Source organism: Alteromonas sp. ABH4_452, assembly GCF_056311825.1.
Genome location: NZ_CM149973.1, coordinates 1,840,072 through 1,955,414 on the forward strand (window position 1 = coordinate 1,840,072; position 115,343 = coordinate 1,955,414).

The 115,343-nt window shown below is 44.1% G+C and carries 100 protein-coding genes and 8 tRNA genes (2 of these 108 only partly in view); 74 read left to right on the top strand and 34 right to left on the bottom strand.

Features of this window, described 5'->3' with window-relative positions; genetic code table 11:
• A protein-coding gene (locus ACYX4N_RS07785; protein WP_476056175.1) for an isocitrate lyase crosses the window boundary here: on the bottom strand, nucleotides 1–801 show its 5' portion. The gene continues 795 nt to the left of window position 1, outside the view; the window shows 801 of its 1,596 coding nt (coding positions 1–801); the start codon lies at nucleotides 799–801; its stop codon lies off the left edge, out of view.
• A gap of 651 nt (nucleotides 802–1,452) precedes the next feature.
• On the opposite strand from ACYX4N_RS07785, the gene ACYX4N_RS07790 reads away from it, so the two are divergent.
• The 3 genes from ACYX4N_RS07790 (at nucleotide 1,453) to glsB (ending at nucleotide 5,210) form a co-directional block, all read left to right on the top strand.
• Nucleotides 1,453–2,412: a chemotaxis protein CheV gene (locus ACYX4N_RS07790; RefSeq protein WP_474855375.1), complete on the top strand. Its 960-nt coding sequence runs from the start codon at nucleotides 1,453–1,455 to the stop codon at nucleotides 2,410–2,412.
• A 236-nt stretch (nucleotides 2,413–2,648) separates the two neighbouring features.
• Nucleotides 2,649–4,127 carry an alkaline phosphatase gene (locus tag ACYX4N_RS07795; RefSeq protein ID WP_476056176.1) on the top strand — a complete coding sequence of 493 codons (1,479 nt, stop codon included), beginning with the start codon at nucleotides 2,649–2,651 and terminating at the stop codon, nucleotides 4,125–4,127.
• A gap of 174 nt (nucleotides 4,128–4,301) precedes the next feature.
• Nucleotides 4,302–5,210, top strand: coding sequence for a glutaminase B (glsB, locus tag ACYX4N_RS07800; protein ID WP_025255947.1), 909 nt, complete (start codon nucleotides 4,302–4,304; stop codon nucleotides 5,208–5,210).
• On the opposite strand, the gene ACYX4N_RS07805 is transcribed toward glsB, so the two are convergent.
• The 12 genes from ACYX4N_RS07805 to ACYX4N_RS07860 form a co-directional block, all read right to left on the bottom strand.
• Complete coding sequence (locus ACYX4N_RS07805; RefSeq protein WP_476056177.1) at nucleotides 5,207–6,643, bottom strand: lipocalin-like domain-containing protein; 1,437 nt, start codon at nucleotides 6,641–6,643, stop codon at nucleotides 5,207–5,209. The genes glsB and ACYX4N_RS07805 overlap by 4 nt on opposite strands.
• Nucleotides 6,640–9,639, bottom strand: a complete 3,000-nt coding sequence (locus tag ACYX4N_RS07810; RefSeq protein ID WP_476056178.1) for an ABC transporter permease — start codon at nucleotides 9,637–9,639, stop codon at nucleotides 6,640–6,642. The genes ACYX4N_RS07805 and ACYX4N_RS07810 overlap by 4 nt, the downstream gene beginning before the upstream one ends.
• Nucleotides 9,640–9,687: 48 nt before the next feature.
• Complete coding sequence (locus ACYX4N_RS07815; protein WP_476056179.1) at nucleotides 9,688–10,449, bottom strand: ABC transporter ATP-binding protein; 762 nt, start codon at nucleotides 10,447–10,449, stop codon at nucleotides 9,688–9,690.
• 337 nt (nucleotides 10,450–10,786) lie between these two features.
• A complete protein-coding gene (locus tag ACYX4N_RS07820) occupies nucleotides 10,787–11,488 on the bottom strand; it encodes a VC0807 family protein (protein WP_025255943.1) in 702 nt (233 codons plus the stop codon).
• Between the two features lie 46 nt (nucleotides 11,489–11,534).
• Complete coding sequence (locus ACYX4N_RS07825; protein ID WP_269917431.1) at nucleotides 11,535–12,074, bottom strand: rhomboid family intramembrane serine protease; 540 nt, start codon at nucleotides 12,072–12,074, stop codon at nucleotides 11,535–11,537.
• A gap of 20 nt (nucleotides 12,075–12,094) precedes the next feature.
• The gene (locus ACYX4N_RS07830; RefSeq protein WP_476056180.1) at nucleotides 12,095–13,261 is read right to left on the bottom strand and encodes a glutathionylspermidine synthase family protein; all 1,167 of its coding nucleotides are present in this window, start codon (nucleotides 13,259–13,261) and stop codon (nucleotides 12,095–12,097) included.
• Nucleotides 13,262–13,263: 2 nt separating this feature from the next.
• Nucleotides 13,264–13,869, bottom strand: a complete 606-nt coding sequence (locus tag ACYX4N_RS07835; RefSeq protein ID WP_476056427.1) for a DUF1190 family protein — start codon at nucleotides 13,867–13,869, stop codon at nucleotides 13,264–13,266.
• Between the two features lie 73 nt (nucleotides 13,870–13,942).
• Nucleotides 13,943–14,359, bottom strand: a complete 417-nt coding sequence (locus ACYX4N_RS07840) for a DUF350 domain-containing protein (protein WP_474805668.1) — start codon at nucleotides 14,357–14,359, stop codon at nucleotides 13,943–13,945.
• Nucleotides 14,360–14,375: 16 nt separating this feature from the next.
• Nucleotides 14,376–15,020 carry a YjfK family protein gene (locus ACYX4N_RS07845; protein ID WP_476056181.1) on the bottom strand — a complete coding sequence of 215 codons (645 nt, stop codon included), beginning with the start codon at nucleotides 15,018–15,020 and terminating at the stop codon, nucleotides 14,376–14,378.
• Nucleotides 15,021–15,031: 11 nt separating this feature from the next.
• On the bottom strand, nucleotides 15,032–16,087 hold the full coding sequence (locus tag ACYX4N_RS07850; protein ID WP_474805672.1) for a potassium channel family protein: 1,056 nt from the start codon (nucleotides 16,085–16,087) through the stop codon (nucleotides 15,032–15,034).
• Between the two features lie 147 nt (nucleotides 16,088–16,234).
• Complete coding sequence (locus ACYX4N_RS07855; RefSeq protein ID WP_476056182.1) at nucleotides 16,235–16,915, bottom strand: PspA/IM30 family protein; 681 nt, start codon at nucleotides 16,913–16,915, stop codon at nucleotides 16,235–16,237.
• 24 nt (nucleotides 16,916–16,939) lie between these two features.
• Nucleotides 16,940–17,329: a DUF2170 family protein gene (locus ACYX4N_RS07860; RefSeq protein WP_118493217.1), complete on the bottom strand. Its 390-nt coding sequence runs from the start codon at nucleotides 17,327–17,329 to the stop codon at nucleotides 16,940–16,942.
• Between the two features lie 292 nt (nucleotides 17,330–17,621).
• Between ACYX4N_RS07860 and ACYX4N_RS07865 the strand changes: the two genes are divergently transcribed.
• The 6 genes from ACYX4N_RS07865 to secF all read left to right on the top strand — a co-directional run bounded on the left by ACYX4N_RS07865 (nucleotide 17,622) and on the right by secF (nucleotide 23,772).
• Entirely contained in the window at nucleotides 17,622–17,906 is a 285-nt protein-coding gene (locus tag ACYX4N_RS07865; RefSeq protein ID WP_474805674.1) for a DUF6471 domain-containing protein, read from the top strand.
• Nucleotides 17,907–18,228: 322 nt separating this feature from the next.
• A complete protein-coding gene (gene queA, locus ACYX4N_RS07870) occupies nucleotides 18,229–19,305 on the top strand; it encodes a tRNA preQ1(34) S-adenosylmethionine ribosyltransferase-isomerase QueA (RefSeq protein WP_476056183.1) in 1,077 nt (358 codons plus the stop codon).
• 142 nt (nucleotides 19,306–19,447) lie between these two features.
• Entirely contained in the window at nucleotides 19,448–20,560 is a 1,113-nt protein-coding gene (gene tgt, locus ACYX4N_RS07875; protein ID WP_014950189.1) for a tRNA guanosine(34) transglycosylase Tgt, read from the top strand.
• Between the two features lie 24 nt (nucleotides 20,561–20,584).
• Nucleotides 20,585–20,920 carry a preprotein translocase subunit YajC gene (yajC, locus tag ACYX4N_RS07880; protein WP_390607436.1) on the top strand — a complete coding sequence of 112 codons (336 nt, stop codon included), beginning with the start codon at nucleotides 20,585–20,587 and terminating at the stop codon, nucleotides 20,918–20,920.
• A 55-nt stretch (nucleotides 20,921–20,975) separates the two neighbouring features.
• On the top strand, nucleotides 20,976–22,820 hold the full coding sequence (gene secD, locus ACYX4N_RS07885; protein ID WP_179984070.1) for a protein translocase subunit SecD: 1,845 nt from the start codon (nucleotides 20,976–20,978) through the stop codon (nucleotides 22,818–22,820).
• Between the two features lie 10 nt (nucleotides 22,821–22,830).
• Nucleotides 22,831–23,772 carry a protein translocase subunit SecF gene (secF, locus tag ACYX4N_RS07890; RefSeq protein WP_474805681.1) on the top strand — a complete coding sequence of 314 codons (942 nt, stop codon included), beginning with the start codon at nucleotides 22,831–22,833 and terminating at the stop codon, nucleotides 23,770–23,772.
• A 173-nt stretch (nucleotides 23,773–23,945) separates the two neighbouring features.
• On the opposite strand, the gene suhB is transcribed toward secF, so the two are convergent.
• Nucleotides 23,946–24,722 (bottom strand): inositol-1-monophosphatase, encoded by a 777-nt coding sequence (gene suhB, locus ACYX4N_RS07895; RefSeq protein WP_474855407.1) that lies wholly within the window; start codon nucleotides 24,720–24,722, stop codon nucleotides 23,946–23,948.
• Between the two features lie 254 nt (nucleotides 24,723–24,976).
• Here suhB and trmJ point away from each other — a divergent pair, with 254 nt between their 5' ends.
• From trmJ to der, 22 genes are all read left to right on the top strand, one after another.
• Entirely contained in the window at nucleotides 24,977–25,741 is a 765-nt protein-coding gene (gene trmJ / locus ACYX4N_RS07900; RefSeq protein WP_476056184.1) for a tRNA (cytosine(32)/uridine(32)-2'-O)-methyltransferase TrmJ, read from the top strand.
• A 5-nt stretch (nucleotides 25,742–25,746) separates the two neighbouring features.
• Complete coding sequence (gene cysE, locus ACYX4N_RS07905; RefSeq protein WP_474805688.1) at nucleotides 25,747–26,571, top strand: serine O-acetyltransferase; 825 nt, start codon at nucleotides 25,747–25,749, stop codon at nucleotides 26,569–26,571.
• Nucleotides 26,572–26,724: 153 nt separating this feature from the next.
• Complete coding sequence (locus ACYX4N_RS07910) at nucleotides 26,725–28,188, top strand: flavin-containing monooxygenase (protein WP_476056185.1); 1,464 nt, start codon at nucleotides 26,725–26,727, stop codon at nucleotides 28,186–28,188.
• Nucleotides 28,189–28,237: 49 nt separating this feature from the next.
• Nucleotides 28,238–29,149, top strand: a complete 912-nt coding sequence (locus tag ACYX4N_RS07915; RefSeq protein ID WP_476056186.1) for an alpha/beta fold hydrolase — start codon at nucleotides 28,238–28,240, stop codon at nucleotides 29,147–29,149.
• A gap of 247 nt (nucleotides 29,150–29,396) precedes the next feature.
• On the top strand, nucleotides 29,397–29,882 hold the full coding sequence (gene iscR, locus ACYX4N_RS07920) for a Fe-S cluster assembly transcriptional regulator IscR (RefSeq protein WP_179984062.1): 486 nt from the start codon (nucleotides 29,397–29,399) through the stop codon (nucleotides 29,880–29,882).
• An 18-nt stretch (nucleotides 29,883–29,900) separates the two neighbouring features.
• Nucleotides 29,901–31,067, top strand: a complete 1,167-nt coding sequence (locus ACYX4N_RS07925; RefSeq protein WP_476056187.1) for an IscS subfamily cysteine desulfurase — start codon at nucleotides 29,901–29,903, stop codon at nucleotides 31,065–31,067.
• 466 nt (nucleotides 31,068–31,533) lie between these two features.
• Nucleotides 31,534–32,970, top strand: coding sequence for a Fe-S cluster assembly protein SufB (gene sufB / locus ACYX4N_RS07930; RefSeq protein ID WP_269917414.1), 1,437 nt, complete (start codon nucleotides 31,534–31,536; stop codon nucleotides 32,968–32,970).
• A gap of 3 nt (nucleotides 32,971–32,973) precedes the next feature.
• Nucleotides 32,974–33,735, top strand: coding sequence for a Fe-S cluster assembly ATPase SufC (gene sufC, locus ACYX4N_RS07935; RefSeq protein WP_476056188.1), 762 nt, complete (start codon nucleotides 32,974–32,976; stop codon nucleotides 33,733–33,735).
• Complete coding sequence (gene sufD / locus ACYX4N_RS07940; protein WP_476056189.1) at nucleotides 33,732–34,988, top strand: Fe-S cluster assembly protein SufD; 1,257 nt, start codon at nucleotides 33,732–33,734, stop codon at nucleotides 34,986–34,988. Before sufC ends, sufD begins: the two co-directional genes overlap by 4 nt.
• Entirely contained in the window at nucleotides 34,985–36,202 is a 1,218-nt protein-coding gene (locus ACYX4N_RS07945; RefSeq protein ID WP_476056190.1) for an aminotransferase class V-fold PLP-dependent enzyme, read from the top strand. Before sufD ends, ACYX4N_RS07945 begins: the two co-directional genes overlap by 4 nt.
• A 9-nt stretch (nucleotides 36,203–36,211) precedes the next feature.
• Complete coding sequence (locus ACYX4N_RS07950) at nucleotides 36,212–36,568, top strand: HesB/IscA family protein (protein ID WP_025255915.1); 357 nt, start codon at nucleotides 36,212–36,214, stop codon at nucleotides 36,566–36,568.
• A 51-nt stretch (nucleotides 36,569–36,619) separates the two neighbouring features.
• Nucleotides 36,620–37,153: a putative Fe-S cluster assembly protein SufT gene (gene sufT / locus ACYX4N_RS07955; protein ID WP_179984056.1), complete on the top strand. Its 534-nt coding sequence runs from the start codon at nucleotides 36,620–36,622 to the stop codon at nucleotides 37,151–37,153.
• 54 nt (nucleotides 37,154–37,207) lie between these two features.
• The gene (locus ACYX4N_RS07960) at nucleotides 37,208–37,618 is read left to right on the top strand and encodes a SufE family protein (RefSeq protein ID WP_476056191.1); all 411 of its coding nucleotides are present in this window, start codon (nucleotides 37,208–37,210) and stop codon (nucleotides 37,616–37,618) included.
• 283 nt (nucleotides 37,619–37,901) lie between these two features.
• Nucleotides 37,902–38,333 carry a nucleoside-diphosphate kinase gene (gene ndk, locus ACYX4N_RS07965; RefSeq protein ID WP_012519000.1) on the top strand — a complete coding sequence of 144 codons (432 nt, stop codon included), beginning with the start codon at nucleotides 37,902–37,904 and terminating at the stop codon, nucleotides 38,331–38,333.
• Nucleotides 38,334–38,739: 406 nt separating this feature from the next.
• Nucleotides 38,740–39,858, top strand: a complete 1,119-nt coding sequence (rlmN, locus tag ACYX4N_RS07970) for a dual-specificity RNA methyltransferase RlmN (protein ID WP_012518999.1) — start codon at nucleotides 38,740–38,742, stop codon at nucleotides 39,856–39,858.
• Between the two features lie 24 nt (nucleotides 39,859–39,882).
• Nucleotides 39,883–41,070, top strand: coding sequence for a type IV pilus biogenesis/stability protein PilW (gene pilW, locus ACYX4N_RS07975; protein ID WP_476056192.1), 1,188 nt, complete (start codon nucleotides 39,883–39,885; stop codon nucleotides 41,068–41,070).
• Between the two features lie 6 nt (nucleotides 41,071–41,076).
• Nucleotides 41,077–42,159, top strand: a complete 1,083-nt coding sequence (locus tag ACYX4N_RS07980; protein ID WP_476056193.1) for a RodZ domain-containing protein — start codon at nucleotides 41,077–41,079, stop codon at nucleotides 42,157–42,159.
• An 8-nt stretch (nucleotides 42,160–42,167) separates the two neighbouring features.
• A complete protein-coding gene (gene ispG / locus ACYX4N_RS07985) occupies nucleotides 42,168–43,286 on the top strand; it encodes a flavodoxin-dependent (E)-4-hydroxy-3-methylbut-2-enyl-diphosphate synthase (protein ID WP_461851742.1) in 1,119 nt (372 codons plus the stop codon).
• Between the two features lie 82 nt (nucleotides 43,287–43,368).
• Nucleotides 43,369–44,652, top strand: coding sequence for a histidine--tRNA ligase (gene hisS, locus ACYX4N_RS07990; protein ID WP_474826767.1), 1,284 nt, complete (start codon nucleotides 43,369–43,371; stop codon nucleotides 44,650–44,652).
• A gap of 12 nt (nucleotides 44,653–44,664) precedes the next feature.
• Nucleotides 44,665–45,285 (top strand): YfgM family protein, encoded by a 621-nt coding sequence (locus tag ACYX4N_RS07995; RefSeq protein ID WP_474855434.1) that lies wholly within the window; start codon nucleotides 44,665–44,667, stop codon nucleotides 45,283–45,285.
• Between the two features lie 44 nt (nucleotides 45,286–45,329).
• Nucleotides 45,330–46,589 (top strand): outer membrane protein assembly factor BamB, encoded by a 1,260-nt coding sequence (gene bamB, locus ACYX4N_RS08000; protein ID WP_476056194.1) that lies wholly within the window; start codon nucleotides 45,330–45,332, stop codon nucleotides 46,587–46,589.
• A 355-nt stretch (nucleotides 46,590–46,944) separates the two neighbouring features.
• Nucleotides 46,945–48,390 (top strand): ribosome biogenesis GTPase Der, encoded by a 1,446-nt coding sequence (gene der, locus ACYX4N_RS08005; RefSeq protein WP_474805719.1) that lies wholly within the window; start codon nucleotides 46,945–46,947, stop codon nucleotides 48,388–48,390.
• Between the two features lie 459 nt (nucleotides 48,391–48,849).
• On the opposite strand, the gene ACYX4N_RS08010 is transcribed toward der, so the two are convergent.
• Both ACYX4N_RS08010 and xseA read right to left on the bottom strand, forming a co-directional pair.
• Nucleotides 48,850–50,013, bottom strand: coding sequence for a hypothetical protein (locus ACYX4N_RS08010; RefSeq protein ID WP_476056195.1), 1,164 nt, complete (start codon nucleotides 50,011–50,013; stop codon nucleotides 48,850–48,852).
• 15 nt (nucleotides 50,014–50,028) lie between these two features.
• Entirely contained in the window at nucleotides 50,029–51,381 is a 1,353-nt protein-coding gene (gene xseA, locus ACYX4N_RS08015) for an exodeoxyribonuclease VII large subunit (RefSeq protein WP_476056196.1), read from the bottom strand.
• Nucleotides 51,382–51,481: 100 nt separating this feature from the next.
• Here xseA and guaB point away from each other — a divergent pair, with 100 nt between their 5' ends.
• The 6 genes from guaB to ACYX4N_RS08045 all read left to right on the top strand — a co-directional run bounded on the left by guaB (nucleotide 51,482) and on the right by ACYX4N_RS08045 (nucleotide 61,055).
• Nucleotides 51,482–52,951 (top strand): IMP dehydrogenase, encoded by a 1,470-nt coding sequence (guaB, locus tag ACYX4N_RS08020; protein WP_474805723.1) that lies wholly within the window; start codon nucleotides 51,482–51,484, stop codon nucleotides 52,949–52,951.
• A gap of 70 nt (nucleotides 52,952–53,021) precedes the next feature.
• Nucleotides 53,022–54,599 (top strand): glutamine-hydrolyzing GMP synthase, encoded by a 1,578-nt coding sequence (gene guaA, locus ACYX4N_RS08025; RefSeq protein WP_476056197.1) that lies wholly within the window; start codon nucleotides 53,022–53,024, stop codon nucleotides 54,597–54,599.
• Between the two features lie 477 nt (nucleotides 54,600–55,076).
• Entirely contained in the window at nucleotides 55,077–57,029 is a 1,953-nt protein-coding gene (locus tag ACYX4N_RS08030) for an acyltransferase family protein (RefSeq protein WP_474805726.1), read from the top strand.
• A 313-nt stretch (nucleotides 57,030–57,342) separates the two neighbouring features.
• Complete coding sequence (locus tag ACYX4N_RS08035) at nucleotides 57,343–58,095, top strand: hypothetical protein (RefSeq protein ID WP_474805728.1); 753 nt, start codon at nucleotides 57,343–57,345, stop codon at nucleotides 58,093–58,095.
• A 259-nt stretch (nucleotides 58,096–58,354) separates the two neighbouring features.
• The gene (locus tag ACYX4N_RS08040; RefSeq protein WP_476056198.1) at nucleotides 58,355–59,977 is read left to right on the top strand and encodes a methyl-accepting chemotaxis protein; all 1,623 of its coding nucleotides are present in this window, start codon (nucleotides 58,355–58,357) and stop codon (nucleotides 59,975–59,977) included.
• Nucleotides 59,978–60,152: 175 nt separating this feature from the next.
• Complete coding sequence (locus ACYX4N_RS08045) at nucleotides 60,153–61,055, top strand: histone deacetylase family protein (protein ID WP_476056199.1); 903 nt, start codon at nucleotides 60,153–60,155, stop codon at nucleotides 61,053–61,055.
• 81 nt (nucleotides 61,056–61,136) lie between these two features.
• Here ACYX4N_RS08045 and ACYX4N_RS08050 read toward each other — a convergent pair whose 3' ends face one another.
• The 6 genes from ACYX4N_RS08050 to folD form a co-directional block, all read right to left on the bottom strand.
• Complete coding sequence (locus ACYX4N_RS08050) at nucleotides 61,137–62,153, bottom strand: phospholipase A (protein WP_476056200.1); 1,017 nt, start codon at nucleotides 62,151–62,153, stop codon at nucleotides 61,137–61,139.
• Between the two features lie 35 nt (nucleotides 62,154–62,188).
• Nucleotides 62,189–63,031: an MBL fold metallo-hydrolase gene (locus tag ACYX4N_RS08055; RefSeq protein WP_474805734.1), complete on the bottom strand. Its 843-nt coding sequence runs from the start codon at nucleotides 63,029–63,031 to the stop codon at nucleotides 62,189–62,191.
• A gap of 38 nt (nucleotides 63,032–63,069) precedes the next feature.
• The gene (locus ACYX4N_RS08060) at nucleotides 63,070–64,788 is read right to left on the bottom strand and encodes a proline--tRNA ligase (RefSeq protein WP_474855460.1); all 1,719 of its coding nucleotides are present in this window, start codon (nucleotides 64,786–64,788) and stop codon (nucleotides 63,070–63,072) included.
• Between the two features lie 192 nt (nucleotides 64,789–64,980).
• Entirely contained in the window at nucleotides 64,981–65,700 is a 720-nt protein-coding gene (gene tsaA / locus ACYX4N_RS08065) for a tRNA (N6-threonylcarbamoyladenosine(37)-N6)-methyltransferase TrmO (RefSeq protein ID WP_476056201.1), read from the bottom strand.
• A gap of 250 nt (nucleotides 65,701–65,950) precedes the next feature.
• The gene (locus ACYX4N_RS08070; RefSeq protein WP_476056202.1) at nucleotides 65,951–66,529 is read right to left on the bottom strand and encodes a DUF1415 domain-containing protein; all 579 of its coding nucleotides are present in this window, start codon (nucleotides 66,527–66,529) and stop codon (nucleotides 65,951–65,953) included.
• 106 nt (nucleotides 66,530–66,635) lie between these two features.
• Entirely contained in the window at nucleotides 66,636–67,490 is an 855-nt protein-coding gene (folD, locus tag ACYX4N_RS08075; protein WP_118493308.1) for a bifunctional methylenetetrahydrofolate dehydrogenase/methenyltetrahydrofolate cyclohydrolase FolD, read from the bottom strand.
• A gap of 357 nt (nucleotides 67,491–67,847) precedes the next feature.
• Between folD and ACYX4N_RS08080 the strand changes: the two genes are divergently transcribed.
• From ACYX4N_RS08080 to dapE, 15 genes are all read left to right on the top strand, one after another.
• Nucleotides 67,848–67,924: transfer RNA gene (locus ACYX4N_RS08080), tRNA-Pro, on the top strand.
• Nucleotides 67,925–67,948: 24 nt separating this feature from the next.
• Nucleotides 67,949–68,025: transfer RNA gene (locus tag ACYX4N_RS08085), tRNA-Arg, on the top strand.
• An 87-nt stretch (nucleotides 68,026–68,112) separates the two neighbouring features.
• Nucleotides 68,113–68,188 (top strand) — tRNA-His (locus ACYX4N_RS08090).
• 6 nt (nucleotides 68,189–68,194) lie between these two features.
• Nucleotides 68,195–68,279: transfer RNA gene (locus tag ACYX4N_RS08095), tRNA-Leu, on the top strand.
• A gap of 42 nt (nucleotides 68,280–68,321) precedes the next feature.
• A tRNA-Pro gene (locus ACYX4N_RS08100) sits at nucleotides 68,322–68,398 on the top strand.
• 165 nt (nucleotides 68,399–68,563) lie between these two features.
• Nucleotides 68,564–68,639, top strand: a tRNA-His gene (locus tag ACYX4N_RS08105).
• A gap of 7 nt (nucleotides 68,640–68,646) precedes the next feature.
• Nucleotides 68,647–68,731: transfer RNA gene (locus ACYX4N_RS08110), tRNA-Leu, on the top strand.
• Nucleotides 68,732–68,774: 43 nt separating this feature from the next.
• Nucleotides 68,775–68,851: transfer RNA gene (locus tag ACYX4N_RS08115), tRNA-Pro, on the top strand.
• Nucleotides 68,852–69,208: 357 nt separating this feature from the next.
• A complete protein-coding gene (tig, locus tag ACYX4N_RS08120) occupies nucleotides 69,209–70,513 on the top strand; it encodes a trigger factor (RefSeq protein WP_118493310.1) in 1,305 nt (434 codons plus the stop codon).
• 98 nt (nucleotides 70,514–70,611) lie between these two features.
• Complete coding sequence (clpP, locus tag ACYX4N_RS08125) at nucleotides 70,612–71,241, top strand: ATP-dependent Clp endopeptidase proteolytic subunit ClpP (RefSeq protein WP_118493312.1); 630 nt, start codon at nucleotides 70,612–70,614, stop codon at nucleotides 71,239–71,241.
• A gap of 75 nt (nucleotides 71,242–71,316) precedes the next feature.
• Complete coding sequence (clpX, locus tag ACYX4N_RS08130; RefSeq protein ID WP_269917387.1) at nucleotides 71,317–72,591, top strand: ATP-dependent protease ATP-binding subunit ClpX; 1,275 nt, start codon at nucleotides 71,317–71,319, stop codon at nucleotides 72,589–72,591.
• Nucleotides 72,592–72,933: 342 nt separating this feature from the next.
• Complete coding sequence (gene lon, locus ACYX4N_RS08135) at nucleotides 72,934–75,285, top strand: endopeptidase La (RefSeq protein ID WP_476056203.1); 2,352 nt, start codon at nucleotides 72,934–72,936, stop codon at nucleotides 75,283–75,285.
• Nucleotides 75,286–75,606: 321 nt separating this feature from the next.
• Nucleotides 75,607–75,879: a nucleoid-associated protein HU-beta gene (hupB, locus tag ACYX4N_RS08140; RefSeq protein WP_012518978.1), complete on the top strand. Its 273-nt coding sequence runs from the start codon at nucleotides 75,607–75,609 to the stop codon at nucleotides 75,877–75,879.
• Between the two features lie 312 nt (nucleotides 75,880–76,191).
• Nucleotides 76,192–78,084, top strand: coding sequence for a SurA N-terminal domain-containing protein (locus tag ACYX4N_RS08145; protein WP_476056204.1), 1,893 nt, complete (start codon nucleotides 76,192–76,194; stop codon nucleotides 78,082–78,084).
• Nucleotides 78,085–78,700: 616 nt separating this feature from the next.
• Nucleotides 78,701–79,876, top strand: a complete 1,176-nt coding sequence (gene dapE, locus ACYX4N_RS08150; protein WP_476056205.1) for a succinyl-diaminopimelate desuccinylase — start codon at nucleotides 78,701–78,703, stop codon at nucleotides 79,874–79,876.
• A 104-nt stretch (nucleotides 79,877–79,980) separates the two neighbouring features.
• Here dapE and olsF read toward each other — a convergent pair whose 3' ends face one another.
• On the bottom strand, nucleotides 79,981–81,699 hold the full coding sequence (olsF, locus tag ACYX4N_RS08155; protein ID WP_476056206.1) for a bifunctional ornithine lipid synthase OlsF: 1,719 nt from the start codon (nucleotides 81,697–81,699) through the stop codon (nucleotides 79,981–79,983).
• Nucleotides 81,700–81,892: 193 nt separating this feature from the next.
• Nucleotides 81,893–82,690 (bottom strand): UDP-2,3-diacylglucosamine diphosphatase, encoded by a 798-nt coding sequence (locus ACYX4N_RS08160; protein ID WP_474805753.1) that lies wholly within the window; start codon nucleotides 82,688–82,690, stop codon nucleotides 81,893–81,895.
• Nucleotides 82,691–82,990: 300 nt separating this feature from the next.
• Between ACYX4N_RS08160 and ACYX4N_RS08165 the strand changes: the two genes are divergently transcribed.
• The gene (locus ACYX4N_RS08165; protein WP_476056207.1) at nucleotides 82,991–85,009 is read left to right on the top strand and encodes a hypothetical protein; all 2,019 of its coding nucleotides are present in this window, start codon (nucleotides 82,991–82,993) and stop codon (nucleotides 85,007–85,009) included.
• A gap of 51 nt (nucleotides 85,010–85,060) precedes the next feature.
• Here ACYX4N_RS08165 and ACYX4N_RS08170 read toward each other — a convergent pair whose 3' ends face one another.
• Nucleotides 85,061–85,966 (bottom strand): LysR family transcriptional regulator, encoded by a 906-nt coding sequence (locus ACYX4N_RS08170; RefSeq protein WP_476056208.1) that lies wholly within the window; start codon nucleotides 85,964–85,966, stop codon nucleotides 85,061–85,063.
• A gap of 104 nt (nucleotides 85,967–86,070) precedes the next feature.
• On the opposite strand from ACYX4N_RS08170, the gene ACYX4N_RS08175 reads away from it, so the two are divergent.
• From ACYX4N_RS08175 to ACYX4N_RS08190, 4 genes are all read left to right on the top strand, one after another.
• Nucleotides 86,071–86,964, top strand: coding sequence for a bile acid:sodium symporter family protein (locus ACYX4N_RS08175; protein WP_476056209.1), 894 nt, complete (start codon nucleotides 86,071–86,073; stop codon nucleotides 86,962–86,964).
• A 20-nt stretch (nucleotides 86,965–86,984) separates the two neighbouring features.
• Entirely contained in the window at nucleotides 86,985–87,815 is an 831-nt protein-coding gene (locus ACYX4N_RS08180) for an SDR family oxidoreductase (protein ID WP_476056428.1), read from the top strand.
• 169 nt (nucleotides 87,816–87,984) lie between these two features.
• Nucleotides 87,985–89,115 (top strand): phosphotransferase family protein, encoded by a 1,131-nt coding sequence (locus ACYX4N_RS08185; protein WP_476056210.1) that lies wholly within the window; start codon nucleotides 87,985–87,987, stop codon nucleotides 89,113–89,115.
• A complete protein-coding gene (locus ACYX4N_RS08190; protein ID WP_239257843.1) occupies nucleotides 89,115–89,867 on the top strand; it encodes an SDR family oxidoreductase in 753 nt (250 codons plus the stop codon). The genes ACYX4N_RS08185 and ACYX4N_RS08190 overlap by 1 nt, the downstream gene beginning before the upstream one ends.
• Nucleotides 89,868–90,044: 177 nt before the next feature.
• Here the strand turns inward: ACYX4N_RS08190 and rpsT are convergent, their stop codons facing one another.
• Nucleotides 90,045–90,308 carry a 30S ribosomal protein S20 gene (gene rpsT, locus ACYX4N_RS08195; protein ID WP_014950134.1) on the bottom strand — a complete coding sequence of 88 codons (264 nt, stop codon included), beginning with the start codon at nucleotides 90,306–90,308 and terminating at the stop codon, nucleotides 90,045–90,047.
• A gap of 438 nt (nucleotides 90,309–90,746) precedes the next feature.
• Between rpsT and murJ the strand changes: the two genes are divergently transcribed.
• The 11 genes from murJ (at nucleotide 90,747) to ACYX4N_RS08250 (ending at nucleotide 105,440) form a co-directional block, all read left to right on the top strand.
• Nucleotides 90,747–92,306 carry a murein biosynthesis integral membrane protein MurJ gene (gene murJ, locus ACYX4N_RS08200; protein WP_476056211.1) on the top strand — a complete coding sequence of 520 codons (1,560 nt, stop codon included), beginning with the start codon at nucleotides 90,747–90,749 and terminating at the stop codon, nucleotides 92,304–92,306.
• Nucleotides 92,307–92,423: 117 nt separating this feature from the next.
• Nucleotides 92,424–93,344 (top strand): bifunctional riboflavin kinase/FAD synthetase, encoded by a 921-nt coding sequence (ribF, locus tag ACYX4N_RS08205; protein WP_476056212.1) that lies wholly within the window; start codon nucleotides 92,424–92,426, stop codon nucleotides 93,342–93,344.
• 262 nt (nucleotides 93,345–93,606) lie between these two features.
• Complete coding sequence (ileS, locus tag ACYX4N_RS08210; protein WP_476056213.1) at nucleotides 93,607–96,426, top strand: isoleucine--tRNA ligase; 2,820 nt, start codon at nucleotides 93,607–93,609, stop codon at nucleotides 96,424–96,426.
• Nucleotides 96,419–96,967, top strand: coding sequence for a signal peptidase II (lspA, locus tag ACYX4N_RS08215; RefSeq protein WP_476056214.1), 549 nt, complete (start codon nucleotides 96,419–96,421; stop codon nucleotides 96,965–96,967). Before ileS ends, lspA begins: the two co-directional genes overlap by 8 nt.
• A 14-nt stretch (nucleotides 96,968–96,981) precedes the next feature.
• Nucleotides 96,982–97,449, top strand: coding sequence for an FKBP-type peptidyl-prolyl cis-trans isomerase (gene fkpB, locus ACYX4N_RS08220; protein ID WP_474805770.1), 468 nt, complete (start codon nucleotides 96,982–96,984; stop codon nucleotides 97,447–97,449).
• A 2-nt stretch (nucleotides 97,450–97,451) separates the two neighbouring features.
• A complete protein-coding gene (ispH, locus tag ACYX4N_RS08225) occupies nucleotides 97,452–98,396 on the top strand; it encodes a 4-hydroxy-3-methylbut-2-enyl diphosphate reductase (RefSeq protein ID WP_476056215.1) in 945 nt (314 codons plus the stop codon).
• A 436-nt stretch (nucleotides 98,397–98,832) separates the two neighbouring features.
• On the top strand, nucleotides 98,833–99,483 hold the full coding sequence (gene pilV, locus ACYX4N_RS08230; RefSeq protein ID WP_476056216.1) for a type IV pilus modification protein PilV: 651 nt from the start codon (nucleotides 98,833–98,835) through the stop codon (nucleotides 99,481–99,483).
• Entirely contained in the window at nucleotides 99,480–100,337 is an 858-nt protein-coding gene (locus ACYX4N_RS08235) for a PilW family protein (protein WP_476056217.1), read from the top strand. The genes pilV and ACYX4N_RS08235 overlap by 4 nt, the downstream gene beginning before the upstream one ends.
• A complete protein-coding gene (locus ACYX4N_RS08240; protein ID WP_476056218.1) occupies nucleotides 100,334–100,897 on the top strand; it encodes a PilX N-terminal domain-containing pilus assembly protein in 564 nt (187 codons plus the stop codon). Before ACYX4N_RS08235 ends, ACYX4N_RS08240 begins: the two co-directional genes overlap by 4 nt.
• Nucleotides 100,898–100,905: 8 nt before the next feature.
• Nucleotides 100,906–104,973, top strand: a complete 4,068-nt coding sequence (locus tag ACYX4N_RS08245) for a PilC/PilY family type IV pilus protein (RefSeq protein ID WP_476056219.1) — start codon at nucleotides 100,906–100,908, stop codon at nucleotides 104,971–104,973.
• Between the two features lie 2 nt (nucleotides 104,974–104,975).
• Nucleotides 104,976–105,440 (top strand): type IV pilin protein, encoded by a 465-nt coding sequence (locus tag ACYX4N_RS08250; protein ID WP_474805781.1) that lies wholly within the window; start codon nucleotides 104,976–104,978, stop codon nucleotides 105,438–105,440.
• Between the two features lie 48 nt (nucleotides 105,441–105,488).
• On the opposite strand, the gene ACYX4N_RS08255 is transcribed toward ACYX4N_RS08250, so the two are convergent.
• The 4 genes from ACYX4N_RS08255 to ACYX4N_RS08270 are packed head-to-tail and all read right to left on the bottom strand — an operon-like array spanning nucleotide 105,489 to nucleotide 107,931.
• On the bottom strand, nucleotides 105,489–105,830 hold the full coding sequence (locus ACYX4N_RS08255) for a hypothetical protein (RefSeq protein ID WP_474805782.1): 342 nt from the start codon (nucleotides 105,828–105,830) through the stop codon (nucleotides 105,489–105,491).
• On the bottom strand, nucleotides 105,817–106,749 hold the full coding sequence (locus tag ACYX4N_RS08260) for a hypothetical protein (protein ID WP_476056220.1): 933 nt from the start codon (nucleotides 106,747–106,749) through the stop codon (nucleotides 105,817–105,819). The genes ACYX4N_RS08255 and ACYX4N_RS08260 overlap by 14 nt, the downstream gene beginning before the upstream one ends.
• Entirely contained in the window at nucleotides 106,739–107,383 is a 645-nt protein-coding gene (locus ACYX4N_RS08265) for a potassium:proton antiporter (protein ID WP_476056221.1), read from the bottom strand. Before ACYX4N_RS08265 ends, ACYX4N_RS08260 begins: the two co-directional genes overlap by 11 nt.
• Nucleotides 107,377–107,931 carry a GspH/FimT family pseudopilin gene (locus tag ACYX4N_RS08270; RefSeq protein ID WP_476056222.1) on the bottom strand — a complete coding sequence of 185 codons (555 nt, stop codon included), beginning with the start codon at nucleotides 107,929–107,931 and terminating at the stop codon, nucleotides 107,377–107,379. Before ACYX4N_RS08270 ends, ACYX4N_RS08265 begins: the two co-directional genes overlap by 7 nt.
• Before the next feature lie 78 nt (nucleotides 107,932–108,009).
• Between ACYX4N_RS08270 and ACYX4N_RS08275 the strand changes: the two genes are divergently transcribed.
• Nucleotides 108,010–108,402 carry a prepilin-type N-terminal cleavage/methylation domain-containing protein gene (locus tag ACYX4N_RS08275; protein WP_476056223.1) on the top strand — a complete coding sequence of 131 codons (393 nt, stop codon included), beginning with the start codon at nucleotides 108,010–108,012 and terminating at the stop codon, nucleotides 108,400–108,402.
• 73 nt (nucleotides 108,403–108,475) lie between these two features.
• Here the strand turns inward: ACYX4N_RS08275 and ACYX4N_RS08280 are convergent, their stop codons facing one another.
• Complete coding sequence (locus ACYX4N_RS08280; protein ID WP_476056224.1) at nucleotides 108,476–109,057, bottom strand: GspH/FimT family pseudopilin; 582 nt, start codon at nucleotides 109,055–109,057, stop codon at nucleotides 108,476–108,478.
• Between the two features lie 458 nt (nucleotides 109,058–109,515).
• Between ACYX4N_RS08280 and nadE the strand changes: the two genes are divergently transcribed.
• Both nadE and ACYX4N_RS08290 read left to right on the top strand, forming a co-directional pair.
• A complete protein-coding gene (gene nadE / locus ACYX4N_RS08285) occupies nucleotides 109,516–110,352 on the top strand; it encodes an ammonia-dependent NAD(+) synthetase (protein WP_476056225.1) in 837 nt (278 codons plus the stop codon).
• A 2-nt stretch (nucleotides 110,353–110,354) separates the two neighbouring features.
• A complete protein-coding gene (locus tag ACYX4N_RS08290; RefSeq protein ID WP_012517511.1) occupies nucleotides 110,355–110,693 on the top strand; it encodes a P-II family nitrogen regulator in 339 nt (112 codons plus the stop codon).
• A gap of 67 nt (nucleotides 110,694–110,760) precedes the next feature.
• Here ACYX4N_RS08290 and ACYX4N_RS08295 read toward each other — a convergent pair whose 3' ends face one another.
• Both ACYX4N_RS08295 and ygfZ read right to left on the bottom strand, forming a co-directional pair.
• Nucleotides 110,761–111,276, bottom strand: a complete 516-nt coding sequence (locus ACYX4N_RS08295) for an FKBP-type peptidyl-prolyl cis-trans isomerase (RefSeq protein ID WP_118493376.1) — start codon at nucleotides 111,274–111,276, stop codon at nucleotides 110,761–110,763.
• 66 nt (nucleotides 111,277–111,342) lie between these two features.
• The gene (ygfZ, locus tag ACYX4N_RS08300; RefSeq protein WP_476056226.1) at nucleotides 111,343–112,389 is read right to left on the bottom strand and encodes a CAF17-like 4Fe-4S cluster assembly/insertion protein YgfZ; all 1,047 of its coding nucleotides are present in this window, start codon (nucleotides 112,387–112,389) and stop codon (nucleotides 111,343–111,345) included.
• Nucleotides 112,390–112,576: 187 nt separating this feature from the next.
• On the opposite strand from ygfZ, the gene ACYX4N_RS08305 reads away from it, so the two are divergent.
• Genes ACYX4N_RS08305 through ACYX4N_RS08315 form a run of 3 tightly spaced genes read left to right on the top strand, consistent with a single transcriptional unit; the run spans nucleotide 112,577 to nucleotide 114,237 of the window.
• A complete protein-coding gene (locus ACYX4N_RS08305) occupies nucleotides 112,577–112,828 on the top strand; it encodes an FAD assembly factor SdhE (RefSeq protein ID WP_014950112.1) in 252 nt (83 codons plus the stop codon).
• Nucleotides 112,829–112,877: 49 nt separating this feature from the next.
• On the top strand, nucleotides 112,878–113,345 hold the full coding sequence (locus ACYX4N_RS08310; protein WP_476056227.1) for a hypothetical protein: 468 nt from the start codon (nucleotides 112,878–112,880) through the stop codon (nucleotides 113,343–113,345).
• 13 nt (nucleotides 113,346–113,358) lie between these two features.
• The gene (locus ACYX4N_RS08315) at nucleotides 113,359–114,237 is read left to right on the top strand and encodes a MaoC family dehydratase (RefSeq protein WP_476056228.1); all 879 of its coding nucleotides are present in this window, start codon (nucleotides 113,359–113,361) and stop codon (nucleotides 114,235–114,237) included.
• Nucleotides 114,238–114,466: 229 nt separating this feature from the next.
• Here ACYX4N_RS08315 and nadB read toward each other — a convergent pair whose 3' ends face one another.
• Nucleotides 114,467–115,343, bottom strand: partial view of an L-aspartate oxidase gene (gene nadB / locus ACYX4N_RS08320; protein WP_476056229.1) — the 3' portion only. Its footprint extends 809 nt past the window's final position; only the last 877 of its 1,686 coding nucleotides appear in the window; its start codon lies beyond the right edge, outside the window — the gene reads right to left on this strand; the stop codon is at nucleotides 114,467–114,469.

The following is a 115,343-nucleotide window of genomic DNA, read 5'->3' on the forward strand; positions in this document are numbered from 1 at the left end:
AGTAAGGCCAGCACCTAGTGAGTCAGTACGCGCAACGATAACACCTTCATCAACACCGAGCTCAAGGAATGCATAGCGTACCGCGTTGATTTTCGCTAGGAAGTCTTCGTGTGGCACGGTTACTTTACCGTCTTGGTGACCACATTGCTTTGCGTCTGATACTTGGTTTTCGATTTGGATACAGCATGCACCCGCTTCAATCATTTGCTTTGCAAGTAGGTACGTTGCTTCTTCGTTACCGAAGCCCGCGTCGATATCCGCGATAATTGGAACTACATGAGTTTCGTAGTTATCGATTTCAGCTTGAATTGCAGCAACATCGCCACCGTTTTTCTTTGCGTCGTCTAGTTTATGGAAAAGGTCACCCAGTTCACGTGCGTCAGCTTGACGAAGGAAAGTGTATAGCTCTTCGATAAGTGCAGACACTGACGTTTTCTCGTGCATAGACTGGTCAGGTAGAGGACCAAACTCAGAGCGAAGTGCTGCTACCATCCAACCTGAAAGGTACAGGTAACTTTTATTAGTTGTGCCTTGATGCTTTTTAACTGAAAGCATTTTCTGTTGGCCGACAAAACCGTGCCAGCAGCCTAGTGACTGTGTGTACTGAGACGAATCTGCGTCGTATTCAGCCATGTCTTTGCGCATGATGCTTGCAGTATAGCGAGCAATATCTAAACCTGTTTTAAAACGGTTTTGAACCTTCATGCGTGCAGCGAATTCTGGGTTGATACCTTCCCAAGTTCCTTTTTGTGCTGCCTTTAATGTGGCGAAGTTATCAATGTCTTGTTGATATTGCGACATGAGCGTCTCTCCCGACTGTAATTAAAATTCTTAACGTTGTTTGTGTTCACGCTGTAGGGCGTTCCCGTTGATTCCATTTCATCCTAGTGCCGGAATTAGAATAATAGAAATATATATTTTGCATTGCGGTCATTAATTTTGTGAATGTGATCTGGTGCGTTGTACCGTAAATTTTCAACTAGGTCAGAAAACGCTTATTTAGCACTTAGATAATATGGGGACAGCGAACTTAGTCGTTCATCGCTAAAAAGGCATAGAAGTGCCTTACAAAAACCGTGCGCGAAAGTAATTAGAAGAGGCATATTTGAAGTTGTTGGCCTATATTTAAGCTACCTTATTGTTAATAGCGATACCTCGCTATCGTATTCCTGGACGCCCATCGCGCTTTAATGTATTGGATAAAGTAGCCAGGAGAAGACGCTAATGCATGTAAATAAAAGCTCACTAGAGGTGTGGTCGCTGAAAAGAGTGCCTTACCTGTAAGGCATTAATTATGCGGTTTTTTTCAGCTGTCTATTAGCTAAAAGGGGAATAGCTTTGTAATGATGGTCGGGGTAACTTTAGCGGTAAGGTATTGTAGCTACGCTAAATTCATCTGACGGTATTAAGTTAGCTATAGGTCTTTGATTGTAAAATGAATAAGTGGGCGTTATGAGTAACAGTGTATTGTCGTCGGTTGATCAGAGAACCAAGCTTGTAGGGGAAAACAGGCTCGAGCTTTTGATGTTTCAGCTTGGAACTCGTCACATTTTTGCCATGAATGTCTTTAAAATCAAAGAAGTTATCAATGTACCCAAGCTTAACGTTATGCCTGGTTCCCATAATAATCTAAAAGGCGTAATGAATTACCGCGGTAGCTCTATTCCAATTATAGACTTACGTCAGGCGATAAAAATGCGCGGAGCAGCCACAGAAGCCACAGCGAAAAACGTTATTATCACCGAATACAATAGAAGCGTGCAGGGCTTTATTATTGGCGAAGTTAAAAATATTGTGAATACCTCTTGGGGGACGATACAACCGCCGCCAAGTGGTATTGGTAAATCTAACTATTTGACCGCCATAACTCAGGTGAATGTTGAGGGTAAACAAGAGCTGGTTGAGATAATAGATGTTGAAAAAGTACTCGCGGAAATCATCGATTACGATACGTCAATTTCTGAAGAAGTGTTAGATCAAGATATCGTCAATCACTTTCTAGGTAAGAAAGTGTTGATAGTTGATGATTCCAGCACGGCAAGAAAACAAATAAAAGATACCTTAGAACAGCTAGGCATCAGCATTATTGAACGAAAGAACGGCGCAGAGGCGTTGGCGCTACTAAAACAGTGGGCTGATGAAGGTAAGAACCCTACCGATGAAATCTTGCTTATGTTCACTGATGCAGAAATGCCAGAGATGGACGGTTATAGGCTTACCTCAGAGGTGCGTAACGACCCACGTATGAGTGATCTGTTCATAGCCCTTAACACCTCATTAAGTGGAAGCTTTAACGATGCCATGGTAGAAAAAGTGGGGTGTAATCGATTTATTTCGAAATTCCAGCCTGATATGCTTGTCGACGTAGCACAGCAGCGCATGCGTGAATACCTTGCTGCACAAAGCAAATAGTCTTTCCTTTCTTAAATATTCTTCAATCCGACGAGGTGGCTAAAACGGTCATCTCATCATAAGCTTATTTTATCCAAAAGCTTTGAGCATATTGCCTGCCTGATTTACACTATTACCTCTTATCGCTTTGCTAATACCTTTATGATCACCAAAGAATCATTCGCGATAATATCGATTGTGCAGTAACTGCGGCTAATAACGTCAGCAGGTATCTTTACTTACTCAGGGAAGTTTAAATGATTAAACAATTTGTTCGCACATCATTGCTAAGTTGTGCGTCTATTGCTGTTCTTGCGAGCTGTGGTATCACTGAATCAAAGACAGAGTCAGCAAACGTAAACAGTAGCCAAATTAAAGGTGTGCCGAAAAATATCATTATGGTTGTTGCCGACGGTATGGGGCCTGCCTACACTACCGCTTATCGCAATTATGTAGATGATCCGTCAACACTGGAAGTAGAGACGGTTGTGTTTGACGACATTTTAGTAGGCAACGCGTCAACTTACCCAGCTCGTGTATCGGGTTATGTTACCGATTCAGCCGCTGCTGCAACAGCGCTTGCCACAGGTGTTAAATCATATAATGGTGCAATAGGCGTAGATGTTGATAAACAGCCAGTAAACTCGGTTATGTACTATGCCAAAAGTAAAGGTATGCGCACGGGTTTAGCCGTAACCTCGCAAATTGTTCACGCAACACCAGCGTCATACATTGCGCACAACGAAAGCCGCAAGAACTACAACGAAATTGCTGAAGATTTCTTTGATGTGCGCGCAAACGGCGAGTTTGTGGCAGACGTAATGTTAGGTGGTGGTACTTCCTATTTTGAAAGAGGGGACAGAGATATTCTGGCGCAGTTTATTGATGCGGGCTACGAATATGCTGATTCATATAACCGCTTGGCGTCAGTACCAGCAGGAAGTAATGTACTTGGTCTGTTTGCTCCTGTAGCGCTGCCTGCAGTGCTGGATGATAAGCGTAAAAACCGTCTTGAGTACTTAACTCAACATGCGATCAAACACTTAGAAAACGACAACGGCTTTTTCCTTTTAGTTGAAGCGAGCCAGGTAGATTGGGCAGGGCACGCAAATGATATCGCTTCTGCTATGGCTGAAATGCATGACTTGGCGCTAACCATGGAATATCTGCGCGATTATGTTAAAGCTAACCCGGACACACTGGTTGTACTAACTGCTGACCATAGTACCGGCGGTTTAACAATTGGCGCAAATGGCGACTACCGCTGGAGTCCTGAACATTTAAAATCAATGTCAGCCTCGGTAATGACGATAGCGCTTAATATGGCTAATGAAGAAAATCCTGGCGAGTATGTGGCGCAGAAGCTTGGGCTTTCGCTAAGCGAAGAAGAGTTAGCCACGTTAAATAGTGTATCGAATCAAGATGATAAAACGCGCTTTATGGCGGTGAAAACCTTTCTAGATTCAAAAACAAATACAGGGTGGACTACAGGCGGCCATACTGGTGTAGATGTTGAAGTGTTTGCTTTTGGAGCTGGCTATCAGTCGTTCATGGGGCAGATTGACAATACCGATATTGCTAAAACCATTTTCAGTTTTATTGATAAAAAACTACCTATGAAAATCGATAATGACGCAAATGAAGTATCAAGAAAGGTGACCACCAATATTGAGCTTACGTCAGACGAAGATGATGACGGTTTATGCGACTTTAAAGAAGACTGGCGCTGTAACTAAACGTCGGGATAGGTGGACGTAATAAGGCTTTTCTATCAAAGCCTTTTATTAGGGCAACACATAGACAATAGAGCTTAAAATAAAAGCGCCGACGTTTTCTAACAGGCGCTTTTCTTTTATTAATGAAAAAAGATATTTGCAAAACAGAGGTCAAACGAGAGAATGGAAAGCGAAATGCTATCGTTACTGCAGGATATTTATGACGAAGTCGAGCCTATGCTTGGCATGGGTAAAGTTGCGGATTATATCCCGGCGTTAGCCACTGTTAATCCTCGTCAGTTTGGTATTTCTATTTGTGATATCAATGGGCACATTACGTCTATTGGTGACGCTAGCGTGCCCTTTTCAATACAAAGCATCTCAAAAGTTTTCAACCTGGTTTTGTCCATCAATCACTACGGTGAAACCATGTGGGAGCGGGTGGGGTGTGAGCCATCTGGGCTGCCGTTCAACTCTTTGGTGCAGTTAGAATACGAACATGGTATTCCGCGCAACCCTTTTATTAATGCCGGTGCACTGGTGGTAAGTGACATGGTGCAATCGCGATTTGCATCACCTTTTATTGCCATGAGAGATTTTGTAAGACGCTTAAGCTGCAATGGGGAGATCGTCGTTAATAAAGAAGTTGCCGATTCGGAATTTGAACACCGTTCTCGTAACGCAGCAATGGCGTATTTGATGAAAGCCTATGGCAATTTTGAAAACGACGTGGAAGATGTGCTTCGCAATTACTTTCATAACTGCGCATTAGAAATGAGCTGTGAAGATTTAGCGCGTTCGACAAGCTTTCTTGCTAACGCGGGCTTCTCAACTTGCGCAAATGAGCAGGTATTAACGCCTTACCAAACAAAGCAAGTGAACGCATTGCTTGCAACCAGCGGTATGTATGACGAAGCGGGCAGCTTTGCTTTCAAAGTCGGATTGCCGGGTAAAAGTGGGGTAGGCGGCGGTATTGTTGCTGTGGTACCTGGTCGATTCACTATTTGCGTATTTTCGCCAGCACTTAACAGTGTGGGGAACTCTCAGCTAGGCGTGGCGGCGCTAACTTCGCTAAGTGAACGGATAAACTGGTCTATTTATTAATATCCCGTCAATTCCATGAAGCCGCTCCCTGAGTGGGAGCCTTCTACGTCAACTCGTCCCTCATAGTAGGGAAATAAACTGTTATTCCACTGTTTTTCTTTAAACGCGCTAACGGAGACATCGATGTTTTTTGTCGGTAACTGTATGCGCCACGCTGTGGGAACGGAACGGACTGAGCTGCCTTGTTCACCTTCTACTGCGCTTTCTACTTGAATTGGCTCATAGCCCGTTGGCGTAATAGATAGGCTGTCTTGCTTGATGGTCTCTTTCATTCCATCTTTACTTATGAAGCTGGCCGTTGTGAACACTTCAGCGTTTTGAGTTTTACTTTTTTCTTCGCTCTCAGTATTCGCATGCATTCGAAACGCCATGAGTTTGCTTCCGTCGTTTAAATGCAGCGAGAACCAATCCCACCCCAACGCCTCGCTGTTGGCCAAGTGGCTCGTCCATTCGTGATCAAACCAACCTTTACCTTCAACTTTTATATTATTGCCCTCTATGTTTATAGTGCCCTTTGCATCAATAAATGGCTGGCTGTAATAGTAAGAGCGAAGCCGTTCGTCTTGTGTCTTTTTGCTATAGCCATTATCGCCCTGTTTTATAAAAGGGCCCGAAGAGTTTAGATTAAGTGCGACCTTAATGGCTTTATTCATTAGAACTACGTCATTATTTAACTGTGTATCTGCAGGTGAAGCTCTATTTACAGCACCATTTTGAGCTTCATCGTTTCTAGGTAGCGCACTTTCAGGAGGTTTGGAGGTTGCATTAGACGGCTGATTTGTATCGCGCGTATGGTGTTTACCAAAAACAAAGGTTAACGTGGAGGGAAACATAGCTTTGCTTTCTACTTTGACTGCGGCTTCCGACATTGGTTGTGCAGCCTTCCAAACCCAATCATCTATGACCGTAGTGAAGGGGTTTGGTTTTACGTATGCGTTACCTACGCCACCGCTCGCAAATCGCTCTTCAAAATAATGATGATCTAGGGTGTGCAGTGAGGCGTGCCCCATCCATTGCTGTCCGTTAGCCCAATTTTGCGTGGCTGTTTTATCAGTACTCATATTGGCGGCCGTATCGGTATTGAATCGAAAAAGCGTATATTGCAAGCCGAATTCCTGACCGTTCTCGCCACTTAATACGAAGGTTAAGTACCACCATTCTAATTGGAAGTCGGGATGGCTTTTATGATCTTCAGGAAGCTCAACATACGTGTTTCGTTCTACTGAAGTAAAGGCGTCGCTCGATTGCATCTCGCCAAAGAAACCACGAGGTGTCGAGGCTCTTGTCGACGCGCTGCTTTCATTTTGCTCATCTGTATTCGAACTGTGATTACAAGCAGACAATAATGTGCAAATGAATATAAGCAGTAAACAGCTTATTTTGCTTAAAGGCCAAGGGTTATAGCAGCTATTGCGATTTAATTTATACGTCATAACTGCACTTCCTGTCTTAAATCAATTTTGGGTTTGAGTTTTCCTAAAGGCAGTAAAAGCACCAGTGAAACGATAAGCAGAGAAAGGCCCACACTAGAAAGAATGACGTTTACTTCAATTGAAAGAGGGTAAACCCAGTTAAAGGCGTATCGGTTGACTAAATTTATAAAGACGTAGGCTAAGTAAATGCCAAAGGGAATGGCGAGCAATGCTGAAACAAAGCAGAGCAGTAGGTATTGCATAAATAACGATGCTTTAACTTTAAGCTGGCTAACCCCAAGTGCCCTTAGCACAGACAGTTGTGGTGAACTGCCTATTGTCAAAACGGTAAGAGACACCGCGAAGGCAATGCCTGCCACAAGCAAGGTCGTAATATTCAGGCCATCGGTCAACACAAAGGTGCGGTCAAACGTATCCATGGAGATATTCAGAAGCTCCTGCCTGCTATACAGGGTTATATCGGCTTCATCTCCAAGGCGAGCTTTTAGCTGTTGCTCAAGTCGATCTTTTGTGAAGGTAACATCGCGACCCGCTGTTGTAACCTGGCTGTCGTTTGGGTTGGGGTATATTGCCAGTACGCCGGAAAATAAGTTGTTTCTCACTGTATAGTTGTTTTGGTTGAACAGAGGGAGGGGCGCTAATATCTGCCCATTAAGGTTGCCATAATCAGGATATATACCAAGCACTTTCCATTCAGGTTGTGTTGAAAAAATACTTGTACTTGAAGGCTCGGCAGCCGTGTCGTAGGCAGAACTGGTTCTCGCTCCCTTAGATTGATCGGTTGCTGGGTTTCTGGATTGGGTAACGTTCGAACTACTTCTATTTATTCCTTTTCGAAACCTAATATTAGCTACACTTAACGTCTCGCCTAATTCAGCATTAAGCGTGAAGGCTAATTGCTGGTTAATAAATACTCCTTTCCCTTCTTTGAACGCACGCCAAGCTGCACTGAGGTCGTTATTTATTACGCTATCGAGGACCAGACCCTCTTTACCATTTTTATGAACAGGGTAACTACTAATAGAAACGTAAGTTGGAGTGGGGGCTATTACTTCACTTATTTTCTTTGCGCCATTTGAACTTAATACGTCACCGTCAGCTTTTAGCAAAGGCGTCGCGGCCAGCGATGATAGTGAATTGGCTGATAGTGATTCTACATTACTGAGTGGTGCGTCTGTGTATAGGTAGAAAGGCGCGTAAAGTCTTTGTTCTAACCATTGTTCAGTCGCGCTCCTAAAGCTGTCGGTCATGGTATTCATGCCGATATTTGCTGTTAACGCGATAAAAAATGCGCAAACAGCAAGGCGTGTTTTACTCGACAGTAAATGCATATTAGCAATCACGTAATGAAATACTGGCCATTGTCTTGGCACAAACAAAGCGAGTAGCTTAGCTAAGATAGGTAGCCAAAGAAGCACGAGTCCACAGCTTGTGAGTAGTAATGATGCGACAAAGAATAGTGCAGATGCCGTAGAGGTAATAAAGGCTTCAGCAACAAACAGCAAAACCAAGGCAGCTGATGATACAAGTCCTACAGCCCATTGCCGCATCATTGTCTTTTTAGCAGGGCGCACAGTTAACGCACTTGAAAGCTTAACGATAGAAGCTAAAGAGAATGCGACTAACGACGTAAAAGTCGTTATTAACGTGAATCCGAAAATAAAAAGCAGGTTGACGTCAGGGGTAATAAATACGGCGTTAAACAAAGATGTAAAGGTACCGCTTATTACCGGTGATAGCCAAGATGCGGCTTGAAAACCTATGAACATGCCAACTGGTATACTTATTAGGCAGTAAAACAGCAGTTCAATAAACAGCGCGCCACTTAATACACGCTTAGATATGCCAAGTTGGCGAAGCCGTATCACGTTGGGTAGCCGTGTACGGTACATCAAATTTAGCGCGTTCAGCACTATAAAAAGTGAAACCACGCCCATAAGCGCGCTCATTGCCCACAGGTTTAATCTAAAGCTATCCGGTAACGAGCCGGTATCATTGTCATCGCCGCTGCTTGTTTGTTTAACCGCTAACCCAAGTAATGCTTCTATTGTCTCAAGGTCTTGTTCTGAAAGCGGCGAGAGAGCTGCTAGGCCAGTAAGCGGTACAAAACTTTTTTGTTGCTTTGAAGTATTGTTAGCGCCGGGCTGGGTATTATCTTTGCTGAGGGTATTGTCTTTACTATCTTTGATGTAAGAAGGGCTTATCCCTCCCTTATAAAAGTCATCAATAGAGACCAAAATCGTATCTTGCGGCACCAGATTGCTTACATAAGCATTGACGGTGGCAGGCCATTGCGGGGGATGCGTCGACGCTTTATGGTTCTTTTTTAGCGTATCGTGACAGCTTAATTTGGCATTTGTAACAGGGTGAAGCAGCCCGATTACGAAAAAGGTGTCCGTAGAATTAGCTCGTAATATTCGAGCAGCAGAAGCTTGCTTACTTTCTCCAGCTCTCAAAGAAAGAGACGATAGCGAAGTGTTTTTGTCAGTAGCTCGAAAGGTACTTCCTAGAAGAGGCTGGGTATCAACGCCAAGCAACGTGAGAGTAATTGGTGTTGCTTCCTTATCACTACATGAAAGGGTAATGCTGCGTTCAGATATAGCTATAAGCTGAGTAAAGCCATGCCTGCGAAGGGTGGCATAATCTTCCTTCGTAAAGCCTTCATGTGTATAGCGCTGATGCGCGCCCTGCTCTTGTACAGAGCGCTCATGTAAAGAACGCTCATGTGAAGAGTACTCTTGTGTAACGCTGCCTTGCGAGTGTTGACCTTGTTCAAGCTGTGCTCTGCTGCCTACAGGAGTAATGATACTGCCGGTAAAAAGGCCTCGCTTTGACTGCAATAGTTCACCCTGTGTTGCGCCCTCGTTTATCAGTAAAACGGTAACCAGACCGGCATTGGCCAAAACTATTGCAACCATTATGAGCAAGGGTTCCCACGGTCTATGCCTTGCCATAGCAAGAAGACTAGAGATACTCAGAACTAATGTGCGCAGCAAAGCAGCTTCTCACTCTTTAATGGCGTATTTGTAACAAGGTTCATATCGCTAAATATCTTCACCATTACGGTCCTTTGCGTAAATTGGTGGTGAAACTGTGCCATTTATTACATTTACAGGCTCTATGCTTCCAAGCCTGGCATCTTCTAATACACCTTTATGCAGTCGCAAAACAGAATCCGCTTTTATCGCTACGTCTTGACTGTGGGTAACTACAACAAGAGAGGTATTGGCTTGTTTGCAAGTTTCAAAGAGTAAGTCAGATACGGTTTCGCTAGTCTCCTCATCTAAGTTGCCGGTGGGTTCGTCAGCTAAAATAAGTGAGGGCCGATGCACTAATGCGCGGGCTATGGTACAGCGCTGCTGTTCGCCTCCTGATAATTGGCTTAGCGGCTTTTGCGCTAAAGATAATATTCCAAGCTGCTCCATTAATGCTAACTGATAGTCTTTATCAAAATTACCTTTTAGCCTTGCGGTAAACGCGATGTTATCCCATATATTAAAGCAGTCAAACAGGTTAAAGCTTTGAAATACGATGCCTAAATGCTGTTTACGGAAATTATCAATGTCTCTAGTCTGAGTGTTATTGCCTTGGTTGCCAGCACTAGCAATTGCTAACCCATTTACCGCAATATCGCCGCTATCAGGGCTTTCAAACCCAGCAATGAGCGATAGCAAAGTAGACTTACCACACCCAGAGGCACCCTGTATGCTCACCGATTCGCCCGAGTGTACGGACAAATTAAGGTTGTTTATAAGCGGCGCTCCCGCCTTTGAAAACGATTTTTTTAACTCTTTAATTGTCAGCATAGTTGACCGTTTTTTCTTGAACCGTTTTGGTCTGAATATGAGGGCGCGAGCATGCACGCAATACACAGTGTTGATGGCTTACTGGCAGAGGAGCTATGCGCGCTTTACGTTAGTGCCAACATGTTTTGATGAAATTGGCTCTTTTTATTTTTTAGAGTATACGTAATACCCACACTTTTTGGTTAAAAACGGTGTGGGAATTTGATGGCTAATACCCTTGGGCGGCTCAGGATATTGCTTCGGTAGCTTAAAATACTAGATATGTAATAGATTTAGTCGTAGGGCAGGGGACTTCAAATTTGAAAAAAGGGCGTTTAGCCCCTTTTCCAATTGTTTTTTACTGGTTAATAAAGTTATCCAGCTCTTCGCCAGTAATCTTCTTGATTTGAGCAAATAAATACCAGAGCGCTGCAATAAGTAAAATCATGCTTGGGATCACAATGACTGGGTAGCTAAGCGCAGTCATTCGACCTAGTTCTTCAGTGTATGCCGTAGTACCCGGCTCACTGACCAATATCATCTTGGCCAAAATATAATTAAGCGCTGAAGAGAGAAAAAACGAACTCGCTACGATGTAAGAACTAACCGCGACTTTCTTCTTAAACTCTGGCTGCTTTCCCTTGGCATCTAATACCTGATTGAGATGAGGCCAGTTTATGATCTGGTCGTTAAGAATAAGCATTTTGACCAGGGGTTTGTTCGTGTACTGGGTTACCAACACCGCTATACCGATAATGCCCGGAATGGCCGCTTCTTTAATTGCAATGTACTCTGCTGGCAGTTTAAGTAAGCTAAACCCGCCAGTAAGTAACACGCTGATAATCCCAAGAATAGAAAAGCCATTTACCTTTCCTGATTCTTTTAGGTCCCATAGACCGTAACCAATAGGGAAGCTAAGTGCGGCTACAATACTCCATGCTGGCCCTAGGTAATCTTCTGAACTTGCATAGCTCATCAATACCACAGGAATAACAATGTTAAACGCGAGGTTGCCGAAAAAGCCTTGATTCTTTTGAGTAGGTTCTTGTACTGCTGACATATCTTTTAATAACGTCTTATCTTAAAGTCAATTATACGGAAAGTAATTAGCGTGCCCAGTGCCATGCAGCAAATAAGCCGCCAATAAAGCCAAACAGATGATATTCAAAGGAAATAAATTTTGATGTGGGAAGCACACCAACCAGCATCCCTCCGTATAGCGCTGCAACTACCAGTGAAATAAGCAAATACCGCACTTTGTTACTTCTAAAACCTGCCAGCACGAGGAAACCGAAATAACCATATACCATGCCGCTTGCGCCAATATGCGTAGCGGTTCTGCCGAACAGCCATACACCTAAGCCACCTATCAGCAATGCGCTTAAAGTAGCAATGAGAAATGTGCGTTTTCCCCATTGCATAGTAAGCCACATAAATAGCAAAAGAGGGACGAGGTTTGCCATTAAGTGCGTCGGCGTTCCGTGAAGAAAAGGTGCAGTAAAAATATAAGGCAAACTTGATAGCGTGCGGGGCACCACACCAAACTGATTAAGTGCATTACCAGTGAGTAAGTTAGCTACTTCTATTACGATTAATAGTGCACCTAACGTCAGCAGAACGCGAATTTGAAATGAAAGCGGCTTCATGTAAAGGCCCCTCAAATAGATTACAAAATAATATGGGGAAGGTAGCGAGAAAGGTCTTGGGTGATCGCTGAGGTATCTTCTCTTACCGAAATGCCCGCCGGCATGTCATCCACTAACCAGCTACCTATAAGCGTATGATTACCTTCAAAAACGGGCAATGGTTCAAAAGCTTGAACAATAAAACCTTCTTCGCCATAAGGGCCGTCACTCAAAACGCTCTCAACACCACTTTCGATAATTGATACGTTGGCGCCCTCTCTAGAAAATAGGGGCTTTTTAATCCACTTTCCGGACAGACTCTTTGTATTTATTTCGTCTGAAAAATAAGCGGGAAGCAGGTTAGGATGGCCTTCAAATTTCTTCCATAGCTGAGGAAGCAGCGCTTTATTTGAAATAATTGATTTCCACGCAGGCTCCAACCAATTTACTTGGGCTTCTTCTAACACGTCGCCAAACTCCTCGCGCAGCATAAATTCCCAAGGGTAAAGCTTAAAACAATCAGTTATAGGGGCATCTTGAAGGTCAGTAAAAACGCCTGTGTCTGCTAATCCAATATCTTCGATAAACACAAAGTCAGCTATAAGTCCTGCTTCTTTAGCGCAGTCTTGAAGGTATTGCACGGTACCGCGGTCTTCAACGGTATCTTTACAGCACGCCATATGCAGTTGATTTATATTGTAGTGCAGCGCAATTTCACGAAAGCGATGGACTAACTTTTCTTGCAAGCTGTTAAACTGATCGGCATGCAGAGCAAGTTTGCCGGCATCCACATTTTGTGAAAGCCACAGCCATTGCCAAAAACCGGATTCATACAGGCTGGTGGGCGTATCTGCATTATTCTCAAGAAGTTTTGCCGGCCCTTTACCGCTGTAAACAAGGTCAAGGCGAGAATATAAACTTGGGTCTCTTTCGTTCCAGCTATTACGAACTAAATCCCAATGCTGCTCGGGGATGCAAAAGCGAGTAAGTAATTCCTCACTATTAACCACATCTTCGGTAACCGCCAAACACATTTGATGTAACTCGGCAGTGGGGTCTTCAATGTCGTTTTCAATTTGCGCGAGTGTGAATTGGTAGTAGGCACTTTCATCCCAGTACGGCTCGCCATACATGGTGTGGAAGTGAAAGCCAAACTCGTTAGCCAACTGCTGCCAGCCCTTGCGAGGCTGGCAAGGCATTCTAAACATAGTTATCCGCCCCAGCCGCCTTTACGGCTGCTGCTACCCCAAGACGATTTTGCTCGAACACTGCTGCCAAACCCGCCCCGTTTCATGGTGCGGTTCACCGTGGGCTTTGGTTTGTAAACGCTTTTATTTACGCGGTAATTTCTTTTACGAATATCGCCGTCGAACACATAGCCGTCTGCCGTTATCCAGCGTGAACGGAACGGTGAATTGTATGAATAGGATGTGTACAAGGGTTGTGAGTAGTAGCGATTTGGCGATAGCAGAGAGCTCACCATGTAGCCTGCCATGAATGGCATAAAAAAGCTGCCGCTACTATTGTTCACATATTGGCACTGGTTAGGGCCAAATTCATGTTCGCAGTCGTACTCAGAACTAAAGCGCGGACTGGTGCGCATAGCCTCTTCGACCGCTGTCTGGTAGGCAGCTTCACAACGCTCTACTGCATCAGGAAAATCCTGTTTACAGTCTTCTAGCGAGGTATAAATGGTGGCGTCTTCTTTTTCACCGCCACAACCACTAAGGATGACGCTAGCCACGCCTAACGCTAAAGGCTTAACGTTAAAACCTTTACGCATACTATTAAGGTTAATGTGCTTAGTGCGCTTCATAACAGGCCGCTCACTTTGCTGGTTATCAACAATTTGACGTTCTAGGTTACTTTTATCAGTCATTGCTGCCCCCTTAATAGGTCATGCAAGCGGCGTTTAGTAAGCCTACGGCAATGGACATACTGGCAAGCATTACACCTGCAGAGACTTCATTATTATTTATGCGCTCGGCGATTTTGGGCATAAAGCTGAAGCGCAAAATGGCAAACGCTAGGGATTGGGCAATCACAGCAACAAGTGCCCATATAGCAAAATCCACCACAGCAACAGAGTTTGAAGCTGCGCTACCCAGGGCGATAGCAAAACCGATTATAGCGCCACCAAAGCCGATGGCTGCTGCTACATTCTTTTCTTCTTTTACCAGCTTCCATTCATCGTGAGGTGTAACCAAGGCGTACACCAATTTGAAGATAAACAAGAAAACAATCGATAGGCCGAAGTACAGCGCAAAGTTATCCAGGCCGGCCAAAGAGTGCATAATGGTATCCATAATTATTCCTTTTTTATTAACCGTTTATTGTGATGTCTGCAGGCTCAACATCGAAGCCTGTAGAAATCACTAAGCATCTATCTAAATTATTACCCACTTGTTTTTCCTCACCAACAACAAGCAAGGTCTCAACTCTATCGTTACTGATAGGTCGTTCGTATAACATCATAAACTGATCTGTTTTACTGACATCACCGTCTTCTTCGTAGGTTGTTTCGGTTACGGCAACTGGCGGTGATTCGTCGCCCACCGCACCCCATACACGGGTATATACATTGCCCTCAAGCTCGTAGGTAGGCTGACTGATTACGCTCTTTAAACATTCATTCCACTGAGCAGTGTTGCCAATGGTTTTTGTCTCATAAAAGTGCCAAAGTTTCACGTCAGTAATGTGGTTCTCTGATAGACCACCGTCGGTCACCACCTGTAAAAAGCCATCATCGTCGGTGTAAAAACGAAGCAGGGTGCCGCCAGTATCCAAAGGGGCTTCACCTACCGCTTGAATTAATTGAGAACGGGCTGCACCTTCAATAGTGAGCTCCGGTTCTAATAGCGAAAGTTTTAAGTTATCTAATTCGAAAGAACCACCTAAATAAAGCCCCATTATTTCTGGCGACTTAGGTTTTTTAGGCTCTGATTTTTTAAATAGTTTACTAAACATGTTTACGCCTCTTAATCAGCGTCCAGTGACGACCAGTTTATTGCATTAATGCGTCGCTCAGCGATGTAAAACAAGGTGTCACCTGGGTTTAACGTAGCGTCTAACGGCGGGTTTACCACCATTTCTTTCACAAGGCCATTGGGTGCATAACCAATAAAGATAGCGTCGTGTTTACGCTTTAAATTGATAAATAACTTGGCAACGGAAATCGCTTGGCAACTTTGCGGTATTTTTACTGAAAATTGGGCTTGCCCTTCATCAATACTTAGCAAATCGTGATGAAGCATACTTGAACCAGGATCGAATGCAGCTTTAACCAGCATTTCTATTGCAACACTGGGTGTGCATTCCACTTTAGGGCAGTGGTCCTGAAGCAAATTAACTAAGCTGTCATCGTCGAAATAGGCCACCTGATGTGCATCGGGGTTGCGCTTGGTACAATAAAGCGCAGTAGTCATGGTGACATCATCTTGCGGGTTATCAATAAGAATGGTTTTCGCAGTAGATACGCAGGCGCGGTCCATGTCTTCGTCTTTGTTGAACGAATCGACTTTTACAAATTCAATGACGCCAGGCATGGGGTTAGTAATATCAGCTTTTACGCAAAGTACAATGTCAGGACGTTCAGACATTGCGTCTCGTTCTTGAAGAATCAAGTCAAGCAGCATCATGGTGCGCTGCTCATTCCACCCAATCACCAAGATATGTTCATTAAGCATCAAGCTATTCATACCCAACAATCCTTTCTTCCACGTTAAAGAAACCCAAGCTGCAATTCGCCCAATCACCATGGCGAAAATACTCAAACCAAGCGGTATGACATAAAGCGCAACAACTAATTTGCCCGCTGGTGTGACGGGAGACAAATCGCCATAACCTACCGTTGAAGCAGTGACCGCTAACCAGTAGACAAAGTCGGTTTTAGCAATTAGGTCGTGTTCGCCTGCAGCGAAAAGAAGCCAATAGCTTGTTACTGCGTAAAACGCGGTCGCACCGACAATGGTGTACCAGCGAGACTCTGCAAAGTATTGCAGCATGATTTTTCGCAGTTTAATCCATGGAGACATAAAACAAACAGCCCTTGTTATGCGTGTCCTTACTCTGCCTTGAAGTACTTGATTTGTCTAGATTAGGTCGTTGTTATCTGGCGATTTATGCAAGGAATTATTGTAACAAGAATTAAAAATGGGAGCCTTTAGCTCCCATCCTTTAACTTACTTGCCTAGAATTCGAGCTAGCTCGTCATCGGCTGAGGTTTTACCCCCTTTGATGCCCGCTTCTGCTAGGCGTTTTTCTAGGTCGCTGCTCGACTCCTCGCTAGCCAGTTCCTCGGCTGCTTGAAGTTCCGCACTGCGCATCTTTTGCTTATCCTGAATGCGAGACAAAGACTCAGTCGCTGTCTTCATTTTGCTATTCGCGCCCATGTGGCGTGAAGATACTGCAACCTGCGCTTTTTGAACACTTTCAGTAGCTTTGACCATGTCCACTTGCTGCTCTAAGCGACGCAAATTCGCTTTAGCTTGCTGAATATTATTAGCCAACTGCTTTTCAGACTGTTTGAACTGATCAAGGTAGGTTTGTTCTTGCTCACGTTCTTCTTTCAACTCTGACACTTTCTGGGCACAGTCAAGAGCAAGCTGACGATCATTATCTATCGCTTTACGCGCATGCTCTTCGTACTCGGCTATTGACGAGTTGAAGCTATCGACTTTTTGTTGAGAAAGTTTACATTTCGCCAAAATCTGCGTGCGCGCATGATCAGACTTACGTAGTTCTTCTTTGGCTTCTCTGATTTCTTGTTCCAAAATTCGAATCGCCTGACTGTCTGCAACAGACTGCGCAGCTTCGGTAGCACCACCTTTTACTGCAGTAATTAGTTTTTTCCACACTGACATTCGCTTCTCCTTAAGAAGTAAATTTTAGTTAAGGTGTGTTTCGTAGGCATCTAAGAAAGATGCAACATTTTGAAACAAGGTTTCCACTTCAATAACAATACTTTCGGCTTTCGACTGGGCACTTAGTGCACCAAAGGCGGTGTAATATTCTTCGCCACCAATATTTGAAATACCTACGGTGGTAAGAGGAAACACCATGTGAGTAGACAGTATTTCATGGTCAAGCGCAGGCTTATCTTTTACTTCCGACGCGGCGAACAAGAGACTTTCTACCAAAATTTGCTCACCGCTAATTGCAAGCCATGCATCAATGCCGTCTTGATTAGCAATAAGTAAGCAGTTTTCCTCATGTGTTACCACAAAGTCATCGTGCTCTTTAAATAAGGCTTCGATGCTTTCCAGTTCCCAGCTCATACCTTTCTCCTTTAGTTATTAAAGCGATAATGTTGAAAACGAATGTCGTATATGTGGTGCCTTACAACGCATTGCTTTGCTTAAAACTGTGTTGAAACACAAAACTTAAAACCTAGCATTACTAAAAGAACAACCGCGGTTACTGTAACGACTATTTTCGTCTTCGCCAATATCTTGACTTGCAGTGTAGACCTGTTGTGCCATAATCGTCAACATTAAATACATGCTATAAGTGTAAAAAAGTGTGTTTTTGTAAATTATATATCACATTTGTATGGTTTTTGGAGGCTGTGTGAACACAGGAAATACGCAGAGTGCAAAGAGTGCATGGCGACAAACGGTTGCAAGAGTCGTGAAATCTGAAATGTCTGTGCGCGGCGTAAAATATCAAGCGCTAAGCCAAAGACTTGAAGAAATAGGTGTGGATCAAAGCGCTGACAACCTGAGGAATAAAGTGAATAAAGGTATTATGGGGGCCGATTTATTGCTTCAGATTTTATACGTGCTTAAAGCTCGACCTTTAGATGCTGCGCTTTTAGAAGAAATCTTAACTGATCTTAGTGTTTCGAAAGAGTAGAATAGGGCAGATAAAAAAGTACCCGGCACATGCCGGGTACGAACGATAAGGAATGTTATGGGAGAACATCATCACTATCTGGAGCAGATATTAATCGTTTAAGTATTTGCTCGCTAGTACAAAATTCAGCTAGTGCGTATTTTGTGCGATAAGTAGGTATTAATATCTATACATGTAGGCTGAGAGGTAGGATTTCTAAGACTTTGGTCGACATTGATTTCTGTGAAATTTCGCAACTTTAGTATAATTACCTCCTCTTGAAATTGTGTTAAACCATAAAGAAAACAACATAAATTGCGTATAAATTAAGAATCTATTATTTATGAAACTATCTGAATTCAGCTTTACCCTTCCGGAAAGCCTAATTGCAAAATATCCCACCGAAAATCGTTCAGCCAGTCGCCTATTGCAGCTGGACGGCAAATCGGGTGACGTTCGCCACAGTATGTTTGCTGATATGGTCGAGCTTTTAGATGAAGGCGACTTGCTGGTTTTTAATAATACCCGAGTTATTCCCGCACGACTTTTAGGTAAAAAAGAAACGGGCGGTCAAGTTGAAGTGCTGATTGAACGCATTACCTCAGACAATACTGCCTTGGCGCATGTTCGCGCGAGCAAGGCACCTAAGCCAGGAACTAAGCTTATTCTTGAAGAGAAAGTGAATGTGACGGTGACAGGGCGAGACGATGCGCTATTTGTTTTACAGTTTGACCATGACGAAACCGTATTGACGCTATTGGAAGCGCATGGCCACATGCCGCTTCCTCCCTATATTGACCGCCCAGACGAAAACTCAGACAAAGAGCGCTATCAAACCGTTTACAATCAAAAGCCAGGCGCTGTTGCAGCACCTACTGCAGGGCTTCACTTTGACGACGCTATCTTAGAAGCGCTTAAAGAGAAGGGCGTGAATTTGGCTTTTGTAACCTTGCACGTGGGTGCGGGTACCTTTCAACCCGTGCGCGTTGACAATATTCTTGAGCACAAAATGCACGCGGAGTTTGCAGAAGTCCCCCAAGAAGTCGTCGATGCTGTGTTAGCTACAAAAGCTAATGGAAAGCGTGTTATCGCAGTGGGAACAACCTCTGTACGCTCTTTGGAGTCAGCGGCAAAAGCAAGTGCAGAACGCGGTGACCAAGAGGTTATTGCGCCATTTAACGAAGACACAGAAATCTTTATCTACCCGGGCTTCGAATTCAAAGTAGTAGACGCCATGTTCACTAACTTTCACCTTCCAGAGTCTACGCTAATGATGCTAATTAGTGCATTTGCCGGTAAAGACAACGTGATGAATGCCTACCAAGAAGCGATAGAAAAAGAATATCGATTCTTTAGCTATGGTGACTCTATGTTTATTGAGCGTGCCTCAGCACATTCGGCTACGATAGAAGGCGTGTAAATCGGTGTTTTGCAGGCCTTTCCAGCTTAGTTACAGATAAACATAGATACGGGGCATGATCTCAGCCAAATTACTGGTATAATCGCCGCCAATTTATTTTTATACCCAGCGCAGAAGCGCACAAAAGTGGGAATGCTTTCACATGCAATTTGAGTTGTTAAAAACCGAAGGCCGAGCACGACGCGGTCGTTTGGTGTTTGAACGCGGTGTTGTTGAAACGCCAGCGTTCATGCCAGTAGGTACTTACGGTACTGTTAAGGGAATGACCCCTGAAGAATTAAAAGACAGCGGTGCACACATCTGTCTTGGAAATACCTTTCACCTAATGTTACGCCCTGGTACTGGCATTATTCGCCAGCACGGCGATCTGCACGACTTTATGAATTGGGACAAGCCGATCCTCACTGACTCGGGCGGCTTCCAGGTATTTAGTTTGGGTGACTTGCGTAAAATTACCGAAGAAGGAGTAACGTTCCGCTCTCCAATTAATGGCGAAAAGATTTTGCTTACGCCTGAAAAGTCGATGGAAGTTCAGCGCGATTTGGGTTCTGACATCGTAATGATTTTTGACGAGTGCACGCCGTATCCCGCCACTGAGCAAGAAGCGCGCGTTTCAATGGAAATGTCGCTACGTTGGGCCAAACGTAGTAAAGAAGCCCACGGTGATAACCCGGCGGCACTTTTTGGTATTATTCAAGGCGGTATGTACGAAGGTCTGCGTGATGTCTCACTTGCAGGTCTTGAAGCTATTGGATTTGACGGCTATGCCATTGGCGGCCTTTCAGTAGGCGAGCCAAAAGAAGACATGATCCGCATTATCGACCATACTGCGCCGAAGATTCCAGAGGATAAGCCTCGCTATCTTATGGGCGTGGGTAAACCAGAAGATTTGGTTGAGTCTGTGCGTCGCGGTATCGATATGTTTGACTGTGTTATGCCTACGCGTAATGCGCGAAACGGTCACCTGTTTGTGACAGAAGGCGTAGTGAAGATTCGCAATGCGAAACACAGAAACGACACCTCGCCATTAGATGAGAATTGTGATTGCTACACTTGTAAAAACTATTCTCGCTCTTATTTACACCATTTGGACAAGTGTAACGAAATCTTGGGTGCGCGCTTAAACACCATCCATAACCTTCGCTACTATCAGCGTGTGATGCAGGGTCTTCGCGATGCGATTGACGCAGGTACGCTTGACGAATTTGTACAAGAATTTTATGAACAAAAAGGGTTGCCGGTTCCGGCACTATAACAACGATAATATTTGGGGAATTTTATGAGCCTATTTATCTCGAACGCTTATGCACAGTCTGCTGGTGCACCGCAAGGTGGTGGCATGGAAATGATCATCATGCTAGCTGTATTCGGTTTAATCTTTTACTTCTTGCTTTACCGCCCACAGGCTAAGCGCGTGAAAGAGCATAAAAACCTAGTATCTTCGCTAGGCAAAGGCGATGAAGTATTAACACAAGGTGGTTTGGTAGGAAAAATCACTAAAGTGTCAGAAGAAAAAGACTTCATTGAAGTTGCACTTAACGAATCAAACAACATCGTTGTTCAGAAGTCTTCAGTAACTGCTGTGCTGCCTAAAGGCACCATGAAGTCACTGTAAGTAACAATAGCCGGGGCCGGGACGCTTCCCGGTACTGGCACGAAAGGATTATCCAGTGCTAAACAAAAACTCTATTTGGAAAGTACTGAGTGCACTCATTGTTGTTGCAGTGTGTGCACTTTATGCGCTTCCTAACATTTACGGTGAAGACCACGCCGTACAAATCTCAGCAGGCCGTGATGCCGTGGTGACAGATGCCACTGTTGAACAAGTGAAAGCCGCGCTAAGCGAAAAAAACATCTCTCCAAAGCGTGTTGAATTTGAAGGTGAACAAATTTTAGTTCGCGTTTCTGATTCAGACACCCAGCTAGTTACTCGCGAAACATTAGAAAAAGCCCTTGGCGATGATTATTACGTTGCTATGAACCTTGCTCCGGACACGCCAGAGTGGCTTGAAGGTTTAGGCGGCGCCCCGATGAAGCTAGGTCTTGACCTTCGCGGTGGTGTTCACTTCTTAATGGAAGTGGACATGACAGAAGTGATTACCAAGTCTCTTGAAGATGCAGAAAGTGGTTTTCGTACCTCACTGCGCGAAGAAGGCATTCGCTATCGCGGTGTAAAACAGGTAGACGATCATATCGACATTACTTTTCGCGATGAAGACGCGCTAGACAAGGCAGAGTTCTTTTTGCGTAACCAAAGTCGCGACCTTACCTTTAACCAGGTCGACGATTTAACACTTCGCGCTATTTTTGCTGAAAGTAAGCTTCAAGAAATTCGCGACAACGCAGTTAAGCAAAACATCACTATTATTCGTAACCGTGTTAACCAACTTGGTGTTGCTGAACCGCTTGTTCAAAAGCAAGGTGCTGACCGCATTGTTGTACAGCTTCCAGGTATTCAAGACACCGCTCGCGCGAAAGAAATTCTAAACGCGACGGCGACCCTAGAATTTCGCATGGTGGACCAGAAGAACGACATCCGTGACGCATTAAACGGTCGCGTTCCTCCTGGCTCTCAGGTGATAGAAGATCAGCAGGGCATTCCACAGCTGCTTGAAAAGCGCATTATGCTTACTGGTAGCCACATTATTGATGCGAATAGCGGTGTTGATGAATATGGTCTTCCAAACGTAAACATCTCGCTAGATTCTGAAGGCGGTAACAAAATGTCTCGCTCAACCCGCGGCAACATTGGTAAGCCAATGGCTACGGTCTTTATCGAGTACAAATCTACCGGTGAGAGAAATGACGACGGTAAGCTTGTATTTGAAAAGCATGAGCAAGTTATCTCAGTTGCCACCATTCGTGCGCAGCTTGGCAGCAAATTCCAAATTACAGGTCTTGATTCACCGAAAGAAGCGCGTGATTTAGCGTTACTACTTCGTGCGGGTGCACTTATTGCGCCTATTCAAATCGTTGAAGAGCGTACGGTTGGACCAAGCTTGGGTAAAGAAAACATTGAACTGGGTATGCAAGCCATCATGTATGGTTTGGCTGCGGTACTTGTTTTCATGTTAATTTACTACAAAGCCTTTGGCGTGGTAGCCAACATCGCGCTTATTACAAACCTAGTCATGATTGTAGGCATTATGTCTATGATCCCTGGTGCGACACTTACGCTTCCGGGTATGGCAGGTATTGTACTAACCGTCGGTATGGCGGTGGATGCAAACGTGCTAATTTTCGAGCGTATTCGAGAAGAGCTTCGTGACGGTCGCAGTCCACAACAAGCCATCCATCAAGGTTACGACAGCGCGTTCTCCACCATCTTGGATGCGAATATCACTACTTTCCTTGCTGGTCTAATTCTGTTTGCAGTGGGTACCGGCCCAATCAAAGGCTTCTCTATTACGCTAATGATTGGTATCGCAACGTCTATGTTTACCGCTATCTTAGTTACTCGCGTTATTGTTAACGCAGTATGGGGTGGTAAACGTCTAGAGAAATTAGCGATTTAAGGAGTAAAAAATGCAGTTATTAAAATTATCCGAAACCGTTAATTTCATGCGCCTGCGCATTCCTGCGATGGTGCTGTCGACAATACTTATTATCGGCTCGTTCGTTTCTTTAGGTGTCAATAGCCTTAACTGGGGTTTAGACTTCACAGGCGGTACGCTTATTGAAGTTGGCTATGAAGACGCAGCCGATTTAGAAGGCATTCGTGTTCAGCTTAATGAATCGAACTTCGAAGATGCTATCGTGCAAAACTTTGGAAGCAGCCAAGACGTATTGATACGTATAGCGCCACGTGATGGTGTTAAAGCTGTGACTATTGGTGAGCAGGTACTAGAGGCACTGCGTGCTGACGGTACTGCGGTTGATATGCGTCGTATCGAATTTGTAGGGCCTAACGTTGGTGAAGAACTTACCGAGCAGGGCGGCCTCGCGATGCTAGTGGCCCTACTGTGTATCTTAGTATACGTAGCCATGCGATTTGAATGGCGATTTGCTTTAGGGTCGGTTTCGGCGCTTGCTCACGACGTTATCCTTACGCTAGGTTTATTTTCGGTACTTCAAATCGAATTTGACCTTACTGTACTTGCAGCGGTACTCGCGGTAATTGGTTATTCACTTAACGATACTATTGTTGTTTGTGACCGTATTCGTGAGAACTTCCGCAAAATTCGTAAAGGTGAGCCTGTTGAAATTATCAATATCTCGCTAACGCAAACCCTAAACCGTACTATTATCACCTCATTAACCACGGTGTTGGTATTGGTCGCATTATTCTACAAGGGTGGTGCACTAATTCACGGATTTGCAACAGCATTGCTGTTTGGTGTAGTGGTAGGTACTTACTCATCAGTGTATATTGCAAGTTCAGTGGCACTTGCATTGGGTATTAGTAAAGAAGACCTAATGCCACCACAAGTAGAAAAGGAAGGCGCAGATTTAGATCCTATGCCTTAGTCCTATCTTCGTGATACGTACAAAAAGCCGCATCTATGATGCGGTTTTTTTTATGCCTAACGTTCACAAAAAAGGCGCCGTTAATAGCGCCTTCACTTAATGTTCTAATGTGGGTTCAGTCCCAATCTGCGTAGCAAATTCTTACTTAAGGTGCTTCTTATTTAAGATGCTTCTTACTTAAGGTGCTTAACTAGGCCTTGAACAACCTTCACGCTACCTGCAACAATTTCGCCTTTGTGAAGCGGATCGTTTCCGCCTTTAAAGTCTGTTACCAAACCGCCGGCTTCTCGAACAATAAGTTCACCTGCTGCGATATCCCAAGATTTAATGCCGCGCTCCCAGTAACCGTCGTGGCGGCCAGCTGCAACGTAAGCAAGGTCTAGTGCTGCGCTACCTGCGCGGCGAATATCACCCACTTCGTGGAAAATCTTGTTTAGGCTTAAAGCGTATTCGCCAAACTGAGCTTTGTTTTTGAAAGGCAGGCCAGTAGCAATAATGGTTTCAGTAAGATCACGTGGTTTAGAAGCACGAATACGGTAGCCGTTTAGCTGTGCACCTTGACCACGGCTTGCGGTAAATAATTCGCTGCGAATTGGGTCGAAAACAACCGCTTGGTCTAGACGACCTTTGTGAAGAAGTGCAATTGAAACGGCAAAGTGAGGAATGCCTTTTACAAAATTAGTGGTGCCATCTAGTGGATCGATAATCCACTGATAGTCAGTTTCTGTACCTAGAACTTCACCCGCTTCTTCACCTAGGAAGCAATGGTTCGGGTAAGACTGCTGAATTTTGGCAATAATTGCTTGTTCTGCTTCTTTATCAACTTGAGTAACGAAGTCGTTTAAGCCTTTTGACTCTGTCGCTACTTCATTATGTTTTTCAAAACCACGAACAATAACTGTTCCAGCCGCACGCGCAGCGCGCACCGCAATATTCAGCATAGGATGCATAGATAAACCACCAATTGTAAAAGACCAATGAAACAAACTAGCTGTATAAAAAATAGCTAGTTGCTTTCGAAAACGGGCGGAGTCTACCAGAATCTATGCACGATGCAAATGAATTCCCAGCACAATAGCGTGAATAGCCATCTATACTGCCGCTGTGTTAAACTTCACGCCATTAAGGTCTAAAAGATAGTGCGACAAAACCGCATATTATCGAATTAAAGACGCTATCCAAAAAGTACGTAGGTATTACACGCATGCTCGAGAATATTCGCATTATTTTAGTTAACACGTCTCACACGGGAAACATCGGCTCGACAGCAAGAGCTATGAAAACCATGGGGCTGAGCAGCTTATATCTTGTCGACCCAGTAAATGAGCCAGACGGCCAAGCCAGTGCATTGGCGGCAGGGGCAGGTGATGTGCTTGCTAACGCGAAAATTGTAAGCACGCTGGAAGAGGCAGTTAAAGACTGTGGCTTGGTAGTAGGGACGTCTGCACGCTCTCGCACTCATTCATGGCCGATGTTAGGCCCGCGCGACTGCGGCGAGAAGCTGGTCCAAGAAGTAGAAAAGTATCCGGTAGCTTTGGTGTTTGGGCGTGAGAACAGTGGTTTAACTAATGAAGAGCTGCAGCAGTGTCACTTCCATATGTGTATTCCAGCCAACCCTGAATACAGCTCACTTAATTTAGCAGCAGCAGTGCAAACCCTTTGTTATGAAATTCGCATGGCCTATCTTAATCGCGAAACATACCCAAGCGTTGAAGAAGAATATCCACTAAATGATGATTTAGAGCGTTTTTATACGCATTTGGAAAGCACGCTGGAAGGCACGTCTTTTATACGTAAAAGCCACCCAGGTGTGGTAATGACTAAGCTACGCCGCTTGTTTAACCGAGCACGCCCTGAGTCTCAAGAGCTTAATATATTACGCGGTATATTGGCGTCTATCGATAAATCGGTGAAGAATGCTAACTCAGGCGATGCAGACCCTGCACCAGCGATAGAAGAAAAAGAGTAAACACTATGTTCGCCCGTATAAAAGATGATATTCAAGGTGTTTTTCATCGCGACCCTGCGGCCAGAAATACCTTTGAAGTGCTAACCAACTATCCTGGCCTTCATGCAGTGTGGCTGCATCGAATTAGTCACAAATTGTGGAAGGCAGAATGGAAATGGTTGGCACGTACTTTATCAACGTTTAGTCGTTGGCTTACGGGCATTGAAATTCATCCAGGGGCAACGTTGGGACGCCGGGTATTTATCGACCACGGTATGGGCGTAGTTATCGGTGAAACCGCAGAAATTGGCAATGATGTTACTCTATACCATGGGGTGACTCTTGGCGGTACTAGCTGGAAAGCCGGCAAGCGCCATCCAACCCTTAAAAACGGCGCAGTCGTGGGGGCGGGGGCTAAAGTCTTAGGGCCGATTACCATTGGTGAAAACGCCAAAGTAGGGTCCAATTCTGTAGTTGTTAAAGATATTCCAGACGGCGCTACAGCAGTTGGCATTCCCGGTCGTATCATTATTTCTAAGCAAAGAGAGTCGAATGCCACGGTAAATCCTCAGCGCGATAAAATTGCTCAGAAATATGGTTTTGATGCCTATGCAGTCGCGCCAGATAACCCTGATCCGGTGGCCAATGCTATGGGAGTTATGCTAGAGCACATGCATCAAATGGATACGAAAGTAGAAGAGATGTGCAAGGTCATTCAGTCATTGGGTGGCGATGTGTGTACCGATAATTTACACAACATTAGCGCTGAAGATTTCGCGGATACGGGCTTTGATTTAACCGAGACTCAAGAGCGCGAAAAAGCCCACTCTTCCTTCGACCCAGCAATTTAAAACTTAAGCCCTATTTGATTCTAATAGGGCTACAGATAGTCCGCCACCACACTACAACAGTGATTAAAAGTCTGCATTTACAATAATTTAACATCATTGTTGACTCGCGTAAGACTCCAACATACATTGTGATAATGTTATTTATGACTTTTCATGGATGTTATGCAGAGCGAGTTACCACTTTTAGACGTTTTGATCGTAGGAGCGGGTATTTCGGGTATCGGCTGCGCCTACCACATTCAAAAAAAATGTCCTGACCTTTCATATTCTATTATAGAAGCCCGCGGTGATTTGGGCGGCACATGGGACTTATTCAAATACCCGGGAATACGCTCAGATTCTGATTTATTCACCTTTGGCTACGAATTCAAACCTTGGAAAGAGAAAAAGGCCATTGCTGATGGTCGTTCAATAAAGGCTTATGTTGAAGAAACTGCGGCTGAAAACGGTATTAAAGAGCGCATACGTTTTTTAACTCGTGTGGTAGATATAAATTGGCAAAGCGATAAAAACTATTGGCGGGTTACGTTAAAGTCAGAAGAAAGTGGGCAGAATGAGCACATTGCCGCTAGATGGATATTTAACGCTTCTGGTTATTATCGATACGATAAAGGTTATGCACCGAATTTCAAAGGGCAATCACAATTTAACGGTCAGATTGTACATCCACAGCATTGGCCTGAAGATCTGGAATACGAAAACAAACGCGTAGTGGTAATCGGAAGCGGTGCAACGGCGGTAACGCTGGTTCCCGCTCTAGCGAAAAGCGCATCGCACGTGACTATGCTGCAAAGAACGCCATCCTACGTCTTGCCTGTTCCCGTAGATGACCCAATCGCAAAACATTTACGCGCGTGGTTTAGCGAGGATACAGCGTTTAAAGCTGCGCGTTGGTTTAACATAGCGAAACAGCGTTGGGTGTACGCGTTTTGTCAGCGCTTTCCACATCGTGCGCGCAAAATAATACGCAGTCTTAATGCAAAAATGTTACCCGAAGGGTATCCAGTAGATATACACTTTAACCCTCCTTACAATCCTTGGGAGCAGCGACTGTGTGCAGTTCCGGGTGGAGATTTATTCGAGTCAATTTCGAAAGGTAAGGCGTCGGTTGCAACAGATACTATAGAAACGTTTACTGAAACGGGCATTAAACTTGATTCGGGCCAGCATATTGAAGCAGATATTATAGTGACAGCCACTGGTTTAAACCTTCTGCCTTTAGGAGGGATAGTACCAAAAATTGATGGTGAAGCTGTTTCGCTTCCAGAATGCATCACGTATAAAGGTATGTTACTCAGTGGCGTACCTAATTTTGCTATTGCGGTGGGCTATACAGCTTCATCGTGGACACTAAAAATTGGCCTTCTATGTGAACATTTCACGCGATTGCTCAATCATATGGAAGAGCACGGCTTTACACAGTGTACACCTATAGCAGATCCACATATAGAAACACAGCCGTTGTTAAACTTTGGCGCTGGCTACATCCAGCGCTCGTTAGAACAGTTGCCACGTCAAGGCATGCACTTTCCTTGGTCTATGTCGTTTAATTATGCACAAGATGTGAAGATTTTTCGGAAAGGTCGTGTAGACGATCCAGCTCTTAAGTTTGAATAGAAATTTCAATAGACGCACACTTTCTTTTATTAAATCAAGAGAGCTTTAAATGAGTTTAGCCCAGCATCATGAGCAATACGTAATGCTTAAAAGCGGTGATAGGTTTTGCTATGCCGAACATGGTGTCGGAAATACCGATACCATTGTACTTATTGCGGGTTTAGGTCTTCAGTTAGTTTATTGGCCAAACGCGCTTATTGAGCGTTTAGTTGCTAGTGGATTTCGCGTTATTTGCTTTGACAATCGTGATGCGGGACGGTCAGTACGCAGCGACACACCGCATCCTTCACTTCTTCAGCAACTAATAGGCAAGGCTCCTAGCGGGGCTTACGGACTGGAGCGCATGGCTGAAGATACTGCCCAGCTTTTGGAGGCGCTAAATATTGAAAGCGCACATGTTGCTGGAATGTCCATGGGAGGGATGATTGCGCAAACTCTCGCGAGCCTTTACCCCGAAAAAGTGCAATCTATGACGTCTATTTTCTCTACCACTGGGAGCCGAAAAGTTGGTCAGCCATCGTATTCAACGCTATGGCGTTTAGCAAGAGCAAAAGCTCCAGTAAGCGAAAATGACGCGGTTAGAAATTATGAAGCTATGATGACCCATATAGGCGATGCGGCGGCAGAAGATGCAATAAATCAATGGCACCAGTATGCGAAATTAGCATGGCAGCGCAATGGTGGTAAGAGTGATGCAAAAGCCCTGTTTCGGCAAATTGGTGCAATCATTAAATCAGGTGATCGAACGTCAATGCTTCAAAATGTAAAAGCACCGACATTGGTGATACACGGAGATGTTGATCACATGGTGCACCCCAGTGGCGGTGTTGCAACAGCCAGAGCGATATCAGGTGCTAAACATCAAGTATTGCGCGGGTTGCGCCATCAAATAGATACTATTCAATCACATCGGATAGCAGATAGTATCCTTGCTCATATACACCTGCATGCAAACAAGTAGCGCTGCTGGTCGACGTGATTTTTCACCTGAAGAATAAACGATCCCTTAGCATTTAGGACAAGAGATACCACGCAAATTTAGCGCCTATAAGCGCTTATTTTGATGGGGCTGAAACGAAACAAAACCCTTGATGTACAAAAGCGATTACACGCATCAATAATACCTGACTAGTTTACTAGGTCTTATACTTGACCATTTTAGTCGGGTATGTGAAAATTCCCGCACTACAAAACGGCGGGAGAATCCAATGAAACTCACTTCTAAAGGGCGCTATGCGGTTACCGCAATGCTTGATGTCGCTTTGCACTCAAAGCGTGGTCCAGTGCCTCTTGCCGATATTTCAGAACGACAAGAAATTTCCTTATCTTACTTAGAGCAGCTATTTTCTCGGCTGCGTAAAGAACAACTGGTAGACAGTGTTCGCGGGCCCGGTGGCGGTTATTTGCTGGGCCGGGAAGCAAGTGATATTGCGATAGGCGAAGTTATTCGCGCCGTCGACGAGTCCATTGACGCTACGCGCTGTCAGGGGCAAGCCGATTGCCAAGGCGGCGATCGTTGTTTAACCCATAGCTTATGGCAAGACCTAAGCGACCGTATTGCCGCATTTTTGAATTCGATCACGCTTGGTGAATTAATGGCTAAGCGCGATGTACAGGAAGTGGCCGGTCGTCAGGACGGTAATGCATCACTTCGTCATATCACTAAAGATATAGAAGTCAGTATTCAACTTTAAATTGGTATTAAGCAACGCATGGCTTTATCAACACCCATTTACTTAGATTACGCAGCAACGACCCCGGTAGACCCAAGTGTGGCCGAGGCGATGGCAAAATGCTTAACGCTTGAAGGTAACTTTGGTAATCCGGCTTCTCGTAGCTACCGCTTCGGCTGGATGGCTGAAGAAGCGGTAGATGTTGCTAGAAATCAAATTAGCGACGCGCTGAATTGCGACCCCAGAGAGATTGTTTTTACCTCGGGCGCAACTGAGTCAAATAACCTCGCTATTAAAGGTATTGCGCAAGGCTATGCTGACAAAGGCAAGCATATTATTACTGTAAATACCGAGCACAAAGCGGTATTGGATACTTGTGAGTACCTAGAAAAGCAGGGCTTTGATGTTACCTATCTTGAAGTACAGTCAGACGGGTTAATTGATTTAAACGAACTCGAAAACGCGCTACGCGACGACACTATCTTAGTATCGGTCATGCACGTGAACAACGAGCTAGGCGTTATCCAAGACATCGAAGCCATTGGACAACTTTGTCGCGACAAGGGCGTGTTTTTTCACATAGATGGCGCGCAGAGTGTGGGCAAGATAGCGATTGATTTGTCAGAGCTTCCCGTAGATTTACTGTCTATATCAGCCCATAAGATTTATGGTCCGAAAGGAATGGGGGCCTTATATGTGCGTCGCCGCCCTAAAATCAATTTGGTAGCACAGATTCATGGCGGTGGACACGAGCGTGGCATGCGTTCAGGTACCTTAGCCACCCATCAAATTGTTGGAATGGGTGAAGCCATCGCACTGGCGTCGTCAAAAATGGAAGAGGACAGTGCGCGCATATTAAAGCTGCGTGAATCGCTGTGGCAGGGCCTGCAACAACTTGACGATATTTATTTAAACGGGCATGCCACGCAGCGCATACCTGGCATATTAAATGTAAGTTTCGCGGGTGTAGATGGCGAAAGCTTGATGATGGGCTTAAATGACATTGCCGTATCTTCAGGGTCGGCATGTACGTCAGCGAGTTTAGAACCCTCTTATGTACTAAAAGCCATTGGCCGCAGTAATGAGCTGGCTCACGCAGGTATACGTTTTAGCGTAGGGCGTTTTACGACCCAAGAAGACATTGATTACGTAGTAAACAAAGTCGTTGATGTGACAACGCGACTGCGCCAAGCGGTTGTTGCTTAAACGCTTTAATAGTCGTTTAGCTAGGTGTTTGACTAAGCGCTAAAAACAGAGCTTAGTGTAGAGCCTGATCAACCGTTTGAGCGTAGATTTGAGCAAGCGTTATTGTTCGGGACAAGGCGTGGGTTGTGTTAACACATTCTATTGATTTTAGGGAATGTGGACGAAAATTAATGCGAGCTTGAAGAAAATGGAGCTTCAAGCAGCGTTTAGAACATGTAAGTAGCCATAAATTAGTGGCTGAATATTTGAGTGAAATAGTCGGGTATTATATACTACGGCACCAAAAATTTTAGGCTGTCCGCATGTAACTGGCAGTTTCAACAATTTTGTGGGGGATAAGCCCAACTAAATAAGGTTGTTGAAGTTGAAGATTTACATAAATTACCAAGACCGTGGGGTAATTTATTCGCCAGTTGAGTAGAAAGAATAGTGGCAGCAAATGCAGGCAAACAAGTGAGATCCCAACATGAGTGAACAGATCGAACAGGCGTTAGAAAGAAAGTACGATGCAGGTTTCTATTCAGAAATCGAATCTGAAACGTTTGAGAGCGGCCTGGACGAGTCGGTTATCCGCCGCATATCAGCAATGAAAAACGAGCCTGAATGGATGCTTGAATGGCGCTTGAAGTCTTACCATGCATGGCTAGAGATGGAAGAGCCAGACTGGGCGCACGTCGACTATCCAAAAATTGACTATCAAGCCATCTCTTACTACTCGGCACCAAAGAGCATGAAAGATAAACCTCAGTCGTTAGACGAGGTGGACCCAGAGTTACTGCGCACCTACGAAAAACTGGGTATTCCGCTGCACGAACAAGAAATGCTAGCGGGCGTTGCTGTAGATGCGGTATTCGATTCGGTATCAGTAGTTACAACATTCCGTGAGAAGCTTGAAGAAGCAGGCGTTATTTTCTGCCCAATTTCTGAAGCAGTACAGAAATATCCAGACCTTGTTAAAAAATACATTGGCTCAGTGGTTCCGCGTACTGACAACTATTTCGCCGCGCTAAACAGCGCCGTATTTACTGATGGTTCATTTGTTTATATTCCAAAAGGCACACGTTGCCCAATGGAGCTTTCTACTTATTTCCGAATAAACGAAATGAACACGGGTCAGTTCGAGCGTACCTTAATCGTCGCCGATGAAGGCAGCTATGTAAGCTACCTTGAAGGTTGTACTGCTCCGCAACGCGATGAGAACCAGCTGCACGCGGCAGTGGTAGAGCTTGTTGCGATGGACGATGCCCAAATTAAGTACTCAACGGTACAAAACTGGTATCCAGGCGACGAGAACGGTAAAGGTGGTATCTACAACTTCGTTACAAAACGTGGTGTAGCGCATACCAATGCTAAAATATCTTGGACACAGGTAGAAACCGGCTCTGCGGTTACGTGGAAGTACCCAAGCTGTGTACTTAAAGGCGACAACAGTGTAGGTGAATTCTATTCAGTAGCGCTAACACGCGGTCGCCAGCAAGCTGATACCGGTACTAAGATGATCCACGTGGGTAAAAATACCAAGTCGACCATCATCTCTAAAGGTATCTCAGCGGGTAACAGCAATAACGCCTATCGTGGTTTAGTCCAAATGGGCCCGCGTGCAGACGGTGCACGTAACTTCACCGAGTGTGACTCGTTACTTATCGGTGACAAGTGTGGCGCGCATACGTTCCCGTATATAGAAAGCCGTAATCCTTCCGCTATTGTTGAGCACGAAGCAACAACATCGAAGGTGAGCGACGAACAATTATTTTTGTGTCAGCAACGTGGCTTAGACACAGAGAAAGCCGTTTCTATGATCGTTAACGGTTTCTGTAAAGAAGTATTCAAAGAGCTGCCAATGGAATTTGCCGTAGAAGCCGGCAAGCTGCTCGAAATTAGTCTTGAAGGTTCAGTGGGGTAATCAATGCTTAGTATCAAGAATTTACATGCCAGCGTGGAAGAGAAAAACATCATTAAAGGTCTTAACCTTGAAGTTAGACCTGGTGAAGTACACGCTATCATGGGTCCCAACGGAGCCGGTAAAAGTACACTAGGTTACGTGCTATCTGGCCGTGACGGTTATGAAGTCAGCGAAGGCGAAGCCATGCTTAATGGCAAAGACCTACTTGAGCTTGAAGTGGAAGAGCGTGCCCGCGAAGGCCTTTTCCTTGCATTCCAATATCCAGTAGAAATTCCTGGCGTTAGCAACATGGAATTTATGAAAGAGTCGGTAAACGCTATGCGCGAAGAGCGTGGCGAAGAGCCTCTATCGGCTGCTGAGTTCCTTAAAAAAGCTAAAGAAGCCTGTAAGCAAGTTCAGCTTCCACTAGACTTCCTAAAGCGTGGTGTGAACGAAGGTTTCTCTGGTGGTGAGAAGAAGCGTAACGAAATCATGCAAATGATTTTGCTAGAGCCAAAGCTTTGCATTCTAGATGAATCTGATTCAGGCCTTGACGTTGATGCGTTACAGGTTGTTGCAGATGGCGTTAACAGCCAGCGCGACGGCGAGCGTAGCTTCATCGTTGTTACTCACTATCAGCGTCTTCTTGACTACATTAAGCCTGATTTTGTGCACATTCTTGCTGACGGCAAAATCGTGAAAAGCGGCGACGCTTCACTTGCACTAGAAGTAGAGAAGAGCGGTTATGCATTTTTAGGTAAGGCGTACGAGGAGGCTGAGGCATGAGTCAATGGCTAGAACAGGTCATTGATAGCGCACAGCGGGACGATTATTTATCGCCCGTGCGTCAACAGGCCTTAACACAGTTAAAAGCTGACGGCTGGCCAGCGCGTAGAAGCGAGAGCTGGCGTTTTACGCCGCTCACGCCTGTAGAAAAGCGTGAAGCGAAACAAGCTGTTCAAGCAGACAGCCTGCCAGTTCCAGCAATAGAAAACCTGAATGCTATCGACTTAATTTTCGTTGATGGTGTATTGGTAACGCAAGTAAACACCTTGAACGTGCCTGCTGGCATGACAATTACGTCGCTTAATACCGACGATGCAGCTACGCAGCAAGCTATTAACAGTGTCTACGGTCAAGTTAAGCCAACCCGTCATATGTTTGGTTTGGTTAACGACGCGCTTTGCCAACACGGTATATTTATCAGTGTTGAAGCAGGCGTAAAAATCGACACGCCGGTACGCATCGTGAACATGGCTTCACAAAATGTAGACGCTCATACGCGCGTGGTAGTGAAAGTAGCAGAAGGCGCAAGTGCTACTGTTATCGAGCAAGGTTTTGGCGATACGGAAAGTTTAACCACAGCGTTTGCTGAATATGACCTTGCTGATGATGCACACCTAGAGCACTATCGTTTTGCTATGTTTACGGGCAAAGCAAAGCAGCTAGGCGGCAGCCACTTTAAGCTTCATAACCGCACTACGCTTAACAGCACTATGGTGGGCTATGGCAGTGAGCTATCTCGTTTAGACGTAGATATTCACCATGCTGGTGAATTCGCTGACGCGAAAATGAACGCTATTTATCTTCTAGCAGAAGGCGAGCTATTCGACCTTCACTCAACCATTGAGCACGCGATGCCTAATGGTACAACAGAAGAAAACGCGCGCGGTATAGTTGGTGACAAGGCCCGTGCGGTATTTAACGGTCGCATTCATATTCATCGTGACGCGCAAAAAACACTTGCTGAGCTTAATAACCGCAATCTATTGCTATCTCGCCGAGGCGTCATTAATACCAAGCCTGAACTAGAGATTTATGCTGACGACGTGAAATGTGCCCATGGTGCGACTGTGGCAGAGATTGAAGAAGAAGCGCTGTATTACATGCTTACTCGTGGTATTTCGCGTAGTAAAGCACTAGTTATGCTGAACTTCGGTTTTATCCAAGAGCTTATCAACGATGTGCCAAACGTAGCAGTACGTGAGTGGCTTGCGCCTATCTTAAGCGAGCGTTTCGCCCAGATGGAGGTGAAATGAGTTTAGACGTTGCAGCACTTCGTGCCCAGTTTCCTATTTTATCGAAAACGGTAGACGGCAAACCGCTGGTATACCTCGATAACGCGGCAACAACACAAAAACCACAGGCGGTGATTGACGCCTTGGTAGATTTTTACACGGGTACGAACGCAAACGTGCACCGCGGAGCGCATCATTTATCCGATGAAGCCACGCGCCGCTACGAAAATGCACGTACCAGCGTTGCTACGTTTATTAACGCTAACGTTCGCGAAGAAGTCATTTGGACTGCCGGTACCACCGAAGCTATTAATATTGTCGCTAATGGTTTAAGTCAGCTACTTACTGAAGGCGATGAAGTGATGGTGACCGAGCTGGAGCACCACGCTAACTTAGTGACTTGGCAGCAAGCTTGCCGCCGCTCGGGGGCAACGTTAAACGTTGTGCCTATTTTCGATAGTGGTGAGCTTGATGTTGAAGCGTTCGACAGATTGCTGTCTGAAAACACTAAGCTGGTGGCTTTTCCCCATGTATCGAATGCGTTAGGCACGGTTAACCCAATTAAGACACTTACCCAAAAAGCGAAAGCAGTTGGCGCATGGGTATTAGTTGATGGCGCTCAGGGCATTGCACACGGCGGCGTTGACGTACAAGATATTGGTTGTGATTTTTACGCGTTTTCTGGCCATAAACTATTTGGTCCAACGGGTATAGGCTGCTTGTGGGGCAAAAAAGAAGTGCTTGAAACCTGGCCAGTATGGCAGGTAGGCGGCGAGATGATCAAAGACGTGACTTACCATGAAGCTACATGGGGTGCATTACCAAACCGCTTAGAAGCTGGCACGCCTAACATTGCTGGCGCCATAGGTATGGGGGCAGCAGTAGATTGGTTTAGTGCCCTTGATATTAATGCGCTGCACGCGCACGAGCAGAAGCTGCTTGCCTACGCTACCCAGCAAGCTGAAGCGCTTGACGGCATGCGTATCATTGGTACTGCTCCTAATAAAGTAGGGGTGCTGAGCTTCCTACTTGATGGCGCTCACCCTGCAGACGTTGGCTTTATTCTGGATAGACAAGGCGTGGCAATTCGTACCGGTGATAACTGTGCACAACCGCTAATGAAACGCTTTGGTATTCCGGGTACTGCCCGTGCGTCGTTCTCAATTTATAATACGCTTGAAGAAGTAGACAGCTTATTCGCTGCGCTCAAGAAAGCAAAAATGATGTTGGCCTAAGGAGGCATTATGAGTGTTGAAACTTTCGTACCTAGTACAAAGCTCATTACGCTAACTGACAGTGCCGTTAAGCATTTCGAAAGTAAGCTTAAAGACAAGCCTGGTCAGTTAATTCGTTTATCAACAAAAGTAAGCGGCTGCACCGGTTATGCTTACGTGCTTGATTTCGCTGATGGCGCACAAGCAGGGGATGAAATTGTAGAGATTTCTCCTATTGTAAATGTGGCTGTCGCAGCCGATGCAACAGACCTTTTGCGTAATACAGAAATCGATTACGTGACTGAAGGTGTGAATGGCATCATCAAGTACAACAACCCTAACGTGGTTGATGAATGTGGGTGTGGCGAGAGCTTCAACGTGGGCTAATGCCTGCGTTCATAGCCCACAACGAGTATTACCAAGAGTACAAAGTCGTATATGAAGCAAAAAATGGTGACCACCGAGCGTGAATGTAAGGCACGTTTGGTTCCTGCAGGCAATCCCACCGTTATACCCGAAGGTGAGTTTGTTAATATCACGCAAGAGCTAGGTGGTAACTACACCGTAACTTGGCGTGGTAATATGTACCGTATTGACGGTACCGATGCTGGTGCTATTGGCCGTAAAGCCATGACGCTAAGCTTTGACGCTCCCGAAGATGGGAACATCAGTGAACAACAAGTGTGGGATGCTTTAGAAACTATCTATGACCCAGAAATCCCCATCAACCTTGTATCGCTCGGCCTTATCTATAAGGTGGATATTGACCAAGCATCTGGTGCCGTAAATATCGATATGACGCTTACAGCACCGGGCTGTGGTATGGGGCCAGTTTTAGTAGGTGATGTGGAATATCGCGTAGCTATGGTGCCTCATGTTAAAAACGTGAACGTTGAATTGGTTTTTGATCCAGCTTGGTCACGAGACATGATGAGTGAAGAAGCACAGCTTGAAGCGGGTTTGTTCTTTTAAGCGGTTAATATACCGCCTACCTATAATTCTTTTTACACAATTACGGAAATAGCAATGCAACTACCTAGCAGTGACGAAATTATTGATGATTTAGCGTTCTTCGACGATTGGGAACAGCGTTATCAGTACATCATTGATTTAGGAAAATCTATTCCGGGTTTACCAGAAGATGCTAAGACGCCTGATCGTTTAGTAAAGGGGTGTCAGAGCAGCGTGTGGTTGGTAGAGTCTTACGACGGTAATAAAATCAACTTTGATGTGGACAGTGATGCCGTTATTGTTCAAGGGTTACTAGCGTTAGTACTTGCCGCCTACAACGACAAAACGCCAAAGGATATTTTAGCGTTTGATATCGACGGCTATTTTGAAGCGTTAGATCTTGAGCGTCATATCACTCCGACCCGAGGCAATGGCTTACGCGCTATCGTGGGTAAAATTCAAGAGCTTGCAAAAGCTAACGCCTAAAACCTAAAACCTTATTGCTGGGTCAGTTATCCAACTTCACGTTAACCACCGGTAGCAGCTATCACCAGTGCAGATATTATTGCTTTAAAATATTTGCCTTCGCACAATAATGTATACACTGTCATCATATTGTCATAGCTAGTGAGTTAATCTGACACTACATTACAAGTAAAAACAATACGTTACGCCTGATTTAAAAAGGCGCTGGTCAAGCCGTTATTAATTGCCTATAATTCGCGGCCAAAATTTAAAGATACATACACAATTTGTTTGGAGAGAGAACATGGCTCTTGAGCGTACTTTTTCGATTATCAAGCCTGATGCGGTAGCTAAAAACGTAATCGGTGCAATTTACAACCGTTTCGAATCTGCAGGTCTTCGCATTGTGGCATCTAAGATGATCCACATGAGCAAAGAGCAAGCAGAAGGCTTCTATGCAGAACACAAAGAGCGTCCTTTCTTCGGCGCACTTGTAGACTTCATGACGTCTGGTCCAGTTATGGTTCAAGTACTAGAAGGCGAAAACGCTGTTCTAGCTAACCGTGAAATCATGGGCGCAACTAACCCAGCTGATGCAGCTGCAGGTACACTACGTTCAGACTACGCTGCGTCAATCGACGAGAACGCAGTTCACGGTTCTGACGCGCCTGAGTCAGCAGCACGTGAAATCGCTTACTTCTTCTCTGAAGAAGAAATCTGCCCACGTACTCGCTAAGATTACGCTGGTAGAAAGAACGGGGCCCTTATGGCCCCGTTTTTGTTTCTGAGCACGTTTTATGCTGCTTTGCTCGGCGCTCATTTAGGCAAGCTAAACCACGCTTCTCGCGCATTGCCTAAAACGCGCTCAGACGCTAAGAACGATCTGAACACGCGATATGCTGCTTTGCTCGGCGCTCATTTAGGCAAGCTAAACCACGCTTCTCGCGCACTGCCAAACTTAACTTTTCTCTGCGTTAAATCGACTTTTTCTCGTATCTCATCTGTGGTAAAATCCGCGCAAATTTTAATCAGCGCAATTCTTTTTCTTAAATGTCGTTCAAGACATAGTCGAATCGCTGGTTTTTACACCATATTCAGCAGTTAGAGGGGCATCCCTCGAAGGTAAAAGGGTCATCTTATTCATGGCAAAAACTAACTTATTAAACTTAAATCGCGAAGGCTTGCGCAATTTCTTCAAGGAAATGGGCGAGAAACCATTTCGTGCCGACCAGGTAATGAAATGGATTTACCAGCACGGTGTCAGCGATTTTGAGGAAATGAGTAACCTCAATAAAAACCTTCGCGCGATGCTCATTGAAAATTGTGAGATTAAAGCCCCTGAAATCGCTTACTTCCAAGAAGCGAGCGACGGTACTATCAAGTTCGCACTTACCCTTGAAGGCGGCCAGGAAGTTGAGTCAGTTTGGATCCCTGAAACTGATCGTGCGACGTTATGCGTATCGTCACAAGTAGGTTGTGCACTAGAGTGTACCTTCTGTTCAACCGCACAACAGGGCTTCAACCGTAACTTAAGCGTGAGTGAAATTATTGGTCAGGTATGGCGCGTAGCTACTTTCCTTGGCCTTTCTAAAGACTCAAGCAAACGCCCAATCACCAATGTAGTAATGATGGGCATGGGTGAGCCGCTGCTTAATCTTAAAAACGTAGTGCCGGCCATGGACATCATGCTAGACGATTTTGGTTTCGGTCTATCTAAGCGCCGCGTTACGCTAAGTACATCTGGTGTTGTACCTGCACTTGATATGCTGGGCGATCAGATTGATGTGGCACTTGCTATTTCGCTACACGCGCCCACCGACGAACTGCGTAATGAAATTGTACCGGTTAATAAGAAATACAATATCGAAGCATTCTTAGCAGGGGTACGCCGCTACCTAGCTAAATCTAAAGCTAACCAAGGACGCGTAACCGTTGAATATGTAATGCTTTCGAATATTAATGACAGCACTGAGCAGGCGCACCAGCTGGCTAAAGTATTAAAAGATACTCCTAGTAAGATAAATTTAATACCTTTTAACCCATACCCAGGTTCGCCTTACACTTGCTCTAGTAACTCGCGCATCGACAGATTCTCAAAAGTGCTTATGGAATATGGGTTTACCACTGTTGTGCGTAAAACCCGAGGCGATGACATTGACGCGGCCTGCGGTCAATTAGTGGGCGATGTTGTAGACAGAACGAAAAGATTGTTAAAAAAACAGGTGAAGGGCGAAGCAATTTCAGTAAAAATGGCCCAATAATCATTAAGATAATAGGGTAATACTATGGTTGCAGGATTGCGAACTTCACTTAGAATTGGATTATTAAGCGCGGTAATGCTCACTGCTGGTTGTGTTAGTAACAGCCAGTCAGGCATGTATGGCGGTGACTTCGATCACGAAGAAGCCGCCAAGACGCGCATGTCTCTTGGCCTTACCTACCTCCAAAATAATAACTACACGCAGGCAAAAAAGAACCTCGACAAGGCGCTTGCGTTTAACCCTCGCTCTGCAGATGTTCAGTACGCTATGGCGTATTATTATCAGTTAGTAGGCGATAACTTGCGAGCAGAAGAATATTACAAAACTGCCATTGATATAGCGCCTGACGATGGGGATATTGCCAATAGCTATGGTGCGTTTAAATGCCAAAATGGCGATTACGATAAAGCCAAAGCGTATTTCTTCGACGCGATTAATAACCGTCTATACGCAAACGCGGCGCAAACCTACGAAAACCTGGCCTTGTGCGCGCAAAGCCAAGGTAAACTTGATGAAGCAATCGGTTACTTTAAAGATGCTTTGCAGCACCAACCGGCCCGCGGTAAGAGTCTATTCTTGTTAAGTGAACTGTATACAGTGTCTGAGCAGTGGGACTTAGCTGAAATAACACTTCAAAAATACCAACGTGTTGCCAAGGTTACCCCAGATTCATTGTGGCTGGCTTATGAAATCGCCAAAGGCCAGAAAGATTTAGAAAAAGCGAAGGGGTATGGCGATATGTTGCTTTCTCTGTTCCCTGAAAGTGAACTTACGAAGCGATATTTGGTTCATCGCGACGCGCTACAAAAGAAAGTCGTAATAAAATCCAAGGCTTCTTCTCCTGATAAAAAGGCAGCACAACCCGCTGTTGAGCAAGAATCTGAAAAAGCCGATCAAAAGCATACTGGCGAAAGTGCAAGTGAGCCGGCGGCTTCTAATACAACCGCGATTCAACAATCAATCGACACCCTAAGTGGTAAGCAAAAGCAGGTTGCCATGGTAGAAGCCGAAGATAGAGAGCAAAATACTGAATTATCTGCGCCTGACGACAAATTCCATGTAGTAAAAGAGGGTGAAAACTTATATCGTATTTCTTTATTGCACAATATCAAAATGGCAACACTGCAAAAGTGGAATAACCTTGAAAATACTGGCGCTATTATTGCTGGTCAGACGATTTGGTTAGTACCACCAAGTATGCAGGAGGGATAAGATTTAATGGTGTCAGAAGAAAGCGCGAAAGAAGAAGTTACTTCGCAACAACAAGAAAATACGCCAAGCCCAGGGGCAATGCTTAAAGCACGTCGCGAAAAGCTAGGTTTGTCTCAGCAAGATATTGCCGATAAGTTGTTTTTAAAGGCTAAACAAATCAATGATTTAGAAAGTGATGTAATTGACGAGAATTCGTCAGTTACCTTTACTAAAGGCTATGTAAGAAACTATGCCAAACAATTGGGAATGAACTCCCATGCGGTTATTGAGGCATTTGAACGCTTCCACAATCAAACATCAGTACCTTCATCGGAAAAACTACAGAGTTTTTCAAAACGTGTCGCAAAACAGACACACGATGACCGTTGGATGATGGTTACCTATGCGATTTTACTTCTCATCATTGCTGGCGTTGTCGTGTGGTGGTATCAACAGCCAAGCGACGACACTGTTGCTGAACTGCCTTTAAATGAGGCTGTAAAGAGAGAGGCGGCAAACACGCCAGTTTCTTCAACTGATGGCACTGTAAATGGAAATTTTGGTGGTGCTGACACTGTACAAGGTGACTTGGCTGACACATCATCAACGGGAAGCTCAGAGCAAGGCTCATCTCAAATCAATGATGTCTCAAATACAGGCTCTGATGACGCTGAATTAACAGGTGCAAACAGCGATGTAAATGGGCAGGATAATGGTTTTACTCAAAGCGGCGACCTTGACGATGGTGCCATTTCTGCTCCTGACACTGCAGTTGATAGCAGCAACAATATTACTGCACTAGTAAACGCGGCAGCTAGCGATAATGAAACGTTAGCTGATAACGCTCTTAACACTCAAACTGATGCTGCGCCTATCTCAATGGTTTTTACCTTTGAAGATGACTGTTGGGTTAATATTAAAGACGCCTCTGGCGAGGCTATCGCCTACGGTGTAAAGCAAAAAGGGCGTGTAATGGAAATTCAAGGCGTTCCTCCTGTTGAAGTTACGCTCGGCGCACCGGATAATGTGCGCATATCAGTTAACGGCGACGCTGTTGATATTTCTCCATATCAAAATGGTAGAACAGCTCGTTTTGTACTTCCTTTATAGGTAATTAGATGTTTGCAGAAAGCCCTATTAAGCGCCGAAAGTCTACGCGTATTAATGTAGGTAACGTTCCCATTGGTGATGGTGCTCCCATTGCTGTTCAATCTATGACAAATACCCGCACCACAGATGTGGCTGCGACTGTAGATCAAATAAACCGTATTGTTGCTGTGGGCGGCGAAATTGTTCGCGTATCGGTACCCACTATGGAAGCCGCTGAAGCCTTTAAAGAAATTAAGCAGCAGGTAAGTGTACCACTTGTTGCAGACATTCATTTTGACTACCGCATTGCGCTTAAAGTAGCTGAATACGGCGTAGATTGTTTGCGGATAAACCCGGGTAATATTGGCAATATGGAGCGTGTACGTTCGGTTGTCGATTGTGCAAAAGATAAAAACATTCCTATCCGAATTGGTGTTAATGGCGGTTCTCTAGAAAAAGATTTACAAGAAAAGTATGGCGAGCCCACGCCAGAAGCCCTTGTTGAGTCGGCTATGCGCCATGTGGATATTTTAGATAAACTCAATTTTGACCAGTTCAAAGTTAGCGTTAAAGCATCTGATGTTTTTCTTGCGGTCGGTGCATACCGCCTATTGGCGCAAAAAATTGATCAACCTTTGCACTTAGGTATTACTGAAGCTGGCGGTCAGCGCGCAGGTGCCGTGAAGAGTGCGGTTGGGCTAGGTATGCTTCTTGCCGAAGGTATTGGCGATACCCTTCGTGTTTCACTGGCGGCCGACCCAGTAGAAGAGATTAAAGTTGGCTTTGATATTCTAAAGTCACTTCGTATTCGTTCCCGTGGTATCAACTTTATTGCTTGCCCAAGCTGTTCAAGACAAGAGTTTGATGTAATCGGCACCGTAAACGCGCTAGAGCAACGATTAGAAGATATTCTTACACCAATGGACGTGTCTATCATCGGTTGCGTGGTTAACGGCCCAGGCGAGGCAGAAGTGTCTGACTTGGGCCTTACCGGGGCACGTAATATGAGTGGTCTTTACGAAGACGGAAAGCGCGTTAAAGAGCGTCTTCCTAATGACGATTTGGTCGATAAGCTAGAAGCTAAAATTCGCGCCAAGGCATCGCGTATGAGTGAACAAAATAAAATTCAGGTATCAGTCAAAGACTAAGGCATTTTTTGTTCATTGTTGTTTACTCCCAAAGCCCCTATAATGCGGGGCTTTTCACTATTTAGCAGTATGAGAATTTCACGTGGCTAAGACTATTCAGGCAATTCGAGGCATGAATGACTGCCTACCGGAGATTTCCGGTACATGGCAGAAGGTAGAATCTGTACTTCGTCAAACGGTGGCGAGTTACGGTTACCAAGAAATACGCACACCCATCGTTGAAAGCACCGACTTATTCAAACGTTCTATCGGAGAAGTGACCGATATCGTTGAGAAAGAAATGTATACCTTCGAAGATAGAAACGGCGACAGCTTAACGCTGCGTCCAGAAGGTACAGCAAGTTGTGTGCGTGCAGGTAACGAACATGGTTTATTGTACAACCAGCAGCAGCGCTTGTGGTACATGGGGCCCATGTTCAGACATGAACGCCCACAGAAAGGGCGCTATCGCCAGTTCCATCAGTTCGGTGTAGAGACCTATGGAATGGACGGCCCTGACATCGACTTAGAAGTCATTCTGCTGAGTGCACGCTTTTGGAAAGCGTTTGGTATCGAACAGCATGTAAAGCTGCAAATAAATACCTTAGGTTCAAACGAAGCGCGTGCGGCTTATCGCGATACGCTGGTTGAATTTTTAAAAGAGCGTGCAGACCAACTAGACGAAGATTCATTGCGTCGACTTGAAACAAATCCACTTCGCGTACTCGATTCTAAGAACCCTGATGTTCAAGCTGCTATTGCCGATGCGCCAGCGCTAATCGATCACCTCGATGAAGAATCTAAAGCACACTTTGATACGCTGTGTTCGCGCTTAACCCAAGCAGGCATCGAGTTCGAAATAAATCCTCGTTTAGTACGCGGGTTAGATTATTACAACCGTACTGTGTTTGAATGGGTTACCGATAGCCTAGGTGCACAAGGTACAGTATGTGCTGGTGGTCGTTACGATGGTTTAGTAGAGCAGTTAGGCGGTAAAGCGACACCTGCGGTAGGCTTTGCTATGGGTATCGAACGTTTGGTACTGTTGCTGACAACACTAACCGAAGAAGGTCAGGATACGAGCTTTGCCGACGTATATGTAACCGCAATGGGTGATGAAGCGCAGTCGTATGCTATTGAAGTGTCGGAACATCTTCGAAATACGCTTCCCAATACTCGCATTATGATGCATTGTGGCGGCGGAAACTTTAAGAAACAATTGAAACGTGCAGATAAAACGGGCGCACGTTTGGCGCTGCTTTTAGGTAATGATGAAATGCAGTCTCGCGAAGTGGGTGTTAAACCAATGCGCGACGGTCAAGAACAAGTTACGGTCAGCTTTGATGCCTTATCTGATAAGGTTGCAGAGATGCTGAGCGCAAAATAAATAGAGGACATCATGGAACAGTTCGCAACAGAAGAACAACAAGTAGAAGCGATTAAGCGTTTTTGGAAAGAGCACGGTACAGCTATTATCGTTGGCGCTGCGCTAGGTTTAGGCGGCCTATGGGGCTGGAGAGCGTATTCTGAAGCGCAAATTGAGAATAAAGAAGCTGCATCGGTTGAATATCAAAATGCGGTAGAAACATTTGGCACCGAAGGAAGTGACGCGAAAGTTAAGGCCTTCATCGAAGAAAATAAAGATAGCGGGTATGCGAGTATTGCCAGCCTTCTTGCGGCTAAGCAAGCGGTAGATGCAGGCGATTTAGATGCTGCTGCTTCGCACCTAAATAGCGTTGTTACCTTTGCTGAAAACGATGAAATGAAGGTACTAGCGTCGCTTCGTTTGTCTCGGGTGCAAATTGAAATGAACCAGCTTGATGCGGCGTTGTCTACGCTTAGCAATGTTACTAACGACGCATTTGCAGCAGAGGTTTCTGAACTAAAAGGCGATGTGTATCAAAAACAAGGCAAGTTTGACGATGCTCGTTTAGCTTATTCAAATGCGTTAGAAAAAAATGCCAACAATCCGCTTTTACAAATGAAGTTAGATAACCTGTCGGTTTCTGCTGCACAGTAAGCGATGCCCACTGGGCTGGTGTAAATAATAAAGAGGTACGCAATTTGTTTCACAACACGTGTGGCCGTAAAGGTCGATTTGCTCGCACGATAGGTATGGCACTAGCAGTGTCTATCACAATGTCTGGCTGCTCTACGATTTCAGACTGGTTTGCAGATGAAGAAGAACTGGAAATTCGTCGTTTAAAGCCGATTGAAGCTAAGTTTACTCCTGAATTAGTGTGGGACCGTGATATTGGTGATGGTGTAGACCATTACTTCTCACGTCTGCGCCCTGTATATGCTTATGACAAGCTTTTTGCTGCTGATCGTCATGGCACTGTTGTCGCGATGGAGCCTGATACAGGAAAGGTGTTGTGGGAAAAAGACTTCGCACAGTTTCGTTCTGAAGGCATGATGAGTTCAATCACTAAGCTATGGCAAAGTGGAGAAACAGCCCGTATTGGCGGTATTTCTGTTGCAGATAGACATGTATTCATCGGTACTGAAAATGGCTATGTAGCGGCAATGGACGCAGAAACAGGTGAGCTTGTGTGGGAAGCGACGGTACCTGGAGAAATTCTTGCAGCCCCAGCTGCTGATGAAGGGATCCTTGTGGTCAACACAGGCGCTGGAAGTTTGTTTGGCTTTAATACCCGAACCGGCGAGCAAATGTGGAGACACGAAGGCGATACGCCCCCATTAACGCTTCGCGGTATTTCTGGCCCCATTGCTTCAAACGGCGGCGCTATCGTGGGTACCCCGACCGGTAAAATTCAAGTTAACCTTATTGAAACTGGTGTGCTTGCTTGGGAAACAGTCATTGGAACGCCTTCTGGCGCGACAGAACTTGAACGTATTGTCGATATTGATACTACCCCAGTACTTTATGGCGGGACTATTTACACCGTTTCTTATAACGGCACATTGGCCGCTGTAGAGCTTCGTTCAGGTCGCATTATTTGGAAGCGTGAATACGCATCATTCCGCAATCTGAATATCGATGGCAACCGTATTTTTGTTGTAGATAACAACTCTAACGTTTATGCCCTTGATAGACGAAATGGCGTAGAGCTATGGTCTCAAGGCTTGCTTAAACAGCGTTCGCTAACTGCAGCGACCCCGGTGGGCGAGCATATTGTAGTAGGTGATAATTGGGGCTTCTTACATTGGATAGAACAAGAATCTGGTGAAGTAGTGGCTCGACTTGATGTGGGGGGCGACGACGAAGACGACGCTATTTTCGCAGCTCCGCTGAATGTTGACGGTAATATTATTGCTGTAACTAGAAATGGTGAAGTAGTCTCGGTACGCGCGCCAAACTAGTACTCCATAATTTAATACATCCTTTTAAGGGCGTTTTGGGTGTGACCTAAAACGCCCTTTTTATTTACTATTTTATTCATAGTTTGCCGTAGTTTGGCATAAATATTTTTACCTTGATGTAGAACCACTATACCTGCGGTAACACGCAGCGATTACGAACATTTTAATTCTCGCTGAGTGGGCAATTATCTATGCGGATTGGTATTAGGTAGTGAACAAGGTATAATGCGCCCATTCTTAAAAGCCTCATCACAAATTCTTAATCGTTAGAGCATAAACTTCCCAAACGTTGCTTGATTACATGGTGGATGTGGCTTGTGCTTTTTTAGCTTTCATGACCCTTAGGATCTGATAAATGTTACCCGTTGTTGCTTTGGTTGGCCGCCCTAATGTTGGCAAATCAACCTTGTTTAATCGCCTTACTAATACCCGTGATGCACTTGTTGCAGACTACCCTGGGTTAACTCGCGACCGTAAATACGGCCAAGCGAAGTTTGAAAAGCGCCAGTTCATTGTTGTTGATACCGGCGGTATTACAGGTGATGAAGAAGGTATTGATGCTGAAATGGCACAGCAGTCTTTACTTGCTATTGAAGAGGCTGATGTGGTGCTTTTTTTAGTCGATGCAAGAGCAGGTATGTTACCGGCTGACCAAGGCATTGCTGATCATCTAAGACGTATAAACAAACAAGTGTTTGTTGTAGCGAACAAAGTTGACGGTATCGACGGCGATAGTGAAAGCGCAGAATTTTACTCTTTAGGTTTAGGCGAGATAAAGCAAATTGCAGCGGCCCATGGCCGTGGCGTTAGCCAGTTACTACAGGACGCGCTGAAGCCACTGGAAGCAGATTTTCCAGACATGGAAATCGTCGACGAAGAGCCAGAGGAAGAAGAAGATGCCGAAGCTCAGCGTCAGCGTTTACAAGAGTTGCCTATTAAGCTAGCTATTGTAGGAAAGCCAAACGTAGGTAAATCAACACTAACAAACCGCATCTTAGGTGAAGAGCGGGTTGTTGTTTATGATATGCCGGGTACAACCCGTGATAGCGTTTATATCCCTATGGAAAGGGACGAGCGTGAATACATTCTTATAGACACTGCAGGTGTAAGAAAGCGCAGAAAGATCAGTGAAGCCGTAGAGAAGTTCTCTATTGTAAAAACCCTTCAAGCAATTGAAGAAGCAAACGTCGTACTCTTAGTTATCGATGCCAGAGAAGGTATTACTGATCAAGATTTAAGCTTACTCGGTTTTGTTTTAAATTCAGGGCGCTCGCTAGTTGTGGCTGTAAATAAGTGGGATGGGCTGAGCACTGATGTGAAAGACGACATAAAGCGTGAAATGGACCGTCGCTTGGGCTTTGTCGACTTTGCCCGTATTCATTTTATTTCAGCGCTTCACGGCTCCGGTGTGGGTAACCTGTTTGAATCAGTGCAAGAAGCTTATATGAGTGCGACCAAACGTATTAACACAGCGTTGCTTACTCAAATCATGGAAATGGCACAGGACGATCATCAGCCACCACTTGTTCGCGGTCGTCGGGTGAAAATGAAGTATGCTCACGCAGGTGGCTATAACCCGCCCGTTATTGTCATTCACGGCAATCAGGTTGACGATCTTCCGAGTTCGTACAAACGCTTCTTGATGAACTATTTCAGAAGAGCGCTAGAGATTATGGGCACGCCTATCAAGATTGAATTCAGAGAGGGTAGTAACCCGTTTGAGGGTAAAAAAGCTAATCTGACCTTGGCGCAGCAGCGCAAACGTCGCCGTATGATGTCTTACTACAAAGACAAAAAGTAAACCTCACAAGCACCTCTAAAAATTTAGGCGCTATTTCTCGTTCAATTGAAATAGCGTCTTGATTCTCTCTTCCTCTCCCTTTAGCTAAGTCATAATTACAATTTAGTTGTAGACTTTACGCTGTCCTTTACTATTCAACGTCCCACTTCTTCTCTCATAACAACGCTTCGCCCCTTTAAAAACGAAGTTTTCTTTCGTTGGTAAGGGTTGGAGTCATTTTTGCAATCTTTTGCAATTCGATTTAGGGAAAACGCACTGTAATTAATTGTATTTGGATGTCATTTTGTCAGTAGAAAAGTTATTTAAAAGCACCGAACCACTTCAAAAAAATCAAATATACAACTGGTTTGACAGATACAAACCTCAGGAACAGCAAAAAATCTATATCCTTAATAGTGAAATGGAAAAAAGACCAAAACGGAATTTATCGTTTACTAAACGTAACAGAGTGAAAAAAGCCTAGCGCTGATCTTCCAAAAGCAGGGTGCGAACCTTTTTCATCATTTCAGACTCTCGCGGTACTTCAACCTTAACGATTAGCTGATTGACGATAGTGTCTGAGAAATCAGGAGGGAAGGTGGTAGACACTTTAACTATCTTGTCTTGTTGTCTGAATACATAGGTAGTTGCGAAGATTGTTGGTGATGTTTCTGAATTTGCACTTAAACCCAGCCTCCAGCCAGAAAGCTTATCGTTTACTGCATAAGGAGAAGCTGGACTGACTTCAGATAGGATTAAGTGCTGTAATTCTGCTGTAGCCGACGCTTTCTTTAAGTCGCTTTCTAATTCCTGTGGCAATAGCTCGCTTTCCTCTGAAGAAAGCTGCGCCAAAAATGGGTAGACCGTCACGTCGACCAAAGCGTCTTCGAAGTTTGGGTGTATATAACGAGTAATTGCACCGCTAAATGGGTCTGAAAAAAGCTGTGTGTCTAGTTTAGTAAAGTCACCGACGGTTTCCGGAACTTGCATCGCCGAGCTATAATTACTTGCTTCAAGGGCATCAAACAAGAACTCGCTGGTAAATATTTGTTTATGCTTTACGTGTTCAAGCCAGCGAGATACCAGTAAACGTGCAACATTTTCGGTGCTTTGCTTTTCAATAACATTGCTATCACTGGTTTCTATACCGCTATCAAACGCTGAAGAATCAATTTCAATGCCCCGCCACTGTAGAGTAAATTCCGCGAATTGTTTCGCATTTTGTTTGTGCAAACCCAGCGCAGCACCGACGTTAGCGATAAGCAGTTCGTAGTCATTCCCCTCAGCGTAGGGTAAGAGGTTGTCAAATTTTCTGGTTTCACTGAGCTCTTTGATAAAATTCTCTGGAGAAATAGCATCTTCTTGGCATAAAGTGCTGTCGCTTACGAAATTAGGTCTGAGGCTATTTGTTTCTCGCTGTTCATTGCAGGTTTCAAGTAAATCTTCGCTTGGGTAGGTAGAGAAAACAGCAACGCCTTGGTTTACTGAAGCTGCCCAAACGTGATTAGAAAAATAAACTGCTATAAATAAGCAAAGAGGCAGCGTAGATACTGGCTTAGCAACGCCCTGAAATAGTTTGCAAAACAACACACGAGCCCGCAGCTGAAAAGCGTAAAATGAAAAGATTTTTGCACTAACGGGCATAATATTAAAAGCCGCCTATTGCCGCTGAATGTTCGTCACTGTACTGGTTATTTCACCGTCAGTCACTCGTGTTTTTATCTCATCACCTATTTCAACTTTTTCCACGCTATTTATCGCTGCTTTTTCGGTAAGCGTAATGCTATAACCACGGGCTAGTGTTGAAAGAGGACTTACGGATTGTAAGAGGCCCACTTTACTGCCAAGTTCACTTTTCTTGCTTTTTATAAGTGCATTCATTCCTGAGATGAGCTTGGTATTCGCGTAGTTAAGTTTATCTTTTGCACGCGCTACACTTGCCGATGGTGATTGATGGCTTAATCTAGACGCTAGCATATGCAGTTGCTTTTCTGCTTTTGCCAAATCACTTTGCATTTTATGTGTCAACCGAAGCTGAAGCCGGTCTAACGTTTGCCACTGCGACTGTATACGGCTCTGCGGGTGCAAAGCGTTTAACCGCTGTTTCTTTAAAACGAGTTGCTGTTTGCTAGCTTGAAGATATTGATGTATTGCGCGTGCTAAGCGTTGTTTTTGCTGACGCAAGGTTTGATTAAGAGCTGTCGAGTCTTGGCTTAAGATCTCGGCTGCAGCAGAAGGGGTGGGGGCACGCACATCCGCTACAAAGTCACTAATGGTAAAATCTACTTCGTGCCCTACGGCGCTAACAATGGGTAGGGAACTGGCGGCAACTTCTCTTGCTAGGCTTTCGTCATTAAAACACCACAAGTCTTCTAATGAACCACCGCCTCGTGTAAGTAAAAGTACATCGACTTCGGCCCGCCTGTTAGCCGTTCTCAGTGCGTTTATAAGCTGTAGTGGTGCAGTTTCACCCTGAACCATTGAAGGGTAAACAACGACTTCGGTTTGTGGGCTTCTTCGTTTTAATACACTCAATACATCGTGAAGCGCAGCGCCACTTGATGAAGTTATTACACCGATGCGGTTAATACGCTCAGGTAACGGGCGCTTATTAGCCGTATCGAACAAGCCTTCATTATTGAGTTTGAACTTTAAAGCTTCAAACGCTTGCTTAAGCGCACCTTCACCGTCGCTTTCCATATGCTCAACAACAAGTTGATAGTCGCCGCGTGCTTCATAAAGGCCTACTGACGCGCGTACTAAAATTTTATCGCCTTCTTTAGGGCGAATACGAACGTTGCGATTAGAGCCTTTAAACATTGCTGCGCGCACTTGGGCTTTGTTGTCTTTCAGTGTGAAATACCAATGTCCTGATGCTGCCGCAACGAAATTAGATATTTCAGCAGACAACCAGATAAGGCCGATTTCGCCTTCCAATACGGTTCTGGCTAAGCGATTTAGCTTGGTAACTGTTAAAATTTGTCGAGACGTAGATGGCGAATTTGTAAACATAAAAAAAATCACTAGGTTTAATACATTTAGAGTTTACCTGAAAACTAAAAAACACTACAATTGCGCCGCAATTAACCCTCAACTGAATAGGTGTTGTTGCATGCTACGTATCATCCAAGAAGCCCTGACGTTCGACGATGTGTTGCTGGTTCCCGGCCACTCGACCGTCCTCCCTCACACAGCCAACTTACAAACACGCCTTACGCGTGGCGTAACGTTAAATATTCCAATGGTGTCTGCTGCCATGGATACGGTTTCTGAAGCCCGCCTAGCTATTGCGCTAGCCCAAGAGGGTGGTATTGGTTTCATTCATAAAAACATGAAGCCCGAAGAGCAAGCCAAACACGTACGTGAAGTTAAGAAATACGAAAGTGGTGTGGTATCTGACCCTGTAACGGTAGACAAAGACGCAACTATTGGCGACGTTATTTCACTTTCTAAACGCCTTGGCTACTCTGGTTTCCCTGTAACAGATAAAGACAATAATCTTATTGGTATTGTGACAGGTCGTGATCTTCGCTTCGAAAAGCGCCTAGAGCTACCTATTAGCAACGTGATGACCGGTAAGGATGATCTGGTTACCGTTAAAGAAGGCGCAAGTTCTGATGTTGTGCTAGACCTTATGCACGAACACCGCATTGAAAAAATTCTCGTAGTGGACGATGCGTTCAAGCTTACCGGTCTTATCACCGTTAAAGACTTCCAAAAAGCAGAAAACAAGCCGAATGCGTGTAAAGACTCGCTTGGTCGTCTTCGCGTTGGTGCTGCCGTTAGCGTTGGTGCAGGTACAGATGAGCGTATCGCATTACTTGTTGATGCAGGTGTAGATGTTCTGCTAATTGACACTTCCCACGGTCATTCGCAAGGCGTTATTGATCGCGTTAAGAAAGTACGCGCAGATTATCCTGATGTGCAAATTATTGCAGGTAACGTGGCAACAGGCGATGGTGCAAGAGCACTAGCTGATGCGGGCGTAGATGCAGTTAAAGTAGGTATTGGCCCTGGTTCTATTTGTACTACTCGTATTGTAACCGGTTGTGGTGTACCTCAAATTACTGCGGTATCTGACGCAGTAGAAGCATTAAAAGATACAGATATCCCTGTTATTGCTGACGGCGGTATTCGTTTTTCTGGTGACATTGCTAAGGCGTTGGCCGCTGGCGCAAGCTGCGTAATGGTTGGCAGCATGCTAGCGGGTACTGAAGAAGCGCCAGGGGAAGTTGAGCTTTTCCAAGGCCGTTACTACAAGTCATATCGCGGCATGGGTTCGCTAGGCGCTATGGATCAAAGTCATGGTTCATCAGACCGTTACTTCCAAGACTCTGACAACGCCGAAAAACTAGTACCAGAGGGTATTGAAGGTCGCGTAGCGTATAAAGGTCCTATTGCGAATATTATACACCAGCAAATGGGCGGTCTTCGCTCGGCAATGGGCTTAACAGGCTGTGCTACCATCGAAGAGATGAATACCAAAGCACAATTTGTGCGCGTAACTTCAGCCGGAATGGGTGAGAGCCACGTACACGATGTAAGCATTACCAAAGAAGCGCCAAACTACCGTTTAGGTTAAGGCGACCGACGACTGCGAGGCTGGTACTACACCAGCCTTTGTTCTTTTATTTAACGGGTAAAAATAAAACATGACCACAAATATCCACGACCAACGCATACTTATTTTGGATTTTGGCTCGCAATACACGCAGTTGATAGCGCGTCGTGTTCGCGAAATCGGCGTTTACTGCGAGCTTTGGGCTTGGGATGTAACCGAAGAGCAAATCCGCGAATTTAATCCTCAAGGGATTATCTTGTCTGGCGGCCCAGAGTCAGTTACCGAAGAAGGCTCGCCACGCGCACCTGAGTATGTGTTTGAAGCCGGCGTGCCCGTGTTAGGCGTGTGCTATGGCATGCAAACAATGGCGCACCAGTTGGGCGGTGGCGTACTGGGCTCAGATAAGCGTGAATTTGGTTATGCACAGGTAGAAGTGATTAAACCAAGCCCTCTGCTAGATAAAATTGAAGATGCCATTGGTGATAATGGTGCGGCGCTTCTTGATGTGTGGATGAGCCATGGCGATAAAGTGGCAGCTATTCCCGAAGGTTTTGAAACCATCGCGCAAACCGCTTCATGCCCACATGCTGCAATGTATAATGCAGAGAAGCAATTCTATGGCGTGCAGTTCCACCCTGAAGTAACTCATACTCGCCAAGGCATGCGTTTATTAACTCACTTTGTGATGGACATCTGTAAGTGTGAAAAACTGTGGACAGCTGGCGCCATTATTGACGATGCCATTGAGCGTATAAAAGAAAAAGTCGGTGATGAGCGCGTCATTTTAGGTTTATCGGGCGGTGTAGACTCTTCAGTAACGGCGATGTTGCTTCACCGTGCTATTGGCAAAAATCTTACCTGTGTATTTGTAGATAACGGATTACTGCGCCTGAATGAAGCAGATCAGGTTATGGAAATGTTTGGTGACCACTTTGGTTTAAACATTATCCGTGTCGATGCTGAAGGCCGTTTCCTTGACCGCTTGAAAGGCATTGAAGACCCTGAGCTTAAGCGTAAAGCTATCGGTAATGAATTTGTTCGCGTATTTGATGAAGAGGCGAGCAAGCTCGAGAACGCTAAATGGCTAGCACAGGGTACTATCTACCCTGACGTAATTGAGTCAGCAGGCTCTGCAACCGGTAAGGCGCACGTAATTAAGTCGCACCACAACGTGGGCGGTCTTCCTGAAGATATGGAACTGGGTCTTGTTGAGCCACTGCGTGAACTATTTAAAGATGAAGTCCGCAAAATCGGCCTAGAACTAGGTTTACCGTACGACATGCTTTATCGTCACCCGTTCCCTGGACCGGGTCTAGGTGTTCGTGTACTTGGTGAAATTAAGAAAGAATATTGCGACTTACTACGTCGTGCTGACGCTATCTTTATTGAAGAGCTATATGCAGCTGATTTGTACCAAAAAGTAAGCCAAGCGTTTACCGTATTTCTTCCAGTGCGCTCGGTTGGCGTAATGGGTGATGCGCGTAAATATGATTGGGTAGTAAGCCTTCGTGCAGTAGAGACCATCGACTTTATGACAGCTCACTGGGCACACTTGCCATACGATTTCTTAGGCAAAGTGTCGAACCGCATTATCAATGAAATCGACGGTATTAGCCGCGTGGTTTACGATATTTCCGGTAAACCTCCTGCTACGATTGAGTGGGAATAGATACTAATATAGCCCTAAAGCATGGTTATTCCAAAGCTCAGGAATAACCATGCGAATGAAAATTGCTAGGCGGCAGATGGTAAATTTTTATTAGTAGTTACAACGCTTATAAATGCAGCTCTTTTAAGAAGCTCGATCTTATTTTGATAATAGGAGAAGTTATAACTAAAGAATTGAAACTATTGTTTAGAAAGGGTACGTTGTTTCAAATTAATATATATTATAAAGCGCCAGCTTAACCCAAAACTATCTAAGGCACGCACTAAAATTTAATGGTGGCTATATAAAACTTACAGTAGTTACCATTGCACATAAATAGAAACTTTTATTTGCGTTTACTTAGTGTTAAGCCCTTGCGAGGTTGAGGTTTTTCTTCTCCCATTCTACTAATAATTAGCAAGGTTATTTGTAAAGAACTATCTCAGTAACATAGTATATCGGGATAACGAATAAAATCTTTAAAATAGGAATAGGACGTTGTCCAGCACGTTGACTTATAGACCTGAAATTGACGGGCTTAGAGCTTTGGCTGTTCTACCAGTAATTTTTTTTCATGCTGGTTTTGAACACTTCTCTGGAGGCTACATTGGTGTTGATGTTTTCTTTGTCATTAGCGGCTTCTTAATAACTTCAATTCTCCTCAATGAAATAAATAACAATAAATTTAGCCTTATAAGTTTTTATGAGCGAAGAGCGCGGAGAATCCTACCTGCTTTAGCAGTAGTCGTATTTGTTACAATGCCGCTTTCCTGGATGTACTTGAACACCTCACAATTTAAAGACTATTCACAAAGTGTTACCGCTGTAAGTTTATTCGGCTCTAATATTCTTTTTTGGTTAGAGAGTGGCTACTTTCAAGCTGCCTCGGAAGAAAAACCGTTACTGCATACTTGGAGTTTGGCGGTAGAAGAGCAATTCTATCTGTTTTTTCCTATTTTATTGCTACTACTTTACAGGCGAAGCAGGGGAGCTTTGTATACGTGGCTCTTTTTAATTTCGATGATGAGTTTTATACTTTGTGAGTATCTTGTAGTTTCAAAGCCTAGCGCAAACTTTTTTTTACTGCCATCAAGAATTTGGGAGTTATTCGTAGGAGCGTTTGCTGCAATTTTGATGAAGTCAGTAGATCCTAAGGCGAATGATATTTTGTCTATGGTAGGTTTGTCTTTCATAGTGTTAGGAATTTTTTTGTTTGATGAGTATACGCCGTTTCCTAGCGCTTATACTTTGGCCCCAGTTCTTGGCACTTTTTTAGTAATATTATTTGGCAGAAATAACACTCTAGTTAACAAGATTCTCAGTAATAGTCTATTGGTATCAATAGGACTGCTCAGTTATTCAGCTTACCTATGGCATCAGCCAATTTTTGCTTTCGTTAGAGTAAATTCGATCGAAGAACTCGACTTAAATCTCAAATGGATTATGGTGTTAAGCTCTTTGTTTATAGCATTTATAAGCTGGAAATTTATAGAGTCCCCATTTAGAAACAAAAAACATTTTACTCGTGCTCGAATCTTTAAGTTATCATTTTTTACACTCTTGTTATTTTTTCTAATAGGGAATTTAGGAAGTTGGTTTGCTAATGTAGTTAATCCAGGACAGTTCAATGAAGCTATTTTTTTCAAGTTATCAAAAAATTCAATTAGTAACGAGAAATTGAGACTGGAGTCATGGAGCAATTTGAAAGAAAAAAATGAGCATTCTCTCTGGTATGATCTAGATAAAAATATAGAGAAGGTTATGATACTAGGAAATTCTCACTCAAAAGATATCTATAATACTTTAACGTTCTCGAAGACGAATGGTAAGAATTTTCAATTTTCGAGGTATGGCACTCAAATAAGTGAAGTACCGCACAATATAAATAAAATTCGTCGATTACCGAACTACAAATTTGCCGATACAGTGGTTTTTGCTTCGAGGTACGATCTTGCCGACATAGAAGAGTTTGAGAAAGTCATTTCTCTATTTATAGAAGATAATAAGCGATTGGTTATTATACTAAATACCTTTGAGTTTCCCGAGTATAGAACTAGAAAATGGACAATGGCTGAGTATGTGGCATACGAACACAGTGTCGATGACAAGCTATTAAATTTGGTATCCCCCAGTGACCTAGCAAACATAATCAATCAGCAATACTTCATTGCGTATACTGAAAAGAAGTATGCGAGCCGACATGACTTCGATGGCAATGTTCATGATATTAATCAAAGGTTGATAGCTTTAGCAAGAAATCATCCGGAAATTAAAATTCTAGATAGAATGGAATATCAGTGCGAAATAAAAAGTGAAGTCTGTTTTGCTGTTTCTAAAGATTTAGAAAAATATTATTATGATTATGGGCACAACTCTATTGCTGGAGCTCGCTTCTTTGCAACAAGAATTGATGAGTTAGATTGGTTTGTTAAACCAAATGAAAAAAAATAAAAAAAGTAATGAAAATTCATATTTGAATCGACCAGATTTCGCGTTGTTTATACTCTAATTGCTATTGTAAAGAATTTCTGAAGTTTTCTATTCAGAATAAATGTCTATTAAGTTTTTAAGTAATGAAGTTATTATCGTGAGCTAAATCGTATATCAAGTTCTGAGCATCTTTTTCATACATAGCCTCCTAACCTATTTTCCTTATTTAGGAAAAACTATAACTTCTATCTCATGCAGATATTGTTGTTGCTATTTTTTGTGGGGTGTGCTAACACTAAAAATAAATTGATGTCACCTTTCGAGCGGAAATTTTATGTCTTTTGCTACAAAGTTTGAGAAGATTAATATGGCGCTCAGCCATCCTTCATTATTTAGAAGTAAAAAAAACTATCTTTTTATTCTTAGTCACATGAGAAGTCGCTCTTCGTTACTATCCCACCTTTTGGGAAGTCATCCAGAAATTTGTGGATATGGTGAGCTACATTATGATTATCCCACTCCCACGTCACTATTCAAAATGCACTTAGAATTATACAAGGATTTGAACGACATTAACGAAAGTAAATACTATTTAGACAAGGTGCTTCATAATAGTTACGTCATTTCTGATAAAATTCTTAGTAACCCGAAAGTTCATATTTTAGTTTTGTTCAGGGAGCCAAAAGCAACGATCAGAAGTCTAGTTAAAATGGGAGAGGCAACTAATAAACCGGAATATTCAAATACGGATAAAATGCTTCAATACTATATTAAGCGTATTTCTTATTTAATAGATATTTCTAAAAAGTACTCAAAAGTACATATTATAGAATCAGACAAAGTCGTAAAAGACACAGCTCACACTCTAAAGGACCTTAGCGATTGGTTAAATTTAGATTCTGAACTTAGTGAAAACTATAACTTGTTTAATAAGACAGGTAAGGCAGGGCACGGCGATCCGTCATCTAGCATAGGTTCTGGTAAAATCATTGAGACTAATAATAGTCAAAGCATTGAACTTGACGAAGATTTGCTAGAAATAGCACTTCAGCACTATCGTAATTTATCAATACTAGCAAATCGTTAATTTACGTTTTTGGTCGTTTTTGGTTTGAACGTTATTTTGAACTGATAATTATGATGTAAATGTTGTGATTGTATTCTGGGAAACTTATTAAGTCCACTTGCACAACGAAAGTTTATATATGTTGGTTTAGAATACAAACTTAAACGTATTTTATCCTATCTTAGGTTATAAAAATTTATATCTATCATGTAACCATACCGTCATAAAAATATCATCTAATGGCGGCGTCCTCCTTCAACATTATACTAAAGGTTAAGCCGTGTTCAATTACACAAGCATCAGTCGTTTGGTGATGACGCCCGTTCTCGCCAGTCTTTTCATTCTTGTATTACTCAATGGTGCTTCAATTCTAAAATCGTTTTCTTTACTTAGCGCATTTGATGAGCTAGAAAACACGCTAGTTCAAGCTGAGCGAGACGTCAATACCACCCTTAGTACTTTCAAAACCCAAGTCCAAGAATGGAAAAATGTATTGCTGCGTGGCCACAAAAAAGAAGATAGAGAAAAGTACTGGGAGCGATTTAAACAGCGTGAAGCTGATATTACTCGGCAGTTCGACCTAATGCTATTAAGTGATGTGGTAAGTGATAGCGTGAAGTCTGATATCAGACAATTTAAAAAAGCGCATGCCGTGATGGCCGAAAAATATCGAGAAGGCTACAACGCATTTGTTAACTCAGGCTTTGACCCTAAAGTTGGCGATAGCTTTGTACGCGGTATTGATAGGGAGCCCGCTAAACTTTTATCAAGCATTGCATCAGAAATTGCTGCAGATTCTGCCCATGCAATAGCAGAGCTTAAAGCCAATACCCGCACTATGCTTTGGATCATATTATTGGCCGCTATTGCATTGTCTGTACTTTCAGTCGTGTATGTTGTTGCTCGCTTGCGCTCTCAAGTGATCAAACCAACAAAACAGGTTGCTGCGTGCATATCGAACTTGGCCAATAGCCGTTATGACTATGACTTAACATATTCAAGTGACCACGAACTAGGTATGTTGGCTGATTCCGCTCGCGCGTTGCAATACAAGCTGAAAGATTCTGTTGCACAGCTTCAACAGGCAGAGCGAGAAATGGAAAAGGCGTTTGGCACCCTTGGTAATGTTGGCCAATCTATCATGGAGGGCGCCAATGGACAGCGCGATGCATCGCGTTCGCTTGATAGCAGCACAGATAAACTCAAAGAGATTGTGCAAAATTTAGTGGCTATTACAGACCAAGTTGCTGTAGCTACCAATAACTCTGAAAAGAACGTGGCGAGTTGCTATGCCACGTTTGAAAGCGCTAATGCTGGCTTTAAGCAGCTAGCTAAAACGGTAACGGAATCTAGTAATATTGTGTCAGAACTGCAAAGCCGCAGTACAAATATCCTTAAAGTAGTGAACGTCATTAATGAAATTGCCGACCAAACTAATTTGTTAGCACTTAATGCAGCAATAGAGGCAGCGAGAGCAGGGGAGCACGGTCGTGGTTTCGCTGTAGTAGCAGACGAAGTGCGTGCGCTTGCAGCTAAAACGCAGCAGTCGACCAAAGAAATCAACGATATTTTGAGCAGCTTTGAAGCTGAAGCGAAAGGTGCGGTTGCGGCTATGTCTTCTGGCAAGCAGCTATCTGATACTAACGCAGCAGAGGCTGCTACGGCACTTGAAACCCTCAATAATGTGGTGAGAGATATTCAAGAAACGGCCAGCGTAGTGGTAGCGCTTAACGAAGCGGCAGATGAGCAAGAAGCGGTGCTTCAGCAGGTTGAACTGATTATAAGCAATGTAGTGACGTCATCAGAAAAATATCATCAGCTTGCGCAGCGTGATGACATGTCTCGTTCAATGAAAAGTATGTCAGAAAACGTTGAAAAGGTGGTTAACAGTTTGACCCGTTAACTGGGCTTTGTCAGTATTAGTACTAGCCCACAAAGATAATAACCTACTCAGCGAGCAATTATCTATTCGGATTGGTATAACGCGAAACATGAATGAAGGAGTGCATAAACAAGTCGCGCTCCTTTTCTTTTTGCTGATACCGATTTCATGCTCCCATAAACTAGTACAGATAATAATGACACCACCACTCGTATTTCACCCTATTTATAGCCAATTAGATCTTCCCGAGCGACATCGCTTTCCCATCGAAAAATATGTGGGCATTCGAGATGAGCTATTAAGGCGCGGTGTCGATAAAGCGCGCTTTATTACCCCGTCACCTGTCGATTTATCCTTTCTTACGGCCTATTACGATTCGGACTATGTCAATGCGCTCACTACCGGCGCACTAGACAAAAAAGCTATGCGCCGTATAGGCTTTCCTTGGTCACAGCAGTTAATTGAACGTACCCGAACCGCCGTTGCAGGCACTTGTTTAACAGCAAACCTTGCGCTAGAGCATGGAAAAGCCTTGAATTTAACAGGTGGGTATCATCATGCATTTTCGGACTTTGGTTCTGGTTTTTGTCTGTTCAACGATTTGTATTTAGCGGCAAAAACTATGCAGCAAACCCCTTCTATTGAAAATGTACTTATTGTCGACCTAGACGTGCATCAAGGCGATGGTACAGCCAAACTTGCTGAGAATGACCGAGATATCTTCACCTTATCAATTCACGGTGAAAAAAACTTCCCGCACAGAAAGCAGCGTTCCGACATTGATATAGGGCTTGAAAAGGGCGCCGAAGACGATGAGTATCTTACTACGCTTGAACAAGCGCTAACCATGGTGTTGAGACAGTTTCAACCCGACGCCATCATCTATGACGCCGGCGTTGATGTGCACGTAAACGACGATCTAGGACACTTAAATATATCTACTCAAGGTGTTTATGAAAGGGATAAGAAAGTCTTTGCGTTAGCTGAGCGTTTAGGCGTTCCAATCGCTGCGGTCATTGGTGGAGGGTATCAAAGGGATATTTCTGCGCTGGTGGATGTGCATATCCAGCTTTATCGTGCTGCGGGTGTAATTGATTAGCTGCGGCGAGTGGCAATTTTAAAAAGCGCGCTCAAACGGGATGTTTGCAGTGCGCGCTTTTTTTAAGCATGAGTATCTGTTTTACAAAAAGTGCAGCTGAAAACCGAGGCCAATGCGTTCCTGTGAACGGTTATAGTCGATGAGAGAGTCACCATAGCCGTTGAAGTACTGCAGCAGTAATTCATAGCGATCCGAAATAGGGTAGGTGAAGTCTAGCTGAATGCTGCCTCTGTTTTCGTCAAAATCCAGGTTGTTTCTCAGCAGCGCAAGCACTTTGAAAGCCCCAATTTTTCTGCCGTAACCAAATTCCATTCTGCCGTAGTAGTCTTGAATATCCGGGTTATCGTCCCCTGTCGGGTCAAGCGGGTCTGCTTTTTCATCTTCAGGAATACGATACCAAGTCTTAAAGTAGTAAATATCGTCGTTGTCACTGAATACTATTGATGCGAAAAGACGATTCCAGCTTCGAGAGCGAAGGCCGCTTTGTCCATTCGACATATGATTAAAACCGACTTGGAAGGTATTGAATTTGTAGCCAAGTACCGAATAATCAGCCGTTTCTTGCCAAAAGACTTCCGGTTCGTAATTGGTTTCGCGGAAGGGCTTCGATGCTTCATTGTTATAAAGCTGCCAGAAAGAGGTTAACGTAAAGCCAAAATACAGTCCGTCGAAGCCAGTATCTTCTACGTACAGTGGTAGCTTGGCACTTACCTGAAACTTAGCCTCTTTATTGTCTATGTTTTCTTCCGTTAATTCTTCATCACCGAATGTATTAGGGTTAGAAACATAAGTGATAGGAAGTAAATAGTTTTGTCTGTGCTGGGTAATAGCAAAAACATTGTCTAGCGCTTCTTTATCCCCTTCTAAACGATTGTCTAGCGCACTCTCTGTAGTAGTATCACGTTTAATGATATCAATCACTTCAATTCCGCTTTCATTTTGCGAAGTTTGACCGTTCTCGTCTTTAACAGTGTCTAGCTGTTCACTATTGTCGAGTTCTGAAGTTTGTTCGCTCATCACTTCTTGTGATTGTTGTGCGTACACAGGTGTACAAGCAGCAAACGCTGCCATAAATACAAAAGGCTTAAACACAGACACCTTTAATTCTCCGTTGCAAGGGGTTGTTATTATGCTTAACTGAAGTCCAGCGTTTGGCCTTCTGAAGATGCAAATACGTGTAAAGTAGACTCTGCCACTGTGACATAGTCATTACAGTGGGTTACGACATCATCTATATCGTCATCAGTGCGTTCTGGATCATGACTATATAACGCTAATTGTTTTACATGACTGGCCATGGCCAGTTTTACTGCTTCCTCTGCAACCGAATGGCCCCAGCCATTTTTTGCCGGCATGTCAGATAGCATGTACTGTGCATCATGAATAAGAAGGTCTGCACCCTGTGCAAATTTAGCAAAATCAATGAAATCTGTTTCTTTTTTGTAAGGAGGGTAGAGCTCGTTATCGGTGATGTAAGCGATCTTAGCACCGTCAGCCTCAATGCAGTAGGCGCTTCCGCTGCCAGGATGATTCATGGCCAAGCGAGTAATAGTCGCACTTTCAATGGTAAATGTATTCTCTGTTGCGGGATACTCAATAAGGCTTATGGAAGACTTTAACGCGCTTTTCGGGACGGGGAATAATGACCCTTCCATTTGCCTTAAAATTTGATCTGGTTCGTTGAGCTGGGTAAGGCCTGGGTAAATGTTTATTTCGCGCGATTCTTGGTAAATGGGCGCAAAAAAGGGAAAACCTTGAATATGGTCCCAATGGTTGTGACTTAACAAAAGGTGAATTGGCGTTGTTTTCTTAATTAACCGATCGCCAAGCAAACGGATACCTGTGCCTGAGTCGAAGATGATATCAGTACCATCCTCGAGCTCAATGTGAACGCATGCGGTGTTGCCACCATAACGAACGTAAGCTGCCCCCGGAGTGGGTATTGACCCTCTTACGCCATAAAAAGTTAACCGCATACGCCCTCATCTACTTATCTAATGGGCAAGTTCAGGTTTTAGAGAGCGGCTACAAAATCTTTTGCTGCGCTGAGATCTAATAACTGTTTCTCGCCAGTACGTCTATTTTTATATTCAACCTGTTGATTATCCAGATTTCTTTCACCAATGACAATGCTGTGAGGTATGCCAATTAATTCCATGTCATTGAACATTACACCCGGGCGCTCTTTCCTGTCGTCAAACAGCACTTCTACGCCAAGGGCAACAAGCTCTTCGTAAAGCGCTTCTGCAGCTTCTTTAATGCGGTGAGACTTGTGCATATTCATAGGTATTAATGCAATTTTAAACGGTGCAATAGGATCTGGCCACTTTATGCCAAATTTATCGTGATTTTGCTCGATAGCTGCAGCAACAATACGTGATACACCAATACCGTAACAGCCCATAGTAAGCGTCTGGTGCTTACCTGATTCACTAAGCACACCGCAATTCATAGCTTCTGAATATTTGCTGCCAAGTTGGAAGATATGACCCACTTCGATACCGCGCTTAATATCAAGTGTGCCTTTACCGTCAGGAGCCGCATCGCCAGCGACGACATTGCGAATATCTACCCCAGAAATATCATCAGACCAATTTACGTTGATGTTCATTTTACCGCCAGCGCCAGCGCCTGTTGTAAAATCTGCTAGCGCTGCAGCACTCGCATCCACGTAAGCTGGGATTGGAAGGTTAGTTGCGTCTGCAAAATAGGGTACTACACCAAGCACTTCTTTCGCTTTGTCGAATGACGCTTCAACCAGCGGGGTAGCAACACCTTCAATTTTCTCTGCTTTAACATCATTTAGTTCGTGGTCAGCGCGTAGTACTAATGCAACCCAGTTGTCTGCGTGTACTTCTTCGCCTTTGTCATCCGCAGCGTTCGCCGCTTTTACCACAACAACTTTCACGGCATTGGTTAAATCGGCATCGATACTTTTTAGTATTTTTTCGAAGTCTTTGCCTTTGGCATCTTTAGTTTCTACCGCTGCACCGGTTGCTTGTGCTTTTTCTGGCGCCACAGCGGCGGCCATTTCAACGTTAGCCGCGTAGTCGCTGCCTGATGAGAATGCAATGGCGTCTTCACCAGAGTCAGCTAGCACATGAAACTCATGAGAATGATTCCCACCGATTGAGCCTGAATCAGCAATTACTGCTCTGAAATCAAGACCCATGCGCGAGAAGATGTTGCAGTAAGCATCGTACATCTTTTGATACGTTTCTTCTAAACAGCTATCTTCTAAGTGAAAGCTGTATGCATCCTTCATGGTAAATTCACGACCGCGCATAATGCCAAAACGAGGACGAACTTCGTCGCGGAATTTAGTCTGGATTTGATACAGGTTCAGTGGAAGCTGCTTGTAGCTGCTTATTTCATTGCGCACAAGGGCTGTAACCACTTCTTCGTGAGTAGGGCCTAATACAAAGTCGCGCTGATGGCGGTCTTTAACGCGAAGCAGTTCCGGGCCGTATTCTTCCCAGCGCCCTGACTCTTCCCACAGGTCAGCAGGCTGAACAACGGGCATAAGCACTTCAATTGCGCCTGCTTTGTTCATTTCTTCACGAACAATATTGGCTACTTTATTAAGTACACGAAGACCTGACGGCAGCCACGTGTAAAGACCTGAGGCAAGCTTTCTGATCATACCAGCTCTCAGCATTAGCTGGTGGCTGATAACCTCTGCATCAGCAGGTGTTTCTTTCTGCGTGGCAAGCAAATATTGACTAGTGCGCATGTAAAGCAGGTATCCTGTTTTCAATGTATTAAGACTGTTTGTATGCTGGCCTTTTGCAATAAGTTGTACACATTATGTAATTTACGAAATTATTGCTAAATGCGTTAACTAAAGAGTGACCATCACACGTTTGGCGGTATTCTAATTAACTGTGAGCCATTTCGCCACAGACTGTTGACACTAAAAGTGCAATTATCCTAAATGAACGAGCTCAGTAACCCAAACGACATTATTTTTCAATTTAAAACCTACATCAATATCGTACAGGGTAACGCGATAGGTTTTCTCGTCGTTATCCAGTTTTTGTTTATACGCTGGGCGTGGGTCTTGCGCCAGCACTGCTGTAACTAAAGCGGTAAAGTCGCTGTACTTTTTGTCTATTTCAGAAAGCGTTGGCTTGAGCGTATCTAAGAACGCTACGTGGCGTTGGGGAATGGGGCTGATTTCGTCAAGCTTATCGCTCGCGTTTGGAACACTATCTGCGTAACCGATGTAAGGTTTAATATCGACAAGTGGCGTACCGTCTACTAAATCCACGCCTTCTACAAGTAAATGCGTTTTGCCGTTATCGTGCACTAGCCCTTTATTTTTCACAACAGACATGCCAATGCTGTTCGGTCGATGAGTGCTGCGAGTCGCTAATACACCCATAGTAGCATTGCCGCCTAGTCGAGGCGCCTTTACTGTATTTTTCCAACCGCGCTCAATATTCTGATGAAAGATAAAAAGCAGCCACAGATGACTATAACTTTCTATCCCCTTTAGCATATGGATATCGTTAAACCCTTCTTCAAAGGCAATTACCCCATGAGCTTTTGCTAAGTTAGGTTGCCTCGGGATGGCAAACTTTTGTTTGAAAGGCGTAGCGATAGTTGCGATTGTCGATACAGTAAATGAAGTTGGGGGAGTCACGGGGCTGCTTTAACCTAATTGAAAATAATTTTTGCTGTCATATTACTCTCATACTTAACAGGTAATGTAACAGTGCAAGTGAAAACTTGAACCAAATACAGCATTTTTTCGGTTCACGAATGGGATGTTTATTTGGGTTCCCTGGATTAATCCAACATTTTGGGCCTGAACAGTTATTGCACTAGGACTTTTTCTAGCACCAGTTTACAAAACTTGTGTGCATAGCAGAGCAAATAAAAACACTTGTGTTTTACTGCGCAGGCTTATCTTTTTTCATTGTTTCCAATGCGTTCTTAAAATAAGGGCAGCCTAGTGCCCGCGCCTTATCAATGTTATGACTGAATATCTTTTCCGCATCCTCTTCTTTTTTCATATAGCGAGTAATGTCTGCTTCGCGAATTAAATGTAAAAGCGGGTAGGGGGAACGGTTCGTGTAGTTTTCAGCATCGTTAGAATCGCTACCGTCAAACACATAGTCAGGGTGAAAGCTCGCGAGTTGATAGGTACCGCTGTACCCCCAGTCATGCAGCATATTATCGCCAATAGCTAGCACATCAAGATACTCATCAAAATCATCAAGGGTTGGATGTGTCAGTGCAATAAGCGTGGTGGCGGTGCTTTCGTTCTCTTCCAAGTGGCGAAGTTCATCGTACAAAGATTGAATAACGTCCCCTGCATCCCCCGCTACTACTTTACAACGAATTTGATTTGGTGTTCTTACATAGCGCGCAAAGGGGCAGAAATTGTGCTTTATCACAATATCATCAACCCACTTAAGCGTTGCATCAATTACGTGTTGTTCGCTCAACGGAGATATTGGTTCTGCCATAAAGAAGTTATTTAATTTAGTTCTGTATTTAAAGAGAGAGGGGAGTATAAAGCAAAAAGGCAGAAATTTAATTTCTGCCTTTAAAATTTGCGTGAATCTTAGTGCTTTAGGAATGAAACTTAACGTATGCCTCAAGCGTGTTTTCTATCAAACTTGCAACTGTCATAGGGCCGACACCGCCAGGTACAGGGGTTATCCAGCCTGCACGCTCTTTGGCTTTTTCAAAATCGACGTCGCCAATTAACGAGCCATCATTAAGACGATTAATGCCTACATCAATTACAATCGCGCCGGGTTTAACCCAATCGCCAGGTATAAAATTAGGTTTACCTACTGCTACGACAAGTAAGTCTGCACGCTGGACATGACTTTTAAGGTCTTGGGTAAACTTGTGGCAGGTAGTGACGGTGCAGCCTGCTAACAATAATTCAAGACTCATAGGGCGGCCTACAATATTAGATGCGCCTACTATAACCGCGTCTAAACCCTTAACAGGGCGTTTGGTAGACTCAATCATGGTCATGATGCCCTTAGGTGTACAAGGACGCAAAGCGGGAATACGTTGAGCAAGACGACCAATGTTATAGGGATGGAAGCCATCAACATCTTTATGAGGGTGAATACGCTCTAATACTTTCTCTGCGTTGAGACCTGCAGGTAGTGGAAGTTGCACAAGAATACCGTCTATCTCTTTATCTTCGTTGAGCTCATCCACTAAGTTAAGCAAGGTTTCTTCCGTAGTGTCTGAAGGAAGGTCGAAAGAGCGAGAAACAAATCCTACTTCTTCACAGGCTTTACGCTTATTTGAAACATAAACTTGAGAAGCGGCATCACTGCCTACGAGGACAACGGCGAGACCTGGCTGTCTTTTGCCTGCTTGGGTGAGTGACTCAACATAGGAGGTTACGTGTTGGCGAACTTGCTTGGCAATTAATTTGCCGTCAATAAGATGAGCGGTCATAGTCTTGTACGATTCTTATATGGTTGGGTGGTCAACAAGTGCCCTATATTGTTTCATAAAACAGGGGGTATACTCTAGCAATTATTAGATAGTAGTTATTGATTGCCATCGAACATCAATAAGTTGAACAAATAACTTTTCTCGTAATATCAATACGACAAACTCGTTTACGGGTTGCTCAGCGTGGTTAAAAGTAGCGAAATAGAAGCGGAATTGTACAAAAAAACATGATAATGAGTGCTTTGTGAGCGGTTGGCGATTTTATTTAAAAAAGTGTTTGACGAGGTGGGGGGATGTCAGTAATATTCGCACCCCGTAAAGGCACAGAGGCTTATGCGTCTTGGTCGATACGACAGTCGGTGAGTGGCGCAGCTTGGTAGCGCACTTGTTTTGGGTACAAGGGGTCGCAGGTTCAAATCCTGTCTCACCGACCACTTTTTGCAGCGAAGATTCGCCAAGCGCCCGTAGCTCAGCTGGATAGAGCAACGGCCTTCTAAGCCGTGGGTCGCAGGTTCGAATCCTGCCGGGCGCGCCATGCGAGTCAGGTAGGTCCTGATAGCAAGGCAGAATTTTTGTATCTATATTGCTAATATAAAGCTTGTAGATTGCAACACACCCTATGGTGGGCGTAGCTCAGTTGGTAGAGCCCCGGATTGTGATTCCGGTTGTCGTGGGTTCAAGTCCCATCGTCCACCCCACTTTTAGCGGAAGTGGTGGAATTGGTAGACACGCTGGATTTAGGTTCCAGTGCTTCACGGCGTGAGAGTTCAAGTCTCTCCTTCCGCACCATATTTTCAAGCTTTTTTAAAAGCTTACCTTAAGCATTCCTGTCGGTGAGTGGCGCAGCTTGGTAGCGCACTTGTTTTGGGTACAAGGGGTCGCAGGTTCAAATCCTGTCTCACCGACCATTTATGCTTATTTGACTTAGCAATAATTCATAGCTCAGCGAGTAAACCAAAGAGTGTTGAATCAAAGTCAAACCAGACTATCGAGCAGTAAAGTGAGATCCTGACAGTTCGATAGTTGTTTATGTGTTTATCAATTCACACGTAGACAAACACAGGATTACTATGGTGGGCGTAGCTCAGTTGGTAGAGCCCCGGATTGTGATTCCGGTTGTCGTGGGTTCAAGTCCCATCGTCCACCCCACTTTTTTGCGGAAGTGGTGGAATTGGTAGACACGCTGGATTTAGGTTCCAGTGCTTCACGGCGTGAGAGTTCAAGTCTCTCCTTCCGCACCATATTCTTGAGACTTTCTAAGAGTCTTTAAAGAGATATCTATATCGGTGAGTGGCGCAGCTTGGTAGCGCACTTGTTTTGGGTACAAGGGGTCGCAGGTTCAAATCCTGTCTCACCGACCATTATTTCTTATTTTTTCTTTTGTCCTCTTCAAATAGCGTCCCAAACCGCTAGTCAAAGTCGTTTTTCAATCTATTTTTCTTACTAGTTTCGCAATTTGCTTAAAATGCGTTCGATTGGTTGTTACAAACTTGTGTTTCCCTCTCGACTCTTGTGGTGTGCGGCTGTATACTACCGCGTCTTTTTTTAACCAGTACGTTTGTTTCAGGTTGGCTTTGTGGCACGATTTTGTGTCCTAACTTTGATTTTATAAACGTCGAATAACGACCTTCTACCCCGGAGTGATATGCAATTAATGCGTGACGGGAGAGGGGATTGAGAACAAAACGCCTATAGAGGCGTATAGTTGAGGTAACATAATGCAAGTTTCAGTCGAGACGACCCAGGGTTTAGAACGCCGTCTTACTATCACCGTTCCATCTGACACGGTTGATTCAGCAGTTAAGTCACGCCTACAGCAGTTGGCAAAAACACAACGCATCAACGGCTTCCGTCCAGGTAAAGTTCCTGTAAGCGTAATCAAAAAGCGTTTCGGCCAGGCAGTTCGCCAAGAAGTTGCTGGCGATGTTATGCAGCAAAACTTCTACCAAGCAGTCATTCAAGAAAAGATTCAGCCTGCTGGTATGCCAAAGTTTGAACTGACCAAAGACGAAGACGGTCAGGACCTAGAATTTGTAGCATCTTTCGAAGTTTACCCAGAAGTAGAAGTGAAAGGTGTTAGCGATATCGAAATCGAAAAGCCAGTAGTAGAAATTACTGACAAAGATCTTGATAACATGATGGAAACGCTTCAAAAGCAGCACGCATCTTGGAAAGAAGTTAAGCGTAAAGCGAAGAAAGACGACAAAGTTATCATCGATTTCGTTGGCTCTATCGACGGTGAAGAGTTCGAAGGTGGAAAAGCAGAAGATTTCGCACTAGAACTTGGCAAAGACCGCATGATCCCAGGTTTCGAGAAGCCACTAGTTGGCGCGAAAGCGGGTGAAGAAGTAACTATCGAAGTTACTTTCCCAGAAGATTACCATGCTGAAAACCTAAAAGGTAAAGACGCAGTTTTCCAAGCTACAGTTAAGAAAGTAGAAGGTCTGGATCTTCCAAAAGTTGACGAAGAGTTTGCTAAGCTATTCGGTGTTGAAGAAGGCGGCGTTGACGCACTTAAAGCTGAAGTTCGTAAGAACATGCAGCGTGAGCTAGACCAAACGCTTAAAGCACAAGTTAAAGAAGACGTAATCTCTAAACTTGTTGAAGCTAACGAGATTGATATTCCTCAAGCGCTTATCGATCAAGAAGTAAACGCGCTACGCGAGCAAGCGAAGCAACGTTTCAGCCAACAAGGCGGTGGTCAGAACCTTCCAGACCTTCCTGCGGAACTGTTTACTGACAACGCTAAGCGTCGCGTATCTATTGGTCTACTTCTAGGTGAAGTAATCAAAGAAAACGAACTAAAAGCAGACGAAGCTAAAGTTAACGAGATGATCGAAACTGCAGCTTCTGCGTATGAAGATCCACAAGAAGTTGTTGACTACTACAACAACAATCAAGAGCTTATGCAGCAAATGCAAAACGTTGCGCTAGAAGAACAAGCGATTGAGTGGGTTCTTGAGCAAGCAAAAGTTACTGAAGTAACTAAAGCTTTTGACGAGGTTATGAACAAACAGGCGTAATTTTTTACTGTCTGATTGACAATACTTGTCAGCAACTGCTTAAATGCTCGGAGCCTTCCGAGCATTTTTGTTTTTAACGCTAGATAATCAAGGTAGCTATGACTAATACCCCGTTTGACCCAATGAATGCACTTGTTCCTATGGTTGTTGAGCAAACCTCAAAAGGTGAGCGCTCATACGACATTTACTCTCGTCTTTTAAAAGAAAACGTAATTTTCTTAGTAGGGCAAGTTGAAGATCACATGGCCAACCTCATCGTTGCTCAAATGTTGTTCTTAGAAGCTGAAAACCCAGAGAAAGATATTTTCCTATACATTAACTCGCCGGGCGGGTCAGTGACTGCTGGTATGGCAATCTATGACACAATGAGATTTATCAAGCCAGACGTGAGCACAGTGTGTATGGGCCAAGCTGCGAGCATGGGCGCATTTCTACTCTCTGCAGGAGCAAAAGGTAAGCGTTATTGTCTACCTAACTCTCGCGTTATGATTCACCAACCTCTTGGTGGTTTCCAAGGTCAGGCATCTGATTTTGAAATACATGCGAAAGAAATTCTGTCTATTAAAGAGAAGTTGAATCGCCTAATGGCAGACCATACTGGTCAAGACTATGAAAAAGTCGCGCGCGACACAGACCGTGATAACTTTTTAAGTGCAACAGAGGCAAAAGATTACGGCCTGGTTGACCAAGTTTTAGCAAATCGATCTGACGTAGCCGGAACTAAGTAGTATAGTTATAGATGACCCGGGCCAGTGCATAGCACGAATTTGGTTTTCGGCTCGGGTAAGGCAGAGGCAAAAGTAATGAGTGATAAGCAAAGCGGTGACGGTGATAACAAGCTACTGTACTGTTCGTTTTGTGGCAAAAGCCAACACGAAGTAAGAAAGTTAATAGCAGGCCCGTCGGTATTCATTTGCGACGAGTGTGTTGAGTTATGTAACGATATCATTCGCGAAGAAATTAAGGAAATCGCGCCTAAGCAAAAGCAGGACGCTTTACCTAAACCAACTGAAATTCATGCTCATCTTGACGATTATGTTATCGGCCAAGAACATGCGAAGAAGGTACTATCAGTAGCGGTTTATAACCACTACAAGCGTTTGCGCAATGGCGATGTTCACGAAGGCGTTGAACTAGGCAAAAGTAACATTCTGTTAATTGGCCCTACAGGTAGTGGTAAAACACTATTAGCAGAAACGCTTGCACGTTTACTTGACGTGCCGTTCACAATGGCTGACGCAACCACGCTGACGGAAGCGGGCTATGTGGGTGAAGATGTTGAGAATATTATTCAAAAACTACTTCAGAAGTGTGATTACGACGTAGAGAAAGCACAGCGCGGTATTGTTTACATTGACGAAATCGACAAGATCTCTCGTAAGTCTGACAATCCATCAATTACCCGTGACGTATCGGGTGAAGGTGTTCAGCAAGCGCTTCTTAAGTTGATTGAAGGTACGGTTGCGTCGGTTCCTCCGCAAGGTGGACGTAAGCACCCTCAGCAAGAGTTTTTGCAAGTTGATACTTCAAAAATACTGTTTATCTGTGGTGGTGCGTTTGCGGGCCTCGATAAAGTTATCGAGCAGCGTGCGCAGAAAGACACAGGTATTGGGTTTGGTGCTACGGTTAAATCTAAAGACAACAGTAAGCAAATCAGCGAACTGTTCAAACAGGTTGAACCTGAGGACTTAGTGAAATATGGGTTAATTCCAGAATTCATTGGTCGTCTGCCGGTAGTAACCAGTCTTGAAGAGTTGAACGAAGAGGCGCTAATTCAAATTTTACGTGAACCTAAGAATGCAATCACCAAACAGTATGGTGCATTGTTCTCTATGGAAGACGTAGAACTTGAGTTCCGTGACGATGCGTTAAATGCTATTGCGAAAAAAGCAATGGAACGCAAAACCGGTGCTCGAGGCCTTCGCTCAATTGTTGAAGCGGTTTTGCTTGATACCATGTACGATCTTCCTTCAATGGAAGACGTTAGCAAGGTTGTTATCGACGAAACGGTTATTCGTGGTGAATCGAAACCTATTTTGATTTACGACAGCAATGAGAAAAAGGCCGCATCTGAATAGATGTTAGCTTGATTCAAAAAAGGTCCTGCGGGACCTTTTTTTGTTTCTAAAGGTTGATAATTGGTCGTAAGTAACCTCTTGATAACTGACAGCAACTGATGAAGTAATATCGAAGGTGGTTGATATTTAAGCGAACACAAGCAGTAAAGCTATCCTTTCTACTAGAATTATTAGTTTTGTGTTGCCATTCGGTGCAAAATCGATAATGGTTATATTAAGGTCGACTGGCCCTAGAGCAGGGAAGGTAAGGTTAAGGAATTAACACACTTTAATAAGTTTCGATTGAACTTTGCTCTTGCATCCCCATATAAAAATGACATTTCAAACTAATTGAGAACAAGTATGACAGTTGAGCGTGAAAATCGCATTGAAATTCCTGTGCTTGCCTTGCGGGACGTGGTTGTTTACCCGCATATGGTCATACCCCTATTTGTTGGGCGTGAGAAATCAATCCGTTGCCTTGAAGCGGCAATGGATAATGACAAACAAATTTTTCTAGTAGCACAAAAAGACGCGGGCGTTGATGAGCCTGAAGCAGACGATATTTACACTGTAGGTACCATTGCTACTATCCTACAGCTTTTAAAGCTTCCTGACGGTACTGTAAAGGTACTTGTAGAGGGTAGCGTACGTGGTGCAATCGAAAGCTATAAACAATCAGAGCCTTTCTTTGTCGCTAACGTTGATAAGTTAGAAGATGAAGGCATTGATGAGAGTGAGCAAGAAGTCTTGATTCGCTCTGCAGTCTCACAGTTTGAAGGCTATGTGAAACTCAATAAGAAAATCCCGCCAGAAGTACTGACTTCACTTAATGGGATTGAAGATGCGGCGCGTCTAGCAGATACCATGGCTGCGCACATGCCTCTAAAGCTTACTGAAAAGCAAAAAGTGCTAGAAATGCAGGGTGTTAATGAGCGCCTTGAGTATTTGATGGCACTGATGGAAGGGGAAATTGATTTGCTGCAGGTGGAAAAGAAAATTCGCACCCGCGTTAAAAAGCAAATGGAAAAAAGCCAGCGCGAATATTATTTGAATGAGCAAATGAAAGCCATTCAAAAAGAATTGGGTGAGTTAGACGATGCGCCCGATGAGTTCGAGGCACTATCTAAAAAGATTGCCGACGCGAAAATGCCGAAAGAGGCAGAAGATAAGGCGAAAGCTGAACTTCAAAAGTTAAAAATGATGTCACCGATGTCAGCAGAAGCTACTGTTCTTCGAAGCTACATTGATTGGCTTACTAGTGTTCCTTGGAATAAGCGCTCGCCGGTGAAGAAAGATCTTTCACGGGCTGAAGATGTGCTTAACGAAGACCATTACGGCCTAGAAAAGGTAAAAGAACGTATTCTTGAATACCTAGCGGTTCAGCAGCGTGTTAAAAAGCTTAAAGGCCCAATTCTATGTCTTGTGGGGCCTCCAGGTGTAGGTAAAACCTCGCTTGGCCAGTCTGTCGCTAAAGCGACGGGACGTAAATATGTCCGTATGGCCTTGGGCGGCGTGCGAGACGAGGCCGAGATACGTGGTCACCGTCGTACCTACATAGGCTCACTGCCGGGTAAACTCGTTCAAAAAATGGCGAAAGTCGGGGTTAAAAACCCACTATTCTTGCTTGATGAAATCGATAAGATGTCATCAGACATGCGAGGAGATCCAGCGTCAGCCTTGCTAGAGGTACTTGACCCTGAGCAGAACAACAGCTTTAGCGACCATTATTTAGAAGTTGATTACGATCTATCTGACGTTATGTTCGTCGCAACCTCTAACAGCATGAATATCCCTGGTCCGTTGCTTGACCGTATGGAAGTAATTCGACTGTCTGGTTATACCGAAGACGAAAAGCTTAACATTGCGAAGAACCATTTAATTGGTAAGCAAATGGAGCGCAACGGCCTTAAAGCGAAAGAGCTTGAGATTACAGATTCTGCTGTCATCGGCATGATTCGTTACTACACACGCGAAGCGGGTGTTAGAAGCTTAGAGCGTGAAGTGTCTAAGGTATGCCGTAAAGCGGTTAAAGATATCTTACTTACGAAAAGCAAAGATAAGGTGGTTGTTACTCAAGATAATCTTAAAGACTATCTTGGTGTTCAGCGCTTCGACTACGGCAAAGCCGACAAAGACAACCAAATCGGTCAAGTTACCGGTTTAGCTTGGACGCAAGTTGGTGGCGACCTACTGACCATTGAAACCACATCGGTTCCAGGTAAAGGAAAAATGACTTCTACAGGCTCTTTGGGCGATGTCATGCAGGAGTCAATTAAGGCAGCGATGACAGTGGTAAGAAGTCGCGCTGAAAAGCTTCGCATTAATAACGACTTTTATGAAAAGCGTGATATTCATGTGCACGTTCCTGAAGGTGCAACACCAAAAGATGGCCCAAGCGCAGGTATTGCAATGTGTACCGCTTTAGTATCTTCACTAACAGGTAACCCAGTGAAGTGTGATGTTGCCATGACGGGTGAAATTACTCTTCGCGGTGAAGTACTTGCTATTGGTGGTCTAAAAGAAAAGTTACTTGCAGCACACCGTGGTGGCATCAAAACCGTGGTTATTCCAAAGGACAACGAGCGTGATCTGGAAGAAATTCCAGACAATGTGAAGAAAGATTTATCAATTCACCCGGTTAAATGGATTGATGATGTTCTTGATATTGCGCTTCAGGAGCCTGTTGAAAGTTTCGAAGTGGTTAAAAAGTAACTTACACGTATAGCTGCATACCTTTAATTTTAAAGGCGTGCAGCCTTGTTTTTGCTATAAAAATGCAATAATTGACTAAATTATGCGCATTAGACGAAAGAAAAGCTTATTTTTTTGAAAATAGGGCTTTCATGTCGCAAAAGTTGTGTTACCTTTAAGTGGTATTCGCTTGAAGCCTTGCCACAAAAGGGATTGCAGCGATTCATTTAAAAAGTTAATTATTTGTGACTGAAGCTTGATGTTAACGATCAAGCTTGCTATAACGTTCAAGCAAAATCGTTTTGGACAAACAGTATAATAACAATCGAAGGGGATCTAATTGTGAACAAGTCTCAACTTATCGACCAAATCGCTGCTGGTGCAGACATTTCTAAAGCAGCTGCTGGCCGCGCTCTTGACGCATTCACTGACTCAGTAACTGCGGCGCTAAAAGACGGCGACCAAGTTGCACTAGTAGGCTTTGGTACTTTCTCAGTTCGCGAACGTTCAGCTCGCAGTGGTCGTAACCCACAAACTGGTGAGACTATTCAGATTTCAGCAGCGAAAGTTCCATCTTTCAAAGCTGGTAAAGCACTGAAAGACGCTTGTAACTAAGCAAAAAAATTATAGAAAAAGGCGATGGCTAGTCCATCGCCTTTTTTATTTCTAAAGCAAAGAATTCAATATTGGGGTCAGAGTAACGACTCTGACCCCAATATTTCAAGAGTAAGAATTTCCCCTTTAGGCATGCCGATTTTCATACATGTCAGAGAAACGCCTTAACTTGACGAAAGACATTACAAATAGTTTGTTTTGGCGTTTATATTCGGCGGCATTGGGTTATAATCATCGCTTATTTTACCTTGAGCTCGCCCGCAAGTGATGGGTTAGGGTAATTGTAGTAAGCAACGGAGTTGAAGAACAATCATGCTAGAAAGAATCAGAGAAGGTTCTCAAGGCCCTTGGGCGATGGCGATTATTGCGCTTATCGTTTTAAGTTTCGTATTCGCAGGTGTAGGTAGCTACCTAACATCATCAGGCACTACAGCAGTAGCAACTGTAAACGGCGAAGAAATTTCGGCACAAGAACTAGAACGTGCATACCAAAACCAGCGTGCACAAATGGAGTCACAGTACGGCGAAAGCATCGCGCAGCTTTTCTCTAGCGAAGAATATCTCGCAGATTTTAGAAAAAATGTACTGGACAGACTTATTGCTGAAAAACTGATTCAGCAACAAGCTACCGATATGGGCTTGCGCGTAAGCGATGAACAAATTCGTGAAACGATAGTGCAAATGCCTGAATTTCAGTTTGGTGGTCAGTTTGATAACGAGCGTTTCCAAGCTATTCTCCGTCAAAATGGTTTTCAAGTTGCAAACTTTCGCGACTACCTAAGAACGCAGATGACTCAGAATCAATTGGCTGCAGCGTTAACGAATTCTTCATTTTCTCTAGACGGTGAAGTGCAGCAGGCTAATGCCCTTCAACGTCAAACTCGTGATGCGAAATACGTATTAGTGAGCTCTGACGAATTTGCCAGTTCTATCGAAGTAACAGATGCTGATGTAGAAGCGTTCTACAATAACAATATTGCCTCTTTCGATACTGAAGAGCAGGTGAAACTGGCTTATGTAAAACTAAGTGTTGAAGATCTAAAAGGTCGCGTTTCTGTAGATGAAGAAGCAGTACGTACCTATTATGACAATAACCTAGGAAGCTATGGTACTGAAGAGGAACGCCGAGTTTCACACATCCTTATCGAAGCAGGTGACGACCAAGACGCTGCGAAAGCAAAAGCAGAGTCATTGAAAACTGAGCTTGATAACGGTGCCGACTTTGCAGTGCTTGCTGAAGAAAACTCTGACGACACATTCTCAGCTGAGAACGGCGGTGACCTAGATTTCATTACACCTGAAATGATGGATCCAGCGTTCGACGAAGCAGCGTTTGCTTTAGAAAACGTCGGTGATGTATCTGACGTTGTTGAGACCGAGTTTGGCTTTCACATCATTAAGCTAACAGATTTAAAAGAAGCGCAAGTAAAATCATTCGATGAAGTGGCTAGCGAGATTCGCGATACCCTTCTTTACGATGCGGCAATGGAGAAGTATTTTGAGCTTCAAAATACCTTAGCTGAAATTGCGTTTGAGGTGCCAGATACGCTTGAAGATGCAGCTAATGCTGTAGATCTACCTATACAAGAGTCTGTGCTTTTCAGCCGAAATACGGCGCCTGCGGAGCTAAGCTTCCCCGGCTTGCTGGATGTTGCTTTCTCATCAGAGTTAGTTGAAGAAGGCCTTAACAGCGACATCGTTGAACTTGATGACGAGACGGTAATTGTTGCACGTGTTATCGAACATCAACCACAACGCACTCAGTCGCTAGATGAAGTTCGCGAGGGAATTGAAGCATCAGTAAAAGCTGAAAAAGCGAAAGAAGCAGCAGAAGCTTGGGCCTTTGACATCGCACAAAAAGTACGCGCAGAAGAAAATGTTGAAAGCGAACTTGCAGAAAAATCTGTAGCTTGGGAAACGGCAGCAGCAGTGCCAAGATCAGGTGGTACACTGGCTCGTGCATTGGTTGACACGCTTTTCTCACTGGGTCTTGAAGGTGAAGATAAAGTTGACGTAGCAACAACAGTTAACGGTGATGTTGCAGTTGTAATGCTAGAAGGCGTAAATGCTGCTCCTGAACTTGAAAACGAGCTAGGTGAAAGCCTGAAACAGCGTCTTGCTCAAGTACAAGGTCAACGCGTTTATCAGCAGTATATCGATGCACTTCGCGCAAATGCTGAAGTGACTATTTCAGAGTCATTGTAAGTAGCTTGAGCCACTCGATGGTAGGGTGGTAACAATAAGAAATAGTGAAAAGCCAGCTTTTTAATCAAAGCTGGCTTTTTTGATCGCTTAACTTATTTTGCTAAGTGGTTATTTAATTGGTGCTGCACAGCATAATCAATGCTGTGGTAAATTTACTTGCTAATCTCACAGGCTGCATAGGGTTAGTGCGAAGAGATAGACTTTATGGCAAAAAAGAGCTAATGCGTTAAAAACAGCAAGAGTGTATAAAACGCAGCAATAACTCCGGATAGCACGAATATGTAAAGAAACCCCTGCTTGCCTTGTTCAAGAGTATATTTATTGGCTTGCAAATAACCAAACCAAAGTAATGACAAGATAAGGGGTATTAAAACAATTATTTTTAACACAGTACTGCCTTCTTATAAGTTGTGGCCTATTTATAACAATGTGTGGAGCTATAGACAAATATTAGGGAGGCCGGTCGAAACTTCCATACGCCTGCAGTATTCTTATTTGCGACCATTCACGCAGAAAAAGCCTTGGCTTTGTTGTCATGACTTTGTCGCAAATCTGTTATTAGTGTGTCACTTTAAATTTGTGTAATAGACCCATGTTTCTAAATTGGGTTACGTGAATGTCAATTCAGCCTTTACCTTCTTTAGCGCCGGCGCGCAGTATTCACTTTGCCGAAGTACTCATGGCTAGAGAGTCTATCACTCCAATAGATGCGGGTTGTCAAAGCTACCTAATCTATAAGCTTGAAAAGCTTGGTTTTACATGTGAAAAGCATAAGATTAATGGGGTCAAGAACCTCATCGCCAGATGGGGGCAAGGGCCTGTTCACTTAGCATTTAGCGGCCATACAGATGTCGTGCCTCCTGGCCCTCTCGATAAGTGGAAATCTCCCCCTTTCAGCCCGGTTATAAGTAAAAATAAACTTTATGGGCGCGGTGCTGCCGACATGAAAACGGGCATTGCAGCTATGCTAGCAGCGACTGAGCGAACTATTGCCTCTTTAGAACCTGATAAAATGTCTTTCTGGTGGCTAATCACCAGTGATGAAGAGGGGGAGGCGGAGTGGGGCTCTAAATGGATAGCTGAATATTTAGCATCTAAAAATGTACAGCTTGATATGTGCCTAGTAGGCGAACCTTCGGCATCTTCTAAAACTGGCGATACGATAAAGATTGGTCGCAGGGGCTCACTTTCAGGCACTATCCATATTGCAGGAAAGCAAGGCCATGTGGCATACCCAAAGACAGCAGTGAATGCTATTCACAAAGCGAGTAGAGTGGTTAATGCACTAACTCAATATCCTTTTGATACAGGAAGCGATGACTTTCCTGGCACCACGCTTCAAGTAACACATATGGATACAGGAAGCTTCACCGATAACATAGTGCCTAGTGCTGTTCGTATAGAGTTTAACGTAAGATACTCGTGGCAGTTTGATCAAGAGCGCTTATCTGCTTTGCTACGCAATATCATCAATACCGTTGATGTAGAAGCCGAAGTCAGCTTTTCAAGGCCCTGTGAAGCATACTTAAGCAAGCCTAATAGTAATGCAGAGTGTTGCCTAATAGCTTGCGTTGAGAAATCCATTAAAGCCGCCACAGGTCGTTATCCTGTAGTTAGTACGTCCGGCGGCACGTCAGACGGGCGCTTCTTCTCAAGCGAACACACACAGGTTGTCGAAGTCGGTGTGCCCAACACCACTATCCATCAGGTAAACGAACACATTCACTTATCGGATTTACTTACACTTGAAGATATCTATACGGATATTCTTAAAAATATTGGCGGTCGATAATTACATTTGATATTTCTAGTAAAAATGAAAAGGGAGCGTCAATTAGGCGCTCCCTTTTTAGCTTTTGCGTAGGCTTTATAAAAGACGTGTTCTTTCCTAAAACATTAGGCAGTGGCTTTAAGCTGAATGTCAGTTAAATAGCGTTTGCGTTTCTTCTCGGTAAGGCTTTGCATATCAACCACTACCAAGCCATCAATACAGTCGTTAAAATCTGGGTCGACATTGAATCCAAGGAACGCCACACCACCGTCTTTGGACAGTTCAGAGTATTGCTTATAAAGCGTAGGCACGTTAACGCCCATATTAGCCAATAAATCCTTTAGCTCGGTAAATTCGGCTTTGTAATCGTTACCTTTGAATTGATGTAGCGCATCGTTAGCCATTTGATAAGGGCGTTTACAGGTCGCTTCACCAAACTTTGCAGGAAAATACGTGGAGTAAAATTGTACCAATAGGTCTTTAGCTGGTTCCGGATAGGCATTACTAAGTGACACTGCACCAAATAGATAACGATATTTGGGATAACGACTTAAAAATGCACCAATACCAAACCACAAGTAATCTAAACTGCGTTTGCCCCAGTAGCGAGGCTGAACAAAGCTTCGCCCTAGTTCTAGGCCTTCCTTAAAAAGTTTGTCGTTGTTTTTGCCATAATTAAATAAAGTGGCAGAATAAAGTCCCGTAGGGTGATCGGGCGCTGTCAAAAGTTCTGCATCGCCAAAGCGATAGGCGCCTACAATTTCCAAGTCGCTGTCGTCCCATAGCACAAGGTGATAATAGTAAGAGTCGTATTGATCAATATCTCTACGTTTATTGGTGCCTTCTCCCACGGCGCGAAATGCGACTTCTCGCAAGCGGCCTATCTCACGCATAATTGGCGAGCAGCTTTTGTGCTGATACAGGTAGATAGACTTTCCATCACCCGTTTCTCCGAGATGCTCACATTCTCGAATTGCGCGGGCGAGCTCTTTTCTGTCTTCGGGCATAGCAATAGACGCCTGCGTTTCAAATACGCCTTTCTTGTTGCTGCCAATGCGATATAGGTGGCGCTTAAACAGCTTTACCTGCTCTTTTAGCGGAATATTGGTTTGCTGGTAAGCTTCAAAAGGAATAAGTTCGCCAATGCGCATAGGTAAATGCTTTTTGCGCTGTTTGAACATTTCTTTAACCAGCAGTGCGGTGGCGAGTGGTTTGTATACCATAGACACGCTGTAAAAAAGGGGGCTATTTTTAGCGTCAATATAAACCGGCAATATCGGCGCTTTAGCTTGCTTTGCAATACGCAAAAAGCCAGTGTGCCATCGCGTGTCGCGAACACCTTGCGGGCGTAATCGAGAGACTTCACCGGCAGGAAAAATCAATATAGCACCGTCGCTTTTGAGGTGTTTTTGGATAGCCGATAAATGCTGCTTCGGTGTGCCACCCTGCATATTATTTACTGGTAGCAACATATCGTGAAGAGGCTCGATAGCCATGAGCATTTCATTGGCCACTACTTTTAAGTCGTGCCGCACTTCACTAACTAGTTTAATTAGCGCAAGGGCATCGAGAGAGCCAATAGGGTGGTTTGCGATAATTACCACTTTGCCTTCGCTTGGAATACGTTCTTTTTCGACATCACGGGTGGAGTAGCTGATATTGAAGTACTCCAACACTTGTTCTACAAAATCAATGTCTTCATAGTGCGGATAGGTTTCACCAAATTCGGTAATTTCGCGTTCGTGAAGAAGGTGTCTTAATACGAAAGACAGCGATTTAAACAGAATAGGATTGTTCGCTACTTGAGGATAATGCTTGTTCAGTACGTCGTTTACAGTAAACATAGAACCTGTTTCTCTTTCGGTTTTGGCGAACAATAGCAGGACAATGTGACGCTTTTTACACAGTTTGATGGCAGTTATTTGACAGTGTTAAAAAGATGTTATTGATGCTGGCTCGACAAGTTTGTTTCGCGTAGAAGGGTTCAATAAAAGCAGTGATAGGGGGCCTGTAAGCCCCCCAGAAAAGTAGCAGTAACTACGCAGCTTTTGATCGAGAGGTTTTGGTTGTGATTGATGTTACCGTAGCTGATTCTAGTGAATCGAGATAATGAATAAGAGATAAATTACCATTCATGTCTTCAGCGAGAGCGCTACAGTTTTCTATCCAGTCACCATCATTAATGTAGTGTATGCCGTTTTCAAAACTACTTTCAGGGTGATGAATATGACCACACACTACACCATCTAGCCCCATATCGTCGGCACGCTTGCAGCATGCTTCGCGATATCGAGCAATGGCTTCATTTGCTCCTTTAATGTGCTTTTTAATGTAGCCCGCTAGTGACCAGTATTCTCGCTTGCGCCACGCGCGCAAACGGTTGAATTCGCGATTTAGAAAAAGCAAGAGGTCATAACCTTTATCGCCAATCCACGCATGGAATTTGCCCATGGTCACATCGCCATCGAACTGATCGCCATGTAAAACCAGGTAACGTTTTCCCTGTGCCGTGGTGTGCACCAGCTCACGCTCTATTTCAATATCGCCAAAGGCCATACCAGAGTAAGATTGAATTGGCTCATCATGGTTGCCGGGTAAGTACACTACACGTGTACCTTCCTGACTCATTTGCATGAATTTGTGCATGACTTGATTGTGCGCCTTTGGCCAGCGAAATTGTTTGGTCATTTGCCACATATCAACAATGTCGCCTACCAAATACAAGGTGTCTACCGTGATGCTGTCCAGAAAGGAAAGTAAGTATTCAGCTTTGCAGTCGCGATTTCCCAAATGGATATCTGAAAGCCAAAGCGTACGATAATGTGTCTTTTTCATAGCGGTTTCCCAAAGCGATGCCTTGGACCGTCACTATAGGTCTGCAAATTGACACTACCGTGACGCTTGCTTGACCATTGTGTTACAAACTTAATCTAAAGTATAAGAAGCGGGGGGCAATTATCGTTACAAATTACATGCAAATTGAATTCGTATCGGATACTCTGGTATTTCAAGGATGAAGTTTCGTAACGTACAAGGTAGTTCAGTCTTAGTATTCAGACCGTTATTAATATCCTCTCGTTCTCTCTTCGTCCTTAGTTTCTATTGTGATGTAACGTAAAAACTAAGAGGCCACTCATGAAAATAAATAAAAAGCTCGCACCGATCCCACTTTTTGTATCCCTCGCTCTTACAGGGTGCATTGAAGTTGATGACGATAGTAACGACGGAGTTGTTGACGCACTTAATCAACAAAATTCTGTACTTACTGAACAAAACAACCTCCTGGCAGAGCAAATCGAAAATAATCAAACTTCGGTTACGCTGGCAGGCGCTGTGGTTGATACACGCACTGATGTACCTTTAGTAGGCTTAAACGTCGCTGTTTATCAAGGAAATACAGTGGTTGCTGAAGGTGTAACTTCAGAGAATGGCGGTTTTAACTTAGAAGGCTTACCAGCGAGTGCTGACCTTACCGTTGTAGTTTCTTCCACTGATGAAAGTTACTTAGAACGCGCATTTTTTATTACCACTGGCCCTGTGAGCTCAGGGGAAGGGTATGACGACATTGGTATCATAGGAGTATCTACACCTGTTGAGGTAGAGTTCAGCGTTACGGACACGGAAAGCGGCGAAGCAGTCGGAGGACTTAGCTTTATTGGTTTTTCTTTTTCGGGGACATCTACCAGCAGCGTATTTGATTTTGCCCATGAGAGCGAATTCAATGAAGAAACACAAACTTATCAAATAACTTTGCCACGTGATTTAAACGTTACATTACGCGCGAACATCGACATAGATAACGACGGAGAAGCAGACTTCGACTTCACTAACATCGGCAATGTGAATATATCTGGTGATACACTGTTTATTTACGACGCAAGTGAGTTTTCAGAAGAGGAAATCAGCCTTGGTCAATACGATGAAGTTACAGCAGAAGAGAAAACTGTTGTAATTAGCCTGATTGACAGTATGGGCGAGCCTATCGCAGGCGCTGAGTTCATGATGGATACGTCAGAGGAAACGTACACGTCTGAATATGATGAAGAAAGTGGTTTTTATGAGTTAGTGGTTCCATTTGATGGTGGTATTTCGTTTGAAATGTCCTATTTCCAAGTAGGTGATATCACCTATTCGACAGGCAGTATTAACCTGAGTCGTTCAACACGTTCTGCCACAGGTGAAACTTCAATTAACGTTAGTACAAGTGGGTTTGAGTCAAATAGCTATTACACAGTAGCTGACTCTGAGATTATTAACTTAGTCTTAGTTCCTACTGAAGTTGAGCCCCAAGCAACCGTTGAAGTTATTACTACGAATGTTAACCCGTCTAATTTTGCCTATTCAGTGTATTACAGCGAAGCTGTTGACATAGATCTGGACGAGGTTAGCCTGACTTTCGACGAAGTTTCAATTGTTCGCGGCAATGAGTCTGCTGATGATAGCGTTCCTAATGGTTACACTTATATTTTAAGTGAAGAGGCAAGTGTAGAGCTTAGCCAGAGCGTGGACCTTGATGGTGTTAAGCACACGTTTTCTCCAGCAACAGAATTGCAAACTAACACTAACTACCGTTTTGCAATTGGTGAAGTTTCTCCAGCCTCTGGTGGTGTTTCAGCAAATATTTATGGTGATGATTATTCATTTACCACCCCCGCTGATGAAACGGCAGAGTTCGATATCAACGCTTTAAAATTAGATAACAGCAATTACTATTCTAATGGCTCAGTTATCGTTAGTGAAAATACAGCCGGGGTTGCAAACTCGGCAAATAATTTTGGTAATTCAGTCAGTATTCTATTGCCAACTTCAGTTGAATCACTTAATTACCTTATTATTAATTTTGAAAGTTACACTGAAAATGGAAATGAATACGCTTTTGTGAATAGATATGAGCTAGTTCGAGATGAAAACATTTCTATGCAGCGTTTGCTTGCAATAAACGTGGCTCAAAATGAAAGTATCTCTAATCAGGCTTATACTTCGTATATAAGTGGTACAACAGTAGCTGATGGCGAATACATCTACAGAGATAGAATCAGCCTATATCTAGAGGACAACACTGCGGAAAATCCTGTCAGTGCGACTTTTAGTTATGAGTATCAAACAAAAGCTGGCGAAAATGCATCGGGTAAGTTAACACTTCCAATTCTTTAATTCTGATAACGTGAAGATAGTATAAGCCGATACCTCAGTGTATCGGCTTTTTTATAGCCCCAATTTATTTGCTACTTCTAAAAGCTTCTCCCGCATCCAAATATTTACTAAATCTTCATCCGCATTTTTGTGCCAGTACATGTGCACGGGAAGAGGAGGTACTTCAAACGGAAGTGGCAAAGTCTCGATATAACATTTGTCGCTGAACTGATGTGCAAAGCGTGCTGGCATAGTAAGCAGTAGGTCACACTGACTCACTACATTAACAGCGGCAAAGTAGTGCTCACATTGTAGGGATATTTTTCGATGCAAATTGTGTTGAGCAAGGGCGAGATCAACGGTGTCTAGTTTAGAATCTTTCAAAGACACGAGCGCATGCTGTGCCGCTGAGTAGTGTTCAATACTGGGATTGTCTAGGTAGCTATTTGTTGGTGCACATACTACCACAAAGGTTTCCTCGCAGATAAACTGAGAACGTATCTCACTGCTGGTAGGAACGAGGGCATCAATGACAATATCGACCTCTTTGTTAGTAAGTGCCGGGGCAAGTTCGGGCCAGGTTACTTGCCTGCTATTTACCGTGATATTAGGCGTGTTTTGAACAAGTTCAGGAATTAACGTTGGAAAAAATATAGATTCTAGGATATCGCGCAGTCCAAGGTTAACCGTGCGTGGTTTATCACCTATGTCGAACTCAACCTTGCCTCTTAAGGTATTTTCAAGGGTTTCAATTGATGTCACGACCGATGTAATGATGCCTTGGCAGAACGGGGTAGGGACTACTTGTCGCCCATGACGAATAAACAGCGGATCATCAAATTTATCTCTTAACCGCCCTAATGCATGACTTACCGCAGGCTGAGTAATATGTAGTGCATTGGCGGCTTTTGTAATACTGCCGTGCTCATAGACTGCACGTAGCACTACGAACAAATTAAAATCTATTTTTCCATGCATATTATTTATGGGTTTCCATAATAAGGCATCATTTCTATTTATTGTTGAACAGAGTACACTGTGTTAAATGTTAATAAAAGGTTTCTTTTGTAAGGGGCGTGTGTATGCAGGCATCTGTACTTACCGAGGTGTTGTTACCTCTAGCGTTGGCATTTGTGATGTTTGGCATGGGGCTAACCCTAACCCTTGCTGACTTTGCCCGATTGCTGAAAGCGCCTAGGGCGGTAATAACAGGCTTTATAGGCCAAATTATCTTGTTGCCTTTGCTAGCTTTAAGTTTATGTATTGCGTTTAGTGTGCCTGACTATATTGCTGTTGGCGTAATGGTTTTGGCAGCATGCCCTGGCGGTACTACCAGTAATTTAATCAGCCATATTGCAAAAGCCAACCTAGCCCTTTCAGTTAGCCTAACCGCTATTTCTACTATTGCTTGCGTGTTTACCACGCCATTTATTATTCAATTTGCGATTGATTACTTTGTAAAAGAAAACGCGCCAGAATTTTCTATTATCCAAACCGTTATAGGGCTCGTCGGCGTGTCGATTCTACCGGTCGTTATTGGCATGACAATTCGTCGATTTTATCTGGTGTTTGCCAAGAAAACAGAGAACTTTTTTCGGCAGTTTTCGATGTATTTCATGTTGCTCATGATTGTCGGCGTTCTGGTTTCTGAAAGAAATAATTTAGCCGCGTCCTTTGAAAGCGCGTTTTTGATATGTTTAACGTTAAATTTATTATCGGTATTGTTAGGCCTCGGGCTTGCTAAGCTTTCAAACCTAGCATTTAAAGACTCGCTTACGCTTGCTATTGAAATAGGCGTACAAAACGCGGCTCTTGCCATGCTCATATGCATTACTTTTTTACAAGCGCCTGACTATGCCATCGCCCCTGGCGTTTACGGTATAGCCATGTACATCGGTCCTGCATTATTAGCTCTGTGGGCAAAACGAAATGCAAAAATAGCCGTAAAAACAACGCCAAAAATACTCGTGAAATAATAATAAATAGGAAACACATGATGCGTTTATTGATTACCGGTGGTGCCACCGGCTTAGGTCAGGCCATTGCCCTAAAATGGACGGAAAAGTGGGTAAACAAAGATAAAGATATAAATATTTGTGTTGCCGATATTAATCAAGAAAGGGGCGTTGAAACGGTAGGTATGCTTTGTGCACAAGGTGCAAATGCGTTTTATGTTCACTGCGATATAACCTCTGACAATGACGTTAAAGCCCTAGCGCAAACTATCGAAACTCGCTGGGGAGGCGTTGATTATGTGTTCAATAACGCTGGGGTCGCTACGGGGGGGAGTCTTTTAGACGAAACTATCGATCAGTGGCAGTGGGTATTCGATATTAACGTGTTAGGCATGGTAAGAGTAAGTCGTGCCCTTTTACCTTTAATGCGAAAGCAAGGCAGTGGTTACTTTATCAATGTTGCCTCGCAAGCAGGGCTCACACCTATTCCTTATATGGGAAGCTATAACTCAGTAAAAGCGGCTGTAGTGTCGTTTTCAGAAACCATGAAATTGGAACTAGCTCCCGATAACATTAACGTTAGTGTGGTATGCCCTAGTTTCTTTAAAACGAATTTAGATGAATCGATGCGAAGTAGCAATCCAGCCTCGCATAAGATGATCAATAAGTTTTTCGCTAAGGCAGATATGACTAAAGAAGAGGTGGCAGAGTCAATATATCAACAAGTCAGTCAAGGGAAGTTTCTTATCCTCACTCACAAGTTAGGCAAACGGGCGTTCTTATTGAAAAAGTTGTTACCCACCCAGCGCTATATAAGCAATATGCTCAATCAAACTAAAACGATGAAACGAGCGATGGAAAAGAGCAATTAAAGAATAAAAACAGGCTTTTTGTTAGCGCCTTATTGCCAGAAACCTTGTTAACACTCGCTAATATGAGTTAGGTGATGAGCTGCGAAAGACAAAATTAGTTTCGAATAAATGCGTACCAATAACTAGCTTTGAAAAAGCGTTTAATACAAAAATAAAAGAAGAACGATATATGCAACAACAGGTAGTAGATAAAGCGGATAGCGTGCGAGCAGGGGAAGAGCTAGACGTCGGCGCTGTACACAATTGGCTTAAAGAACATATTAACGCATCTAGTCCAACCATGGTTGCTGCTATACAAGGCAGCGAAACATTGCCTAAAGTAACCCAATATTCCGGTGGCGCGTCTAATTGGACGTACTGCTTGGACTATCAAAACAGTAACCAAGACGACAGCCAACAAACGTCATTAATTTTGCGTAGGGCACCAGCAGGTACAAAAGCCAAAGGGGCTCACGATATGGGGCGAGAGTATCGATTACAGCACGCGTTAAAGCCTGTTTATCGCTATGTGCCAGAAATGCTTGGGCTCTGTGAAGATGAAAGCGTATTAGGCACTGAGTTCTACGTAATGGAAAAGTTTACTGGCGTGATACCACGAAAGAACTTACCCAGAGGTTTAGAGACAACAGATCAGCAAACCAAGCAGCTTTGCACTAATGTACTTGATAGTTTAATTGAACTTCATAAAGTTGATTATAAAAAAGCGGGGCTTGAGCACTTGGGGAAAGGTGCTGGGTACATAGAGCGGCAAATAAGCGGGTGGAGTGAGCGTTATAGTAAAGCGAAAACCTGGAATGTCCCCTCGGGTAAAAAAATTATGCGTTGGCTAGAGAACAACATGCCTGACCAAGAACGCATTTGTATAACGCACAATGACTTCCGGTTTGATAACGTGGTGTTAAAGCCTGATAACTATACCCAAATCATTGGTGTGTTAGATTGGGAGCTAGCCACCTTAGGTGACCCGCTTATGGACTTAGGCAATACCTTGGCGTATTGGGTGCAAGCTGATGATGACTTTTTAGCGCAATCAACACGTCGTCAGCCAACTCACTTACCGGGAATGCTCACTCGTGAACAAGTTGTGGCGTATTACTGCAAAGAAATGGAGATAGATGTTGAAGATTTTGCTTTCTATGAGGTTTATGGACTTTTCCGTTTAGCCGGTATTGCCCAGCAAATTTACTATCGCTATCACCACAAGCAAACCAATAATCCAGCTTTTAAAAACTTTTGGATCTTCATTCATTACTTAATGTGGCGCTGTAATAAGGCCATCAAAGCATCAGGAAAACGATAATGACAACAAGACGCAATATTCTGATCACGGGCGCGAGTTCCGGCTTAGGCAAGGGAATGGCGATTGAGTTTGCCAAACAAGGATGTAACTTAGCGCTATGCGCAAGGCGCTTTGAGAACTTAGAAAAACTGAAAGAAGAATTACTTTCAATTAACCCAAACATTGACGTGTACATTCGCTCGCTTGATGTCAATGATCACGATGCGGTTTTTGAAGTGTTCGACGCATTCAAAGCTGACATGGGAACACTCGATAGAGTCATCGTGAATGCAGGGATGGGGAAGGGCGCGTCAATTGGCACAGGGTATTTCCACGCTAACAAGCAAACGGCGGTGACTAACTTTGTGTCGGCGCTAGCACAATGTGAAGCGGCTATGGCTATCTTTAGGGCGCAAAATAGTGGTCATTTAGTAACGATTTCATCTATAAGTGCTGTGCGCGGGTTTAGACGTGCTATGACCGTTTACGCCGCTACGAAGGCAGGTCTAACGTCTATGACTGAGGGCATTCGAATGGATGTAATGAATACGCCGATTAATGTCACCTGCATTCATCCTGGTTTCATTCGAAGTGAAATAAATGAAAAAGTTGAGAAGGTACCATTTATTGTTGATACCGATGTGGGCTGTCGCGCTATGGTCAATGCAATTAATAAAGAGAAGGCGAACGCTTTTGTACCAAGCTGGCCTTGGGCAATTCTTCACTGGATCATGCGTATCGCGCCGGCTAGCTCAATAAGGAAGATGAGCTGATAGCGTATAAAGTGTGAACACAGCGCAAAGACTTTTTATCTAGTGAGAGAGCTCGCCTAATGGTGGGCTTTATGCTTGTAAGTTTAATGCTTATTCGGAAATGATAAATAAACGTCGATTTGATTACAGATACAAAAAAAGCGCCGAAGGGCGCTTTTTTACTACTAATCGTAAAGATTAACCTAGTGCTTTAATTTGTGCAGCTAGACGGCTCTTATGACGAGCAGCTTTGTTCTTGTGAATCAAGCCTTTAGTAGCCATTCTGTCAAGTACTGGAGTAGCAGCAGTAAGTGCAGCTTGTGCCGCTTCTTTGTCACCGCTTGCAATTGCAGCGATAACTTTCTTGATGCTTGTACGAGTCATTGAACGACGGCTAGCGTTGTGCTGACGACGCTTTTCGGCTTGGATTGCACGCTTCTTAGCAGACTTAATGTTAGCCAAGGTGTAACTCCCAAAATAAATTCATGTCAAAAACGAGGGTGCGGATTGTGCCTACCAAACGCCCAAATGTCAAACGATTTAAAACTTAAATCGTTCCGCGTTAAAACGCGCAAGCTATTGAACACAAAGTATGCTCAACACGTTGCACATTCTCTGCGAAATTTTTTGAAAGATATCTGTAACGGAATTCTTTCAGGACATTTAAGCGATAGACATGCATAAACAACAGCACCCCATATCGGGCGCGGATTATAGCAAGAAAGTCCATAAAGGTGCACAACTATTTTGAATAAATCGTTTCGTAGACCATAGGCTTTCGCTATTATGGCTCGCTCGCAACCTATTGTTGCCTCTTGACTTGGAGCGGACGCCTTTAATCACTCTTAAAAAAAGCGTTTGCTGTTCAGCCTATTCTTTATCTCTTATTGGAAGTGTGACGTGTCACGGAAGTTAATAAAATCTGGTCTTATCGTCAGTATTATGACCTTGGTCTCGCGAGTATTAGGCCTAGTACGTGATGTTGTTGTTGCCAAGCTTATGGGCGATGGGGCAGCCGCAGACGTATTTTTCTTTGCCAACAAAATTCCCAATTTTTTACGTCGTCTATTCGCTGAAGGCGCATTTGCGCAAGCGTTTATTCCGGTGTTAACCGAGGTTCACGAAAACGACGATAAAAAGCAGTTACGAGAATTTGTTGCAAAAATTAGCGGCACCTTAGGCGCTATCGTTTTTGTGGTGTCAATTATTGGTGTTATTGCATCACCTGTTTTGGCAGCCCTGTTTGGTACCGGTTGGTTTATGGCATGGCTGGAAGGCGATGAAGCCGGCGACAAATTTGTGCTTGCCTCGACCATGTTGAAAATTACCTTTCCCTATTTAGCATTTATCTCTTTGACCGGCTTGGCAGGGGCGATACTCAATACGCTCAATAAATTTGCGGTTGCCGCTTTTACCCCCGTTTTACTTAATGTATGCATTATCGCATGTGCAATATACTTAGCACCTACGCTGGAACAACCCGCTTACGCCCTAGCTTGGGGCGTGTTTATCGGCGGTATTGTTCAGTTCCTGTTTCAACTACCGTTCTTGTTCAGGGCTGGGCTTTTAGCCAAACCAAAGTGGGGCTGGCACGACGAAAATGTGGTTAAAGTGCGTACCTTAATGATCCCCGCATTGTTCGGTGTGTCAGTAGGTCAGATTAACTTGCTGTTTGATACCTTTATCGCCAGCTTTTTAGTGACCGGTTCAATAAGCTGGTTGTACTATTCTGACAGGCTGCTTGAATTTCCCCTAGGGTTGTTTGGTATCGCCATCGCAACGGTAATTCTACCTACCTTGTCTAGAAATCACGTAAGTAACAACCCCAAAGCGTTTGCCGCGAATATCGATTGGGCGTTTCGCATGGTGTGTTTATTGGGCATTCCTGCTGCAGTAGGGCTCGGCGTAATGGCAAGACCTATTTTAACTGTTATCTTCCAACGCGGAGCTTTTACTGCTGAAACGGCTATTATGGCCTCTTATTCGCTTACCGCGTACTCGTTTGGCTTGCTAAGCTTTATGCTGGTTAAAATTCTTGCGCCAGGTTTTTACTCTCGCCAAGACACCAAAACGCCGGTGAAATTTGGCATCTGGTGTATGGTCGCTAATATGGTGTTTAACGTAGTCCTAGCTATACCTTTTGGTTATGTGGGATTAGCTATTGCAACTAGCATGTCTGCGACGCTCAACGCCGCTTTGCTCTACATAACGCTGCATCGTCAAGGAGTGTTTGCGCTTAGCCGCACATCGGTTCTGTTTATAGCGCGGGTGGTAATTGCAAGTGCAGCGATGGGCGGGCTTATTTATTACCGAGATCAAGGCTTAGCTTTCTTTGATTTATCGCTTTCCGCCCAAATGTTAGAAGTAGGAATAACCATTTCGCTGTCGGTCATACTGTTCATGGCCAGCATGGTAGTATTGGGCATGCGCCCTAGGCATTTCAGAAGCGGTGGCGAGTAAATTTTAAAGGTAGTGAAAGGACGCTGAGCGGGAATGTGCACGCGCTTGGTATTGTGCTCGTGGTCGGCTATAATCGCGAGCTTTGAATTTCTAGCAGTTAAAAGGTAGTGGCTAACAGTGGAATTTATCCGCGGGCTAAACAATGTAAAACCTCATCACAAAGGGTGTGTGCTCACTATCGGTAAGTTCGATGGTGTACACCGTGGTCATCAAGCTGTGCTAGCTAATGTGCTTGGAAAAGCGAAATCGCTATCACTTCCTGCCACCGTGATGGTGTTTGAACCGCAGCCTGAAGAAGTTTTTATGCCTGATAAGGCGCCAGCGCGTATTAGCCCTCTTCGTGAAAAGTACGAATTGTTGCGTCAACAAGGTGTCGACAGACTGCTTGCTGTGCGCTTTAACGCGGAGTTTGCAAAACAAAGTGCCGACACGTTTGTCCACGATTTATTGGTGGACAAACTGGGTGTTAAATTTCTAGTGGTTGGTGACGACTTCCGTTTTGGCAATGGTCGCAAAGGGGATTTCGAAATGCTTGAGGCGGCAGGTCGCCAATACGGTTTCGAAGTAGTAAGCACCCACAGTTTTACCATGCATGCCCATCGAATAAGCTCTACCGCGGTGAGAGAAGCGCTGGCTGACAGCGACTTTGGTCTGTCTACCGAAATGCTAGGGCGCCCGTTTGCTATTCACGGCAGGGTGGTTCACGGCGAGAAAAAAGGTCGCACCATTGGTTTCCCCACCGCGAATGTCATGCTAAAACGCCAAAAAACGCCCATTCACGGCGTGTTCGCAGTACGTGTTGACGTAGATGGAAAACATTATAACGGCGTTGCCAATATTGGCACCCGTCCTACTGTTAACGGGGTAAGAAACCAGCTGGAAGTCCATATTTTTGATTTGTCATCTGACCTATACGGCAAGCCTATTACGGTGTTTCCGATGGCAAAAATAAGAGATGAAATTAAATTTGATTCTTTTGAGGCGTTGAAAGATCAAATCCAAGCAGATGCAGCACAAGCGCGTCTGTTATTAGCATAGTTAAACGTGATAAAGTCACGAAAAGTTTCTGCGCATATTAGTTTTATTGCGCTCGATTTTTTAAACGTGGAGCCTTGTTCGCGTAAGCAAGTTACTTTGCTAGAACATACAACGTCGGCCTTGCGCTAGTGAGAACGACACACAGTTTTACGTTGAACCTTTTACAATCAGCGTTTTAATTTGAACATCGCAAAATGAATATCGCCTTCACAATGTGTTAGTGCATTGGGTGAAAATTAAGGTAACCGGATAATACAATTTTATGAGTGATTACAAAGCCACACTGAACCTTCCAGAAACTGCGTTCCCAATGCGCGGTAACCTTGCTCAGCGCGAGCCGAAAATGCTTAAAGACTGGCAGGAAAAAGGGGTATACAGCAAAATTCGTGAAGCGAAAAAAGGCAAAAAGCCATTTATTCTTCACGATGGTCCTCCTTATGCGAATGGCGATATTCACATTGGTCACGCGGTTAACAAAATTCTTAAAGACATTATTGTAAAGTCGAAAAACCTTTCTGACTTCGATTCTCCGTACGTTCCAGGGTGGGACTGTCACGGTCTGCCGATTGAATTGATGGTAGAAAAGAAAGTTGGTAAGCCAGGTAAGAAAGTTACTGCGGCTGAATTTCGCCAAAAGTGTCGCGAATATGCACAAAAGCAAATTGACGGCCAAATGGCTGACTTTAAACGTTTAGGTGTATTTGGTGAATGGGATAACCCATACAAAACCATGGACTTCAAATCTGAAGCTGACATCATTCGTGCATTAAGCAAAATTGTTGACTCAGGCCACTTAGAAAAAGGCTTTAAGCCTGTTCACTGGTGTACAGATTGTGGTTCTGCACTTGCTGAGGCAGAAGTTGAATACAAAGACAAAGTATCACCGGCAATCGACGTTAAGTTCCCCGTGGCTGATGTGGCGGCTATTGCAGAAGCGTTTGGCGTGTCTGAAGCTGATTTAACCGCTCACAAAGCGGGTGTTGTTATTTGGACTACCACGCCGTGGACGTTACCTGCCAACCGTGCAATTAGCTTACACCCTGAACTTACTTATGCAATTGTTGAAGTTCAGCCATCAAACGAATGGTTGGTAGTAGCGCAGGACCTGCTTGAAAGCTGTATGAACCGTTACGGCGTAGAAGATTTCCGTGAAGTGGCAACCTGTACCGGTGAAGCACTTGATAAGCTTAAAGTTAATCACCCGTTCTTAGACCTTGAAGTACCACTGATTCTAGGCGACCACGTTACTACAGAATCTGGTACTGGCTGTGTACACACCGCACCTGCCCATGGTGTTGACGACTTCAACGTTGGCAAGCAATACGATATCGAAGTTTATAATCCGGTAGGTAACAATGGTGTATACCTTGAAAACACCCCGTTATTTGCAGGAAAGTTTGTATTTAAAGCTAACGATGAAATTATCGAAACGGTAAAGGAGAAGGGCAACCTCGTCTTAAACGTAAAATACGAGCACAGCTACCCGCACTGCTGGCGCCATAAGACGCCAATTATTTTCCGTGCTACGCCTCAGTGGTTTGTAAGTATGGATAAAAAAGGCCTTCGCGCTGAATCACTTGAACAAATTAAGCAAACCAAGTGGATCCCAGACTGGGGTCAAAACCGCATTGAGAAAATGGTTGAAGGTCGCCCAGACTGGTGTATCTCTCGTCAACGTACGTGGGGCGTGCCTATTCCATTGTATGTGCACAAACTTACTGGTGAAATTCATCCTGAGTCTGCAGCATTGATGGAAAAGGTGGCACAAGAAGTTGAAGCTAAAGGCATTCAAGCGTGGTGGGACCTCGATGATGCAGCGCTGCTTGGAAGCGAATTAGACAACTACGAAAAAGTGACTGATACCCTAGACGTTTGGTTTGACTCAGGCGTAACGCACTATTTTGTTGTAGACCGTCGCGACGATATTCCGGCCTCTGCCGATTTATACCTTGAAGGTTCCGACCAGCATCGTGGTTGGTTTATGTCTTCGCTTATGTCATCAACAGCCATGCACGGTCACGCACCGTATAAAGAAGTGCTAACCCATGGCTTTACGGTAGACGCTCACGGCAGAAAAATGTCGAAGTCGGTAGGTAATGTTGTGGCACCTCAGGAAGTGACTAACAAATTAGGCGCAGACATCCTTCGTCTATGGGTAGCATCTACTGATTATCGCGGTGAAATTGCTGTATCGGATGAGATTTTAAAGCGTGCTGCCGATGGCTATCGCCGCGTACGTAACACCGCACGTTTCTTGCTTGCTAACCTTAATGGTTTTGAGATTAAAGACGCGGTTGCAGAAGAAGATATGGTCGCCCTTGACCGCTGGATTGTTGCTCGTGCTAAGGCACTTCAAGAAGAGCTTATCGAAGCGTATGACAACTACGACTTGCTAGTAGTGTCACAGAAGCTTACGCACTTCTGTTCAATTGAACTGGGCTCATTCTATTTAGACGTGATTAAAGACCGCCAGTACACAGCTAAAGCAGATGGTCTAGCCCGTCGTTCATGCCAAACGGCCATGTATCACATCATTGAAGCCTTGGTTCGCTGGATGGCGCCTATTACTAGCTTTACTGCGCAAGAAATCTGGGAAACCTTACCTGGCGAGCGTAGTGAGTTTGTATTTACTGAAACCTGGTACGAAGGGTTTAATAACTTCACGCAAAGCGATACGTTTAACGATGCCCTATGGCATCAAGTGCTAAGCGTAAAAGATGCGGCGAACCAAGCGATGGAGCAGGCGCGTAAAGATGGCGAACTAGGTGGCTCACTGGAAGCGAGCATTTCGCTTTATGCTTCCGAGTCTCTTTACAACGTACTGGCTAAACTAGAAGACGAGCTTCGCTTCGTGCTTATTACGTCGGGCGTTTCGCTAACCAAAGTCGACGAAGCTCCGTCTGACGCGAAAGCCACAGACGTCGAAGGTTTATGGCTAAGCGTTAATAAAGCAAGCGGTGAAAAGTGTGTGCGCTGCTGGCATCACCGTGAAGATGTAGGCTCGCATGAAGGTCACGAAGAGTTATGTGGTCGCTGTGTGACAAACATTGACGGTGATGGAGAAGAGCGCCACTATGCCTAAGCTTTTTCGCGAAACGGGGTTGCGTTTCTTATGGATAAGCGCGATTGCGTTTATCCTCGACCAATGGAGTAAGTACACGGTTATCGACAGTATGTCACTGTATCAGTCTATACAGGTACTGCCGTTTTTTAACTTTACTTACGTACATAATTACGGCGCCGCATTCAGCTTTCTAGAAAATGCAGGTGGTTGGCAGCGTTGGTTCTTCACTGCCATCGCTGTCGTAGTAAGTGTAGTGATTTTGTGGTGGCTGAAGCAGTCACCTCGTTCGCAAAAAATGCTGCCCGTTGCGTTTGCCTTTATTTTAGGTGGTGCATTAGGAAACGTTTACGACCGTTTAGTTCACGGTTATGTCATCGATTTTTTAGACTTTTACGTAAACAATTATCACTGGCCTGCGTTTAATATAGCCGACAGCGCCATATTTATAGGCGCGGCTTTACTCATAATCGACATGTTTAAAAATGGCGATAAAAGAAGTGAAGAAAAAAACGCTGACGTGCAAGCAAGCGGCACGAAAAGTAGCGAAACCATTAAGTAGTATTCGGAAAGGTTATGACAGATTCTTTAGTAATTGGCGCAGATAGCGAAGTTATTCTTCACTTCGATTTAAAACTTGAAGACGGTTCTGCTGCAGACAGCACTCGTGTAAACAACAAACCTGCAAAAATGGTTATGGGTGACGGAAGCCTAACACCAAATTTTGAAGCGTGTTTACTTGGGCTAGCAAAGGGCGACAAAAAGTCATTCACATTAGGCCCCGAAGATGCGTTTGGCCAGTCAGATCCTAACAATATTCACTATATGGATAGAAGTCGCTTTGGTGCTGACTTACAAGTAGAAGAAGGCATGATTCTAGCATTTTCGCAGCCAGATGGTTCGGAAATTCCGGGTATTATTCGAAGCGCTGCTGGCGATTCAGTAACGGTAGACTTCAATCATCCGTTAGCGGGTCAGACGGTTATTTTTGATGTAGAAATCATCGATGTTAAACCTGGCGCTTCAGCACAAGGTGGAAATTAGTTATGCAAATTCATTTAGCTAACCCTCGCGGCTTCTGTGCGGGCGTAGACAGAGCTATTACCATAGTTGAGCGTGCGCTAGAAATGTTCGAACCGCCAATTTATGTGCGCCACGAAGTGGTACACAACAAGTTCGTTGTAGACGGGCTGCGCGAGCGCGGTGCGCTGTTTGTGGATGAGCTGCATGAAGTGCCAGACGACAGTATCGTAATTTTTTCGGCGCACGGTGTGTCGCAAGCGGTAAGAAAAGAAGCAGATAGTCGCGGTCTTAAGGTGTTCGACGCAACCTGCCCGCTGGTTACAAAGGTGCATATGGAAGTTACTCGTGCTAGCAAAACGGGCACTGAATGCATCTTGATTGGTCACGCTGGTCACCCTGAAGTAGAGGGCACCATGGGTCAGTACAGCAATGAAGAGGGCGGTATTTATTTAGTTGAATCTGAAGCTGATGTGGCAACGCTTGAAGTTAAAGATCCGACAAACCTTTATTATTGCAGCCAAACTACGCTATCTGTTGATGACACCGCCGATGTAATCGACGCCCTTCGCGCTAAGTTTCCCAAAATAAACGGTCCGAGAAAAGACGATATTTGCTATGCAACACAGAATCGCCAAGACGCTGTGCGCGACTTATCACAAGACTGTCAGGTTCTGTTGGTTGTTGGGGCACAGAATAGCTCAAACTCGAACCGTCTTCGTGAACTGGCTGAAAAAATTGGTGCTAAAGCTTATTTGATTGCCGACGCTAATTGCATCCAGGAAGAGTGGCTAGAAGGCGTAGAGCACATTGGCGTTACCGCTGGCGCATCTGCCCCTGAAGTCTTAGTGCAGGGTGTGGTAAACAAGCTCAAAGCGTGGGGCGCGGTTTCAGCTTCTGAGCGTGCTGGGCGCGAAGAGAATGTGGAATTTGCTGTTCCTAAAGAATTGCGAGTAAAGCAAGTCGTTTAAACTTGCTACATTATCAAAGCATAAAAAAACACCGCACTTTGTTGCGGTGTTTTTTTATGCTTTTGTCTACTGGAAATTCAACGACTTGCGGATAGATAATAATACCTTAAATCAAAACGAGGTTTAGCGACTAAAAGAATTTAGCTACTTGTTTATGGTAAAAGGTCAGCAGTAGTTTTGGCGGAAGTGAAGCCTTAAAACTACTGTAGTGTTCCCTCTGCTTGTGAAGGCGGGGTCTTTATATACGCTACTGTGAAAGTGTTCGTGCGCCGGTTCCGAAGAAATTAGCGCAACGCTAATCGCCAGTTTGTAACCTTTTAGATAGCTAAAAATTATACGTTTTGATAACCAATGATACCCAGTGTAATGCGCTTTTGTCTTACTATACTAAATTGGTGATAACACCCATTCTTACGTTTCAATTTTGGCAAAAGTGATGAGAGTTAAAAAGGTGGCGAGAAACCCAGTGAAAGGAAGCACAATCTGCACCCAACGCGGTGTAGGTCTTATAGAGATCTTGATTACTCTATTTATTCTAGCGGTAGGGTTACTCGGTGTTGCTGCGCTGCAGTTTACCGGCTCTTTTGCTAATAAAGACGCCATAAGCAGGACGCAAGCGGAAATGGTAGCCGCACAAGTAGCAGAGCGATTACGCGCCGCAGCTCGCCCTGCAACCGTGGGCGACGGCATGGTAGCAAATAACGACTATTTCGCAGATACAACCTATAATTTTACAGGTTTAAGTTGTGCTAATGGTTCTCAGCCTTACTACAGCTGCTGTTTAACGAGACCTGCAGCTATTCCTAATTGTGAAGGGCAATCTTGCACCGAAACTCAAATGGCCAAATATGACGGCTGGGCATTATCTTGCTCAGCGGTGCAAACCAATCCGCAAACAACAGTGTCGGTATCTTGTACTGATAATAATAACGCTGACACTTACAGTTGTAGCCCTGGGTCCCGTGTGGAAATTTTGCTCATGTGGCCCGTCTCATCCTCCGGCAACCAGCAATATAATTTAAATTCGCGCTGCAACGAAGCCGAAGGTGACAGCAATGGATGTGTGTTTAAGGATGTGACGCTATGAAGAGCTATCGTCAACGAGCACAACACGGCTTTTCACTGGTAGAGTTAATGATTACTTTGACGCTGGGCCTGATTATTTCTGGTGCGGTTATTCAGGTTTTAGTCAGTTCAAGTGTTACCAATAAAGTTAATCAAGCGGTAGCCCAAGTTCAAGAGTCTGGGCGCTTTATTATGTCCCGCTTGTCGGCGGAGTTTTACGAAGTAGGTCGTTACGACCAAATTGTCGCCGATGTCGATACGTCTGTTGATATTGTCGCTGAAGCTGCTTATGTCGAAAATCATCCTGTTGCCTTACCCGGTGACTTTTCTACTAAAACCGCATTGGGTAGTGTACAGACCGCCAGCGGTGGCAGCGATAAACTCGTTGTAAGTCTTTTAAATCACGAAGATTGTACCGGTAATTCACATGGCTATGCCGGACGCGAATTTCACGTTGTTAATCATTATTTCGTAAGTGGCAGTACACTAAAATGTACCGGTTACGACGGCCGCGTTTTACTTGGCATTAAATCGCAATCGGTTGACCCTATTACAGTCACATTGCTAGATAACGTAGAAAGTTTTCAAGTGCAGTTTGGCGTGTCAGACGTGATCACAAGCTCTAATGGTCAGGCCGTTACTTACGTCACTGCCGATGAGATCGATAATTTAAGGGCGCTGAACCAACAAGTGGTGTCATTACGATGGGCCATTATGCTTAAAAGCTACCAAAATGAAGTGCGGCAAACCCAGGCACAAAAATATGCGCTTTTGAATGAAGCGTCAAAAACAATGGCGACCGATCACTATTATCAAGTCTTTTCGAAGACATTAGCTCTAAGAAATATGAAGAATTTTGTCAGGAGTTCGAAATGAAACAGCAAGGCTTAGTCATGGTATTTGCGCTACTTGTTTTGCTGTCTATCACAGTTTTAGGCGTAAGCGCTGTAACGAGCAGCTTGTCTCAATCAAAAATGGCTGTGTCTATGCAGCAAAGTGGATTAGCGTTCGACGCGGCTGAAGCCGCAATTGCCGGTGTTTTTTTCGAATCCGAAGATGAGGTTTTGCTTACTGACACAGCAAAAACGGATCCACTTTCAGAGGCAAGGCAAGGCACTATTTTTGACCCTGATGCAGATACAATGAGCTGTTTTGATGAAAACCAATGGACTGATAGATACATGACTGAAGGTGGTTTAACCATTGGTGATAGGCATATTACAGATGGTACTTATCAAAGCGAGGCTTCTTCAAAAAGCTGGTCGCGTACAGCATTTATTCGTGAACAAGCTTGCAGAGGGTCAAGCAATGTAATTGGTGGAAGTAATGTTAACTGCCACGTATTTATTATTAGAGGCTGCGGAAAAGTTGCGGGTAAGTCCACAGTGGTAGCTAACAGCTTAGCTGCATCCGTTTTTGGCCCGGCTTCACAATAGGTATTATGATGAAAAAAATAACAAATTACCTTGCTTCGATTACGCTGTTTAGCTGTATTGGATTTTCTGCCTTCGGCGATGACCTTGATATTTATTTAGGGAACGCGAGCAGTGCGGTTACCTATAATCCAAATGTACTCTTTATTATGGACTCATCGGGGAGTATGGGGTCTTACGATAACACCAGTCAGACCAGAATGCTCCGTGTACAAAACGCGCTTAAAGACGCGCTACGCTCTGCCACAAATATTAATGCTGGACTCATGCGCTTTTCTGATTATGGCGGGCCAATTCTTTATCCGATACGTAATATTGACGATGCCGTGCGTCCTGAAATTATTGTTTCAACTAACGACGATAACCATGATGCCCATGAAATAAATGGTAGTGTGACGACAGATAGCAACGACTTGATATTAAGTAGTGGCACCCAAACGGTAACTTCTGGTCTGCGCTTTACCGATTTAAACATACCGCAAGGGGCCACCATTGTTAGTGCTAACATTCGCCTTACCTCTGAAAGGTTTAATATTGCAGGCACATCTCTTGTCATTTCAGCAGAAGCATCTGCATCCAGTACCGAGTTTTCTTCAAGCAGCAACAATCTTAGCGACCGAACCAAGACAGCCGCTAATGTCGAATGGTTGACTAATAATAGCTTTCCCGCCTCAGGCGAGGTTATTACCACACCAGATATTAGTGCAGTAATACAAGAAGTTGTGGACTTGTCTGCTTGGTGTGGCGGAAAAGACTTAAATATCCTGATCGAAGGCTCAAGTTCGGATAACGCTAGCGGTCGAGAAGTAAGAGCAAGTGATGTAGGGCAAAGCGGAGCCCCGCAATTAGTCGTGTCATACGATGACTCTACGGCGACGGGATGTGTGCAAGGTGAGGGTATTTATCAGGTTGGCAACTCGAAAGATAACTCTGAAGAAGCGACAAATGGCTACCCGAACACAGGGAGCGAACTCACATTTCATCCTTCGTATAACGACTACATAGGGGTAAGGTTTAGAAACGTAAATATTCCACAAGGTGCTGAAATAGCAGAGGCGTACCTCGAGTTTACCGCCTACAGTACTGTAACTTATGGCAACCCTAGTATGCGTATACGCGGTGTCGCCGACGATGATGCGTCAGACTTTCATCCAAACCAACGCTATCGCTTGCGAAATCTGCCAAAAACCTCAGGTATTACTTGGTCGATGCCAGACTTCTATAATAACTATAGTTACAGAACACCTGATATAAGCAGTATTGTTAAGCAAATCGTCGACCGTTCAGGGTGGGAATCAGGCAATGATATGGCGTTTGTGATGGACGATTTTGTGTCGTACCGTGGAGCGCACACCTATAACTCACCGTCTAAAGCGCCAAAGCTTATAGTTAAATTTAACGGTGCAGCCACGCCTGGCGCTACAGCATCTGTACGTGAGCACTTAGTCAGTAAAATAGATGAATTGAGCGCCAATGGTTTTACACCCATTGTAGATACGCTCTTAGAGGCGACAAACTACTATGGCGGCCGAAGTGTAGATTATGGCCGTAAACGTGGTGAGAATGGTGTTAGCAACTCCGTTAGAAAAAGCACTAGGGTAAGCCATCGTAGCTCTTATATTGGTGAAGACTCTATACTACCTTATGGGTGTACAGAAGATAATCTATCTGACAGCGATTGTATTACAGAGCAAATTCCTACTCCTGCAACCTACATTTCGCCAGTGTCCGACTTACAGTGTCAAACCAACAACCATATAGTATTGCTTTCTGACGGTGAAGCGAATAACAACCATAGTGTTTCTAAAATTCAGACCCTATTAGGTCAAAGCTGCACCGGTAGTGGCGGCGAAAAGTGTGGCCTTGACTTAGTTAAAAACATCAGCGATGCCTCTACCTCTGTAATTGGGCCTAGAGTCATTACCCATACCATTGGGTTTGCAGCGAACAATACTGCTAATAACTTCCTCAACCAACTTGCGCTGCAAAGTGGTGGTGGTTTCTATCAAGCGGACAACAGCACTGATTTACTCGAAGCATTCAATACCATATTACGCTCTGTAAAAGATGTGAATGCTACGTTTGTTTCCCCCGGTGTTGCAGTGAACCAGTTAAACCGTCTTACGCATAGAGATGAGCTTTATTTCGCACTGTTTAAGCCTAGTGAAGGCGCAATTTGGCCTGGTAACTTGAAGCGCTACAGATTGAGTGGCGACGAAATTCTCGATAAGAACAGCCATAGTGCCGTAGACAGCGAAACCGGGTTCTTCGCTGAGAATTCTCATAGCTATTGGTCAACACTCGCTGACGGCAGTGAGGTGAGCGAAGGTGGCGCCGCAAGTCGTATGGGGTCAAACCGCAACATTTATGTGTTTGACGGAACGGGTTCTATTGTGGATGAGGACAATGCACTTCATGAAGATAACTCTTCTATTACGACTGAAGATCTCGCTATCCAAAATGAGACCGACGCTGAAGACCTAAGAGAGGCTATTCTAAAATGGGCACGAGGTGTTGATGTAAAAGACAGCAATGGTAATGGCAGTACGAGTGATTACAGAACCCAAATGGGTGACCCCATTCATTCACAGCCTATTATTGTGAATTACGGTACTAATGATTCAGCCATTTTTGTCGCGACTAACCAAGGGATGCTTCATTCATTTGATACAGAAACTGGCGAAGAAAACTTTGCCATCATGCCGAAAGAGCTGTTACAAAATCTACATCACTTCTACAAAGATACCCCTTCGTTGAACCACGAGTATGGGCTAGATGGCGATATGGTTCTGCGAACCGTGGATAACAAAATGTATCTTTATGTTGGCATGCGTAGAGGTGGACGTAACTATTATGTTTTTGATGTGACAGCGAAAAACTCGCCTAAGCTTAAGTATCAACTCACTGGCGGTGAAGGTGATTTAACTAAGTTGGGCCAAACGTGGTCAAGGCCAACCATTACGAAAGTAAATATGGGTGGTGAAGTTAAAAACGTGATGATTGTTGGGGGCGGTTATGACGACGCTCAAGATGATCGTTCGATAAGAGCTAACGATGTAGTTGGTAATGCCGTTTACATGTTTGATGCTGATACTGGAAGCTTGCTTTGGCACGCCAGTAATGAAGATTCTGATCTTGATCTAAGTAATATGACTTACAGTATTCCGGGGCGCATTTCCGTTATCGATAGGGATAATGATGGTGAAGCCGACCACATGTATGTTGCTGATACAGGGGGCCAACTATTTCGTCTGGACATCTATAATGGAGAGACTGGCTCTAATTTTATAAAAGGTGCACGTATTGCAGATTTCGGTGGGGATACCGAAGAAACCAATCGCCGTTTTTACTATGGGCCGGATGTAACAGAAATCGCTTTAGGTGATGAATTATACTATGCCGTAGCGCTGGGGAGCGGGTGGCGTGCATCTCCACTTGATACCGTTGTGGAAGACAACTTCTACATGCTTAAAGATAGCGGTGTGTTCAAACGTGATGAAAACGGCAAATACACGTACATGACTACAGTGACCGAAAATAAAATGTACAACGCTACCAGTCACGCGCTAAATAGCAGTGATGAAAACGAACGTGCGCTGGCGACAGCAGAGTTCGCCAATAAAGATGGCTGGTATTTGAACTTAACGACGGATGGAGAGAAAGTGCTGTCTTCTCCGCTTATCATTGACTACAAAGTATTCTTTACCACCTATGTTCCGGCCGTAAGCAGCACCAGCGCCTGTGCACCGCCTACCGGAAACAGTCGTGCGTACCTTGTTAGTATGTTTAATGGCAATGCTGTCACAGATGTGAATAACGACGGTGATGTGAATGGTGATGATCGCGTTGCTGAGTTAAAGCAAACGGGTATTGCACCTGAAACCAAAATACTTATTGAAGATATCGTTAGCCCGGTTGTATGTTTAGGTACTGAGTGTGTGTCTGCGGTGATTGAGGTCGATGAGGATGGTAATGACGAAGCTTGTAACAGTGCTTTTGAGTGCTTAGCCGAAAACATTTACGGGCGATTCGAACGTATTCAGCGCGGAAGCTGGCACTCAGAAACAGAAAGGGAATAACCATGAAGTTCAAAAAACAGTTACAAGGGTTTTCACTTATCGAATTGATGATAGTGGTGGCTATCGTCGGTATAATCGCGGCCGTTGCCTATCCGTCCTATCAGGGGGTTATTGCTGATGGATACCGCGGTACAGGTCAGGCTGATTTGTTAGGCTTAGCGTCCGCGATGGAGCGTCATCATAGCGGTTCTTTTAGCTACAAAGGTGCAGGCGCAAGCGGAGGCGATACAGGAGCGCCTTCTATTTTTGCAACACACTCACCCTCATCAGAGCCCGCGGCTAATCGCCGTTATAATCTAACTATTCAATCTGCCGGTGTCACTGATTATGAATTGAGAGCTACTCCTGTATCGGGCACGGGTCAAGGGTCAGATGGTACCCTTTACTACTTCAGTGATGGTAGAAAAGGGTGGGACAAAAACAATAATGGCTCTCTTGAAACCGGTGAATATTGCTGGTCTTGTTAAAGCTTAACTGATGCAGCTTATTATTGCACCTTGGCGAATTATAACGCGCTAAGGTGTGATTATCGGAATACCAAAAACGGCTATATCCTCCCAGCGTTGATCTAGGTTATCCTGCGTGTAGGTTAATCTAGCAGCATTTAACTGTTGTGTTTGTTCGTCTTGTGACTTTAACGTTGCCTGCCAAAGCACTCGTGTTTTAATTTCGCTTGAAAGTAAAAAAGCACTAGAGGTCATAAAAATCAAAAGCGCTATGAGCACCTCTATTAGCACTCCTCCTTTATTCACAACACTAACGTTTGAGCTATCACTATTATCATCACGCGCGATTTGACGCTTTACTGACAATACGCTTCTGAAATCTTTTTGCTGGGGCTTTTTAATTGTTGTCATACCAAGTTCCTGGAATAGGGATTATTTTCGCCATTTGAGAGCCCGCCTGCAAAGTACTAAGCACCTGCGCTGAAGGCATTAACACGCCATTAATCTGCGTTTGCAACTGAGTATTAGATACGAATGCGCCTTTAATTGAACTCGAATGTGCAAGGTGTAGTTCATGAGTAGAAGGGGTTGTGGAAAGAACGATGATCAGCCCAAAGAAATGAGTATTCGCACTTATAGTAAGATCGCCATCCATAACAATTAACAAGACAGGGGTCGAACTCGATGTATGCGTTAGGTCGCTATGGGATAAAACGCAGTCACCATTTATCCAATAGACGGTGGCTTCCACCAGGTTGTAACAATGGGAAGCTGTCACACTGTTTGGAAAAAATGCCGCACTTAGTTCGGCTAAATTGCGATTAAACAACCAATTGGTTAGCTGGCCATCCCATGAAAATAGCTGAACTACGGTGGGTAGCCTCAGAAGGGCAGGGTAACGAAGAAAGTTAGCTTTATATTTAGTGTTTTCTGCATTGTGAGAAACGCTTACTTCGTAGTGAGTGAGCGGCTGATGTCCAACCCCCGTAAGGCTTTCTTCGTGTACTATGGTTGTTAGAAAAGGCTGATTTGTTGTGTTTAATGCCGTTAAAACATTTTCCGTTCGAAGCGCTGTCGCTACTTTTTTGAGGTGTTTTTTCAATTGCGTGTGAGAGCTCACCGTTTCTTGTCTGATTTTCTGTATGGCATAGTACTGCTGAACGTTTTGCGAGGTAATTATGGTAGTAAAAGTCACTACACTTAGGAGAATGGCAACAATCGCGAGGACCGCCATACCTTTTTGCTTTGCTTTTAAAAAGTAAGAGTTACACTTAACGTTTTGTGTGCATGCGGTGACGGGCTTCCATTTCACTATCTCTTTATCTTTCATTAACCGCCTCCACCACGAATGTTTTGTTTGTTACTACGTTTGGGTTTACCAAACTCTGTATGCTTAAATTGATTTCATAAGCCGCGCCCCAGCTACCTTTGTGTAATACGCTTACGGCAAATTGTGTCACTTCGACCGTATTTGGGTCGGTTAAGTCAAACCACCCCCCTTGCGTACAGGTTTTTCCTCCAACTCTGTACTCAATTGACTTATCGTGTAGTCGATATCCAAACATTTCGTCCTGCGCTGTAGCTATAGTGCCGTTACGATTTTTGTCATAAGAAAACGTGATGCAGCTATTTGCTGTTTCACCAGCTCGGTGACCAAGGGCAACGTTCGCCATTGTATGAGGGACATTGGCGAGAGTTAAAAATGGTGCAAGCGTGCTGCTATTTCCAATAAATCCAGCCCTGCTTAAATGCCGTGAAATAGTATCCTGCAGTGCACGGGCGTCTTCTTCTATTGCGGTTGCGTGTTGAATCGATGATAAACTAACGTGAGACTGCACGCTGTAGGTCGTTATAGCTGCTATCAGTATGCCTGTTAACGTGCAGGCCACCATCAGCTCTGTAATACTATAGCCGCCAGTTTTATTTGTACTTAAATCGTTCAATGTTTTTGGAAAAGCTAGCACAGCGTAATACCTGTAATGTGCTGTTCGCTACACAACTTCACACGACCCAGTGGGCTGACCGTGACTTTGGCAGCAAAATGGTCACTTGAAAGCTTAAATGTGGTGGAGCTGCCGAAATTAAGCGTACCCTGTTGATTGAAAGCTACAGTTTTGTCTTTTGCGTTTAACGTGGTTAGCTTTGAATTCCATTTTGCTGGAAGCTCCCAAAACGCGGCGTCATTTAGCGCACAGTTCTGGTATGTTGAACAGTTGCAGTTTTCATCGTCACTGATTATTACGCAATTCGCATTTTCGAATTTTGCGATGAGGTAATAGGGCTTTTTTTGAGTAAGTGCATAAATACGTGCTTGCTTAGCTGAGTTGGCTAATTGCGACGCGAAATGTTTAAAATCGTTTCGCTCTAGCCACGTTTGAAATGACGGAACCGCGCTTACCGACAATATACTTGTAATACCTATCACGATAAGTAATTCAATAAGCGACATGCCTGAAGCGCGCTTGTACCAATTGTTTTCTCTTTTTTCATTTCTTCGTTCAGGAAAAGCCATGCGTAAGTCCAGTAATAGTGACAGTGCTAAATTGATAGGCTTAATGTACTGAAAAACACAATGAGAGAAAGCTGTACCATGGAAGGGAATAGCGTTGGTTTAAATAATCGAATTTCTAACACAGGATTTACGCTAGTTGAGGTATTGGCTGTGCTCGCTATCGTTAGTGTATTAAGTTTAGCAACTACAACAGCGATAATATCAAGTTGGCAATTAAGCCAAGTAAATCAAGTTAAAGCGTACTTGTTATCAATACAGTCAATGCAGTCGAGAAGTTGGTTAGAGTCAGGTGTCTACCTACCGTTGACTGCTCTACCTCAAGCCAATATCGATAAAGTCAGCATTGCACAGACGATGAGTCAAAGTGGTGAATATGAAGTGGCAGCTACGCTATTTTTTAAAAAGCAAAATGACAGTTGTAGGGTTTTAAAAATTAGTGAAACCTCGTTGGCCCCGAAAGAATGCTGGTAATAGAGTAATCAGCCCAGTTTATCAGCTGCGTATACTAACTTCGGTTGGTAAGTGCAGGAATTAACTGCGGCTATTAACTACAAGTTAGCGCATCGCCATCTAAGTCTTCTTTTTTACCATCGCCGTCACTGTCAACAGCTACTGAAATTCGTCCGTATAGCGAAAGTAACAGGGCAGAGGCATAGTCGGTATCGTTATCCTTTGGGCACAAGGTAATTGTTGCTGCCGTATCGATTGCACCTTGCTCATCAAAAGTTAAGCTTCCTGTTACTCCGTAGATAGTATTTGCCGAGTTCAGCGGATCACTTGCGACAATAAGCGCCTCGGTATTGTCGCGACTACCGTTGCCGTTTGCATCAACAAATACCATTTTTGCTTTTTTCCAGCTGCTGGTGCAGGCAGTGTAATTTTCTGTTGGACATAAAACCACACTAGCTTGCTCATCTACCGCGGTGAACCTAGCCCGCTGCACTACGGCACTTAAATTATTTATATCTGAAGTGATTCTATTTTTGATAAGAACGCTTTGAATACTGGGCGCGACAGTAGAAAGAATAATCGCCAGCACAGCAACGGCGACCAACATTTCCAGCAGTGTAAGACCTTTTTGGTTAACAAAGGCTTTTGGGTATTTTTTTAATCTTGTTCTTATCATTTTGAGACTGCTATTTTCCCGAACTTTTTTAAATCTTCATTAATGAGTTACGCCATACAAACCGCAGGTGAAGCGATTGCTTTTAGATTGTCTGAGCTTCTGGGGCTTGCCTTGAGCAAAAACCTTATTTACCTTCAATTTACTTTTTATTCTATCTTCGATGTAATGATACTACGCGATAAATATGCATTACTCGCCTATTTTTTAGGGTAAACTAAAATACAGTGGCAAAGGTATGTTTTACCGTGATATCGCATAGTTAACCATACGCCTTACGGTTAACTATTTCGCACAACCGATGCCTACGCTCAAAAACAATAAAATAAACATCCGATGCGCTTTCTTTTGTACAGTAAGCGCACGGTAAATCAAATAGATGCGAGGATACCACTAACATCTGAAGTGATATTGTCGTAGAATCGAGCTCCAGGACGCCTCAAAAATACGTGGATATTACAATGCAAAAACAAGCAGTTATTGATGAAATGAAAGTGCTGCCTGAAATTGACGTCGAATATGAAGTTGCACGTCGAGTATCTTTTATCAAAAAGCAGTTGCTTACCTCAGGTTTGAATTCGCTGGTATTAGGTATTAGTGGGGGAATTGATTCATGTACTTTGGGTCGGTTAGCACAGTTAGCAGTGAACGAGCTAAATGATGAACATCATGAAAACTATCAGTTCATTGCGGTTCGCTTACCTTATGACACTCAAGCTGACGAAGAGGATGCGCAAAAATCTATTGATTTTATTCAGCCCTCCCATTCGCTAGCGGTGAACGTTAAACCAGGCGCAGACGCAATTCACGCCTCTACTTCACAAGCGCTTGCTAATGCCAACCTTCTTCCTGAAAGCGAAGCGAAGCAGGACTTCGTGAAAGGCAACGTCAAAGCACGTACCCGTATGGTTATTCAGTATGAAATTGCGGGTATGGTTGATGGACTTGTTCTAGGTACAGACCATTCGGCTGAAAATATTACAGGGTTTTATACTAAGTACGGTGACGGAGCGTGTGATTTAGCGCCTTTATTTGGTCTAAGCAAGCGCCAAGTGCGTGCAGTGGCAGCCCATTTAGGTGCACCGCACAATGTAATCACCAAAGCCCCAACCGCTGATTTAGAAAGCCTGTCGCCACAAAAAGCTGACGAGCAAGCGCTAGGCATGTCTTACGACCAAATCGATGACTTTTTGGAAGGCAAGCCTGTTTCTGCAGAAGTGGAAGAGAAATTGCTCTATATTTATGAGCGTACGCAACACAAACGTGTACCAATTCCAACAATTTACGATGAGTTGTAGTCATGAAAAAAATTGAAGCTATCATTAAACCGTTCAAAATGGACGACGTTAGGGAAGCGCTAGCTGAAGTCGGTATCGCAGGGATGACAGTATCAGAAGTGAAGGGGTTTGGCCGCCAAAAAGGTCATACCGAGCTTTATCGTGGTGCTGAATACCAAGTTGACTTCCTACCTAAAATCAAAATTGAGCTTGTGCTAGATGATGACCGCGTTGAACAAGCGGTAGAAGCCATTCAGTCATCTGCTAAAACGGGCAAAATCGGTGACGGCAAAATTTTCGTTTACAGCGTTGAAAGCGCTGTGCGTATTCGTACCGGTGAACAAAACGAAGACGCTATATAAATTAACCGTACTATTCGAAAATGAAAAAGGGAGCCAGCGGCTCCCTTTTTGATACGTTCAACACAATTTAGTGCTTATCTTCTGAGCATTCGCCTGTTTTCGGGTCGCAACAGCTGCTCTCTTCCTGATGCACATGACCGTGCTCAAGCTCTTCTTTCGTCGCTTCACGCACGTCCACAACCGTTACATCGAACGTCAACGGAATGCCTGCTAGCGGGTGGTTACCGTCAACAACAACTTCTTCGTCAGTTGTTTCGATAATGATCACAGATTGCTCACCCTGCGGGGTAGTGGCGCGGAAAGACATACCAACTTCAACGTCCATACCATCGAACATTGAGCGAGGTACGGTTTGAACTAGTTCGTCAGAACGTTCACCGTAAGCCTTCTCAGGGTTTACAGAAACGTTGAAGCTGTCATCTTTTGATTTACCAATAAGTGCATCTTCTAGTCCTTCAATTAAGAAGCGACGACCTAAAAGTACAACTAGCGGCGATTTACCTTCTGAAGAGTCTAGCGTTGTGCCGTCTTCGGTAGATACGGTGTAGTGTAGCGTTACAACGCTGTCAGAAGTAATTGTCATAACAAATCCTATCTTGGCCCTATGATAATAAAAAAGGGCAATAAATTTAATGCAGCAGTAAACTGCTTATCGACGTTTTTTCACAATATTGCTTGCTTGTTGCTCAATACTGTACGGCAAGCTATTAGGGTAACAGGTAATGGCGTTGTTATCAGCCAGTCTGTGTAAATCTTCGGTGGTAGTGTCGTTATTTAATACGGCAATAAACCAGGTTTCGTTGTCGAGCGACGCAACATTCAGTACTTTACCCGCTATACGCCAGTTTTCACCTAATTGCTTTTCAAGGCTATCGCCAGGTTTGATATCTACTTTGTCTTCAAGTTTAAAGCTATAGGCGGCACGTTTGTTTTTGCCCAAAAAGCGTGTTCGTGCGACCACTTCTTGCCCCATGTAACAGCCTTTATCAAAGTCGATACCGTTAAGCGCATGTACATTAATCATTTGTGGTACATATTCCGCCACCGCTTCACCCTGTACTAAGGCATGTACGCTTTCAATCTGAATGGCGTCAAACACAACGTGGGAATAACACGCTACAGTTTTTGTCTCAATTAACGTGTTTAATTGCTTTGTACTGTTTTTATCTAAAAGAACAACAATGCCTCTGCGAGTAGTGTTGGCGACAAATGCCACGCCATGATCGCTTTCTATTTTCGGCAGCAAACCTTTATCTGCGGTATCGCCCTCAACAAGTTGTGCGACATCATCGCTTGAAAACAGTTGTCCTAATAGGGCGTTTACCTCATCAGACTTCGCTGCATCGAGTGAAATGAAGTAAGCGCTGTAAGCCTGCGAGTCGTCAACGATATCGACCTTAGAAAACACGCCATACTTATTTAGCTGCGCTAACGAATGGCTGCCCGCATCATCATTTGTCAGCATCAATAACTTGCTTAAGTGTCGGGTCACGTACCCCGTAGACCACGTCTTGCCTTTGTTGTCACAATGCGCAAAATGCCGTGCCGTATTTTCATCAAGTTTATTGATATTGACTGTGATTTGACCTTGAAGGTAGCTGTCAGCCTGTTCTCCTTCCAAAGAAATTATCATGGTGTTTGAAAGCTCGACCATAAACTCTTGAGGAAGATTTTGTAATGCTGCGATAGATGTCATATTCACCACTGTAAAGTTCGCTGTATGTACTCAAGGTATGGTAAAACCAGCAATATTCAAGGGTAATACGCACTAATGTGTACAGATTAAGTTCTATTTAGTTTGCCTATCCGACCAAAAGAGCAGTGATCCCCGGCCGCAGTGCATGGTATTATTGGTAGTGAATAAAAAACGGTATAATAGACATATGTTTGAACCAAAAAGACTAGCCCGATTAAAGTGGGCGTGCCGCAGAGGCATGCTAGAGTTAGATGTACTATTGCTTCCTTTCGTGGAAGAAGCCTTTGACTCACTAAGTTACGAAGACCAAGAAACATTTGAACGTTTACTTACCAGTGATGACCCTGATTTGTTTGCTTGGATAATGGGGCATCAAAAGTGCGAAGACCCTGAATTAGCCGCCATGGTGGCGACTATTGTTAATCGTGTCAAAGTATAGAGTTAGCATAAAGCATAATAGATTTAGAAAAGTATTTGGGGAATTATGCGTGGCCGTTTGCCTTATGGCGGTACTATGCAGTCTTCCTCAATACCTATGGTCTTGGCTGAGCTTCACCGCCGAATTAGTGTGCATAGCTGCCGTGGCTACGTTAATGATAGTCTGGCGTCTCTATGATGCGTTTAGTAACAATATATCTACCACTCAATATGCACTCTTGTTGACCAGCGATGGTATTATTTGCGCTATTAACGATAGTACTCTCCCTTTGGAACCAAGAAGCACGACCATGCCCAGTGTGTTAGCCGATGCTTTATCCGATGGCACATCGATGAAGATTCATCAGTCTTCCCAGTTATTTACTTGGGGAATGTGCATTAACGTATTGCGTCATAAACGGCATTGGTTTGAAAAAGGTCATAACCATTTGACGTGGGTCTTAAAAGGTGAGTGCTGTGAGGCAGACTACCGCAGGTTGGCAAGAGCCATTATTTTCGCAAGAAAAGCGACGCCTTAAAGGAATTTAACAGATGTTTCGTGAGTATACTAAAGCGTTATTCAAACGCGTTGACGCTAGGCAACTTATGCAGTTTAAGCCGCCTACGTTGCCGCAGCGCATATACACAAAAACGCTCAATGTCGATAACGTGCACTATGCTTCTTTTTGTCAAGAAGTCGATTGGCCGGCGAATGAGCATGCTCATCCTCTTTATTTGCAGATGCTTTCGTTACCGTTACAGATGCAATGCTTGCTAGATAAACAAAGCCCATTTCCTTTACTTGGTTTGATTCACGCTGCGAACAAAGTGTTTGTGCTAGAGCATTGTGATTTAAGCGAGCCATTTGAATGTCGCGTGCGCTTTCACGACGTGAGACCTCATAGCCGCGGTTGGGAAGTGGACGTTATGCTAGAAGCACGTCAGTCGGGGAATCTGGTCTATCGGGCCATAAGTAGCTATTTGGTGAAAGTTAAAGCCGTTCATGTTGCGCCACTTGGCCCAAAAAACGACCTAAGTGACGAATGTAACCTTGAAGATAGAGCGCTAATTGCTGAAATTAATGCATCGGCAAATACCGGACGACGCTACGCTAAGCTTTCGGGAGACTATAACCCTATTCACTTGTCTGCCATATCTGCCAAAGCCTTTGGCTTCAAACAGCCCATAGCTCACGGGATGTGGACCTTATCTCGTGCGGTGTCAGCGTTTGTAAGTCACCAAGAGGACAGTCAATCCATAACCGTGAAAGAAGTAAATTGTCGCTTTAAAAAGCCGGTTTTCTTGCCTAATGACATTCATATTCAACAACACTGTAAAACGGATACTAGTGCGCTGTTAGACGTAACCGATAGTGACGATAGCCTTGTACATTTATCAGCGAGCGTGGCGTTAAATCAAGAAAAACTCTAAAAGGGTGAGAGCCCTGAACTGAATATCAAATCCAGGGTTAAGAAAAGACATCTGAAAGAGTGAATGAGAGAGCATACAAATATGCTCTCTTTTTTTTGGCCGTTTTTAAATAGCACTGTTTGTTTGCAAGTGCTGTATTCTTAAAGCATCCGTTCGCTTTGGCAGGCGTTTTTAGTTTAAACATAAGCCCTAAATTAACCCTGCATTAGCAAGCGTGTATCGCTATGTGTTAGTCGGCGCCAGAAAAGCTATCTTGGGTAATTAATAAACCTACGTCAGAACCCGACAATTGCTTTCTTGGAGTAAGAATCGTGGGAACTGGGTTGTCTAATTGTTCAGGGTGGTCCAAATTGAAATGTAGGCCTCTGCTTTCCTTTCGCGCCATTGCACATTTTACGATTAGCTCGGCAACCGTAACAAGGTTTCGAAGCTCTAGCAGGTTATTACTTACTCTGAAATGTGAGTAATACTCAGTAATTTCTTGCTCTAACAGTTTGATTCGGCGCATGGCCCGTTCAAGGCGCTTATCAGTGCGTACAATCCCTACGTAGTCCCACATAAATAGTCTAAGTTCGTGCCAGTTATGCTGAATGATAACTTCTTCATCTGAGTTTGATACTTGGCTTTCATCCCACGGCGCAATAGCCTCTTCACAGCCTGCCTTGTTAAGGTTTTTAATTATATCGTCTGCAGCGGCGCTTGCGAACACCACACATTCAAGCAAAGAGTTAGACGCCATACGATTAGCGCCGTGTAGACCTGTATAGGCAACTTCACCAATTGCGTACACATTATTTAAATCGGTCTTAGCATTAAAGTCGGTCATTACCCCGCCACAGCTATAATGCGCAGCAGGTACTACTGGAATCGGCTCACGGGTAATATCAATACCAAGAGAGCGGCACTTGCGATAAATATTAGGAAAGTGTTTAACGATAAAGTCAGCTGGCTTATGACTGATATCCAGATACATACAGTCAGCGCCTAATCGCTTCATTTCATAGTCAATAGCGCGGGCAACTACATCACGGGGCGCCAAGTCGCCTCGCTCATCAAATTTGTGCATAAAGCGGGTGCCATCGGCGTGGCAGAGGTTTGCGCCTTCC

Excerpts from the sequence above, each read along its gene's own strand:
- ACYX4N_RS07840 (WP_474805668.1), bottom strand. The coding sequence starts at position 14,359 with ATGGATACCATTATGCACTCTTTGGCCGGCCTGGATAACTTTGCGCTG.
- der (WP_474805719.1), top strand. The coding sequence starts at position 46,945 with ATGTTACCCGTTGTTGCTTTGGTTGGCCGCCCTAATGTTGGCAAATCA.
- dapE (WP_476056205.1), top strand. The coding sequence starts at position 78,701 with ATGTCAATTCAGCCTTTACCTTCTTTAGCGCCGGCGCGCAGTATTCAC.
- ACYX4N_RS07790 (WP_474855375.1), top strand. The coding sequence starts at position 1,453 with ATGAGTAACAGTGTATTGTCGTCGGTTGATCAGAGAACCAAGCTTGTA.
- secF (WP_474805681.1), top strand. The coding sequence starts at position 22,831 with ATGCAGTTATTAAAATTATCCGAAACCGTTAATTTCATGCGCCTGCGC.
- ACYX4N_RS08280 (WP_476056224.1), bottom strand. The coding sequence starts at position 109,057 with ATGATAAGAACAAGATTAAAAAAATACCCAAAAGCCTTTGTTAACCAA.
- trmJ (WP_476056184.1), top strand. The coding sequence starts at position 24,977 with ATGCTCGAGAATATTCGCATTATTTTAGTTAACACGTCTCACACGGGA.
- nadE (WP_476056225.1), top strand. The coding sequence starts at position 109,516 with ATGCAAAAACAAGCAGTTATTGATGAAATGAAAGTGCTGCCTGAAATT.
- ACYX4N_RS08295 (WP_118493376.1), bottom strand. The coding sequence starts at position 111,276 with ATGACAATTACTTCTGACAGCGTTGTAACGCTACACTACACCGTATCT.
- sufD (WP_476056189.1), top strand. The coding sequence starts at position 33,732 with ATGAGTCAATGGCTAGAACAGGTCATTGATAGCGCACAGCGGGACGAT.
- ACYX4N_RS07855 (WP_476056182.1), bottom strand. The coding sequence starts at position 16,915 with ATGTCAGTGTGGAAAAAACTAATTACTGCAGTAAAAGGTGGTGCTACC.
- ACYX4N_RS07845 (WP_476056181.1), bottom strand. The coding sequence starts at position 15,020 with ATGTTTAGTAAACTATTTAAAAAATCAGAGCCTAAAAAACCTAAGTCG.
- tgt (WP_014950189.1), top strand. The coding sequence starts at position 19,448 with ATGCAATTTGAGTTGTTAAAAACCGAAGGCCGAGCACGACGCGGTCGT.
- ACYX4N_RS08070 (WP_476056202.1), bottom strand. The coding sequence starts at position 66,529 with ATGGCAGAACCAATATCTCCGTTGAGCGAACAACACGTAATTGATGCA.
- ACYX4N_RS08190 (WP_239257843.1), top strand. The coding sequence starts at position 89,115 with ATGACAACAAGACGCAATATTCTGATCACGGGCGCGAGTTCCGGCTTA.
- ACYX4N_RS07860 (WP_118493217.1), bottom strand. The coding sequence starts at position 17,329 with ATGAGCTGGGAACTGGAAAGCATCGAAGCCTTATTTAAAGAGCACGAT.
- pilV (WP_476056216.1), top strand. The coding sequence starts at position 98,833 with ATGAGAGTTAAAAAGGTGGCGAGAAACCCAGTGAAAGGAAGCACAATC.
- suhB (WP_474855407.1), bottom strand. The coding sequence starts at position 24,722 with ATGCATCCTATGCTGAATATTGCGGTGCGCGCTGCGCGTGCGGCTGGA.
- ACYX4N_RS07850 (WP_474805672.1), bottom strand. The coding sequence starts at position 16,087 with ATGTCTCCATGGATTAAACTGCGAAAAATCATGCTGCAATACTTTGCA.
- ACYX4N_RS08035 (WP_474805728.1), top strand. The coding sequence starts at position 57,343 with ATGTCTTTTGCTACAAAGTTTGAGAAGATTAATATGGCGCTCAGCCAT.
- clpP (WP_118493312.1), top strand. The coding sequence starts at position 70,612 with ATGACTAATACCCCGTTTGACCCAATGAATGCACTTGTTCCTATGGTT.
- ACYX4N_RS07960 (WP_476056191.1), top strand. The coding sequence starts at position 37,208 with ATGCAACTACCTAGCAGTGACGAAATTATTGATGATTTAGCGTTCTTC.
- ACYX4N_RS07950 (WP_025255915.1), top strand. The coding sequence starts at position 36,212 with ATGAGTGTTGAAACTTTCGTACCTAGTACAAAGCTCATTACGCTAACT.
- ACYX4N_RS07910 (WP_476056185.1), top strand. The coding sequence starts at position 26,725 with ATGGATGTTATGCAGAGCGAGTTACCACTTTTAGACGTTTTGATCGTA.
- ACYX4N_RS08275 (WP_476056223.1), top strand. The coding sequence starts at position 108,010 with ATGGAAGGGAATAGCGTTGGTTTAAATAATCGAATTTCTAACACAGGA.
- ACYX4N_RS08175 (WP_476056209.1), top strand. The coding sequence starts at position 86,071 with ATGCAGGCATCTGTACTTACCGAGGTGTTGTTACCTCTAGCGTTGGCA.
- ACYX4N_RS07980 (WP_476056193.1), top strand. The coding sequence starts at position 41,077 with ATGGTGTCAGAAGAAAGCGCGAAAGAAGAAGTTACTTCGCAACAACAA.
- ygfZ (WP_476056226.1), bottom strand. The coding sequence starts at position 112,389 with ATGACATCTATCGCAGCATTACAAAATCTTCCTCAAGAGTTTATGGTC.
- ACYX4N_RS07795 (WP_476056176.1), top strand. The coding sequence starts at position 2,649 with ATGATTAAACAATTTGTTCGCACATCATTGCTAAGTTGTGCGTCTATT.
- guaB (WP_474805723.1), top strand. The coding sequence starts at position 51,482 with ATGCTACGTATCATCCAAGAAGCCCTGACGTTCGACGATGTGTTGCTG.
- ACYX4N_RS08060 (WP_474855460.1), bottom strand. The coding sequence starts at position 64,788 with ATGCGCACTAGTCAATATTTGCTTGCCACGCAGAAAGAAACACCTGCT.
- ACYX4N_RS07820 (WP_025255943.1), bottom strand. The coding sequence starts at position 11,488 with ATGTCAGCAGTACAAGAACCTACTCAAAAGAATCAAGGCTTTTTCGGC.
- ACYX4N_RS08045 (WP_476056199.1), top strand. The coding sequence starts at position 60,153 with ATGACACCACCACTCGTATTTCACCCTATTTATAGCCAATTAGATCTT.
- ACYX4N_RS08180 (WP_476056428.1), top strand. The coding sequence starts at position 86,985 with ATGCGTTTATTGATTACCGGTGGTGCCACCGGCTTAGGTCAGGCCATT.
- ACYX4N_RS08055 (WP_474805734.1), bottom strand. The coding sequence starts at position 63,031 with ATGCGGTTAACTTTTTATGGCGTAAGAGGGTCAATACCCACTCCGGGG.
- ispH (WP_476056215.1), top strand. The coding sequence starts at position 97,452 with ATGCAAATTCATTTAGCTAACCCTCGCGGCTTCTGTGCGGGCGTAGAC.
- ACYX4N_RS08290 (WP_012517511.1), top strand. The coding sequence starts at position 110,355 with ATGAAAAAAATTGAAGCTATCATTAAACCGTTCAAAATGGACGACGTT.
- ACYX4N_RS07835 (WP_476056427.1), bottom strand. The coding sequence starts at position 13,869 with ATGAAGCGCACTAAGCACATTAACCTTAATAGTATGCGTAAAGGTTTT.
- olsF (WP_476056206.1), bottom strand. The coding sequence starts at position 81,699 with ATGTTTACTGTAAACGACGTACTGAACAAGCATTATCCTCAAGTAGCG.
- ACYX4N_RS08160 (WP_474805753.1), bottom strand. The coding sequence starts at position 82,690 with ATGAAAAAGACACATTATCGTACGCTTTGGCTTTCAGATATCCATTTG.
- yajC (WP_390607436.1), top strand. The coding sequence starts at position 20,585 with ATGAGCCTATTTATCTCGAACGCTTATGCACAGTCTGCTGGTGCACCG.
- ACYX4N_RS07815 (WP_476056179.1), bottom strand. The coding sequence starts at position 10,449 with ATGCTGACAATTAAAGAGTTAAAAAAATCGTTTTCAAAGGCGGGAGCG.
- ispG (WP_461851742.1), top strand. The coding sequence starts at position 42,168 with ATGTTTGCAGAAAGCCCTATTAAGCGCCGAAAGTCTACGCGTATTAAT.
- sufB (WP_269917414.1), top strand. The coding sequence starts at position 31,534 with ATGAGTGAACAGATCGAACAGGCGTTAGAAAGAAAGTACGATGCAGGT.
- lon (WP_476056203.1), top strand. The coding sequence starts at position 72,934 with ATGACAGTTGAGCGTGAAAATCGCATTGAAATTCCTGTGCTTGCCTTG.
- ACYX4N_RS08240 (WP_476056218.1), top strand. The coding sequence starts at position 100,334 with ATGAAACAGCAAGGCTTAGTCATGGTATTTGCGCTACTTGTTTTGCTG.
- ACYX4N_RS08185 (WP_476056210.1), top strand. The coding sequence starts at position 87,985 with ATGCAACAACAGGTAGTAGATAAAGCGGATAGCGTGCGAGCAGGGGAA.
- lspA (WP_476056214.1), top strand. The coding sequence starts at position 96,419 with ATGCCTAAGCTTTTTCGCGAAACGGGGTTGCGTTTCTTATGGATAAGC.
- ACYX4N_RS08315 (WP_476056228.1), top strand. The coding sequence starts at position 113,359 with ATGTTTCGTGAGTATACTAAAGCGTTATTCAAACGCGTTGACGCTAGG.
- ACYX4N_RS08245 (WP_476056219.1), top strand. The coding sequence starts at position 100,906 with ATGAAAAAAATAACAAATTACCTTGCTTCGATTACGCTGTTTAGCTGT.
- ACYX4N_RS08255 (WP_474805782.1), bottom strand. The coding sequence starts at position 105,830 with ATGACAACAATTAAAAAGCCCCAGCAAAAAGATTTCAGAAGCGTATTG.
- ACYX4N_RS08170 (WP_476056208.1), bottom strand. The coding sequence starts at position 85,966 with ATGCATGGAAAAATAGATTTTAATTTGTTCGTAGTGCTACGTGCAGTC.
- ileS (WP_476056213.1), top strand. The coding sequence starts at position 93,607 with ATGAGTGATTACAAAGCCACACTGAACCTTCCAGAAACTGCGTTCCCA.
- ACYX4N_RS08250 (WP_474805781.1), top strand. The coding sequence starts at position 104,976 with ATGAAGTTCAAAAAACAGTTACAAGGGTTTTCACTTATCGAATTGATG.
- rlmN (WP_012518999.1), top strand. The coding sequence starts at position 38,740 with ATGGCAAAAACTAACTTATTAAACTTAAATCGCGAAGGCTTGCGCAAT.
- ACYX4N_RS08145 (WP_476056204.1), top strand. The coding sequence starts at position 76,192 with ATGCTAGAAAGAATCAGAGAAGGTTCTCAAGGCCCTTGGGCGATGGCG.
- fkpB (WP_474805770.1), top strand. The coding sequence starts at position 96,982 with ATGACAGATTCTTTAGTAATTGGCGCAGATAGCGAAGTTATTCTTCAC.
- queA (WP_476056183.1), top strand. The coding sequence starts at position 18,229 with ATGAAACTATCTGAATTCAGCTTTACCCTTCCGGAAAGCCTAATTGCA.
- glsB (WP_025255947.1), top strand. The coding sequence starts at position 4,302 with ATGCTATCGTTACTGCAGGATATTTATGACGAAGTCGAGCCTATGCTT.
- ACYX4N_RS07805 (WP_476056177.1), bottom strand. The coding sequence starts at position 6,643 with ATGACGTATAAATTAAATCGCAATAGCTGCTATAACCCTTGGCCTTTA.
- iscR (WP_179984062.1), top strand. The coding sequence starts at position 29,397 with ATGAAACTCACTTCTAAAGGGCGCTATGCGGTTACCGCAATGCTTGAT.
- ACYX4N_RS07995 (WP_474855434.1), top strand. The coding sequence starts at position 44,665 with ATGGAACAGTTCGCAACAGAAGAACAACAAGTAGAAGCGATTAAGCGT.
- ACYX4N_RS07915 (WP_476056186.1), top strand. The coding sequence starts at position 28,238 with ATGAGTTTAGCCCAGCATCATGAGCAATACGTAATGCTTAAAAGCGGT.
- ACYX4N_RS07825 (WP_269917431.1), bottom strand. The coding sequence starts at position 12,074 with ATGAAGCCGCTTTCATTTCAAATTCGCGTTCTGCTGACGTTAGGTGCA.
- tig (WP_118493310.1), top strand. The coding sequence starts at position 69,209 with ATGCAAGTTTCAGTCGAGACGACCCAGGGTTTAGAACGCCGTCTTACT.
- ACYX4N_RS08235 (WP_476056217.1), top strand. The coding sequence starts at position 99,480 with ATGAAGAGCTATCGTCAACGAGCACAACACGGCTTTTCACTGGTAGAG.
- pilW (WP_476056192.1), top strand. The coding sequence starts at position 39,883 with ATGGTTGCAGGATTGCGAACTTCACTTAGAATTGGATTATTAAGCGCG.
- ACYX4N_RS07925 (WP_476056187.1), top strand. The coding sequence starts at position 29,901 with ATGGCTTTATCAACACCCATTTACTTAGATTACGCAGCAACGACCCCG.
- sufT (WP_179984056.1), top strand. The coding sequence starts at position 36,620 with ATGAAGCAAAAAATGGTGACCACCGAGCGTGAATGTAAGGCACGTTTG.
- xseA (WP_476056196.1), bottom strand. The coding sequence starts at position 51,381 with ATGTTTACAAATTCGCCATCTACGTCTCGACAAATTTTAACAGTTACC.
- ACYX4N_RS08270 (WP_476056222.1), bottom strand. The coding sequence starts at position 107,931 with ATGGCTTTTCCTGAACGAAGAAATGAAAAAAGAGAAAACAATTGGTAC.
- ACYX4N_RS07945 (WP_476056190.1), top strand. The coding sequence starts at position 34,985 with ATGAGTTTAGACGTTGCAGCACTTCGTGCCCAGTTTCCTATTTTATCG.
- ACYX4N_RS08165 (WP_476056207.1), top strand. The coding sequence starts at position 82,991 with ATGAAAATAAATAAAAAGCTCGCACCGATCCCACTTTTTGTATCCCTC.
- ACYX4N_RS08260 (WP_476056220.1), bottom strand. The coding sequence starts at position 106,749 with ATGAAAGATAAAGAGATAGTGAAATGGAAGCCCGTCACCGCATGCACA.
- ACYX4N_RS08305 (WP_014950112.1), top strand. The coding sequence starts at position 112,577 with ATGTTTGAACCAAAAAGACTAGCCCGATTAAAGTGGGCGTGCCGCAGA.
- ACYX4N_RS07830 (WP_476056180.1), bottom strand. The coding sequence starts at position 13,261 with ATGTTTAGAATGCCTTGCCAGCCTCGCAAGGGCTGGCAGCAGTTGGCT.
- ndk (WP_012519000.1), top strand. The coding sequence starts at position 37,902 with ATGGCTCTTGAGCGTACTTTTTCGATTATCAAGCCTGATGCGGTAGCT.
- ACYX4N_RS08010 (WP_476056195.1), bottom strand. The coding sequence starts at position 50,013 with ATGCCCGTTAGTGCAAAAATCTTTTCATTTTACGCTTTTCAGCTGCGG.
- folD (WP_118493308.1), bottom strand. The coding sequence starts at position 67,490 with ATGACCGCTCATCTTATTGACGGCAAATTAATTGCCAAGCAAGTTCGC.
- sufC (WP_476056188.1), top strand. The coding sequence starts at position 32,974 with ATGCTTAGTATCAAGAATTTACATGCCAGCGTGGAAGAGAAAAACATC.
- guaA (WP_476056197.1), top strand. The coding sequence starts at position 53,022 with ATGACCACAAATATCCACGACCAACGCATACTTATTTTGGATTTTGGC.
- clpX (WP_269917387.1), top strand. The coding sequence starts at position 71,317 with ATGAGTGATAAGCAAAGCGGTGACGGTGATAACAAGCTACTGTACTGT.
- cysE (WP_474805688.1), top strand. The coding sequence starts at position 25,747 with ATGTTCGCCCGTATAAAAGATGATATTCAAGGTGTTTTTCATCGCGAC.